Source organism: Flavobacterium litorale (assembly GCF_019613795.1).
Taxonomy (GTDB): domain Bacteria; phylum Bacteroidota; class Bacteroidia; order Flavobacteriales; family Flavobacteriaceae; genus Flavobacterium; species Flavobacterium litorale.
In genome coordinates this window covers 508,187-623,529 of the sequence record NZ_CP080429.1, presented here as the reverse complement: position 1 = coordinate 623,529, position 115,343 = coordinate 508,187, and the positions used below count along the sequence as shown (strand labels likewise).

103 protein-coding genes and 2 tRNA genes (2 of these 105 running past the window's edge) are annotated in these 115,343 nt (G+C 37.1%); 51 read left to right on the top strand and 54 right to left on the bottom strand.

The window, feature by feature from the left end:
- From K1I41_RS02765 to K1I41_RS02755, 3 genes are all read left to right on the top strand, one after another.
- A protein-coding gene (locus K1I41_RS02765) for a hypothetical protein (protein WP_220641160.1) crosses the window boundary here: on the top strand, nucleotides 1–124 show its 3' end. Its footprint begins 320 nt before the window's first position; 124 of the gene's 444 nt are visible here — the last part of the coding sequence; the start codon falls outside the window, past its left edge; its stop codon occupies nucleotides 122–124.
- 82 nt (nucleotides 125–206) lie between these two features.
- Nucleotides 207–383 carry a hypothetical protein gene (locus K1I41_RS02760; protein WP_220641159.1) on the top strand — a complete coding sequence of 59 codons (177 nt, stop codon included), beginning with the start codon at nucleotides 207–209 and terminating at the stop codon, nucleotides 381–383.
- A gap of 181 nt (nucleotides 384–564) precedes the next feature.
- Nucleotides 565–1,221 carry an IS1 family transposase gene (locus K1I41_RS02755; protein WP_220641158.1) on the top strand — a complete coding sequence of 219 codons (657 nt, stop codon included), beginning with the start codon at nucleotides 565–567 and terminating at the stop codon, nucleotides 1,219–1,221.
- Nucleotides 1,222–1,301: 80 nt separating this feature from the next.
- Here K1I41_RS02755 and K1I41_RS02750 read toward each other — a convergent pair whose 3' ends face one another.
- Genes K1I41_RS02750 through K1I41_RS02725 form a run of 6 tightly spaced genes read right to left on the bottom strand, consistent with a single transcriptional unit; the run spans nucleotide 1,302 to nucleotide 4,326 of the window.
- On the bottom strand, nucleotides 1,302–2,144 hold the full coding sequence (locus K1I41_RS02750; RefSeq protein ID WP_220641157.1) for a type IV secretory system conjugative DNA transfer family protein: 843 nt from the start codon (nucleotides 2,142–2,144) through the stop codon (nucleotides 1,302–1,304).
- A gap of 51 nt (nucleotides 2,145–2,195) precedes the next feature.
- Nucleotides 2,196–2,849 (bottom strand): hypothetical protein, encoded by a 654-nt coding sequence (locus tag K1I41_RS02745; RefSeq protein WP_220641156.1) that lies wholly within the window; start codon nucleotides 2,847–2,849, stop codon nucleotides 2,196–2,198.
- A 26-nt stretch (nucleotides 2,850–2,875) separates the two neighbouring features.
- Nucleotides 2,876–3,154 (bottom strand): hypothetical protein, encoded by a 279-nt coding sequence (locus tag K1I41_RS02740; protein ID WP_220641155.1) that lies wholly within the window; start codon nucleotides 3,152–3,154, stop codon nucleotides 2,876–2,878.
- Between the two features lie 11 nt (nucleotides 3,155–3,165).
- A complete protein-coding gene (locus K1I41_RS02735) occupies nucleotides 3,166–3,435 on the bottom strand; it encodes a helix-turn-helix domain-containing protein (RefSeq protein WP_220641154.1) in 270 nt (89 codons plus the stop codon).
- Nucleotides 3,436–3,456: 21 nt separating this feature from the next.
- On the bottom strand, nucleotides 3,457–3,885 hold the full coding sequence (locus tag K1I41_RS02730) for a hypothetical protein (protein WP_220641153.1): 429 nt from the start codon (nucleotides 3,883–3,885) through the stop codon (nucleotides 3,457–3,459).
- Between the two features lie 12 nt (nucleotides 3,886–3,897).
- The gene (locus K1I41_RS02725) at nucleotides 3,898–4,326 is read right to left on the bottom strand and encodes a hypothetical protein (protein WP_220641152.1); all 429 of its coding nucleotides are present in this window, start codon (nucleotides 4,324–4,326) and stop codon (nucleotides 3,898–3,900) included.
- 575 nt (nucleotides 4,327–4,901) lie between these two features.
- On the opposite strand from K1I41_RS02725, the gene K1I41_RS02720 reads away from it, so the two are divergent.
- Both K1I41_RS02720 and K1I41_RS02715 read left to right on the top strand, forming a co-directional pair.
- A complete protein-coding gene (locus K1I41_RS02720) occupies nucleotides 4,902–5,795 on the top strand; it encodes a nucleotidyltransferase domain-containing protein (RefSeq protein WP_220641151.1) in 894 nt (297 codons plus the stop codon).
- A gap of 3 nt (nucleotides 5,796–5,798) precedes the next feature.
- The gene (locus K1I41_RS02715; protein ID WP_220641150.1) at nucleotides 5,799–6,389 is read left to right on the top strand and encodes a Cap15 family cyclic dinucleotide receptor domain-containing protein; all 591 of its coding nucleotides are present in this window, start codon (nucleotides 5,799–5,801) and stop codon (nucleotides 6,387–6,389) included.
- A 215-nt stretch (nucleotides 6,390–6,604) separates the two neighbouring features.
- Here the strand turns inward: K1I41_RS02715 and K1I41_RS02710 are convergent, their stop codons facing one another.
- The 7 genes from K1I41_RS02710 to K1I41_RS02680 all read right to left on the bottom strand — a co-directional run bounded on the left by K1I41_RS02710 (nucleotide 6,605) and on the right by K1I41_RS02680 (nucleotide 14,038).
- On the bottom strand, nucleotides 6,605–9,262 hold the full coding sequence (locus tag K1I41_RS02710) for a restriction endonuclease (protein WP_220641149.1): 2,658 nt from the start codon (nucleotides 9,260–9,262) through the stop codon (nucleotides 6,605–6,607).
- Complete coding sequence (locus K1I41_RS02705) at nucleotides 9,259–9,567, bottom strand: hypothetical protein (protein ID WP_220641148.1); 309 nt, start codon at nucleotides 9,565–9,567, stop codon at nucleotides 9,259–9,261. Before K1I41_RS02705 ends, K1I41_RS02710 begins: the two co-directional genes overlap by 4 nt.
- A gap of 2 nt (nucleotides 9,568–9,569) precedes the next feature.
- Nucleotides 9,570–11,435 carry a site-specific DNA-methyltransferase gene (locus K1I41_RS02700; protein WP_220641147.1) on the bottom strand — a complete coding sequence of 622 codons (1,866 nt, stop codon included), beginning with the start codon at nucleotides 11,433–11,435 and terminating at the stop codon, nucleotides 9,570–9,572.
- 368 nt (nucleotides 11,436–11,803) lie between these two features.
- Nucleotides 11,804–12,169, bottom strand: a complete 366-nt coding sequence (locus K1I41_RS02695) for a hypothetical protein (RefSeq protein ID WP_220641146.1) — start codon at nucleotides 12,167–12,169, stop codon at nucleotides 11,804–11,806.
- A gap of 61 nt (nucleotides 12,170–12,230) precedes the next feature.
- Nucleotides 12,231–12,620, bottom strand: a complete 390-nt coding sequence (locus K1I41_RS02690; protein ID WP_220641145.1) for a hypothetical protein — start codon at nucleotides 12,618–12,620, stop codon at nucleotides 12,231–12,233.
- Nucleotides 12,621–12,638: 18 nt separating this feature from the next.
- A complete protein-coding gene (locus K1I41_RS02685) occupies nucleotides 12,639–13,178 on the bottom strand; it encodes a hypothetical protein (RefSeq protein WP_220641144.1) in 540 nt (179 codons plus the stop codon).
- Between the two features lie 38 nt (nucleotides 13,179–13,216).
- The gene (locus tag K1I41_RS02680) at nucleotides 13,217–14,038 is read right to left on the bottom strand and encodes a hypothetical protein (RefSeq protein WP_220641143.1); all 822 of its coding nucleotides are present in this window, start codon (nucleotides 14,036–14,038) and stop codon (nucleotides 13,217–13,219) included.
- A gap of 108 nt (nucleotides 14,039–14,146) precedes the next feature.
- Between K1I41_RS02680 and K1I41_RS02675 the strand changes: the two genes are divergently transcribed.
- Complete coding sequence (locus K1I41_RS02675; RefSeq protein ID WP_220641142.1) at nucleotides 14,147–14,380, top strand: helix-turn-helix domain-containing protein; 234 nt, start codon at nucleotides 14,147–14,149, stop codon at nucleotides 14,378–14,380.
- Nucleotides 14,381–14,449: 69 nt separating this feature from the next.
- Here the strand turns inward: K1I41_RS02675 and K1I41_RS02670 are convergent, their stop codons facing one another.
- The 3 genes from K1I41_RS02670 to K1I41_RS02660 form a co-directional block, all read right to left on the bottom strand.
- A complete protein-coding gene (locus K1I41_RS02670) occupies nucleotides 14,450–14,887 on the bottom strand; it encodes a JAB domain-containing protein (protein WP_220641141.1) in 438 nt (145 codons plus the stop codon).
- Nucleotides 14,888–14,939: 52 nt separating this feature from the next.
- On the bottom strand, nucleotides 14,940–15,386 hold the full coding sequence (locus tag K1I41_RS02665) for a hypothetical protein (protein ID WP_220641140.1): 447 nt from the start codon (nucleotides 15,384–15,386) through the stop codon (nucleotides 14,940–14,942).
- Nucleotides 15,387–15,559: 173 nt separating this feature from the next.
- The gene (locus K1I41_RS02660) at nucleotides 15,560–16,288 is read right to left on the bottom strand and encodes a hypothetical protein (RefSeq protein ID WP_220641139.1); all 729 of its coding nucleotides are present in this window, start codon (nucleotides 16,286–16,288) and stop codon (nucleotides 15,560–15,562) included.
- Between the two features lie 158 nt (nucleotides 16,289–16,446).
- On the opposite strand from K1I41_RS02660, the gene K1I41_RS02655 reads away from it, so the two are divergent.
- The 5 genes from K1I41_RS02655 to K1I41_RS02635 are packed head-to-tail and all read left to right on the top strand — an operon-like array spanning nucleotide 16,447 to nucleotide 22,344.
- On the top strand, nucleotides 16,447–18,648 hold the full coding sequence (locus K1I41_RS02655) for a DEAD/DEAH box helicase family protein (protein WP_220641138.1): 2,202 nt from the start codon (nucleotides 16,447–16,449) through the stop codon (nucleotides 18,646–18,648).
- Nucleotides 18,649–18,651: 3 nt separating this feature from the next.
- Nucleotides 18,652–18,864, top strand: coding sequence for a hypothetical protein (locus K1I41_RS02650; RefSeq protein ID WP_220641137.1), 213 nt, complete (start codon nucleotides 18,652–18,654; stop codon nucleotides 18,862–18,864).
- Between the two features lie 6 nt (nucleotides 18,865–18,870).
- Nucleotides 18,871–21,063 carry an AAA family ATPase gene (locus K1I41_RS02645; protein WP_220641136.1) on the top strand — a complete coding sequence of 731 codons (2,193 nt, stop codon included), beginning with the start codon at nucleotides 18,871–18,873 and terminating at the stop codon, nucleotides 21,061–21,063.
- Nucleotides 21,063–21,545: a DNA phosphorothioation-associated 4-like protein gene (locus K1I41_RS02640; protein ID WP_220641135.1), complete on the top strand. Its 483-nt coding sequence runs from the start codon at nucleotides 21,063–21,065 to the stop codon at nucleotides 21,543–21,545. The genes K1I41_RS02645 and K1I41_RS02640 overlap by 1 nt, the downstream gene beginning before the upstream one ends.
- On the top strand, nucleotides 21,538–22,344 hold the full coding sequence (locus K1I41_RS02635) for a hypothetical protein (RefSeq protein ID WP_220641134.1): 807 nt from the start codon (nucleotides 21,538–21,540) through the stop codon (nucleotides 22,342–22,344). The genes K1I41_RS02640 and K1I41_RS02635 overlap by 8 nt, the downstream gene beginning before the upstream one ends.
- A 161-nt stretch (nucleotides 22,345–22,505) precedes the next feature.
- On the opposite strand, the gene K1I41_RS02630 is transcribed toward K1I41_RS02635, so the two are convergent.
- Genes K1I41_RS02630 through dndC form a run of 5 tightly spaced genes read right to left on the bottom strand, consistent with a single transcriptional unit; the run spans nucleotide 22,506 to nucleotide 28,101 of the window.
- Nucleotides 22,506–23,126: a hypothetical protein gene (locus K1I41_RS02630; RefSeq protein WP_220641133.1), complete on the bottom strand. Its 621-nt coding sequence runs from the start codon at nucleotides 23,124–23,126 to the stop codon at nucleotides 22,506–22,508.
- Nucleotides 23,126–24,214 (bottom strand): GmrSD restriction endonuclease domain-containing protein, encoded by a 1,089-nt coding sequence (locus K1I41_RS02625; RefSeq protein ID WP_220641132.1) that lies wholly within the window; start codon nucleotides 24,212–24,214, stop codon nucleotides 23,126–23,128. Before K1I41_RS02625 ends, K1I41_RS02630 begins: the two co-directional genes overlap by 1 nt.
- Before the next feature lie 8 nt (nucleotides 24,215–24,222).
- Complete coding sequence (locus K1I41_RS02620; protein WP_220641131.1) at nucleotides 24,223–24,618, bottom strand: DndE family protein; 396 nt, start codon at nucleotides 24,616–24,618, stop codon at nucleotides 24,223–24,225.
- The gene (gene dndD, locus K1I41_RS02615; protein ID WP_220641130.1) at nucleotides 24,602–26,689 is read right to left on the bottom strand and encodes a DNA sulfur modification protein DndD; all 2,088 of its coding nucleotides are present in this window, start codon (nucleotides 26,687–26,689) and stop codon (nucleotides 24,602–24,604) included. Before dndD ends, K1I41_RS02620 begins: the two co-directional genes overlap by 17 nt.
- Nucleotides 26,686–28,101 (bottom strand): DNA phosphorothioation system sulfurtransferase DndC, encoded by a 1,416-nt coding sequence (gene dndC / locus K1I41_RS02610; RefSeq protein ID WP_255566956.1) that lies wholly within the window; start codon nucleotides 28,099–28,101, stop codon nucleotides 26,686–26,688. The genes dndD and dndC overlap by 4 nt, the downstream gene beginning before the upstream one ends.
- A 106-nt stretch (nucleotides 28,102–28,207) precedes the next feature.
- On the opposite strand from dndC, the gene K1I41_RS02605 reads away from it, so the two are divergent.
- A complete protein-coding gene (locus tag K1I41_RS02605) occupies nucleotides 28,208–28,369 on the top strand; it encodes a hypothetical protein (protein WP_220641129.1) in 162 nt (53 codons plus the stop codon).
- 37 nt (nucleotides 28,370–28,406) lie between these two features.
- On the opposite strand, the gene K1I41_RS02600 is transcribed toward K1I41_RS02605, so the two are convergent.
- The 10 genes from K1I41_RS02600 to K1I41_RS02555 all read right to left on the bottom strand — a co-directional run bounded on the left by K1I41_RS02600 (nucleotide 28,407) and on the right by K1I41_RS02555 (nucleotide 36,862).
- Nucleotides 28,407–29,435, bottom strand: coding sequence for a DUF3871 family protein (locus K1I41_RS02600; RefSeq protein ID WP_220641128.1), 1,029 nt, complete (start codon nucleotides 29,433–29,435; stop codon nucleotides 28,407–28,409).
- Nucleotides 29,398–30,282: an AAA family ATPase gene (locus K1I41_RS02595; RefSeq protein WP_220641127.1), complete on the bottom strand. Its 885-nt coding sequence runs from the start codon at nucleotides 30,280–30,282 to the stop codon at nucleotides 29,398–29,400. The genes K1I41_RS02600 and K1I41_RS02595 overlap by 38 nt, the downstream gene beginning before the upstream one ends.
- 113 nt (nucleotides 30,283–30,395) lie before the next feature.
- Nucleotides 30,396–31,628 carry a site-specific integrase gene (locus K1I41_RS02590; RefSeq protein ID WP_220641126.1) on the bottom strand — a complete coding sequence of 411 codons (1,233 nt, stop codon included), beginning with the start codon at nucleotides 31,626–31,628 and terminating at the stop codon, nucleotides 30,396–30,398.
- 59 nt (nucleotides 31,629–31,687) lie between these two features.
- Nucleotides 31,688–32,590 carry a hypothetical protein gene (locus K1I41_RS02585; RefSeq protein ID WP_220641125.1) on the bottom strand — a complete coding sequence of 301 codons (903 nt, stop codon included), beginning with the start codon at nucleotides 32,588–32,590 and terminating at the stop codon, nucleotides 31,688–31,690.
- A 3-nt stretch (nucleotides 32,591–32,593) separates the two neighbouring features.
- Entirely contained in the window at nucleotides 32,594–32,881 is a 288-nt protein-coding gene (locus K1I41_RS02580) for a helix-turn-helix transcriptional regulator (RefSeq protein WP_220641124.1), read from the bottom strand.
- Between the two features lie 113 nt (nucleotides 32,882–32,994).
- A complete protein-coding gene (locus K1I41_RS02575; RefSeq protein ID WP_220641123.1) occupies nucleotides 32,995–33,849 on the bottom strand; it encodes a hypothetical protein in 855 nt (284 codons plus the stop codon).
- A gap of 95 nt (nucleotides 33,850–33,944) precedes the next feature.
- Nucleotides 33,945–34,018: transfer RNA gene (locus tag K1I41_RS02570), tRNA-Ile, on the bottom strand.
- 184 nt (nucleotides 34,019–34,202) lie between these two features.
- The gene (locus K1I41_RS02565; RefSeq protein WP_220641122.1) at nucleotides 34,203–34,583 is read right to left on the bottom strand and encodes a hypothetical protein; all 381 of its coding nucleotides are present in this window, start codon (nucleotides 34,581–34,583) and stop codon (nucleotides 34,203–34,205) included.
- A 237-nt stretch (nucleotides 34,584–34,820) separates the two neighbouring features.
- Entirely contained in the window at nucleotides 34,821–35,597 is a 777-nt protein-coding gene (locus K1I41_RS02560; RefSeq protein WP_220641121.1) for a TIGR03915 family putative DNA repair protein, read from the bottom strand.
- Nucleotides 35,598–35,599: 2 nt separating this feature from the next.
- Nucleotides 35,600–36,862, bottom strand: a complete 1,263-nt coding sequence (locus tag K1I41_RS02555) for a putative DNA modification/repair radical SAM protein (RefSeq protein WP_220641120.1) — start codon at nucleotides 36,860–36,862, stop codon at nucleotides 35,600–35,602.
- Nucleotides 36,863–37,303: 441 nt separating this feature from the next.
- On the opposite strand from K1I41_RS02555, the gene K1I41_RS02550 reads away from it, so the two are divergent.
- Nucleotides 37,304–46,300, top strand: coding sequence for a T9SS type B sorting domain-containing protein (locus tag K1I41_RS02550; protein WP_220641119.1), 8,997 nt, complete (start codon nucleotides 37,304–37,306; stop codon nucleotides 46,298–46,300).
- A gap of 93 nt (nucleotides 46,301–46,393) precedes the next feature.
- Here the strand turns inward: K1I41_RS02550 and K1I41_RS02545 are convergent, their stop codons facing one another.
- Entirely contained in the window at nucleotides 46,394–46,984 is a 591-nt protein-coding gene (locus tag K1I41_RS02545; RefSeq protein ID WP_220641118.1) for a riboflavin synthase, read from the bottom strand.
- Between the two features lie 54 nt (nucleotides 46,985–47,038).
- Here K1I41_RS02545 and pdxA point away from each other — a divergent pair, with 54 nt between their 5' ends.
- From pdxA to K1I41_RS02505, 8 genes are all read left to right on the top strand, one after another.
- A complete protein-coding gene (gene pdxA, locus K1I41_RS02540; protein WP_220641117.1) occupies nucleotides 47,039–48,088 on the top strand; it encodes a 4-hydroxythreonine-4-phosphate dehydrogenase PdxA in 1,050 nt (349 codons plus the stop codon).
- 136 nt (nucleotides 48,089–48,224) lie between these two features.
- Entirely contained in the window at nucleotides 48,225–48,767 is a 543-nt protein-coding gene (locus tag K1I41_RS02535) for a YceD family protein (RefSeq protein ID WP_220641116.1), read from the top strand.
- Between the two features lie 9 nt (nucleotides 48,768–48,776).
- Entirely contained in the window at nucleotides 48,777–48,974 is a 198-nt protein-coding gene (gene rpmF, locus K1I41_RS02530; protein ID WP_220641115.1) for a 50S ribosomal protein L32, read from the top strand.
- A gap of 162 nt (nucleotides 48,975–49,136) precedes the next feature.
- Nucleotides 49,137–50,135, top strand: a complete 999-nt coding sequence (locus tag K1I41_RS02525; RefSeq protein WP_220641114.1) for a beta-ketoacyl-ACP synthase III — start codon at nucleotides 49,137–49,139, stop codon at nucleotides 50,133–50,135.
- A gap of 30 nt (nucleotides 50,136–50,165) precedes the next feature.
- Nucleotides 50,166–50,648 (top strand): acetyl-CoA carboxylase biotin carboxyl carrier protein, encoded by a 483-nt coding sequence (gene accB, locus K1I41_RS02520; RefSeq protein WP_220641113.1) that lies wholly within the window; start codon nucleotides 50,166–50,168, stop codon nucleotides 50,646–50,648.
- An 83-nt stretch (nucleotides 50,649–50,731) separates the two neighbouring features.
- On the top strand, nucleotides 50,732–52,078 hold the full coding sequence (accC, locus tag K1I41_RS02515) for an acetyl-CoA carboxylase biotin carboxylase subunit (RefSeq protein WP_220641112.1): 1,347 nt from the start codon (nucleotides 50,732–50,734) through the stop codon (nucleotides 52,076–52,078).
- A 123-nt stretch (nucleotides 52,079–52,201) separates the two neighbouring features.
- A complete protein-coding gene (locus K1I41_RS02510) occupies nucleotides 52,202–53,140 on the top strand; it encodes a tetratricopeptide repeat protein (protein ID WP_220641111.1) in 939 nt (312 codons plus the stop codon).
- 123 nt (nucleotides 53,141–53,263) lie between these two features.
- Nucleotides 53,264–53,647 carry a DUF4890 domain-containing protein gene (locus K1I41_RS02505; RefSeq protein WP_220641110.1) on the top strand — a complete coding sequence of 128 codons (384 nt, stop codon included), beginning with the start codon at nucleotides 53,264–53,266 and terminating at the stop codon, nucleotides 53,645–53,647.
- 68 nt (nucleotides 53,648–53,715) lie between these two features.
- Here the strand turns inward: K1I41_RS02505 and K1I41_RS02500 are convergent, their stop codons facing one another.
- The 4 genes from K1I41_RS02500 to K1I41_RS02485 form a co-directional block, all read right to left on the bottom strand.
- Nucleotides 53,716–54,117 carry a DUF1573 domain-containing protein gene (locus tag K1I41_RS02500; RefSeq protein ID WP_220641109.1) on the bottom strand — a complete coding sequence of 134 codons (402 nt, stop codon included), beginning with the start codon at nucleotides 54,115–54,117 and terminating at the stop codon, nucleotides 53,716–53,718.
- An 18-nt stretch (nucleotides 54,118–54,135) separates the two neighbouring features.
- The gene (locus K1I41_RS02495) at nucleotides 54,136–54,828 is read right to left on the bottom strand and encodes a bacteriocin fulvocin C-related protein (protein WP_220641108.1); all 693 of its coding nucleotides are present in this window, start codon (nucleotides 54,826–54,828) and stop codon (nucleotides 54,136–54,138) included.
- 354 nt (nucleotides 54,829–55,182) lie between these two features.
- Complete coding sequence (locus K1I41_RS02490) at nucleotides 55,183–56,385, bottom strand: C1 family peptidase (protein WP_220641107.1); 1,203 nt, start codon at nucleotides 56,383–56,385, stop codon at nucleotides 55,183–55,185.
- Between the two features lie 77 nt (nucleotides 56,386–56,462).
- Entirely contained in the window at nucleotides 56,463–58,364 is a 1,902-nt protein-coding gene (locus tag K1I41_RS02485) for a S9 family peptidase (RefSeq protein WP_220641106.1), read from the bottom strand.
- Nucleotides 58,365–58,603: 239 nt separating this feature from the next.
- Between K1I41_RS02485 and K1I41_RS02480 the strand changes: the two genes are divergently transcribed.
- On the top strand, nucleotides 58,604–59,344 hold the full coding sequence (locus K1I41_RS02480; protein ID WP_220641105.1) for a DedA family protein: 741 nt from the start codon (nucleotides 58,604–58,606) through the stop codon (nucleotides 59,342–59,344).
- On the top strand, nucleotides 59,341–60,453 hold the full coding sequence (locus K1I41_RS02475; RefSeq protein WP_220641104.1) for an NAD(P)/FAD-dependent oxidoreductase: 1,113 nt from the start codon (nucleotides 59,341–59,343) through the stop codon (nucleotides 60,451–60,453). Before K1I41_RS02480 ends, K1I41_RS02475 begins: the two co-directional genes overlap by 4 nt.
- A gap of 15 nt (nucleotides 60,454–60,468) precedes the next feature.
- Here the strand turns inward: K1I41_RS02475 and K1I41_RS02470 are convergent, their stop codons facing one another.
- Complete coding sequence (locus K1I41_RS02470; RefSeq protein ID WP_220641103.1) at nucleotides 60,469–60,933, bottom strand: hypothetical protein; 465 nt, start codon at nucleotides 60,931–60,933, stop codon at nucleotides 60,469–60,471.
- A gap of 129 nt (nucleotides 60,934–61,062) precedes the next feature.
- On the opposite strand from K1I41_RS02470, the gene mtgA reads away from it, so the two are divergent.
- On the top strand, nucleotides 61,063–61,740 hold the full coding sequence (mtgA, locus tag K1I41_RS02465) for a monofunctional biosynthetic peptidoglycan transglycosylase (RefSeq protein WP_220641102.1): 678 nt from the start codon (nucleotides 61,063–61,065) through the stop codon (nucleotides 61,738–61,740).
- Nucleotides 61,740–62,696 (top strand): lipid A deacylase LpxR family protein, encoded by a 957-nt coding sequence (locus K1I41_RS02460; protein WP_255566955.1) that lies wholly within the window; start codon nucleotides 61,740–61,742, stop codon nucleotides 62,694–62,696. The genes mtgA and K1I41_RS02460 overlap by 1 nt, the downstream gene beginning before the upstream one ends.
- 85 nt (nucleotides 62,697–62,781) lie before the next feature.
- On the opposite strand, the gene K1I41_RS02455 is transcribed toward K1I41_RS02460, so the two are convergent.
- The 8 genes from K1I41_RS02455 to K1I41_RS02420 form a co-directional block, all read right to left on the bottom strand.
- Nucleotides 62,782–64,896, bottom strand: coding sequence for a prolyl oligopeptidase family serine peptidase (locus tag K1I41_RS02455; RefSeq protein ID WP_220641101.1), 2,115 nt, complete (start codon nucleotides 64,894–64,896; stop codon nucleotides 62,782–62,784).
- A gap of 112 nt (nucleotides 64,897–65,008) precedes the next feature.
- On the bottom strand, nucleotides 65,009–65,578 hold the full coding sequence (locus K1I41_RS02450; RefSeq protein ID WP_220641100.1) for a type 1 periplasmic binding fold superfamily protein: 570 nt from the start codon (nucleotides 65,576–65,578) through the stop codon (nucleotides 65,009–65,011).
- Nucleotides 65,579–65,597: 19 nt separating this feature from the next.
- Nucleotides 65,598–67,973, bottom strand: coding sequence for a TonB-dependent receptor (locus tag K1I41_RS02445; protein ID WP_220641099.1), 2,376 nt, complete (start codon nucleotides 67,971–67,973; stop codon nucleotides 65,598–65,600).
- Between the two features lie 69 nt (nucleotides 67,974–68,042).
- The gene (locus K1I41_RS02440) at nucleotides 68,043–68,393 is read right to left on the bottom strand and encodes a hypothetical protein (RefSeq protein WP_220641098.1); all 351 of its coding nucleotides are present in this window, start codon (nucleotides 68,391–68,393) and stop codon (nucleotides 68,043–68,045) included.
- A gap of 319 nt (nucleotides 68,394–68,712) precedes the next feature.
- Nucleotides 68,713–69,753 carry an AI-2E family transporter gene (locus K1I41_RS02435; RefSeq protein ID WP_220641097.1) on the bottom strand — a complete coding sequence of 347 codons (1,041 nt, stop codon included), beginning with the start codon at nucleotides 69,751–69,753 and terminating at the stop codon, nucleotides 68,713–68,715.
- Between the two features lie 108 nt (nucleotides 69,754–69,861).
- Entirely contained in the window at nucleotides 69,862–70,851 is a 990-nt protein-coding gene (locus tag K1I41_RS02430) for an aspartate-semialdehyde dehydrogenase (RefSeq protein ID WP_220641096.1), read from the bottom strand.
- Between the two features lie 201 nt (nucleotides 70,852–71,052).
- A complete protein-coding gene (mscL, locus tag K1I41_RS02425) occupies nucleotides 71,053–71,487 on the bottom strand; it encodes a large-conductance mechanosensitive channel protein MscL (protein ID WP_220641095.1) in 435 nt (144 codons plus the stop codon).
- Between the two features lie 61 nt (nucleotides 71,488–71,548).
- The gene (locus K1I41_RS02420; protein WP_220641094.1) at nucleotides 71,549–73,987 is read right to left on the bottom strand and encodes a bifunctional UDP-N-acetylmuramoyl-tripeptide:D-alanyl-D-alanine ligase/alanine racemase; all 2,439 of its coding nucleotides are present in this window, start codon (nucleotides 73,985–73,987) and stop codon (nucleotides 71,549–71,551) included.
- A gap of 123 nt (nucleotides 73,988–74,110) precedes the next feature.
- Here K1I41_RS02420 and K1I41_RS02415 point away from each other — a divergent pair, with 123 nt between their 5' ends.
- Complete coding sequence (locus tag K1I41_RS02415) at nucleotides 74,111–74,443, top strand: hypothetical protein (protein ID WP_220641093.1); 333 nt, start codon at nucleotides 74,111–74,113, stop codon at nucleotides 74,441–74,443.
- Here K1I41_RS02415 and K1I41_RS02410 read toward each other — a convergent pair.
- Nucleotides 74,425–75,057: a thymidine kinase gene (locus tag K1I41_RS02410; RefSeq protein ID WP_220641092.1), complete on the bottom strand. Its 633-nt coding sequence runs from the start codon at nucleotides 75,055–75,057 to the stop codon at nucleotides 74,425–74,427. The two genes, K1I41_RS02415 and K1I41_RS02410, sit on opposite strands and share 19 nt — an antisense overlap.
- A gap of 102 nt (nucleotides 75,058–75,159) precedes the next feature.
- Between K1I41_RS02410 and K1I41_RS02405 the strand changes: the two genes are divergently transcribed.
- The 4 genes from K1I41_RS02405 to K1I41_RS02390 all read left to right on the top strand — a co-directional run bounded on the left by K1I41_RS02405 (nucleotide 75,160) and on the right by K1I41_RS02390 (nucleotide 79,534).
- Nucleotides 75,160–76,164: a DUF8457 domain-containing protein gene (locus tag K1I41_RS02405; RefSeq protein ID WP_220641091.1), complete on the top strand. Its 1,005-nt coding sequence runs from the start codon at nucleotides 75,160–75,162 to the stop codon at nucleotides 76,162–76,164.
- Nucleotides 76,164–76,841 (top strand): 16S rRNA (cytidine(1402)-2'-O)-methyltransferase, encoded by a 678-nt coding sequence (gene rsmI, locus K1I41_RS02400; RefSeq protein ID WP_220641090.1) that lies wholly within the window; start codon nucleotides 76,164–76,166, stop codon nucleotides 76,839–76,841. The genes K1I41_RS02405 and rsmI overlap by 1 nt, the downstream gene beginning before the upstream one ends.
- Before the next feature lie 585 nt (nucleotides 76,842–77,426).
- Nucleotides 77,427–79,124 (top strand): single-stranded-DNA-specific exonuclease RecJ, encoded by a 1,698-nt coding sequence (recJ, locus tag K1I41_RS02395; protein WP_220641089.1) that lies wholly within the window; start codon nucleotides 77,427–77,429, stop codon nucleotides 79,122–79,124.
- A gap of 56 nt (nucleotides 79,125–79,180) precedes the next feature.
- The gene (locus K1I41_RS02390; RefSeq protein ID WP_220641088.1) at nucleotides 79,181–79,534 is read left to right on the top strand and encodes a hypothetical protein; all 354 of its coding nucleotides are present in this window, start codon (nucleotides 79,181–79,183) and stop codon (nucleotides 79,532–79,534) included.
- Here the strand turns inward: K1I41_RS02390 and K1I41_RS02385 are convergent.
- Nucleotides 79,531–80,283 carry a UDP-2,3-diacylglucosamine diphosphatase gene (locus K1I41_RS02385; RefSeq protein WP_220641087.1) on the bottom strand — a complete coding sequence of 251 codons (753 nt, stop codon included), beginning with the start codon at nucleotides 80,281–80,283 and terminating at the stop codon, nucleotides 79,531–79,533. The two genes, K1I41_RS02390 and K1I41_RS02385, sit on opposite strands and share 4 nt — an antisense overlap.
- 226 nt (nucleotides 80,284–80,509) lie before the next feature.
- Here K1I41_RS02385 and K1I41_RS02380 point away from each other — a divergent pair, with 226 nt between their 5' ends.
- From K1I41_RS02380 to K1I41_RS02370, 3 genes are all read left to right on the top strand, one after another.
- The gene (locus K1I41_RS02380; protein WP_220641086.1) at nucleotides 80,510–87,718 is read left to right on the top strand and encodes a choice-of-anchor J domain-containing protein; all 7,209 of its coding nucleotides are present in this window, start codon (nucleotides 80,510–80,512) and stop codon (nucleotides 87,716–87,718) included.
- A gap of 326 nt (nucleotides 87,719–88,044) precedes the next feature.
- The gene (locus K1I41_RS02375; RefSeq protein ID WP_220641085.1) at nucleotides 88,045–88,980 is read left to right on the top strand and encodes a PorP/SprF family type IX secretion system membrane protein; all 936 of its coding nucleotides are present in this window, start codon (nucleotides 88,045–88,047) and stop codon (nucleotides 88,978–88,980) included.
- Nucleotides 88,981–89,000: 20 nt separating this feature from the next.
- Nucleotides 89,001–90,881, top strand: coding sequence for an OmpA family protein (locus K1I41_RS02370; protein ID WP_220641084.1), 1,881 nt, complete (start codon nucleotides 89,001–89,003; stop codon nucleotides 90,879–90,881).
- Nucleotides 90,882–90,948: 67 nt separating this feature from the next.
- Here K1I41_RS02370 and K1I41_RS02365 read toward each other — a convergent pair whose 3' ends face one another.
- A complete protein-coding gene (locus K1I41_RS02365) occupies nucleotides 90,949–91,398 on the bottom strand; it encodes a 6-pyruvoyl trahydropterin synthase family protein (RefSeq protein WP_220641083.1) in 450 nt (149 codons plus the stop codon).
- Nucleotides 91,399–91,701: 303 nt separating this feature from the next.
- On the opposite strand from K1I41_RS02365, the gene K1I41_RS02360 reads away from it, so the two are divergent.
- Entirely contained in the window at nucleotides 91,702–94,308 is a 2,607-nt protein-coding gene (locus K1I41_RS02360; protein WP_220641082.1) for an Ig-like domain-containing protein, read from the top strand.
- 83 nt (nucleotides 94,309–94,391) lie between these two features.
- On the opposite strand, the gene K1I41_RS02355 is transcribed toward K1I41_RS02360, so the two are convergent.
- A complete protein-coding gene (locus K1I41_RS02355) occupies nucleotides 94,392–95,162 on the bottom strand; it encodes an enoyl-CoA hydratase/isomerase family protein (RefSeq protein WP_220641081.1) in 771 nt (256 codons plus the stop codon).
- Between the two features lie 132 nt (nucleotides 95,163–95,294).
- Here K1I41_RS02355 and K1I41_RS02350 point away from each other — a divergent pair.
- The 10 genes from K1I41_RS02350 to K1I41_RS02305 all read left to right on the top strand — a co-directional run bounded on the left by K1I41_RS02350 (nucleotide 95,295) and on the right by K1I41_RS02305 (nucleotide 103,176).
- A tRNA-Ala gene (locus tag K1I41_RS02350) sits at nucleotides 95,295–95,368 on the top strand.
- A 200-nt stretch (nucleotides 95,369–95,568) separates the two neighbouring features.
- On the top strand, nucleotides 95,569–96,477 hold the full coding sequence (locus K1I41_RS02345; protein WP_220641080.1) for a YihY/virulence factor BrkB family protein: 909 nt from the start codon (nucleotides 95,569–95,571) through the stop codon (nucleotides 96,475–96,477).
- 82 nt (nucleotides 96,478–96,559) lie between these two features.
- Nucleotides 96,560–97,519 carry a 23S rRNA (adenine(1618)-N(6))-methyltransferase RlmF gene (gene rlmF / locus K1I41_RS02340; RefSeq protein ID WP_220641079.1) on the top strand — a complete coding sequence of 320 codons (960 nt, stop codon included), beginning with the start codon at nucleotides 96,560–96,562 and terminating at the stop codon, nucleotides 97,517–97,519.
- Nucleotides 97,520–97,773: 254 nt separating this feature from the next.
- The gene (locus tag K1I41_RS02335; RefSeq protein ID WP_220641078.1) at nucleotides 97,774–98,163 is read left to right on the top strand and encodes an OB-fold protein; all 390 of its coding nucleotides are present in this window, start codon (nucleotides 97,774–97,776) and stop codon (nucleotides 98,161–98,163) included.
- A gap of 8 nt (nucleotides 98,164–98,171) precedes the next feature.
- The gene (locus K1I41_RS02330; protein WP_220641077.1) at nucleotides 98,172–99,020 is read left to right on the top strand and encodes a DUF5777 family beta-barrel protein; all 849 of its coding nucleotides are present in this window, start codon (nucleotides 98,172–98,174) and stop codon (nucleotides 99,018–99,020) included.
- A gap of 1 nt (nucleotide 99,021) precedes the next feature.
- Nucleotides 99,022–99,384 (top strand): c-type cytochrome, encoded by a 363-nt coding sequence (locus tag K1I41_RS02325; RefSeq protein ID WP_220641076.1) that lies wholly within the window; start codon nucleotides 99,022–99,024, stop codon nucleotides 99,382–99,384.
- A gap of 12 nt (nucleotides 99,385–99,396) precedes the next feature.
- Nucleotides 99,397–99,948, top strand: coding sequence for a YceI family protein (locus K1I41_RS02320; RefSeq protein WP_309508884.1), 552 nt, complete (start codon nucleotides 99,397–99,399; stop codon nucleotides 99,946–99,948).
- Between the two features lie 43 nt (nucleotides 99,949–99,991).
- Nucleotides 99,992–100,516: an ankyrin repeat domain-containing protein gene (locus tag K1I41_RS02315; protein WP_220641075.1), complete on the top strand. Its 525-nt coding sequence runs from the start codon at nucleotides 99,992–99,994 to the stop codon at nucleotides 100,514–100,516.
- 2 nt (nucleotides 100,517–100,518) lie between these two features.
- On the top strand, nucleotides 100,519–102,438 hold the full coding sequence (locus K1I41_RS02310) for an Ig-like domain-containing protein (RefSeq protein WP_220641074.1): 1,920 nt from the start codon (nucleotides 100,519–100,521) through the stop codon (nucleotides 102,436–102,438).
- Between the two features lie 252 nt (nucleotides 102,439–102,690).
- Nucleotides 102,691–103,176, top strand: coding sequence for a hypothetical protein (locus K1I41_RS02305; protein ID WP_220641073.1), 486 nt, complete (start codon nucleotides 102,691–102,693; stop codon nucleotides 103,174–103,176).
- Here the strand turns inward: K1I41_RS02305 and K1I41_RS02300 are convergent.
- A complete protein-coding gene (locus K1I41_RS02300; RefSeq protein ID WP_220641072.1) occupies nucleotides 103,173–106,613 on the bottom strand; it encodes a DUF8818 domain-containing protein in 3,441 nt (1,146 codons plus the stop codon). The genes K1I41_RS02305 and K1I41_RS02300 overlap by 4 nt on opposite strands.
- Nucleotides 106,614–106,730: 117 nt before the next feature.
- On the opposite strand from K1I41_RS02300, the gene K1I41_RS02295 reads away from it, so the two are divergent.
- Complete coding sequence (locus tag K1I41_RS02295; protein WP_220641071.1) at nucleotides 106,731–107,483, top strand: hypothetical protein; 753 nt, start codon at nucleotides 106,731–106,733, stop codon at nucleotides 107,481–107,483.
- Here K1I41_RS02295 and K1I41_RS12500 read toward each other — a convergent pair.
- The 3 genes from K1I41_RS12500 to K1I41_RS02280 form a co-directional block, all read right to left on the bottom strand.
- The gene (locus K1I41_RS12500; protein ID WP_220641070.1) at nucleotides 107,440–107,595 is read right to left on the bottom strand and encodes an addiction module protein; all 156 of its coding nucleotides are present in this window, start codon (nucleotides 107,593–107,595) and stop codon (nucleotides 107,440–107,442) included. The genes K1I41_RS02295 and K1I41_RS12500 overlap by 44 nt on opposite strands.
- Nucleotides 107,596–107,701: 106 nt before the next feature.
- Nucleotides 107,702–108,964 carry an aspartate kinase gene (locus K1I41_RS02285; RefSeq protein ID WP_220641069.1) on the bottom strand — a complete coding sequence of 421 codons (1,263 nt, stop codon included), beginning with the start codon at nucleotides 108,962–108,964 and terminating at the stop codon, nucleotides 107,702–107,704.
- Between the two features lie 17 nt (nucleotides 108,965–108,981).
- Nucleotides 108,982–109,455 carry a GNAT family N-acetyltransferase gene (locus K1I41_RS02280; RefSeq protein ID WP_220641068.1) on the bottom strand — a complete coding sequence of 158 codons (474 nt, stop codon included), beginning with the start codon at nucleotides 109,453–109,455 and terminating at the stop codon, nucleotides 108,982–108,984.
- A 109-nt stretch (nucleotides 109,456–109,564) separates the two neighbouring features.
- Between K1I41_RS02280 and fbp the strand changes: the two genes are divergently transcribed.
- Both fbp and K1I41_RS02270 read left to right on the top strand, forming a co-directional pair.
- Nucleotides 109,565–110,581 (top strand): class 1 fructose-bisphosphatase, encoded by a 1,017-nt coding sequence (gene fbp, locus K1I41_RS02275; RefSeq protein ID WP_220641067.1) that lies wholly within the window; start codon nucleotides 109,565–109,567, stop codon nucleotides 110,579–110,581.
- Between the two features lie 258 nt (nucleotides 110,582–110,839).
- On the top strand, nucleotides 110,840–111,430 hold the full coding sequence (locus K1I41_RS02270; protein WP_220641066.1) for a hypothetical protein: 591 nt from the start codon (nucleotides 110,840–110,842) through the stop codon (nucleotides 111,428–111,430).
- An 88-nt stretch (nucleotides 111,431–111,518) separates the two neighbouring features.
- On the opposite strand, the gene K1I41_RS02265 is transcribed toward K1I41_RS02270, so the two are convergent.
- Entirely contained in the window at nucleotides 111,519–111,950 is a 432-nt protein-coding gene (locus K1I41_RS02265) for a tellurite resistance TerB family protein (protein WP_220641065.1), read from the bottom strand.
- 253 nt (nucleotides 111,951–112,203) lie between these two features.
- Between K1I41_RS02265 and K1I41_RS02260 the strand changes: the two genes are divergently transcribed.
- The 4 genes from K1I41_RS02260 to K1I41_RS02245 all read left to right on the top strand — a co-directional run.
- Nucleotides 112,204–112,635 (top strand): deoxycytidylate deaminase, encoded by a 432-nt coding sequence (locus K1I41_RS02260; RefSeq protein WP_220641064.1) that lies wholly within the window; start codon nucleotides 112,204–112,206, stop codon nucleotides 112,633–112,635.
- A 4-nt stretch (nucleotides 112,636–112,639) separates the two neighbouring features.
- A complete protein-coding gene (locus K1I41_RS02255; RefSeq protein ID WP_220641063.1) occupies nucleotides 112,640–114,211 on the top strand; it encodes a S41 family peptidase in 1,572 nt (523 codons plus the stop codon).
- 32 nt (nucleotides 114,212–114,243) lie between these two features.
- Nucleotides 114,244–114,591: a cation transporter gene (locus K1I41_RS02250; protein WP_220641062.1), complete on the top strand. Its 348-nt coding sequence runs from the start codon at nucleotides 114,244–114,246 to the stop codon at nucleotides 114,589–114,591.
- Between the two features lie 177 nt (nucleotides 114,592–114,768).
- Nucleotides 114,769–115,343 carry the 5' end (the start) of a dicarboxylate/amino acid:cation symporter gene (locus K1I41_RS02245; RefSeq protein WP_220641061.1) on the top strand. Its footprint extends 769 nt past the window's final position, so only the first 575 of its 1,344 coding nucleotides appear in the window; it begins with the start codon at nucleotides 114,769–114,771; its stop codon lies off the right edge, out of view.

Below are 115,343 nucleotides of genomic sequence, written 5' to 3'. Positions count from 1 at the left end.
TTATTCATTTAATCTAAAAAAGAAGAGCAATATGAACTATAAATATATTTATATCGAAAGAAAAAGATATGAAGATAATAAGTATGTAGTTATTTATAGTAATAGTATGAGAGCTTTTTATTAGATAAATGAGTTTGTTAATTGTTAAAATCAGTAATCTTTACATCTAAAGTACTAATTGTTGTTATTGACCTCAAAGCTTTAAAATGAGGCAATATAGAGACGGTCTTTCGGCAACGGATTTAGGTTATCCTGCTGATGGCTATACACATGAAGAGGGCAATACTCAAAGTAACGTTACCGAAGTAGACATGACCAGTATTTTTGGAAGAGATTTAAATATACCTGTTGACGAAAATGGAAATATAGATGCCAGTAGGTAATGGTTTAAATTAGTTGATAGTGAATAAATAATTGTTATTTACTGAAAACCAATAAATTAAAATAAGGATAGGATTAGAAAAAGGTGTACAATTATGTACACCTTTCTATTTTAAACACAATTAAAGGCTTTAATACCCATTTTTATCACCTTTGTGGTTTCAATTAGTTGATAGAAAAATTATGAAATGTACAAGCTGTAAAACATTAGCTGTGAAAAATGGAAAACAAGCCAATGGAGAGCAACGTTATTACTGTAAAAATTGTAGAAAGAGTTTCCAAAAAGCGTACAAATATAAAGCCTATAAGTTGGAAACAAATGCATTAATAAAGAGCCTGCTAAAAGAAGGTTGCGGTATAAGGAGCATCTCACGAATATTAGAAATATCGAATAAAACAGTGCTTTCGAGAATGCTAAAAATAAGTGGTCAAATAAGACCTATGAATTTTACTAAGTTAGGTTGTAAATTTGAGATTGACGAATTATGGAGCTTTATAGGTAACAAAGCCAATGTAACATGGATAACCTATGCTATAGAGAGAACTACCAAAAATGTTGTTGCTTTTTTTGTAGGCAACAAATCAAAAGAAAATATCAAGCCCTTAATTGATAAAGTTTTATTACTAAATCCAAGCAGTATTTACACCGATAAGTTGAATATCTATCCCAGTCTGATTCCCAAAACAACTCATAAACGATTTCGATATTGCACTAACCTCATTGAAAGAAAAAATCTCACTTTAAGAACACACATTAAAAGACTAACTAGAAAAACAATCTGTTTCTCAAAAAGTAAGATTTATCTAGAAGCACACTTGAAAATTTATTTTTGGGGATGATGTATTAAAAAACTATGACAGTTTAGACCATCTTATTTTGAGAAAAGACCATCACCATAGGTACCATATCAGACAGAGCGTTAGCATATTCTCTGACCAAACTTCACTATAGCGAAGTTATCACCATTTTTACCCCATACTTTACCCGATTTAAAAACCACTGCTTCCACACTATAACGATTTTCTTTTTTCCCCGTCTTTAACTTGGTAAACGTATCTATAGCCACTTTATCCCGTAACTCTTTAGATTTGGTTTTACTCATCTGCATATCCTTGTCGTAATTCAAGTTCTGCACCTCCACATAATGTTTTCCGATCATTTGAGAAGCCCATTCATTAGTGTCAAAATCAGCATTAGAACAGAAGATTTTAAGATTAATATTCCCCAGCAGACTTTTAGCCCTCGCTTCCGGTTGGTTATTCCCCATTACAAACCGCAAATTATTGATATTCTGAGTGATATAAACAGAAGCAACCCAAGAACTACGCGCGGTCAACTGAAACATACTATCAGTCAACGGATTACAAAAGTTTTGATACTCGTCAATCCATAAAGCCATAGGTTTCGGGTTGGTTTCCCTTTCAATATTACGGCGTTCCAAAGCCTGCTGAAAAGCTGTTTTTATAATGGTTGCCGCATAAGTGCCTGCTAACCCATAGGCTTTAATCGGAAAATCAATAATGACAATCTTATTGTTGGCGATACAATTCTCAGGGATTAATTCATCACTCAATCCCCCTGTAAAATGACGCCGTAAAATACCGTCATTCAAGAAAGGCTCTATAATCCCCATAAAGGATTCCACAACAATACTTCTTGTTTTTTCCGAGAGCAGGGCAAAATCGTTCAACCAATACGTTTTCAATAATTCAAAATCCTGCTGCTGTTCTTCAGATAAATCAGTTCCGTTTATTTTTTCCAACAGCCCAAGAAAGAAGTTGGATTGTCGGAATATCTCATAATCAGCCCTTGCCTACATTCTTTTTTGCGGTTCGATTTCTTCGGTAGAGCGTATTAATTTATTTAACAGATGATAGTACTTCAGGTCTTCTTCCTGAAAGCTGTCGGAAATAAGCCTGCGGATATTGGCGATGCTTATTTCAGCTCCGGCCATTTTTAAAAACATAATGGCATTACTGATGAGCCTTTGAACAGCATTATCCCAAAAACGTTCACTACTTCCTCCTTTATCGCCATGAAAAATTTTACTAAGTTCATTAACATTTTGAAGCAGCCTGTTTAAGTTGATAACGTCACCTGCACCTGCACCACTGCGTTGCATCTCGTATTGGAGAAAGTTAAAAGCCAAGCCGCTGTTTTGATTAAAAACAACAAGATCTTGTTCACGTCCCGTTTCTCGAGCATATTTTTTCCAACGTTCAGCTTCATCCACTTTTGCGCATAGTACCAAAAAGGAATAGCCATTTTTAAGATACGACTTTGCAATCATCTGAGCCAGTCCACTAGATTTACCCGAGCCTATGGCACCGCATATAAAGCACCCTTCCAAACTGTCCGCATAGGTGATTCGTGTTCCGGTACCCGGCATATCAAATACAACCTGTTCTAAAATAGTCTCCTTTGTCTTTGGGGTTTCGTTCTCCCTATTTCGTTTAAAAAAATTCATATAATTTTAATTTAAGAAGATGCTATTTATTCTTTATCCATGCCTTTACCTTTATTACTGTTTTTACCGGGAGCATTTATTTGTTTAGCGTAACGGTCTCTGATAGCTTGCATAGCACCCTGTAGGGTACGCTGTACTTCTTTTTCATGTTGCTGCACACGGTCTTTAAAACCCTGTGTATAGTCATCAGAACCTTTTTCAGGAATGGTTATCTCTTTTAGTAAATGCGGCATGTAGCTACATATAAAATCAGCCTTATTGAACGCCTTTTTGTAGTCTTCCGATACTTGTAATTGTTCTTCCATAATTCAAAAATTTAAAATGGGTTACGTGCGTTTTTATCAAGAAATTCAAGGATCGATTGTCTATCGTATAGTATTATTTTCTTCGAAGGTTGCGTAAACCTGATAGCCCCCTCATCCCTAAATTTTTGTAAGGTGGTAACAGAAGATATCCGTAGTAAATGCATCGCTTCCGACGCATCAATCCATTTATCCAAATGCACAGGCTGTTTTATTTGCATACGCGCTACTACCGTTTCAATAAGCTCTGCTAAGTCATTTTCTTCTAATTGGTATATTTTCATAGGTTGGAGGTTTTGATACGGTTATTCCTTATCCATATCCTTGCCTTTGCTTTTTTCATTAAAAACTTTGGTAAGGCTGCCATTTTCCCTGTAGTACGCTTTGGCTTCCTCTACAGAACGGTTGATTACCTCTTGTTCTTTGTATGCTGTGTTTTTTTGTATTGTATCGTAGTCCTGTTGAGCATTTTGATACCCTTTATAGGGAATATGATTTATTTCCTGTTGCAGATGATCCTGTTTAATTTTTCCTATATCCTGATCCATCTCTTTTTGTATTTCTTGCAGCTTAAAAGTTGGTGTTTCCGAAGGGTCTAGTTGTGCGTAAAGTCCAATTTGCTTTTTAGCCTCCTGCTCGGACAGCTCTTTTTTGACTTCTTTTTTAGTTGTGGCATTTTCTTTTATACCGGATTGTTTTTCAAATTCCTTCTTCAGGTTGTTTTTCTTGTCCATATAACATGAGGTTTAAAGTTCCTTTTCGTAGTTAAGTGCTTTACCTGACATTTCGATATGAGCTATAAAAACGTGCGATGTTCCGTCATCCTTACCCGAAGCACTTTCCTTGAGGTATATCAACCTCTCAGAAGATAAATTCTTCTCCAAAACGGTAAGATTCCTTCCCGTTACCTTAATGGTTAGTTCATGCGCTTTAATGATCAGTAATTGATTGTCTATTAGTGTTATAATAGGCAGTGTGGAGTAGGGGATCGATTGCAGCACCCCCGAACGGAGTATAACCTTGAACCGGGTCAGCACTTCGGTATCGGAAACAATGGTTGCATAACACTGGTCGGTAGCATTTACCTCTGTAGATTTCCCATTAACAGCTTCATTGGTCGTTCCGTTATTGTGAAAAGTTGATTTTAAAGGATCAGTAAAATGTGCGTCTTTCATAAGCCTTTTAGTTTTCGTAATGATTGAAGCAATAGACGTGCTGTTGAAAAAATGCCCGCCTTTGTGATGTCCATGCTGTGTTTCGGATGTCTATGGATAGTGTAATAGGGGATCTTCCCGTACAGCACTTAACTACCAATGCGTATTTTACCTGAAATCCATACCAATTGATAGGGATATGTTCCTATTTATAGCTTTTTAATCCTTTCTTGCTCCATTTCATATACTTTTAGCTTGATTTGAATCCAGATTTCACTGAGAGAGCAGAGCCATAGGAAAGCAGCAAAATAATAATCTTCCCTAGTTGGGAGGGGTTGGCGGTTGAGGGGAAAGAAGAAAGGTCTTGATGGTTTTGTAACTTTCACAATTTAACGTAGTTCTGATCTATTACTTTTTAAGTACTTAAAAAGCATTCATTAATAAATACCCATCAATGGGTATTTTAATCTATTTTATAATTGTTAGTTTTACATCTAAACATCAATTTAACAGTTTAATACACTTAACATTTTTCTTCTAAAGCAGATAACCATAATATGTATATTTGATTGTTAGGTAACAAATAATCTAAATAAATGGCAAAGTACACGGAGGAACAATTGGCAACTTGGACAAAGCCACCAAGTAATACAGAACAAACTAAACTTGAAAATTCTGAAAGAATGGTTCGTGATGCGATTGGTTCTGATGAAAAATTAAAAAAGAGATCAACCGAAACTTTTGGTCAAGGCTCGTATGCGAACAACACAAATGTTAGATTAAATAGTGATATTGATATAAACGTTAGATACACTGGCGGCTATTTCTTTAGCTTACCTCCTGAGGTAACAGAAGAACATGTAAATATTGCCCATATAGGACCAAGTGATTATTCATTTTCTGAGTTTAAAAATGATGTTGAAACTGCTTTAGTGAATAAATTTGGAAGAAGTGAAGTTGTCAGAAATGATAAATGTATAACAGTAAAGGCGAATACTAATAGAATTGAAACTGATGTAGTCCCTACTTGGAATTTCAGAAGGTATTCAAAAAATGGCGAATATATACTAGGTGCAAAATTTTGGTCTGACAAAGGAAAAGCTACTGTAAATTACCCTAAGCAACACATAGAAAATGGAATAGTTAAAAACACGAATACTTCCCGAAGATTTAAAAGACTAACTCGATTACACCGTAAATTGCGATATAAAATGATTGATGATGGTGAAAATGTAAGCGATGATATTACCTCTTTTCTTTTGGAATGTCTTATTTGGAATGTTCCAAATCGTATTATGAATGACAACGACACTTGGACAGATAGGTTAAAAGAATCAATATCTTACATTTACGAGCAGACTAAGGAAGAAAAAACTTGTAAAGAATGGGGAGAAGTATCTGAATTACTTTACTTATTTATTGGCAGAAAATGGACATATAAAGATGTGAACTCTTATATGCTTTTATTATGGAATCACTTACAGTATTAGCCCATGATAACATATAATATAAGAGTCTTTGCCTTTACGATCCTAGGGTTAGCATTCATAACCTTTGGAATGATATTTCTATTAACTCAGAATTTAGATAGTATTGACTTGAACAAAGCGGTTAGTCATATATCCACAACAATATCAATAAATGTTATTCTATGGACTTTGTTCATTAAATGTGTATGGAAGTGGAAGATATTTTACCCTTGGCTTGTACCTTTCCCGAATCTATCAGGTGAATGGAAAGGGGAGCTTAAATCTAATTGGAAGGAAAAATCACTTGACTCTATTCCAATCGAGATAAAAATAACCCAGACATTTTTTAATGTTCAGGTGGAAATTAAAACTAACGAAAGTAGAAGTCATAGTATTGGAGCCTCTTTTGACATTGAAAAAGACCGTGGATTGGAACAATTAATTTACTCCTATATCAATACACCAAAATCAAGTGTTAGAGATAGAAGTGAAATTCATTATGGTTCGACTTTATTGACATTTGAAGGGTTTAAAGTTGATGAAATGGAAGGACAATATTGGACAGACAGAGAAACAACAGGGGAAATAAAATTAAAAAGAAAAAATGTTGCCTAACATTTATATAAATAATAATCTCTAATAGGCATGCCACTGCTCATAAATAAATCGTTATCCTCTAGTTTTCTATATTTTAAAAAGTCTAACTCTACCGAACTTCGCATAATCAATTATTAAAAAGAATTTATCTTACATAAAATGTTTGTAAACTTTATATAAAGAGGTTTCTAAATACTAAATTTCCCTAATTAATTGAAAAAGACCTATTACTATCACCCTATTAGTTGCCCAACTTTGTTTACTACTTTATATTCTAGTTTTTCAAATTCTTTAAAGTGGGCTTTACCACATTTTATTTTTAATTGTTCATCATTGCTTAGTTTCAACAAATCAACCTCTGGTGTCCCTGTATCTTTAGTTTCTGCAACAAAATAAACCTTATTATCATCTTCAAAAACCAAAGCCCAATCAGGATTATAAGTACCTATTGGTGTTGGAATTTTAAACCAATTAGGTAACTTAAAATAGAACTTTATTTGGTCGCTACTTTCACAATCTTTGGCAAATCTATTTTCGACACCCGAATCTAACGGAATTAACTCTTCATAAATAGTTTTAGAGTTATCAGAAATATTAAATGTAAAATCATTTAAATAAACCTCAAGCTCTTGCGCTTCAAATGAAGACATTTCATATTCGGAATTTCCGATATGATGATATTTTATTCCATCTATCATCATATCATAAAGCGAGTGTTTTATTGCTTGTGATGATAAATCTAGAAATAATTGTGGATTAACTAACACATCTCCAAGCCTCCCAGACTTATTTAAAATTGCTTGGATTGTTGAGCGTGTTAACTCTGTTTTACCTTGTATATAACCTAAAATATCAGGTATTTTCCATACTCTCTCCTCATAACTTTCTAATCGTTCGCCCTTATATTCTCCACCTATTCCATCAGTTGTATTCATAGTAACCGCTGTTTTTATAGAGCGTAGTGAAGGTGCCTTAATAGTAGGTAAATCAACAAGGGCTTTAGAGGCTTTAGTGATTAAATCGGCAGTATCATAATCTACTCTATAGGTTGTTTTTTGTTTTAATTTCTCCCAAATCTCCAAGAACTTCGGATCAGCTTCAAAGCCTTTTCGGTATTTAATAGATGTTCTGCTAGTCTTGTTTTTAATTCGCCCTTTAAAAGATACTCCACAATCGTCTTCAATTTCTTTTTGTAGCGCTTTGGCAAAATCATCATACGACTCATTAGCAACTACCGTAAGGCGATTAATATTCGGATCATAGGTTCGCCGCCCTGTCTGGTTAACAGCTAGGCGTAAACCTCTACCAATTTCTTGTCGTTTCTTTGTTTCTGATTTGGTTTCGTTAAGCGTACATATTTGAAATACATTTGGGTTGTCCCACCCCTCACGAAGTGCAGAATGCGAGAATATAAAACGTAAAGGATTGTCTAAATTTAAGAGTTTCTCCTTATCCTTCATAATTAAGCTATAGGTATCATCATCGGCTTTAGTAACTCCATTAGTATCCTTTATTTTTCCTTTTTTATCTTGAGAAAAATAACCATTATGTACCTTGTCAATCGGGAATTTATCTAATTCTTTAAAAGCATTTTGTGATACATATTCGGTATAAATTTCTTCAAACCATTGTGCAAATTTACCTTGTATCGCATTGCCACTGGCATCATATTGCTTATAATTAGCAACCTTATCTATAAAGAATAGTGACAGTACTTTAATACCTTTTTTGTTTAGTCTCTTCTCTTTTTTAAGATGCTCTTCTACTGTTTTTTTTATCTGAAACCTCATCACTTCATCAGATAAACCGCCCTGGCTATCACCCTGGTACAAAACAGTACCGTTAGACAATGAGATACACTGATTTGAGGCGTCTATCTCATCTATAATATAACCATCTGAATAAATTTCACGCTCGTTAGAGAGTGCATATAAATCGTTACCAACGCCAACGGTTATTTTCTTTTTAGTAACACTACCTTTATTATTAACATTGATAAATAGCTTTGCTGTTACTTTCGTTTTTGTGGCTGTAATAGAATCTACAGCTATGTAAGCATCATTAAAGGCGTTTTCTTCTACAATAGAGTCAACCTCTATTTGTTTTACCAAACCTAAATCATACGCCTTTACAGGGTTTAGGCTATAGACTAAATTATATTCGTTTTTATGGGTAGCAGAGTATCGCAGTGTACAAAGCGCATTAAGGTTTTCAATAGCTGCAATTCTTTTCTCCGTTTCCATGTTTTGTGGTTCATCCACAATTACAAACGGGTTGGTGGCTTGTATAAACTCTACAGGCTTACGACCACTTAGTTTGTCGTTGGGTTTATTGATGATATTTTCATCCTTAGCAAAAGAGTCGATATTTATAACCAATATTTCAATAGTATTAGAGTCGGCAAAGCCTCTAAGAGTAGATGGCTTGGCACTGTTATATACATCAAAATGCACAGGTATATTATCGTATAAGTTTTGAAAATGATTGTGGGTTATCTCTAAATTTTTTGATACTCCTTCGCGTATCGCTACCGAAGGGACTACAATTACAAATTTTTTAAAACCATATTGTTTATTCAGTTCATAAACGGTACGGAGGTACACATAGGTTTTTCCCGTTCCTGTTTCCATTTCTACAGAAAAGTGCATACCATCGAGTTGAGTAACTGCGGGTAACTCATTCTTTTCCTGAATGCCTTGTAGGTTGGTGAGTATTTGCTCTTGAGATAATACAAGTTTATTACTTACTGCTAAAACGGAGTGTAGCTCGCCTTCATCTTCAATATTATGTTCCAGTAAAGACTCCTCCAAAGGTTGCCCTTCGAATACATCAGTTACCGATTTTATAGCATCTAATTGAAATTGTAAGTTAGATTCAAAATTAAGCTTCATTTTTTCTTAGGTTTTAGGCACCATTTTTCATCAGATTCATTTCCATCCTTGGTGTTAAGTTGTATTTTTTTATGAGTACTACAAATGTACCTAACCCTATCCTTTGTTAAATTGTTATGACTGGCAATAGCTGTAGTAGTACGCCAAGCTTGGGTAGATTTTTCAAGCCATTTTCTGACTTTTACTTTGTCATTCCACTTTACTATCTCTTTTCTAATTATTTCCAATACCCAAATGAGTATACCAGCAATAGCTCCTCCAACCGCACCAATTATGATGCCTTCTATAACGGTATTAGTACACATAACTATATCGTTTTGAATTCAATTCCAGCATCCTTCATCTGTAAAACGGTATTGGTTTTTAGCTGGTCATTACCTTCAAACAGTTTATCGAGCGCAATAACTTTTTGTGGTTGCTCCTTAATAATATTATCTACGACATCCTGTGTTGCTTTTTCGAGCATTAGCACCAGTTCGTTATCATTTATACAATAATAGTCGTTTTTATGCTCTATAGTGCTATTAAGGTCTTTACCGCTCTTTAAAAGCAATTCATATACAATATTTTCTATAGTAGCTCCCTCTGCGACAGGGTCTACAAACATTTTCATCTGTTTCTCTAATGCCTTTGGGTCATTTTCCTTTACTTGCTGCCATTGTTTAAAGTTGCTGTTTTCTAGCTTTAGTACTTTAAAACCAAGATCGCCTTTATAATCTGGGTTTTCTTCTTTTATTTTGTTTGCAGCTCTGCGTATGCGCTCTTTAGCAATATCAGCAATAGTAGCATATCCTGCTTTGTAGGCTTCACTTTTTTCATCACACAGTTCGGGTAGTTGTACGCAAATGTATTTTCTATTACCGTCATCCTCTTTATTTAAATCCATTACAGCATGACCAGTTGTTCCTGAGCCTGAAAAGAAATCAAGAATTATATCATTTTCATCTTGTATTGATATTTCGATACACTTTTTAATTAATTCAATAGGTTTTGGGAAATCAAAAAGTTTAGTATCCATTAAATTTTTTAAATCAACAGACGCTTTTTTATTTCCATCAATATCTTTCCATAGGTTTGATGCTTGCTTTAATCTTCCTTCTAAATAGAATTTTAGATAAGGCTTCCAGCTTTTTTCTTTTTCAAATTTGGTTTTTGTCTGCTTCCACTCAATTAAGTTATCTTTAATGAATTCATCATATTTTGAACGTGAACACCTCCATCTGCTATCATAACCAGTAGGTCCAATAGGAAAAACTTCATTTCCATTAGGGTCCTCTATTGAGAAATACATGCTAGGTCTATCTTGTCGTCTATCTTCACCGCCAGTTTTCCTTAAAGGTCTAGTTAAGTAATTGCCATATTCGTCTTTTTGATTATAGATACTTTGTTCATTTGAGGTAAGAGGTAATCCTATAAATTCCATTAATGGGCTTTTTGCATAAACAAGTATATAATCTAATTCAGAGACTAAACTATTAGTTCCCTGTCCAGTGGGAGTTCCTGTTAATCGACTTATTTGACCCATAAAATTCTCTTCTCCAAAAACTTCATTCATTAAGAGCCTAAGGTTGTGTACTTCGTTATCATCTATAGATATAAAAATAACCCCATCTTGTTTTAGTAAATTTTTTGCTAAAAACAAACGTGGGTACATCATGTTTAGCCAATTACTGTGGTACTGCCCGTTTTCTTTGCTATTTTTATTAAATAGCCCGTCTTTGGTCATGTATCCCTCATCATCTTTATCGCCTACACGTTTTGCATATTCTTCTCTGGTTTCAGCAAACTTATCAGGATATATAAAAGAGTCACTACCCGTATTGTAGGGCGGGTCTATATATATCATTTTTACTTTACCAAAATAGCTTTTTTGTAGCACCTTTAGTACCTCTAGGTTTTCGCCTTCTATAAAAATGTTTTCGGTAGTATCAAAGTTTACTGATTCTTCTTTAGCAGGTACTAGGGTACTGGTAGTAGGGTGCTGTAGTATTTTAAAAGCATCACTTTTTCCAGCCCAGTTTAGTACATAACGTTCGTTACTAAAGTTTATATCTTCGCCAAGAGTAGCTTTCAGTTTTTCCCAATCAATTTTTCCTTCTGTAAAGGCTTCAGGTAAAATTTCACGTAATTGTTCTAGTTTGCTTTGCTCAGGGCTTAGGCTTTTTCCGTCCATGGATAACAGATATTAAAGATAATGATGATCAAAGGTATGAAAATAGTTTCCATAAATATTGACAACATTGGTGCAATATAGTTGTTATTAACCTATAGCTTTGGGGATATCTCTTATTGTATTTGGCTAGTTGAGTTTTTGCGTGCAAATTGCGTGCAAATAAAAAAGGCTCTAAGAATCTTACTTCTTAAAGCCTTTATTTTACTTGTGGTCCCACCTGGGCTCGAACCAGGGACCACCTGATTATGAGTCTGTAATTAATATCTTTCATTTTTTCACCTTTACTAACAAATATTTGATTTTCAGTAGATTAAATTTTAATCTATTTTCATTTTGTAATAAATGTTAATCTATATTATCTAAAATGTTTAACCTATGTTTAACCCAGAATCAAAAACCAAGTTATAACGTAATTGAGTATTCGTAATTTTTAAAACCCTATCTACTTTCAATAATATTGTAACATCTTCCTTTCTTGATGGTAAAATATTAACTAAAAAGTTATTTATTGAATTTGGTTTAATATAATAATCAACCCTTGCTAAAATATCGGCGTTATAATATAATTTAATATCTAATAGACCATCAAGATTGAAACTACAAAATAGTTTTTTACTACACCTATAAACATCATATTCATAATTTCCTATTAATACAGTTTCAACACCTTCAAGTTCAAATTCATGTAGTTCATATTGTTCGCCAATTGTAAAGGGTAGTTCTTTCTTTTTCATAACAATTGTGTATAAAAAAACCACCTTGATTTAAGGTGGCTTATTTTTATAAAGACTTATATCAATTAAAACTATAACTATATTGATAAACTTGCCCTGAAGTTGTTTCTTGATGGATTACCTGATTATCTTCTGCTCCATAAAATTTCATGTTTGCAGATGAAGAATCTTCAATATAAAATTCTAATTCAAAACTTGCAGTATCCTCTGGAATCTCAACACTAACAATATTATTGTTGTAATCAAAATCTGAAATCACCTCGTCTTGAGTAATATCTTCAAAATTTAAAGTCGTTGTTAAAATTACACTAACAGAACCATTTAAAGTCCCTGTGGTAAACTCAACAATGTGAGCTTGATTTATTTGTTGTTCTTCATTTGAATCATCATCACTTGAACAACTAAAAAACGTTATTAATAATAAGGTTAAAATGTAAATTGATTTTTTCATAATAGTTAGATTTAAAGGTTAATTGAGACATTTTAAATTAAGTTCTTCCAATAAATTCCAGTAGTTATTATTGAAAGTATTTGTAAATTCTATTGTGTATTGGAAATCCTTTCTGTCAATTAATAGCACTCTTTCTTTATCTTCTAAAAAAGTTACACGTAGATGAATTTCATTTTCCATTTCATCCTCTTCCCCAAAATAATCAAGGGAAAACATAAAGTATCTATCAGCTCCTAAATATTCATTTTTGGTTAACCACTCCCTTACTTTTTGATGGTCATTTTTAATACTCTTATAAATAGCCATTTCTTTCTTGAAGTACTCTTCATGCTCGTGCTGTTCTGTTACTTTATTCAAGGTCTTGTAAATATGTAAAAACTTTTCTTCTGGTGTTCTTGCTTGAATATAATCTGGTAATCTTATCCATTTACCATCTATGAAGTGCATGAAATGTTCTGATTTTTCATTTTTAATTCTTTTGTAATCCTCACCGTAATTCAATAACCAATACTCAATTTTATCCAGACTGTAAATACCATCAAGGGAAAGAGATTCCAATTCTTGTATGTAATTTTGAATAAAACTCACTTACAGGATTATCTTCTAATGCTTTTTATAAAAGATTTTATTCTTTCATAAAAAATAGTATTCCTGATAACTATTGCTAACAACAAGAGTCCTGAAAAAGTAAACAGAAACCACTCCCAACAAAAGCTATATCCATTAAGCTCAAAAAAAGAATCTTGTGATTTAACATAATCCAAATAAGCATCTTTTTGCCATTCTGTTTTTTTTAATGAGGCTTTTCTCAAAAAGTATTCATTAGACAACTCTTTGTATTTAAATCCAAAATAAGTACTAACAAGAAATGATAAAGCAGTAATTAAAATATAGAATCTAAAAGATTTAACCTTTTTAATATATTTAACTAGCATTAAAACTATCAGACTAACTAAAAGAGTAATTGATATAACTATCAAGACATCATTTGAATCCTTATCAATCTGCTCATCTTGGTTTTCATCTTTTACAGAAACTTTAAAATCACTTTTTATTTGATTATTTTCTAATTCGATTTCTTTAATTGCTGCTTGGTAATAAGGACTATCATTTAAATAAGGATTTTGAACAGAAGTCGTGTCTTTAAGATATTTATTTATGTGATTTTTAGCAATTGCTATTTCTTGCTGAGTGTAAAGATTATTAGGGCTATTTGTATCTTCCTTAAATCCTATTTCTTCAAGTTTAGCCTTTCTTTGTTGCATGGCTAAATACTCAGATTTAGTTTGAAATGATTCAATAACTTGTACTTTGTAAACTACCTCTTCAAGGTAATTACCATTACCATCAATTATTGCACCATGGTCTGTAACTTGGTATCCAAGACCTTGTAATAGTAAAATATCTTTTTCATTCATAAGATAAAGATGGTATTAAATTTAATCATCAAATATATTCAATTATCATTTATGATAACCAACTTAGTTATCATATATAACAACTTTGTTTGTCAACTAACCACAGAAATGACAGACAAAAAGAAGTTGCAAATAGCTATTGGTAAACGCATTAAAGAGTTGAGGGAAAGTAAAAATATCCAACAGCAAGATGTTGCAGCAGCTTGTAATATAGAAAAGTCAAACTTTAGCCGTATTGAAGCTGGAAACACTAACCCCACTATTTATACTTTAAGTAAAATTGCCAGTAGATTGTCTGTTTCTCTTTCTGAATTACTCTACTTTGAGAAAACTAAAAAATAGCTATTTATAATAATCTCTATTTTTTAGTTTGAGTAAAAAATTGTCCAAAATGAGGTGTTTTAGCCTCAATCACATTTGAGATTCATCTGAAAAACTATAATACCCATTCTTTGTAATTATTAAATGGTCTAGTAAAGTGATGTCTAAATAAGTTCCTGCTTGTTTAAGTTTCTTTGTTAATCTTAAATCTGCTTCACTTGGTTTTAAATTTCCACTTGGATGATTATGAGCAACTATAATACTTGAGGCATTACATTTTAAAGCTACGCTATAAACCAATTTAGCATCTACCAAAGTTCCTGACACACCTCCTTTTGATAAAGGATAAATTCCCAATACCTGATGGTTTCTATTTAATAATAAGACTTTAAATTCTTCTTGTAATTCAATAGTGTTCATTGACCAACAAGATTTCAATAATTCATATGAATCTTTACTGTTTGTAATTTTAATCTTATCATTATTTCCTGAAGAGTAGGAAACTCTAATTTCTTTAATTGTATTCATTTTCAAAAAAAATTAAAATGCCCAAAACAAAATATTCTGGGCATTGATTAGACTAACCTGCTATAAGAGGATGATTTTCTTCCTTTACAGCTTCACTATTAACAAAGTCATCAATAGTTGATTCACTTATGTCATCCTTTGTTGATGGTGTTTCAGGCTCATATTCATACCTGTGAGATAATTCAATAATCTCACCTGTTTCCTTAATGGTGTAAGAATATGGTTCACATTCCTTTTTTACAATTTTACCAGGCATTTCAGTTCCAATAAGTGCCTCACAAGTTTCCTTGTCAAAGGTTGAACTTATACTAGCTTTTTTTGCTGTTGCATAAAAATTGCCTGTTGATTTACTTTGAAGTAATTCCACTCCACCCTGAATAGTGAGAGCAAAGAATGTAGAACCATCTTCTGAATTCCTTTCATTAAAATTTACAATTCGTACCATGTTTTTAAAATTTTGAGTTGAACATTTGTTTTGTTCCAAAATGTCTTCTACCATCAACTAAAGAATAACAACTATCACCTTGTTATAATTTTAGCCGACAAGATTATTTTTGGAATATATACTAAGGGGTGGGATTCCCCTTTCGCAGAGGTTAGTGGGGGTGTTTAGCTAGGGTGCTTTGCATTTGCAATGGGGAAGAGAGAAAAAAATTTTAAAAAATTTTCGCTTTAAGCTAAAGGGTCTATTTCATCAGCTTTATTATAAGCCCAATCTAAATAATCTTTAAATTCATTTTCTGAAGGATGTGAAGTCAATAATTTATCTTCATAAGCCTTGAGATAAAAACGAATAATATTTGCTTTATTGTGGTTTTCAGCATCTGATAACAGTTTGTCGAATTTTTCTTTTTCAATAGCTTTTTGTCTCGCTATTTCTTCATCAACTTTTCTTTGAGCTTCTCTTTTTTCTTCTTCAATTTTTTGAATCCTACGCCATTCTGCCCATCTTGCACTGTCCTTTTCAATGTAATAATAAATTACATTGAGATAATCTTCTAAACTTTTTGTTTTCTTATCAATCCAACCTTTTCTAGCATAACTTCCTACTTGAAATTCAAGTTTGTCACTTTTTTCATAAGTATCAGTTCCATACCCAGAAGCATCTTTAATTCGTTTTCTGAAAAATTTTTGTCTTAAATTGATTTCTGTTAACTGACCATACATTTCAATATGGCATCTTTGATACTCAAATTTTATACTATGATTATTTTCCTCAAGTTTTTTAATCAAAGTATCCATGAATTTCAATGCTCTTATTCTTAATTTTGGCTCTGTATGAATTGGTAGAAACTCACCATTAAACTTTCTCCATTCTTCCCAACTAACATTTTTTTGTTTATCTAGTCGTTCTAATTTTACTTTAGTTTTTTGTACAAGAGGGTGGTATTTAATAGCCATAATAAATTGATTGACTTATTGGAACTAAAAATAGTAAAGCTGGTTTAGTCAAAAAATCTCTTGATATCTTTTTTTAAGCACTTTAAATTATTAGATTTATACTCTCCCTATATAGAATCAACTAGATAGCTTTAAAAAGTTTTGTCAAGAGAATATTTATGCAGAAACACTTTAGGGATTTGTCATTCCCCCCAACTTATAAATATAGTTCAGATTCTGAATTCATTCCTCTTGAATTCTACGAAGAAGCTTTTCCTATTTCAAAAAACATTGATCTTTTACTTGGCTATTTTAGTTCTAATGCTATAAAAGTTTTATCTAAAAGTCTAGCTGAATTCCTATATAATGGGGGTAAAATGCGAATAATCACAAATCATGTTTACAGTCTAATGGATTACGAGAATTTAGTTTTGAATCCAGAGTTAAAGGATGAAGATAAATGGATAGATTTATTTGAAGATTTGTCGAAGATTGAAAAAAACCTTAGTGCTGAAGGAATTCATTTTTTTGATTGTTTAAAATATCTTCTCAAAGTTGGCAGATTAGAAATACTTCCTGTCAAGTTTAACGATGTTGATTTAGCTCATTGCAAAACGATGATATTGTATGATGGAGTAAATTATATAGTAACGGATGGAAGTATAAATTTCACACTTTCAGCATTATTGAAAAACTCTGAGAGCTTTCAGGTTGAAACGCCTTGGAATGGTAAAATTAGCCAACGAAGAATAGAAGATGCTAAGAATAATTTTGAAAGAATATTCAGTAAACAACACCCTGCTTACAATTATATTGATAAAGATAAAATTGAGGTTGTAATTAATGCTATTGGTAGGGATAAAGATATTCAAGATCTGTTTGATGATTCTTTAGAGCTACAAGGACATGGTTATAGTGAAAAGGTCAAAAAAATAATTGAAAAGAAGAAAGAACGATTTAATGATAAATTAGAAATAATCTTAAACACCCCTAAATTCCCATTTCCCCAAGGACCTAGAGAATATCAAAAAGAAGCTTATAATGAATGGGTAAAAAAAGATTACTCTGGGGTATTTGCAATGGCTACTGGAACTGGGAAAACTATAACATCACTTAATTGCTTACTAAATATCTTTAATGAAGAAAAAAAATATAGAGCTATAATTTTAGTTCCTTCAATCGCTTTATTAAACCAATGGGAAGAGGAAGTCAATTCTTTTAATTTTAGAAAAATTCTAAAAGTTGGTGGAGGAAGTAATTGGGAAAAAGAATTTTCTAATTATTGTAGTAATTATTCTTGGGGTCTCAAAGAAGACTTAGTAATAATATCAACTTATGGAAGTTTTGTTCTTGATAGGTTTCAAAAGTTATTTAAAAAGATTCAAAAAGATTTTTTGTTAATTGCAGATGAAGCTCATAATATGGGTGCAAATAATATCAAATCCAAACTATCTGGATTAGAGGTTACTAAAAAGATAGGGCTTTCTGCTACACCAAAACGAATTTATGACCCAGAAGGAACAATAGCTATTGACAAATTCTTCAAAGACGAGCCTCCATACACTTATAGCTTTGGAATGGAGAAAGCTTTAGAATATGGTTTTTTAACTGGATATAAGTATTTCCCAAAAATTGTTGAGTTAACCGAAGAAGAATTTGAGGAATATACTGAGATTTCTAAGAAGTTATTAAAGTTCTTTGATTTTGAAAATAGTAAATTTAAAGATGACCCAATAGTAGAAATATTATTACTCAAAAGAAAAAACATAATACATAAAGCTTCAAATAAATTAAATCTGTTTAGTTCAATAGTAGGTGAATTAATAAAAAATAAGAAAGACCAGTTTGTATTTGCATATATACCTGAAGGTAATACTCAAAATTCAGAAGGTGACAGAGTCAAAATATTAAATCAATACCTGAGAAGGGTTCATCGGGATTTCCCTAAAATAAAAATGAATTCATATACTTCAGAAGACCAAAACTTATCTGAAATACTAAGAGGTTTTGAGGATGGTAAGATAGAAGTTCTGTTTGCTATGAAAATGCTTGATGAAGGTGTTGACATTCCAAGAGCAGAAGTTGGAATTTTTGCAAGTAGTACGGGAAACCCTCGCCAATTTATTCAGAGAAGAGGTAGATTACTCAGAAAACACAAAGACAAAGCTTTTGCTACTATATATGATATGGTGGTAGTGCCTAAACTTGATAACAATTTAGGTGAACTTTATAATATTGAGAGAAATCTAGTTAAAAACGAATTGAACAGAGTAGGGTATTTTGCAAGTTTATCTATGAATTTTTATGATTCAAAAGAAACCCTAGATGAAGTTTGTAAAAAATATGATTTAGATTTAGACACAATAATTAATGAATTATAAATAATGGAAAGAAATCAAATATTAAGAGAAATACTTTCAGATCCAGAAATAACTGAAAAATATAATATTAAAAAAAGTGAGCTTGATTCATTAACAACAAGCCCACCTTATCATAAAAAAATAGTTGAAGTGCTATCTGTTATCATTAATGAAAATGATAATCATTTAAATTCTTCAATGATTTATAAAAAACTCAAAAACATACATAATATTTAATCAATTATGGCATCAATTATAAATAGTATTTCTTTTAAAAATTTCTTTAATTATTATGGGGAATATGAAGACACTAGATATGATTTTCTTGAAGGTGTAAACATTGTAGTGGCAGACAATGGGGCAGGAAAATCTAAATTCTTTAATGCTTTTCTATGGCTTTTTTATGACCAAGTTTTAGATTCAGATGACAAAAAGAAAAAAAATGTAAAAGATTTTGCAGTAAAAATTATTTCTGACAAAGCTAAAAATGAAACTTCTATTGGTGATCAAGTGCAAACAGGGATTAAGATAGAGTATTCTACTGGTAGATATAAATATCAAATCACCAAGTCCTTCACTGCAACTAGAATAAGTGAAAAAATAACAGACTTTGATAGTTGGCAAATCACAATTGATGATATGGAAGTGGATAAAACTGATCATGTTTTACCTAAATACAAGCCTGTCTATGATGCTGAAGAAAAGCAAAAAATAATAAGCCAACTTATTTTACCTACCCTAAGACAATACTCTTTCTTTCAGGGTGAAGAAGTAGATAAAATGATTGACTTTAGTAAAAAGTCAAGTATTGAAGATGCTGTGAGAACATTAACGAATATCAGTAAATATGAGGACATTGCTGATATTGTTCAAGACATTGCGGAGAAAGCTGAAAAAGACTTGAATAAGCAAACCAAATCTACAAGTGATCACAATGATAGATTAGAAACAGCTTTAGCAACTAAAAAAGAATTATTAGAAAAACTAACTCAAGAAACTGAAAAACTCACTGAGTTCAACACTTTATATGAAGCTGCTGAGCAAGAAAAAAATGACTTAGAGCAAAACTTTGCTAATGCTGAAAAAAGAAAGGAATTAGATGATAAAATTTCAAATAAAAATAGAATACTAAAACAAGTTAAAGATGATTATGACTCTTTTCTTGATGGTATAAACAATAGGTTTTTTGATGGTAATTTTTCTTGGATTTCTTTAGGGTTTGAAGACTCAATAAATGATTTTAAAGAAAAAATTCAAGTGTTTAGACAAAAACGCTATGAAAAGAAGGCATTACTAAATGCGGCAGAAAACCCAAATGATTATTTTACAATATTACCATCTGACTCACCTGATGCAGTCACATTGCAACAAATGATTGATGGTGAACATTGTTATGTTTGTAATAGACCTGCCAAAGAAGGTACTGATGAATACAACTATCTTTTAAAGCTTAAAAATAGACCTCATGAAAACACAAACCAAAAAGAGTTTGTGAAGAATAATTTGGAGGACTTTTTTGGAAACCTTCAACTTAATGCTGCACCTTTCTTAAATAAATTCGATGCTATACCTACTAGTGTATTAAGAACTAGGGAAAAGGAATTAGAACTAAAACAAAGATTAGATAAGTTAAGTTCAGAATTGAAAGCTCTAAAATCCCAAAGGAAAGATATATTAATTGCTGGAACTGAATCTGAAGGAACTGATAACGCTTCTACAATTATAAACCAATACAAGGGTTCTATAAGAAGAATGGAACAGGCATCTTCAAGAATTGAAAGACTCCAAGATTCTATTAAAGACATAAAAACCAAAATCGCAAATACCGAAAAAGAAATCACCAATTTACGCCCTAAAGATATCCCAGAAGGATATACTGTAAATTATGAAATAAGTAAAGATCTGGTTGATGCAACCCTAAAGGCAAAGGAAAGAGTATTTGATAAAATGGTTAGTCTTTTAGAAAATCATGCTAATGAGCATTTTCAAAGTTTAATTAAATATAATGACATTAAGGGAGGTGTTTTAAGGTTTGAAAAGTCTCCCTCTGGTGGTATTTCTTTAGATTACATTGATGATGCAGGAAATGAAGTTTCTGGTGCTTCTGAAGGCTTCCAAAGAATGAAGAAGTTTGCAGTAGTTATGTCTATCATTTCAGCAAATACTTCGCAATATAATTACCCATTATTAGCTGATGCGCCTTTATCTGCTTTTGGAAAAGCCTTTAATAAAGGTTTTTTTGAGGCTATCCCAGAAGTGTTCCCTCAAAGCATCATATTAGTTAAGGATTTATATGATAAAGACTCCGAGGACAAACTCACAGATTTAGGTCAAGACCTAATGAAAAATGATTTCATTAAAACCTTTTACCTTAATGAAGTTGATGAAGAGTTATCGCAAATAGAAAGAACCACTAAAATTGAAAGAAGAAAATAATGAATAGTCAAGAATTCAAATCAAATTTAGTTACCAAAAGACCTCGCTATGCCAATAGTAGAATACCATTACTAGAGGCATTAGCTAATAAAGGAGCAAGGTCATCTGAATACAGTCAATTTGGACCTATATATGAGCTTTATATTTATGCTATGATGACTGGCATAAAAAAGAAAAGACGTTTACCATTACCACCAAGAAACTTAACTTCTGATTTTCTGGAAATTGGAAAATGGAAAAGAGACTCCTCGCTAGTAGATTTTTTATTGATGGTCATATTCACTCAAACAGATGATTTAAGTATTGATTGGAATGAATTAGAGGATATGGAAGAAGACCAGTTAAATAAAGTAATCTCTGATGTTATTACCTTAATTGAAGAATATGCCAATGGTGGTCTAGAATATTTAGAAAACCTTTATGAAAAGGGAGAATTAGAAAATTCTCATTATATGTTTATTGACTTATACAAAGATGTCTAAACATGTGAAATATAAATGTATTCATGAACATAGTTCTGATTTAGCATTAATAATAAATCAATTAGGCTATGAAGATGTACATAATTGGTTAATGATTGCCTCTGGAATTAAAAAAATTGATTTTATTTGGAACAGGTTTGATAAAACAGATAGTAAAGCATGGTGCAGACCCTCATATGAATATGATGTAGCCAAGGGAAATATAAGTCAATTATATATTAATCAACTAACCGTCTTTAATTATGTTTGGGGTGGTTTTGAAAATTTACTTACCAAAAGATATTCTAAAAGTCAAAATAAAAAAATTGGTAAAATTAACCTTTGCATTAAAGAGCTTGATAACTTAGATGAATTACCCATCAAAGATTATGATGTTTTTAAAGAAAGATTTTTTTTGATGTTTAACAGTTGCTTGAAAAAAAATCTAATTGAATATAAAAAAGCAATTCCAAAAGAAGAGATAAAAATTATATATAATATTCGAAATAAATTTGCTCATGGAGATCTTGAGTTTCCTGAAGATACAGAATATAATTCTAATTTTAACAACCCAATTGATCTGATTAAGCTTATTCAAGCTAGCACTAGAATGGTTCTTTTTTATATTCAAAGTTTAGTTTCAATTACAAGCAAGGGGGATACAGTCTATTCGTATCTAAATAATTTATTTATAAATATTGAACTTGATGATTATGGAGATGATTTATTTCCTGCTGATTTTATACTAAATAGAGTTCATTTCAAATACTTACAAATATCAGATCTAAAATCAGGACCAGACAGCATGTTGAGTGTATAAAATACAGATTCCTTAAAATCCGATTTTTTTAAAACATTAATAACTCTTTTTATAATAAAATCAGAGTTGTAAAATTTTCTAATTGTTGTATTAATTGAAGTATAATGCAAAACGAATCAATTGAATATAACGTTAATCTAATTATGTATTACCATTTAGTATTAGCTAAATCGAGTCATGGTTTGAGCAAGAAAATTCAATTCAATAACATATGTTTCAAACATTGTCTGATTTGCAGTCCTCAAAGACTGTAAAAATTTGGAAGGTGTGCGTTGATTGATAGGCAAAGTATTGTGATTATCCTCAATAAACCTCTTAAATTTTGTGTCTGAAGAAACACTACTATGGGCAATAGCATTTCTTATTATAAAAATATGATTTAAAATATCCTTTGATGCAGGAGGAATATTTGAGAATGGATTATCATTTTTATAAAATACTTTTGTATTTCTTTCTAATTTATAAAGAGGTAATAAATCGAGAAATGGTTTCCCGTTTAAGAGATAGTTTAAAACTAACTTTCTGTCTTTAAAAATTTGCTTTTGAATTTTCTTTCTAGTAGTTAATTTATACTTATCATATAACAAGCCTATAAAAAACTCTTCAACAAAAGATTCAAATAAAGTTACAGATTTGAGAAACATTCCATCATAAAACAAATTTAAATCTTTGTCTGCTATATAAACATTATTTGTAACATTTGCCTTTTCAATTCTTTTTCTAGATGCAAAAATACTATCATATTCCTTCTTTAGTCTTTGTGATAAAACATCTGAATGCATTAGTACAACTCTTTATTTAGAAACTTAAATACTTCTTCTCTATTCTCTTTTGAATTAGTTCCTCTTGTAAAGGCATCATAAACTTTTTCAGGTAGAGATGTCACTTTTCTATCTTTTTTCCATTCTTTCTGAGCTTTTTTTATTTCTTCAGAAAGCCTATCTAAACTGTTTTTTAAACTCTTTTTACTAATGTTAATTTTTACATTTTTGGTGGGTTTTCCAGAGAATTCATTTTGATAGATGACAGAAAAAAGTGAGTAAAGTAAAGGGGTCTTCTTAAAAGGACTGTCCTTAAAATTTTTACCATATGCTTCATCTAGAAACATAAAAATATTTTCTAGCCTTTGAGTTTTAATCTTAGATTCAGGAATAGATCCTTCATCATCATACTTTTTGTAATAAGCATTTATGCTTTCTGGAGTTCTTCTAACTGTCCCATCAATTGAAAGCATCAATAAGTCATTAACAAATTCAACTTCCTCCATTCTTGAAATTTTAGAATCAGTGAAAACACCCCATCTAATCCAATAATCGTAATATTTATTTCCGATTTTAAAAGCCAAACTCTTAAATTCACCATAAAATGATGCATTTCGTAATTCTTGGTCATTTAGCTTTACCCCTGTACTATTCATCCTTGAAAAAATCTCAAGAATTTCACGGTTAGAAACTGTTGAAGGTAAAACATGAACAAAAAACTCATAATCTAATATTTCTTGTTTAGCTTCATCGGGAAGCTCTTTAAAAGTTTTTCCTCCATATGTCTCATTGTGAGTTTTACTCAACTTAAAAGCCTTATTGTCTTTATCAAATACACCCAGTGCGTATGAAATAACTGTCCTAAGCCTTTGTTGTCCATCGACTACCTCTTTTACTGGCATAAAAGAATCAAGGTCAGTTTTAACATCTCTAAGTATAATTACTGGAATTGGAAGACCTCTCAGGATAGTGTCAATTAAATATGATTTCGATTTATCATTCCAAACAGATCTTCTCTGAAAATCAGGGTTTAATAACAGCCCTTTAGAATTAAACCACGAGACAAAATCAGCTACTTTAAAAGTTGTTCTTTGAATATTATAACTCATAATTTTTATTAATTAATTTTATCTAAACCAAATTCTATCTTCTTTACCAGAAAATCAAATCCATCAATATTGGATCTTTGATTTAGTTCTTTATTTAGTAATTGAAGTCCATCATCAATATGCATCTTAATGTATTTAGGGAGGTCTTTATCAGTTATGTGAATACCATAATGTAAAGCTACCATCCCTAAATAATAATCTAAATACTGCCCAAACAAAACTGATTTGGTATATTCTTTACCACTAGAGTTTTGAATATCTTCTAGCTTTAATTTTCTGTCTTGCGACAAAGAGTGCGCTAATGCTATTCTAGAAATAATATTCTCAGTCCCTAAGTTTAAACGTCTAGTTAATTTAGCAACTACCTCTCTATTTTCTTTGCTGGTTCTAATATGTGTAAACATCTTTTTCTTTTTTAAATTCTTTAAATAAATTATTTACACGCGTAGAAATAATCTCAGAGCCTTTATCAGTATTATGAATTAAGAAAGCCTTGTTTAGGTTTGGCTTTAAAAGCTCATACTCTGCTTCAGACAGTTCTTTTTCCAATAAAGGAAATAGTACTACTTGTTCTGAAATAAATGGGTAAAACTCTTTAATGATATTTTTAGAATGGTATTTATCAAATTTCTGTAATGGACTATCAATAAATACTGGAAACTTAATTCCAGATTCATCAACAAGAGCTTTAAGTAACGCAGTGGCGTATAGTTGTTGCTCACCTTTAGACAATGAATCCTTATCTATAACTACTCCATTTTTGTCTAATAAGTCAATATCCATAACATCATCAATAATATTAACTCTAACATTAGAGATGAAATCTTCTTTATGCATCAACTTCTTTAGACCTAAAGAAACAGATTTTTGTAAAGAGTACTTTTTGTCCTCTTTAATTCTTTTAATTAACTCATTAATCTTGATTAAAAGCTTTTGAGTAACATCATACTTCTTTTTGTCTGTTTCAACCAAATTAAAATTCTTCTCATATTCAGATCTCACCTTTTTGTGAGACGTTAACTTTAATCTTAATCCGCCAAGTTCTTCTAAAAGCTCATTCTTTTCATTATAAAGCGTTTCAATTTTAGCATCAGCTTTAGTCTTTTCATCTCTAAACTGTCTTGCTAAGTGATTGTCTTTTCTTGCCTCTCCTTGCTTTATTTTATTGATGGTTCTGCTTAATAAGGCTTTATTGACTTTTTCTTCTTTAACAATAGCATTAAACTGACTCAAAAATGTTGTTTTAATGTTATTATAAATGGCTTCAAACTCTCTAAAGGACTCCTCATTAAACTCAAGATATACCTTGCCTACTTTTGAGGTAGCATCCTTTTTCTTGAGCTTTGATTTAATAGAAGTATTAATGGCTTTTTCAATTTTTTCTTTTATTGAAGGGTCTAAACTTAATAGGTCTACATTAGTTAGAATACTTTTTGAAAAGCTCTGAAGTTCCTTCTTAAGAATCTTTTCAGTTACAGCTCCAAACAAATCATCATTCTCTAGAACAAGTTGATTATATAACTTACTTAAATGCTTCCCTGCAATTACAAGTGGCACTAAATCTAAAAGTTTTCTCAACTCTTGTTTTATGCTAGTTGATTCCTCTTTTAAAACATCACGCTTAGACTTTAGCTCCTTTAATTCCTCTAAAGTAATTGAGTTCCCTTCACGAATTAATTTTTCTTGAAGAGAATCACTTTCGGATTTTAAAATAACGAGATGCTTGTCTATTTCATCTTGCTTATCTTGATTATGGCTTATAATTTTTTCAAGCTCATCTTCTTCAGACAACAACTCTTTTAACTTGAATTCTTCATGTTCTGAAACGCCTCTTCTTCTCAGTTTTGTCAATAAGGACTCTAAGTTGTTTTTAAGTTCCTCATATTTCTTAATCCCCAAAACTTCTGAGTATGCTTTACTCAGACTTCTTAACTCAGACTTAGACTTTGCTTCTGCAAGAGACACTATCTTTTCTGCATCAAAAAAGAAGAATTTTGCTATCTCCCTAGGAAGGATAAAGTCATTAATAAAAACTTCAAAACCTACATCTTTTGTCAGCTCATTTTCATCACCATCAATAAGAATTTGTAATGTTTCCTCTTTAGTTTTAAGACTATAAGTTCTTTTGATACTTACTGTTCTACAAGGTATGGAAGGAATTAATAAATCTTTTAACTCTACTTCAACTGTAAAGGAAGCATCTGAAGATTCATCTTTAACATCTCTATTTATCAATGACAATAAAAAATTGTCATAACCGCCAATATTTTTGACATCCTTTTTATACTTATCCTCAACCTGAGTCATAAGTTTTCCATAAAAACACCATATCAATGAAGTTAAAAACGTTGTTTTACCAAAACCATTTTTACCTGCAATAACACTTATGTTTTTATCCCCTTTAGATGAAAGGTCCAATTCATTTTGCCCCTTATATATCCTAAAGTTATTAAGTTTTATTTTGCTAATTTTCATAATTCATTTTCATTTACAAATGATTCTATTCTATTTTCAACATCATTATGTAGTCCATATTTAGAAATCATTAGTGTCTTTGTTTCTTGCAGAGTAATAAGATTATCTATTAAGTGATAGTATGAAACATCCTCTTTACAAACATCTTTTAAGATTCTTCTTTCTGTATCATCTAAAGACTTAATATTATTTGTGCTAATGTCTTTATTGTATATTTTCTTATAAATATCACCAACAGTATAATCAAATTCTAGATCTCTGTTCCACATCACTTGAATGGCAATTAACTCTTGATTAGTAATTAAAGTTACATGTGGTCTTTCATTCTGTACTTCTTTTTGAATCTGTAAAAGCTCTTTTAATATTCTAGCTCTATAATGCATCTCATAATTTCCAGATCTGTGACCTTCTTCATCCACAGCTGGCATTCCATTTCTTCTAGTATCAGACCTGTTTTCACTAATATTTCTATTTTCTACAAGGCTATTTCTAAATTCTAAAAGTGGCTGCATCCAATGCTGACCATTTTCAATCAAAGCTGTCATTGATTTGTCCTGTTTTACAACAGTACAAGTCCAACAACCAAACCTACTTTGACCACAAGAAGAGTGTGCTTTATTTGTTACAACAGTTGGACACTCATAATCATCAGCACTAGCATCAGCATATATTTGGAATAAAATAGAATTGTCAAATCCCCAAGGAGATGGTATTGTATTAATTATATACCATATTTCCTCAAGCATTAACTCTTTTATAGGTGCATATACATAAGTGTTTGCATTTGTGTTATGCTTAGAAAGTCTTTTCCCTTCAACCTCATGTTTCTTCATTGATCTTTCACGAGTAGCACTTTCCTCATATCTAGTACCCAATAAAACAATAGCTTCTCCTTTTTCATCTATTTGCTCTAACAAGAAATTAGATGTTGGTCTAATTTTAAGTTTATCTGTACACCATCTAAAGGTGTTATTTGGTACTGGATATCCCTTACCAATGACATTAATCCAAAAAGACTCTTCTAACTTAGGTACAGTTTTCTTAACTATAATTGGAATTCCTTGATCTCTTGCACCTTCTTCTACTTTAACTAAAACATCATCAATATAGCTAGAGATAATAGGGTTCTCCACCATAGTATCATTACAAACCACATAAACAGGTCTTCTCAATTGATAAGGATAAGGTAAGTCTTGTTTTATTCTCTGCAAGGCTATCCAAACTAATGTTAATAAAACCGTAGAATCTTTTCCTCCACTAAAGCCAATAATCCATGGTCTATCTGATGTATCTGCATAAGTATATTGGTCAATAATTTCAGAAATTATACCCTCAACTTTTTTGCTTCTAATTTTTATCATATCGTTTTGTAATCTTTCAAAATTAGTCATATCAACTTCAAAAGTCAACATGGGTTGTATTTATTAGTAATTAAATTATTAACACTAAAAGTAACTCAATATTTATTGTAATTTTAAACTAGTAAAAGTTATCAAAATAAAATTCAGGAACAACTAAATGAGGGGTAATCCAAAATGGCTTTCTAGTAAAGAGGCACAAAAGGCTGCAAAGATAAAAAGCTGCGATTTAATGCACCTTAGAATTCAAGGAAAGCTTGAGTTTGAAAAACGTGGTAATGCTTATTTTTATTCCAAACAGAGTATTGAAAAATTGAAATAACCCAATCTCTAATAAAAGAAATTGGGCATCTTTCAACTCAACTTAAAAACCAAGAGTACTTGGAATCCCCATTGAGAGTTTGTGCCAATCCATTTGAAAAATCAAAAGCATTAACAGTTCTATCCAGAAAAGAATCTATATAAGAACTCTTATTAGCTGATGTAAAGAGATTATAAACATTCCATAAGTTGATGTTTCCATTTTCATCTTTGCAAAAACTCTTATCCTCATAATAATCCTTTGCAATAGTATTCATTTGTCTATCTGCAAAGTCCATTTGTGGTAATTCCTTTCTTTGGTCTTTAGGTAAATAATTATATAATCTGGTTTTCCCTATTAATTGAGCAAACTGATGTTCTGTTAAACTTTTTTGAGTGAGTTCTCTCATTGCTTTTAAATGAGTTTCAGCTTCATAACCATTTATTACTTCAGTAATCTTATGCTGAAGTTCTTCATAGCTTCCTACTCTCATTTCTGAAGTAAAACCATCTGAAGAAATACATAGGTTACAGCATACCATATTTTGAAATCCAATAAAGAATTTAAACTTTTCATATGTTTTCTTACTATAAAGGTTTTCATGGTTGTAAGACCTAACTCCACCAACCATCAAGGAAAGAGCATTACCATTAATGGTTCCTTTTATTGATGGTATTCTAATCACAAATGCCATTCTCTCAAAATATTGAGTTTTCTCATGTTCTAACAATTCTTTTGCTGATTTGTGAATGGCATCACTTGTTCTGCCCTCAATCTCATGACTTACCCTTATTTCAGGTATATCTATTTGCTGATGGTTAAAGACATTACCTACACACTCTTGTGCTATTTCAATAAATTCTTGATGCGCTATGGTTCTTTCATTGTCTTTGGCAAACACAGGAATGATATTGTCTTGCCTTAAATGAGAGAGGCTAACCTCTTTTGTGTTAGCCTCAATGAATGGGTTGATTTTATACTTATCTCTTTCTGATGGTACTCTCAATTCTGTAACAGATTGTTTTATACCATCAAAAGGAGAAGATATATTATTGTCCTGACTGTGGTGTACTTTTACTAATTCCATTTGAACTAAAATTTTCTGGTTTAACTAAATTCTCTAATTGTTGTTTTTTACTCTGATATTGAGCATTTAATGACTGTTGAAATTGTGGAAACTCTTTATATAGATTCATCAATTCACTTATGGATAAACACTCATTAATACGTTTTAAAACATTTTTTGAAGTTACAGGTTCAGCATTACACCATTTCAACAATCTTTCCCCTGTTTTAGTAGTAATAATAAACTCTGGTTTATTCATAAATAAGCCTGTTCTATCCTTACTACTTTTAGCTAAATGTTGGTCATTTACCAATTCAAAATTGACTGTCAGCTCATACTCAAATCCCTCTCTGGTAATTTCTTTAGTGCCATGTTTCATCACTTGAGTTTTACCATTAGAGCCAACATCTAATGAGTAATCAATTTTTGTTCTAGCTGTTGTAATTATATGACAAGTTGATTGCAAAATTTTATCAATAAAAGATTGATGCCTTGGTGTAACTTTTGCCCAATCTTGAAATCTACCACCTAACTGTTCATGTATTTGTAAACAACCTCCTTTTCCTTGCCATTCATGTGTTATACTATCAATTACAATGACTTCAATTCCTGATTTTTCGCAAACTTCAATGGCTTGTATATACCTCTCAGGTGAATAAGGTGCTTGTAAGTCTAATACATTAAAGTTCCCTAAGTCTGAATACAATGAGGCTGAAGAGTTTTCTGAATCTATTACAGCTACCTTACTCCAATCTTGTGTCATACCAAAAGCTAATAATAAAGCTGAGTGTGTTTTACCAAATCCACTTGGTCCAGATATTCCTAATCTGAGTTTTACATTTTGTCTTTTACTTTGTTTTAATTGCATAATCTTATATTTAAAAAGGTTAATATTTTTATGAGTTATTTTTAAGTTCTATCTGATTAGATTCTTTCTGTAACTAAAAAGACCCTCACTATTTGAGAGTCTTTCTTGAATAATTATGAAGCATATTTCAGCTTGGGTTCTTCCAAAAGTTTTGACATTGCATCATCAATAATATCATCTTTAAACTCTTTGAGATAGGCTTGTGTGACACTTACATCATGATGTCCCATAGATTTTCCAATTACATCTGTTGAAATACCTGCAAACTTTAAATTGGTAGCAAAACTGTGTCTAATAACATAAGAAGTTACATTTTGTTCTAGCCCTTGAATATCAGCTATCTCTTTTAGTTGCTTATTGAATTTTCTCAAAGTTTTGTGTTTTCTATTATCAATTTGCATTGGTGTTAAGTTATCTTTAAGCAATATAGGAAACACATAATCTGTCGGTCTATTTTGTGATTTATAGTAAGTGACTATTTGCTTTACTGGTTCTAACATTTTCACAGAAAATCTGCCTTTAGTTTTAGAACGTGTATAAAAAATTCTATCCCCTTGAATGTTTTCCCATTTCAGCTTCATCATATCTACGAAGTTCATTCCACCCATGTAATAACTAAAAATCAAGTAGTTTCTAGTGTTTGTTAGATGTGGGTATTTAATTATATCAATAGCCTCCATTAGCTTCATTTCATTTCTAGTCAATGCCTTTTTCGCTCCAACAGTTTTAAACTTTGAAATTTTATAAATTTTGAACGGATAATACTTTTCATCTACCACACCATTCTTAATAGCATAATTATAAAGCGCTCTAATTGTTCTCATTTTTATACCTATCCCTCCATTAGAATTATTATTGCTCCTTAAATAAGTTTCATACTTATCTAATAATGCAGGTGTAATTTCTCTAAAAACTAGATTTTTATTTTTTTGGAATTTAAAGAATGAGTTGTATGTATCTTGGTATGGCTTTGAATTTCCTATTCTTCCAGCCTTTATAAAGTCTTCTATTTTTTCATTCCAGAACTCTGCAACTGTAACTTTTGAAGACTTTCTGCCTCTAAATTTTGCCTCAAACTGGTTAAGTGTGAAATCAATACCTTCAAGAAAAAAATCATCTATGATTTTTAATGCTTGCTCTTTCTTTTTAAGTAAAGCCCTATTCCTTTGTAAATAATTCTTCTCACTCTTTTTGAATTGACCATTAACTTCATCCCAATCTTTTTTTAAACAGCTAATACCTAGTGTAATTACTTTGGGTTTTCTATCCTTTATAATTTTTAAAACGACTGGATACTGTCCTTCTTTATTAGGTTTATTTCTAAGTAATATTTTGATGCTTGCCATTGCTTTATTGTTTAAGTGTTATAAAATCCATATATAATACGTATGGAAAACATAACATTTTAGTTATTAATTAGGTGATTAAACTTCTCTATTAAGAGTCTTCTTAATTCATTTTTAGTGGAATTAAGACTATATTTCTCTATCAGAGCATTGAACTCATTTCTACGCCTCATTTTAAAGGTTCCTGATTTCTCTTTAATTTCTTCTTGCCAATATTCAGGATTCTTAAATCTTATTAATTTCTGAAAGTCTTCTGGTTCAATGGATTCCTCTAAAATGCTATCTATAATTTGCATTTTGTCAAATCTCATTATTGCATTTTCAAATAACCTTTGAAGATTATCTTTGTTTCTTAAGTCATTTAGATTAAAAACCCCTAGGTCATTTAAGTCTCTTCTTCTTGTATGTCTTATTTCAAACCTTAAAATATTATGATGAATGTCAAATTCTTTTGAATACTGTTTCGCTTTGTCATAAATCTTAACTAAATAATTTGAATGGTCAAACCTTTTTAATTCTCCTTTTCCATCATATTGTTTATTGTGATTATAGTTTTTATACTTATGCATGAGAACATTTTCCCTTATAATTTGTTCTGCTGGTTTACTAACACATATGTTAAAGCCAAATTCAAGTTGAGTAATTCCTGTAAAAGCAATGTCTGGAAGGTTCATGCCCAGGTACTCTATACTTTCACATAAATTAGAATATGTAAAATCATTATAATTTGCATTTTCTCTATACACTAAATAGTTGTACAACTTGTGAAGCGAATTTTTTATATATCCATACTTTTGAGCAATTACGACATCCATAGTTTCCAAGTTAGTTTTATGTGGATAACGTATCTCACCAGAGTGTCGCTCTAAAACTTGAATTAACTCAGGAAAATTATCAGGGTCATTAACATAAGGCTCAAATTCTGATTTGTCCTTGTAAAGGATTTTGACAAAATCTATCATAGCTTATGCTTTTTGAGATAGATATTGGTCTATGCTTAATTCAAGCTCATCAACAGTTTCAACTTTACTGTCAATAATCCATGCATCAAGTTCAGGTTTACGGAAGTAAATCATCTTACCACCTGGCACATAGAAAGGAATTTCCTTTTTGCTAGTAAGTTTGTAAATACTACTCTTGGATTGCCCCAAATACAGAGCTGCTTCTTCAAGTGTAAAAAATTCTTTTTCTAATAAATTTTGCTTTTTTAATAAAGCTGTAATCTCCTTTAATTGTTGTTGGATAAATTCCATAATTTCAAATGAATTATGGATATGGCCATATCCTTGTTATTGTTGAAACAAAGAAATGGGCTTTATAGCCTTACATACTTTTACTATACCTAGACTGTATAGTAAAGCTATTTTTAAAGTGAAGAAATTATGTTTTCTATTCTATCCTTCTGAGTTGGATTTTTAGACACATACGATTTAGATTGTTTTAAGTTTTTAAGCTCTTCTCCATTATTATCTCTAAATGTATAAAGCACGTATTTATTTAGGTCATGAATAATGCTTGGGCTTAAATGATTTTCATCTATGAGCTTAATTACAAAGTGAAATAATGAAGGTTTTGAAACTCTTTTGTTTTTACCAATAACTAGCCAATGGATTCCATATGCTACCTCTTTTCCTGTAAACGCATTAAAAAATTCCTGTTTTGTTGCATTTATTAAAGATGGGGATTCTGTTAGTGATTCATATAACTTCTGTATTTTATCTTGCTGTTCTTTTTCATTTTCAGCCAATAATTCAAATGATGGTGTAAACCCATATAACTTTACCTCAGTAGAATATCTATTGATGGTATCTTTTATTTGAGATAAATAATCATTTAAAAAATGAAACTCCTTAAAAGCATTAAAGGATTCAATATGTTTAATTTTGATTCTTAAAAAGTCAGCATAGGCTTTAACTTCTTTTTTGTCAGAAAATCTTTTTTGAAACTCTTGTTCAAGAAAATTAATTGAGTTTTGAGTTTCATTATTGAGTTTTCTTTTAATTGAGCCTTCAAAGGAAAACGTTAGATATTCGGAATCTATATTGTCTTTATGACTAATATTTAAAACCCTAACTTTATGAGTTTTCTTATCAATCTCATCTACGTTATTAAAATACAACTCTTCAGTTATATTTTTATAGAATTCCTCAAGGTCTAGTTCAATCTGCTTTTTTAAATACCATTCAAAAAATGCAAATGGATTTTCTGCTGTACTTTTCATATTTCAAACTTAATAAAATATATAAATGTTTAACCTATGTTTAACCTGAAAGCACAAAAAAAGCCCTACATCTCTGTAAGGCTTGATTTTACTTGTGGTCCCACTTGGGCTCGAACCAAGGACCACCTGATTATGAGTCAGGTGCTCTAACCAACTGAGCTATAGGACCAGTTTTGAGGTTGCAATATTACAGCTATTTTTTGTTTGGCGCAAATAAAATGTAATAATATTTAGTCTGTTCTGCTCAATATTTTATAACATATTGATATACAAATAAGACTGGTTTTAGGAAGGGGTACGCTGTGTATTTGCGTTTTTATTTCTGTTATGGCTGCAACTGTGCTTTGCGGTTACTATTTAATTTTTGTATGGTCGTATATTACCCTGTTTTTATTTTTACGGTTTATAATACCCAGTATACTTATTTTGTTGGCTTGTACTACTATGGTATATTTTTTTTTATTGAATAATCCATATACGGTTAAGTGTAATTCTTTTTCTCCGGTATCGGGGCGATATATTACTTGGCGATTGCTAAATGTTTTTCTGTTATCGAACTCATACCATAAAACATTCTCAAAATTATAGCGCACAACTATAGTGTTTTTACTCTCTCTGTCGCATACGTAATTAAACTGCAATAGCTTAATGTTTTTTTTGCGTTTGAATAAAATTAGGGTAGCTTGTTTTAAAATGCCTAGACGAAATGAAATAGGGTCTAGTAGAGCAGACATAATTTTTGCGATTGTTTAGTATGGTATATAATTTTTTGCATTATTGCCAAATGGCAAGTTATAAAAATCATTACGTATTAAATAGTCCAACATAGCGTTGTCTATACTTTGTCTATACTATTTGTATTTCATTTTCTGATGTGTAAATAGTATAGTGTATTGATTTTTAGTTGCTTGAGGTGTCGTTGTCGCTAAAGCCCTCTTTAGGTGTAAAATTGCTTAATATGCTGTTTGTATCTAGTTTTTGCCCTCTTTTTCGTTCAAATATTTCCAATATCGTTTAGGTACGTGTTGCAAATGGAGTTTCATGTTTTTGCGTGCGGGTATATTTGTGCTATTAAAATAATCCTTCCAAAGTAGTGATGCTAGTTCTTCTCGGCTATCTATTAGCTCTGTTGGCAGGTTTACTTTTTTGGGGTCTATTGCTGCTACAAATTCGTATGATATTTCGGTTACCGTATGCAGGTCATAATACAAACCATACTTACGCTTTACATCGTATATTATCCATTTTTGGTCGGCATATCGGTTTTTAAAAAAAGTACCTATTAGGGGCAATACATTAAAATCGGGCTCAACAGGTGCATAGTACATCCCGTCGGCGGTTTTCTGAAATCGAATAAAGGCTTTCATACGGTGGCGTTCGCGTATTATTTTTTTCTCTATTTTCGAAATAGCCATTACATGCTCGTTTCCAAAATTGCTTTCGGCACCTTTCGGGTTATCAAAAATATAGCATGCAAAATAAAATAGGTCTTGAAATGCTTGCGGAAGCTCGGAGAGGTGTACCATATAAAAACGCTTTAGCCATTGTGCCGATAGCTTTTTTTGCAAGCCTTTCCACACACGGGTTGCTTTACTCTCGCTACTTATAATAGTAGTGGTTTCTTGTAGCATTGTGGGTTGATGATACTTTTGCCAAACAAGCTGTACTGCTTTGGGTTTTTGCTCGTAAAACTCGAATATACAGGTGAGCAACCCTTCAAACGATCCATCAAATACGTAGGTTACCATGTTTAAAATAGGCTTAATTGGTTTTGTGCTATTTTTAGGTATTTACTATTGCTTTCGGATAGTATTAGGTTTTTTACGTGTAACGAATCGGGCTCACTGATTAAGTATGGACTATCGGCGCAACGTATAAAATGTTTGGCGCGATTGTAGGCAATGCCTATTTTTTTGAGTTGGTAGCTACGTAGTTTACCAAATTTACGTGCTTTCACTATTTTTTGTGCCGACCGTACGCCAACACCCGGTATACGCAATATCATTTGGTAATCGGCAGTATTAATATCCACAGGAAATTGTTCCATGTTGCGGAGTGCCCAGCTCAGTTTAGGGTCAATATCCGTATCAAGGTGCGGGTTTTTAGGGTTTAATAACTCTTGTACTTCAAACCCATAAAAACGCATTAGCCAATCGGTTTGGTACAGCCTGTTTTCGCGGAGTAGTGGGGGCTGTGTTCCTATAGCAGGCATTCGGTCGTCATAACTTATGGGTATATACCCCGAGTAATACACACGCTTTAGGCTAAAGTTGTTGTAGTACTGTGCTGCGCTGTACATAATTTCCATATCACTTTCGGGTGTGGCACCAATAACCATTTGCGTGCTTTGCCCTGCGGGTACAAATTTAGGTATGCTTTTTATTAGCCCCGTTTTCTTCTCGTCTTTGTACTGGGTTATAGTGTTTTGTATAAAACCAAGGGGTTTCTTTACATCATCGTGCGATTTATCGGGGGCTAATAACTTTAAGCCACTTTCTGTAGGCATCTCTAAATTAATACTCATACGGTCGGCATAAAGCCCTGCTTCTGTAAGGAGTTCCTCGCTAGCACCAGGTATGGTTTTTAGGTGTATGTAGCCATTAAAACGCTCTTCAATACGCAGTTTTTTTACAATACGTGTTAAACGCTCCATAGTAAAATCAGCATTTTTAAAAATACCTGAACTTAAAAAGAGTCCTTCTATATAGTTACGGCGGTAAAAATCCATAGTAAGCGTTACCACTTCATCTACGGTAAAGGCGGCACGTTTTACATCGTTGCTTTTACGCGATACGCAAAAAGCGCAATCGTATATGCAATGGTTGGTTAGTAATATTTTTAATAACGATACGCATCGTCCGTCCTCTGTATACGTATGGCAAATACCGCTACTGCTACTATCGCCTATACCTTTATTATTGTTTTTTCGGTTACCGCCACTGCTAGAACATGACACATCGTACTTTGCTGCATCGGCAAGTATAGTAAGTTTTTCTCTTATCCTGTCTGACATATTCAAATATTTTCTACAAAACTAAGAAAATAATCTTAATATACCATAATTTAATAATTTGTTAAGTTTGAATGACGAGGGTTTTTTGTTATTTAGCTGTTTTATTATGCATATCATCGATTTTAGTAAGTGTTCCTACATTTAATAGGTAGTTTTACTTACAAAAAGTAAAAATAAAATTGCATATAAACGCGTAATGTAACGTTTAAATCACAAATTGTTACATCATCGTAAAAAAAATCATAACTTGTATCAGAAATGTTTTGAGTTATGGTTGATTTAGTTAAGTATGTTCAATAATTGTGTTGAGGTACTCAATTAAACTATAAGTTTTATATTTGCGGGTAATTTAATGTTCTGCAAACTAAGTTTTTAACGTTCGGGGGAAAGTTGTAAAAAACTGCTTTCTAGTATTATATAAATGGTTGTATAACTCAGATTATGAAAAAGAATTTACTCCTACTTGCTTTATTGGTAACTTCAATAAACGTTTTTTCGCAGGGAATTGTGGTAACACCACATCCAACTAATAGCCCTGCTGCAAACACGCAATTAGTTAACAATGTTTTATTAGATAACTCTTGCTTAGCACAGGTATCAAATATTACTAAAAGCACAGGTACTGATTTTGGTTACTCTCAAGGTAATGGTATTGGTACTTTCTCTAACACCAACGCAGATTTCCCTATAGCATCTGGAGTGGTATTAACCTCAGGTAATGCTGTTGCCGCACAAGGACCAAACACTAACACATCCAGTTTTTCCTCTCCTGCATGGGCAGGCGATGCCGATATAAGTACTACTTTAGGGATAACATCCAGAAATGCTACGGTATTAGAGTTCGATTTTATTCCGCCAACTGCTAACTTATCTATCGATTATATTTTTGCATCAGAGGAGTATGGTGAATACCAATGCGAATCGAACGATGGTTTTGCCATATACCTTACTAATGTTACTGCGGGAGGCGCAGCACAAAATATAGCATTAATTCCTACTGTGGCACAGCCAGTATCAGTAGGTACAATTCGTGACGAGATAAACAACTCCGATTGTTCGTCTGAAAATATAAATTACTTCGGTGAGTTTTATGGAGGGGGTAATGGTGCCGACGCTCCTATTAATTATGAGGGGCGTAGTGTTTTAATGAATGCATCGGCAACACTTATACCAGGCAATACCTACCATTTAAAGATTGTTATTACTGATGATGGTGGTGATGACGGTACTGATGGTGAGTACGACTCGGCAGTATTTTTCCCAGAAGGTGGATTTAATTTGGGACAAGAATTACTAGGGCTGGATCTTACAGAAGTGAATGGTACGGCACTTTGCGACGATGATACTTTTACGTTAGATACGGGTTTACAACCTAACGCAGGGTTGTATACTTTTTCGTGGACTAGAGATGGTAACCCAATACCTGGAGAAGCAATAATTACCGATAACCAACCAGGTACATATGCCGTTACAGTAACCAGAAATGGGAGTACTTGTACCAGTACACAAGAAATTGTAATAGAATACTCGCCAGTAATTACCGCAAATACACCAAACAATTTATTTGCCTGCGATAATGGCGCCCCTACATATACCTATAACCTTAATTTAAATACGCCAGTAGTTAAAGTAGGGCTAAACCCTGGTGTAATAGTATCGTACCACGCTACAGAAGATAATGCAGAGGACGACGAAGACCCTTTACCATTAGCATACAACAGTGCTGGAGGAGAAACAATATGGGCACGTGTTGAGAGCAACACAAGCAACTGTTACGATGTTGTATCGTTCCAACTGCTTACAGCACCAGCACCTACAGCAGTACAACCCAATAACCTAGTGTTGTGCGAAAGTACTCAAGGTTCTGGCGAGGCAGAGTTTAACCTTACAGCATTAACAGGTTCAATACTAGGTTCGCAACCTATTAATGAAAATACCATATTATATTTTGACTCTTTTGCTGCTGCCGAAGATGGCTCGACGCCTATAGATACACCAGGAGCTTACGTAACAGGTTCGGAAACAATATATGCTAGAGTACAACGAAATTTTGACCCGACTTGTTTTACCATAACAAACTTTGATGTTGTTGTAGTGCCAATTCCTGCATTAACAGCACCATCAGATGTACAAGAATGCGATAGTTACATACTACCAGCACTTACCGCAGGTAATTATTATACCGAGCCAGGTGCGGAAGGTACAGCCCTTTTTGCAGGCGATGAGATAACAACTACACAAACCCTATACATATACGCCGAGAACGTACAAAATACTACCGTATGTAGCAATGAAGTAAGTTTTGAGGTAGGAATTATTACAACAGGTACAGCACCAGAAGATGTTTCATCGTGTGGTAGTTACACACTACCTACGCTACCAGCAGGCGAGTTTTATTACAACGGTCCTGGCGGTACATTAGGCGAGATACCAAGTGGTACAGTAATAATAACAACACAAACCATTTATTTTTACATACCAGCAGCGGCAACATGTACAGAGAATAACAACTTTACAGTTACAATAACCGACTCACCTGTTATTAATGATCCTGCCGATGTAAATGAGTGTAGCCCATACACATTACCAGCTTTACCAGCAGGACAAAATTACTATACAGGTCCTGGCGGTACGGGTACAGCCCTTTTTGCAGGCGATGTAATTAATACCTCTCAAACCATATACATATATACTTCAGATCCTGTAAACCCTGATTGTAGCTCGGAAGAAGATTTTGAAGTTATAATAAATGATATACAGGTAGATGATATGGCTGATGTTACCCGATGTGGTAGCTACGCATTACCAGAGCTGCCAGCAGGACAGAATTACTATACAGGTCCTGACGGTACGGGCACATTACTAACCCTACCAACATCAATAACAAGTACACAAACCATTTACATATACGCGGTTAGCCCTACCAACCCAGCATGTAGCGACGAAGAGGATTTCCTTGTAACCATAAACGAGCAACCATCATTCCCCTCCATACCTGATGCAGTGGGTTGTTTAAGTTACACATTACAGGATATACTACCACCTTTTGCAGATTATTATACAGGTTCTGGCGGTACAGGTACACTATTAAACCCTGGCGATGTTATAACCAGCACACAAACCATATATGCTTATGCCGTAAACGCAAACGGTTGTTCAAGACAGCGTTCGTTTTTAGTAACTATTATAGGTACAGATCCCATTGTTGTAGATGATGTAGAAGAATGTGGAAGTTACGATTTGCCAGCACCATCAGCAGGAACATACTATACTGAGTCAGGCGGTATGGGTACAGAGCTACCAGCAGGTACAACAATAACAACAACACAAACCATCTACTTACTTGTAGTTTCAGACGCCGACCCTAACTGTACAACAGAGAGTAGCTTTGAGGTAGTTATAAATCCAAACCCACCATTAAGTTCCATACCAGATGTTATAACATGTAGCAATTATGTGTTACCAGATACTTTACCAGCCAATGCAGAATATTATACAGAGCCAGGCGGTGGCGGTACAGTACTACCACCAGGTACAGTAATTAGTACAACACAAACAGTATACGCCTATGCAATTTCTGCTAATGGATGTACAAGAGCACGCTCATTTGATGTAACTATAATAGACGGAACTATAGCACCAGCAGATTTTGAGGCTTGTGGTAGCTATACCCTCCCAGCATTACCAGTAGGTAATTACTATACAGCACCAGCAGGTGGCGGTACATTAATAGCACCAGGTACAGAAATTACAACAACGCAAACCATATACACTTACGTAGAGGTTACCGAAGGTGCTAATTGTACAACCAACAATAGTTTTGAACTAACTATTTCGCCAGCAGCAGTAGCTGACGATCCTGACGATGTTGTAGCATGCTTTAGCTACCAACTACCACCATTAACCAACGGTAATTACTTTACCGAAGCAAATGGCGGAGGTACAGCACTTTTTGCAGGCGATGTTATTACAGAGAGTACAACACTACACGTATATTTTGAAGATGGTACAATACCAAGCTGTACTGCCGATAACTCTTTTGATATTATAGTTAACAGCATTGAAGTAGAAGCTCCTGAAGACCAATTGGTATGTGGTGGCTATGTACTTCCGACATTGGATTTGGGAGATTATTATACAGGAGCCAACGGATCGGGAACCATGCTTAGTGCAGGCGACCTTATTGATGAAACGCAACTCATTTACGTATACGCAGAAAGTAATACTACACCAATTTGTACCGACCAAGATAGTTTTACGGTAACCATTAAACCAGCACCAGCAATAGATACTCCCCCCAACGTAGGTTCGTGTGGTACGTACACACTACCTGCCCTAACAGTAGGAGAATACTTTACTGAGCCAGGAGGTACAGGTACACAGCTTTTTGCAGGCGATGTTATAACAGCCAATACAGATATTTACGTATATGCAGAATCTGGCGGAGAGCCAAACTGTATTGCAGAACATATGTTTACCGTATTTATTAATCCTCAAGCACCTGTAGATGGTACTGTTTGTGACAGCTACGAACTACCAGAGCTACCTATAGGAGAATATTTTACAGCGCCAGCAGGTACAGGTACACAACTTTTCCCAGGTGATGTAATAACAACCACGCAAGACATATACGTATACATAACAATGGATGCGATGGACAACTGTACCGATAATAACTTCTTTACAGTAACAGTAAACCAATCGCCAGTGTTAGATCCCGCTCCAGTGGTAACACCACAGTGCGATTTTTACGAGTTACCTGCCCTTACAGTAGGAAACTACTATACCGAGCCTGATGGAGACGGAACACTACTTCCAGAAGGTAGCTTAATAGAGAGCACACAAACCGTATACATGTATGCCGCAACAGGCACAGTACCCAACTGTACAGCACAAGATAGTTTTGAAGTAATAATATTTGATACGCCAATACCCGATGCACGTTCTAAAACAGAACGATGCGACCAATATGTATTAGATGAGCTTATTGTTGGAGATTATTATGCACTATCTGGAGGACCAGATGTTGCCGGTCAGGTAACATTTGATGCAGGTGATGTAATTACCGAAACCATGACGATGTACATTTATGCAGAGTCGGGTACTACACCAAACTGTTTCCAAGAAAACAGTTTCGAAATAGAAATATACAGTATCACAGCAGACAATCCCGAAAATGGAGAAGTATCCGTATGTGATAGTTATACATTACCGGCACTAACCGTAGGCGACTATTACCTACTATCAGGCGGTCCTAGTACACCAGGGCAAGTATTATATGAGGCAGGCGATGTACTTACAACTTCGGTTACACTATATGTATATGCCGAACTTGGCGGAAGGATAAACTGTAATGACGAAAACGAGTTTCAAATCAACATATTCGAAACACCACAAGTAGATGCAACCCCTGTAGACGAAACAGTGTGTTTCCAATACATACTACCAGCACTAACCGTAGGTAACTACTACACGGGTGCAGGTGGTACAGGTATACTACTCAATGCAGGCGACGCAATAACAGCTACACAAGAAATATACATTTATGCCGCTACAGGTAATGCCGATGTAACCTGTTTTACAGAAAGAAGCTTTACAATTACAGTAAATTCTGTATTTGTACCTGAAATTGCCGACTTTGTAGCCTGCGAAAGCTATACGCTACCAGCACTTGCCGTAGGCGATTATTACACAGGTCCTGGAGGAACAGGCGATATAATTCCTGAAGGAACAATCATAATCGAAACAAGTTTAATATACATATACGCAGAAACCAACACCGTACCTGTGTGTACTGCCGAGAGTGATTTTGAAGTAACTATAGTTACCCCACCAACATTCCTACAACCACTACCTGTAGAGGCATGTGGTTTGGATGACGACGGACAAGGAATATTCAATCTTGCTCCAGCAGTCGAAATCGCACTAAACGGTCAAACAAATGTTACTGCAACAGTACACGAAACATCAATAGGAGCAGAGTTTGATAACAACCCAATACCAAACATAACAGCTTATGCTAATGTTGAGGCATTTGACCAAACCGTTTATATACGACTAGAAGCAGATGCTGCACCTACATGTTTTACCATTGTAGCACTAGACCTTATTGTAAACCCACGCCCACAGGCTGCCACGCCAGAGGACTACGAACTTTGTGATAATGGTTTGAATGATACAGATGGTATTGCAACATTCGATTTAACTACAAGAGATGAAGAAATACTAGATGGGCTAGACCCACTATTGTTCTCTGTAGAATATTTTGAAACACAAGCAGCAGCAGAGCTAGGAACATCGCCAATAACTACAGCAAGCGTTTACAACACTACAACCACAACAGTATATGTACGTGTAACCAATAACGATACAGGATGCCACGATTTAGTTGTTTTAGAACTCATCGTAAACCCATTACCAGATGTGTTTGAGCCATTACCATACACATTATGTGATGTAAATAACCCAGGTGACGAAGTAGAATTATTCGATTTAACAACCCAATATCCACTTATAGCTGTAGACCCTAATGGTGTAAACGTTACCTTCCATGATACGTTTGAAGAAGCAGAATTAGGTGATAACCCAATATTAAACCCAGAAGCTTACGAGAACCAGAATGGTACCGCCGTAGAAACACTATTTGCACGTGCCACTATAGAGGCTACAGGCTGCTACAGAATTGCGTTACTGGATATTAGAGTAGAGCCACTACCCGTGCTATACCTTGAAAACATAGAAGACGACCTTACTGTAGGTTGTGACGAAGATGGCGATGGTATCGCATTCTTTAACCTTGATGCTATGGTAGAAGCTATGGTAAACGGAGGTGAGAATTTGTTGGTATCATTCCACGAAACAGCACTTGATGCCGAGAACAACCTAAACCCAATAACAAACACCAGTAACTACCAAAATGCTATACCAGAGCTAGACCAGATATTTGTACGCGTAGAAAATACCATAACAGGTTGTATTAACTCTGAGGTTTATGAATTAGAGCTTACTGTGGTACCTTCGCCACAAGTACCCGACCTAGAAGACATAACCCAGTGTGATGACGAAGACGACAACGGACAAGACAACCAAGCCTTCTTTGATTTGACACAGCAAAATCCAATAATTTTCGCGGGACTAGACCCAGCCATACCCGATGTAATAATACATTACTTCGAGTCAGAGGCTGCTGCCCGTAATGGCGCACCACGAATTATTACGCCAGCCAACTACACTGGTACCCACGAGCAAACCATCTGGGTACGTGTTGAAGACCCTGCAACGGAGTGTTTTGGTATAACAAGTTTCCAATTGTTCTTAAATCAACCGCTGTTATTAACTACACCGTCTGTTTACACAATATGTGAAACAACATTGCCAAATGATGCTAGAGAGATATTTGACCTTACCACTAAGGACGAAGAAATCTTAGGTCCATTTGGAGTAGGACAAGGTTATACGGTGGAATATTTTATTAGTGAGGCTGAAAGAGACGCTGGTAATGCAATACCAAACCCAGAAGGGTATGAGAATACAGTTAATGCACAAACATTATTTGTTACTGTAACAAGCACAGAGGGTTGCGAGAGTTACACAACCCTTACAATACGCGTGTTACCCCTCCCCACGCCAAACCAGGAGCCAGACGCGCTAGTACTATGCGACGACAACAACTCCCCCGACGGCGAAGAAGAATTCAACCTATTCGACGCCGAAGCTGACATCCGCAACAACGACCCAACCACGATAATCACCTACTACGAAACAGAAGCAGACGCCCAAAACGCCGAAAACCCCATAGCCGACCCAAGTGCCTACCAAAGCGCCACCAACAGCGTATGGGTACGCGTAGCCGCCAACACCGGCAACCCCGACGACCAAGTCTGCTACCAAGTAGTAGAACTCCCACTCATCGTAAACCCACTCCCAGTCCTAGGCGAAAACGGCACCATCACCCCCAACGCCTACTGCGAAGAAAACACCGATGGTCAGCACACCTTCATCCTCAACGAACACCTGCCCTTCATCCTAATCGGCGAAGACCCAGAAGACTACACCATACGCTTCTACCTCGACCAAGCCGCATTAGACGCAGGCACCGCACTACCCAACCAGTACACCAATATCAGTACCCCACAAACCATACTCGTATGGGTAGAAAACAACACCACCGGATGTATCAACACCGCACCATTAACCCTGTACGTAGAAGAAGCCGCCACCGCCTTCCCAATCACCCCAGGACAACTAGACACCTGCGACTACGACGGCACCAATGATGGACAAACCACCATTGACCTCACCCAAATAGAAGCCCAAGTACTAGGCGGACAAGACCCATTAGACTACGACGTAGACTACTACGAAAACCAAGACGACGCCATAACCGACACCAACCCCATAGCCGACCCCAGCACCTATGTAAACACCATAGCTGGCGGACAAACCATCTGGGTACGCGTCACCAACGAAAGCACCATCAGCCGCTGCTACGACATCACCAGCATCGATATCACCATCGAAGCCATCCCAGAACCCATAATACAAGGCGGAACCCTCTGTGTCGACTACGACACCCAAGAAGTACTCAACCCCGTAGTAATGGACACCGGGCTCGATGACAGCCACACCTTCATCTGGTACCTCAACGGCGAAGAAATAACAGGCGCCACAGAAAGCACCTACATCGCCCAGGCCGTAGGAAGCTACAGCGTAGAAGCCATCAGCGCAGGCGGCTGTATCAGCGACCCAATCGACCCCGTAACCGTAGACCAAAGCGGACCCGCCAGCATCATCGGCAGTGGTTTTAGCGTAACCAATGCCTTTAGCGACAACCAAGTCATCACCATCAACGTACAAGGCTACGGCGACTACGAATACCAATTAGAAGACGGACCATGGCAAGACAGCAACATCTTTACCAACGTCATCCCACGCCGTATCCCATACACCGTACACGTAAGAGACAAAGGTGCCTGTAGTCAATTCCAGTTAGACATCAACAACGTCAACATCATCGACTACCCACGATTCTTTACACCCAACGCTGATGGATACAACGACACCTGGAACATCTTTGGACTATCCAGTCAAGGCGGCGCCGAAATCTACATCTTCGACCGTTACGGCAAACTCATCAAACAAATCAGCTCACAAAGCGAAGGCTGGGACGGCACCTACAACGGCAACCCATTACCCGCAGACGACTACTGGTTCAGTGTCACCTTCGGTGAAATCCAAGAACGAGTATTTGAGATTACTGCCGCTGATATAAAAACAAAAACAACAGAAGAAGGAGAAGAAATCAAATACTATGTCCTACCAGGCACCAGTTTGGAAATCGAAGTCACCCAAGCACAGATAGACCAGTTGCCGATTGAGATAACTACGCAACAACCCGTGACAAGAGAATTTAAAGCGCACTTCTCACTCAAACGATAAGTTGTTAGTGCATACAAACAATACGGGCTGCCATTTGGCAGCCCGTATTGTTTATTATAGTGTTTTATCTTAAAACTTATAATTATAGTTGCTTTAGTTTCTTAATTGGTGTAGTCGAGCAACATATTTTCCTATCACATCAAACTCTAAATTTACTAAAGTGCCCAATGTAAAATCTTTAAAATTAGTATGCTCATACGTATAAGGTATTATGGCTACACTAAATTTATTGGCTTTTGCATTTACTACGGTTAGGCTTACACCGTTTACGGTTATGGATCCTTTTTCAATAGTTATATTTTGGGCTTCGGGGCTGTACTCAAACGTAAAATACCAACTTCCGTTGGCTTCCTCTACACTTTTGCATATCCCCGTTTGGTCTACGTGTCCCTGTACAATATGCCCGTCAAGCCTGTCGCCCAATTTCATGGCACGCTCTAGGTTTACGGTATCGCCTACTTTCCAATGCCCTAAATTACTTTTATCAATGGTTTCTTTAATAGCGGTTACGGTATAGTTATCGCCATTAATGGCAACAACGGTTAGGCATACGCCATTATGGGCTACACTTTGGTCTATTCTAAGCTCGTGCGTAATGGGGCTGGATAGGGTTATATCCAGATTATTACCATCTTTCACTATTTGTTGAATAGTTCCTGAGGTTTCAATTATTCCTGTAAACATCCTTGATTTATTTTACTAAATTTGTGCAATCAAAAGTAGCAATAAAATAGCGTCATGACAAAAAAACCGGAGAATGTAATTGTAGGAGTATCAATAGGAGACCTTAATGGTATAGGTAGCGAGGTGATACTAAAAACATTTCAGGATAATCGGATGTTAGATTTTTGTACTCCCGTTATTTTTGGTAATGTAAAAATACTATCGTTTATAAAAAAAGCATTGGGTATTAACTGTAGTGTTTTTGGTATTGATAGTATGGACCAGTTGGTGCACGGTAAATTAAATGTACTTAATGTTTGGAAAGAGGGTGTAAATATTGAGTTTGGTAAAAACGACGAAGAAGTGGGCAAATATGCCATACAGTCGTTTACCACCGCAGTTGCTGCCCTTAAAGAAAAGCATATTGATGTACTGGTTACCGCGCCTATAAATAAGTACAACATACAATCGGACGATTTTAAATTTCCTGGGCATACGGATTATTTGGATAAGGAGCTTGAGGGCGATGCGTTAATGCTTATGGTACAGGACAACCTTAGGGTAGGTTTACTTACCGACCATATTCCGGTTAACGAAGTATCCAAACATCTTACAGAAGATTTAATTCGGACTAAAATACTTACGGTAAACAAATCGCTAAAGCAAGATTTTAGGATTAATAAACCTAAAATTGCTGTGTTGGGTGTTAACCCCCACAGTGGCGATAATGGTGTAATAGGGCATGAGGACGATGCTGTTGTAAAGCCTGCATTAAAACAATTGTTTGAGGAGGGCGTATTGGTATTTGGCCCGTTCTCTGCCGATAGTTTTTTTGGTACAGGGCAGTACGAAAATTACGATGCCGTTATAGCTGCCTACCACGACCAAGGGCTTATACCGTTTAAAACACTATCGTTTGGTAAAGGTGTAAATTATACTGCGGGGCTAGATGGTATTCGTACATCGCCTGACCATGGTACTGCCTACGAGATTGCAGGTAAGGGTACTGCCGACCATAACTCGTTTAAAGAGGCGGTTTACCTTGCTATAGATGTGTTTAAGCATAGAGAAGAATATACAATAATGAACAAGAATCCGCTGAAAACCAAAGAGAAACAGTTGTAAACAAAAAAATGTTGATAACACGTTTGGATTTATAATAATTTTTTATCTTTGCACGCTCAAAACTGTTGTAATAGAATGATTTTGCGATGGTTTGGATGCTGAAAAGCGGTTTTGATAAATTTTAAAAACTGGCGAAATGAAAGTGAACAAAGAATTTTTAATCCCATTTGTAGGGTTAAAACAAGGTAGGCACCAGTTTGAGTTTGAAATAAACAAAGCGTTCTTTGATACCTTTGATTTTGACGAATATAACAGCGTTAACATTAAGGTAGATATGGTTTTGGAGAAACAAAGCACTATGCTGGAATTGCATTTTTCGCACAAGGGTAGTGTAAATGTTCCGTGCGACCTTACTAATGAGGATTTTGATTTGCCTATAACGGGTAATTTAAAAATGGTAGTAAAGTTTGGCGATGCGTTTAATGATGATAACGATGAGATACTCATATTGCCACATGGCGAGTATCAGGTAGATGTAGCACAGTACATTTACGAAATGATTGTATTATCAGTACCCTCCAAACGGGTGCACCCAGGTGTAGAAGATGGCACAATGGATGCCGAAATACTGGAACGGCTTGAGGAGCTTGCCCCAAAGGCGCAGCAGGAAGAAGAAAAAGAAGAGATTGAAATAGACCCACGATGGGACGAATTAAAAAAACTATTAACGGATAAATAATAAAGTAATATGGCACATCCTAAGAGAAAAATATCGAAAACGAGAAGGGATAAGAGAAGAACGCACTATAAAGCGTCTGTACCACAAATTGCTACTTGCCCTGTAACAGGAGAAGCACACCTTTACCACCGCGCTTACTGGCACGAAGGTAAAATGTATTACAGAGGACAGGTTGTTATTGACAAGCAAGAAGTGGCGGAAGCATAACATGTATACAGAATTGAGGAAAAAACTCTCACTAAGTGAGGGTTTTTTTGTTAATTACCCTTTAGTTTTAATTTAAGGTAACTAATTACAAATCATTTTGTAAATTTTTTGTAATTTCCACCACTTTCCAAATCGAATAATTTGGATTGAAAAATTTATCCTATGAGTAAAACAACAGCCGCGATTACAGCCGTTGGGGCATACGTGCCCGATTTTGTACTATCTAACAAGGTGTTAGAAACTATGGTAGATACAAATGATGAGTGGATAACCACCAGAACTGGTATTAAGGAAAGGCGCATTCTTAAAGATAAAGACAAAGGTACTTCGTATTTAGCAGTACAAGCTGCTAACAATTTAATAGAAAAATCGGGCGTAAACCCAGCCGAAATCGATATGGTTTTGCTGGCAACTACAACACCCGATATGCCTGTAGCTGCTACGGCAGTGTATGTGGCAACACAAATAGGAGCAGTAAACGCTTTTGCTTACGATTTACAGGCGGCATGCTCTAGCTTTTTATACGGCATGTCTACAGCCGCAGCTTACATACAAAGCGGTCGTTACAAAAAAGTACTTGTAATAGGCGCCGATAAAATGTCGTCAATTATAGATTATACCGATAGGGCTACCTGTATTATTTTTGGCGATGGTGCTGGTGCTGCATTATTTGAACCCAATGAAGAAGGACTTGGATTGCAGGACGAAATTTTAAGAAGCGATGGTATTGGTCGAGAATTTCTTAAAATAGAAGCAGGAGGCTCATTATTGCCGCCATCGCACGAAACTATAGATAACAAACAGCATTATGTTTTTCAGGACGGTAAAACCGTATTTAAGTATGCCGTATCTAACATGGCAGACATTAGCGAAAAAATAATGCATCGTAATAACCTTACCAATGAGGATGTAGATTGGTTAATATCACACCAAGCCAATAAAAGAATTATTGATGCCACATCGTCGCGCATGAAATTAGACGATGATAAAGTACTTATTAATATAGAGAAGTACGGCAACACTACATCAGCCACTTTACCTTTACTACTAAACGATTTTGAACACTTGTTTAAAAAAGGCGATAACCTTATTTTTGCTTCCTTTGGTGGTGGCTTTACATGGGGCTCTATTTACCTAAAATGGGCATACGACAAAAAATAAACCAAACAAAACAAAATAATTCGGAAAATTATGGATATTAGAGAAATTCAAAACCTAATCAAGTTTGTTGCCAAATCTGGCGCTACCGAAGTAAAGTTGGAAATGGACGACGTAAAAATTACCATTAAAACAACTACCGAGAGTGGCACTCCCGAAACTACCTTTGTTCAGCACCTTCCTGTAAGTCAGGCAATGCCACAGGCTGCAGCACCTGCGCCTGCAGCACCCGCTGTACCTGCAGCAGAAGCACCCGCTGCTGACGAGGATTCTAAATACGTTACTATTAAATCGCCAATTATTGGTACACTATACAGAAAACCATCTCCAGATAAAGCTCCTTTTGTAGAGGTAGGCAGTACTATTGCTAAAGGCGATGTTGTTTGTGTTATTGAGGCAATGAAGTTATTTAACGAAATAGAATCTGAAATATCAGGTAAAATAGTAAAAGTATTGGTAGACGATGCTTCTCCAGTAGAATTCGATCAGCCATTATTCTTAGTAGATCCATCTTAAGAATTTTAAATTTTGAATTTTGAATGCTGAATTTATCAGCGTTCAGAAGGATTTAAAGTTTATAATTTAAAATTGTCAAGACGATGTTTAAAAAAATATTAATAGCAAACAGGGGCGAAATTGCACTACGTGTAATACGTACTTGTAGAGAGATGGGTATAAAAACGGTAGCAGTATACTCTACAGCCGATGCAGAGAGTTTACATGTACGTTTTGCTGATGAGGCCGTATGTATAGGTCCTCCACCCAGTAACCTATCGTACTTAAAAATATCTAACATTATTGCAGCAGCAGAAATTACAAATGCTGATGCCATACACCCAGGGTACGGTTTCTTATCAGAAAATGCTAAATTTTCTAGAATATGTCAGGAGCACAATATTAAATTTATTGGTGCATCGCCTGATATGATTGATAAAATGGGCGACAAGGCTTCTGCAAAAGCAACTATGAAAGCGGCAGGCGTACCTTGTGTACCTGGTTCGGACGGGCTATTAGAATCGTACGAGCAAACCGAAAAGCTGGCTAAAGAGTTTGGTTACCCCGTAATGCTAAAAGCAACTGCTGGTGGCGGTGGTAAAGGTATGCGCGCCGTATGGAAAGAGAGCGAGCTTAAAAAAGCATGGGATAGTGCTAAGCAAGAAGCGGCAGCCTCTTTTGGTAATGATGGTATGTATATGGAAAAACTTATTGAAGAGCCACGCCATATTGAAATACAAGTTGTTGGCGACTCGTTTGGAAAAGCATGTCACCTTTCGGAGCGTGACTGTTCGGTACAACGCCGTCACCAAAAACTAACCGAAGAAACGCCTTCGCCGTTTATGACGGATAAACTTCGTGAAGATATGGGTAATGCGGCCGTTAGGGCTGCAGAGTTCATTAAATACGAAGGCGCAGGTACGGTTGAGTTTTTGGTAGATAAGCACAGAAACTTCTACTTTATGGAGATGAACACGCGTATACAAGTAGAGCACCCTATTACCGAGCAGGTAATAGATTACGATTTGATACGTGAGCAAATATTAGTAGCAGCAGGCATACCTATTTCGGGTAAAAATTACATACCACAAATGCACTCTATAGAGTGTCGTATAAATGCTGAAGATCCGTATAACGATTTCCGCCCATCGCCAGGTAAAATTACCACCCTGCACATGCCAGGAGGGCACGGCGTACGTTTGGATACCCACGTATACTCGGGCTATACCATTCCGCCAAACTACGATTCGATGATTGCAAAACTTATTACTACTGCCCAAACTAGGGAAGAGGCAATAAGCAAAATGCGTCGTGCATTGGACGAGTTTGTAATAGAGGGTATTAAAACTACCATACCTTTCCATAGGCAACTAATGGATGAAAAAGATTACGTTGAGGGTAATTATACCACCAAGTTTATGGAAAGTTTTAAAATGAAAGATCCTGCATAATAAAACTAAACCCGCGCAAAACTGTGCGGGTTTAGTTTTATTATGCTTTTTATATATGTTTATTTAAGGATTAGTATTAAATTTCATATAAATTCAGAATAAATAATAGTAACTTTTAAAGTAATGGATGAAGGACTTTATAAACCGATAAATCTGCATGACTTTATCAAAGAGTCTCCATTGCTTAATCCTTTTAAGGAATATTATCCTGATTATTTAGGACAGTTACTTGAAAGAACATTTCATTTTTGGGATTTAGAAGAAATAGAAAAGGCTAAAGAGCAAATAGCTATTTATAACTCAAACTTTGAAGGTTTCCATCTGGGGATTCTTATAGAGTTAGCAATTGATTTTGATAATTTAGATGCAGAAAAAACTATTATTTATCTTAACTCAATACCCGAAAACCATAGGAATGAGCCCGATATCGGCGATATGTATTATCGTATTAAAGCGGCTCTTTATTTCAGTTTGTTGGATATAGATCTTGCCATTGAAGAATGTGTTAAAGGTATTGGTTTTGGCTTTGGATCCGAAGACTTATACTATCTTAGAGCGATGTGTTCCGCGCTAAGGAACTTACACAATCAGGCTATTCCGGACTATATAATAGCATTAAAACGTAATTTTAATACAGATGAAATTATCGCAAATCTTGCTTACAGCTATCTCCGCGTAAGAAAAATGAGGAAAGCTTTTAAACTGCATAAAAGCGTTGTAGATAAATTTCCTGGCAATCATAAAATACAATATAACACGGGGCTTTGCTATAAACATTTTAGGAAATATTCCAAAGCGGTAGAATATTTTGATAAAGCCATTGCGCTCAATCCTGATGAAGCAGGATACAGGTTAACAAGAGGGAGAGTATTAATGAGGTTAAAAAGGCATAATGAGGCACAACTGGATTTGGTATATGCACAGGAGTCGGATATATCTTTAGCAGAAGAACTGCTCAATATAAACACTGAAGTCCTTGAACGTAAAATTACCTCAAGGACTGCAAACAAGAAAGTGCTTAAATTACTAAGACGTATATACCTGCAAAATGAGGGGTATTGAAAATAGAATGTCTCCCTATATATGTTTGCTTATTGTTATTTAATGGTTTTTAGGATAGCTAATTAAAATTATCTTATATTTTTGTACGCAGCTATTACCATTAAAAACCAAAAAATAAATATAATGAACAAAATTGCAACAGCCGTTAAGGCAACGCTTACCGTACTACTGCTATTGGTAGTATTTAGTACTACAGCCGTAGCTCAGGAAAAAGACAAGTTTAGCGAGGGCGCAGCCGCCGTAACAACACAAATGAAATCGAAACTATCCCTCAATGACGGGCAGTACACTAAAGTTTTAGATATTAATAAAACCTTTTTACAACAAGCTGCCGATGCTAAAGCAAAGGGCGGTACACGCGTAGTTATGGCAAAAGCAATGAAAGCCATAAAGGACAGAAGGGATAAAAAACTAAAATCGGTGCTAAATAGTACGCAGTATAAAGTATATAAAGCCAACCGAACTGCCAACTACAAAAAGCTACGAGCATTTTACGAAGCGCAGTAACGTATTGTATTACAATAAAAAAGAAACCCCCTGCTGTAAAGTAGGGGTTTTTTTATAAACGAACTTTTTTAGTTTTCCAACCTTTCTAGCTGTTCGGGCTTCTCGGTATAGGAATTTATATTTACTATGGAATAGCCTGACTCCGTATTCGATAAAATCGCAACCTTCTCAGTGTGGTTGCCATAATTATTTGCAACCATCGTTAACTTTATAGAGTCTGTTTTTTTAGCTTTAATAGTTAACAATTCAAATTCTTTATCAACTATACAACTACAAGAGGGTTGCAGTTTTTTAATTATTAAATCACTTGTACCACCGTTTCTAATTTTTATGTAAAAGTCCCTTTTATCATTGTGTGGTATGGTACCCAAATCAATTTCAGGGTTAATGATTTCTATTATAGGGTTTCCTAAATTATTGCAACTAATAATAGATGTAATGCAGAACAATAAGATTCCGAGTTTTTTCATTTCAGTATTTTCTCATATTTAAGGTTGTGGATAATGGCACGAGCCTGTAAATCCATGTCCTCCGTCAACCCATGAGATAAAACTACTACTAGCACAGTTTCTCGTTCTACACTCGCCAACTAAGTAGCCTCCCTGACCTACTAGTACACAACCGTGGTCAAAACCAAGGCTAGTTCCGCCACACGAACATGCTTGTGTTAATGTTGGTAATTGACTTATTGGATCGCCTGAACCACCAGTAAGTCTATCAACTGATTGATTCACGTTTTCAATCTTTCTGATTAGATACGTAGTTGCAGCTTCACCAAATAAATCTATCAGTTCACTAACAATTACGGGACTGCGTTCGCTAAGAAAATTAGTTCTATCTTCGGCGTCTTCTATAAAAATATTGGTAACGTCTATTTCACTTTTCAAATCATTTATATAATTGTATTGTTCTTCACTTAGTATGTTATTCTCCAAGAAATTTTCAAGTTTATCTTGCCACATTGCTCTCATCCCATCTGGGCTAAGCGTAGATGCTACTAATATTTGATCATTCAAATCTTCAATTTCTGTAATATCGTTAAATGTAATTCCATCTGAGTCTCCCGATTTCGGAATGTAGTTGCTGTTGGTGTTCTCAGTCTTAATTTCGTTGCTATCGCTACTACAGCTAAAAAGCAACCCCAATAATGCCATTGTGAAAACAATTTTTAGTTTTTTCATAATTATTTAGTTTGGATGTTGTGCCTACTATCTTTTTTATAGTCAATATTTCGGCTTGTTCTGACTGTTTGGGGTTGAAAATCAGACCCCCTTAAGGAATAAAGGTATAGTAGAAACAAGTAGTGAACAAACTTTATAGCCTTTAGTTGTTGTTAAACAAGTGTTAACTACGGGAAAACCGTAATGCTTACAACGATGGTGTAACTATTTGTAGGACAAGGTTTAATAAAACGTTTTGCCAAATGAAAATTTATTTACTGTTGTTTGAATAGAGAGATAGCATTAGTATTAAACATAAAAAAATCCTGTAGTACACGTACTACAGGATTTGATATTGTATTGCATATTTTACTGCTACTGTTTTATATTTAGCTTTTTGGCTATTTTTTTAGGAAGCCCACCTTTGTGCAATAGTATAGCAGTAGTTTTATATTTTACGAAATTCTTGCTCATGTACATGTACCCTTGGTAATCGTTACTTGCGCCCCACGAGTTTTTAATCATGTAGTACTCTTTACCATTTTGGTCTTTAGTAATACCTACAATGTGCATACCATGGTCGTCGGTAGTTTGGTAGTTATCAAACGCTTCTTGGCGCATCTCTTCGGTAATTTGCATTTCAGGTTTAGGGCCTTTAAAAATGCTTTCTTTTTCCTCAGCAGTCATATCACCGTAATCTTTAGCAGGTACGTATGCTACACCGTTTCTCCAGCTAAAACCTCTTTCGCTCACATCGCCAGCCCATCCTACAGTATAGCCATCTTTAAGGGCATTATCTATAATATCCGTAAGGTCGTTCATCTTAACATTGTAAACAAGGTCTAACGACCAATTATCGGGTACCATAAGTACAAACTGGCTGTAGTACGGGTGTTCTTTTAATGATGAAATTTCTACGTAATCATCGGCGTTAATACCCACAACTTCATCAGCAAATGTTTTAGGGGTATATTTTTTTCCTTTGTAGGTAAAGCTCTCTGGTACTTCGCCTAAATACGTATCTAAAACCGATATGTATGCTTTTTCCCAGTTGGGTGTAAGTTTCCCGTTCGGGTTTTTTACTACCGCAGCAAGCAGCCCTTCGTTTATGGCAGCCATTTCGGCAAATTGGTTGCGTGTAGTACCGTAGTTTAGCCCCGTGTATTCACTTTGTGGTAATGCCCCGTATTTTTTGTACATGTTTATCACATCGTGTAATGCACCACCATCGCCTAATGTTATAGCTCCGTGCATTTTTACGTAGTTTTTACCTTTTTCGATGTAAGCATTACGTGCGGTATATATTTGCGAGATTTCTACGGGCTCCTTACCCATACGAATCATTTCCGATTCGATGAATGAGTTGGCAGCATAGCTCCAACATGTACCCGATGAACCCTGACTTTTTACAGGGGTATTTTCGATGTTTATTACCTCGGTAAATACAAAAGAGTCTTTACTGTTTTCACTTTTGTTATTTTTTAATGAATTTACCAGATAGTCCTGAGCCGAAACTACTTGCAGCCCTGCAAATAATAACGATGCAGCCAAAAATGGTCGGAATGAACGCTTAGTCATAATCTTAAATAGTTTTATTTTTGTTGAGATTGCTAAAGTAAATAAAATTTACTAAAGGTTAGCTATTTGTAATTTTTCTATAAAGTTTGCTGTAACCATTTAAAAAATTCACGCTGCCACACCAAACCATTTTGCGGTTTTAATACCCAATGGTTCTCGTCTGGGAATACAATAAAACGGCTTTTTATACCGCGCAATTGTGCTGCCTGAAAGGCTTCTTGCCCCTGCCCAATAGGTACACGGAAATCTTTATCGCCTTGGAATATTAGTATGGGTGTATCCCATTTCGCTACATAGTTAATGGGATTAAATTTGGTATAGGTTTTTTGTGCTACAGCATTGTTGGTTTCCCAGTAGGCACCGCCACTATCCCAATTGGTAAAAAATACCTCTTCGGTAGTGCCGTACATGCTTTTTAGGTTAAATACACCGTCGTGCGCTATAAAGGTTTTAAAACGTTTGTTGTGTATGCCTGCTAAAAAGAATACTGAGTACCCGCCGTAGCTTGCTCCTACAGCACCAAGTCTGTCATTATCCACGTAAGGCTCTTTCGCTACATCATCAATAGCCGATAGGTAATCGTCCATAACCTGTCCGCCCCAGTCGCCACTAATGGCTTCGTTCCATTCCACACCGTGTCCTGGCATACCGCGCCTGTTGGGTGCTACTACAATATAGCCTTGTGCTGCCATTACTTGGAAATTCCATCTAAACGAATAAAATTGCGATAGGGCACTTTGCGGACCACCTTGGCAATACAGTAGTGTTGGGTATTTTTTGGTGGCATTAAAATTTGGAGGGAGTATTACCCATACCAGCATTTTTTTACCATCGGTAGTAGTAACGTAGCGTTTTACAGTTTTGCTTAACGTAATGCCTGCATAGGCTTTGTTGTTTACTTTGGTTATTTGGTTCCAGTCTTTCTTTTTTAAATCGTAGCTGTATATTTCGCTAGCGTGGTTCATATCGCTACGGGTTACAATTATACTGTTTTTATAAAACCCTACTATGCTGGTTACATCAAAATAACCATCGGTAACTTGCTCTACCCTAACGGCAATTTTGGTAAGCCCCGGGAAGTTTACTTCAAACAATTGGCGGGTACCATCTGTAGCAGCAATAAAATAAATTTTCTTACCGTCCTCGCTCCACGTAAAAGCATCTACGGTGCCATCCCACCCCGCAGTAATGTTAAGGTCTATCCCTTTGTGGCGTACAATAATATCGTTTTTATCGGCTTCGTAACCGTCGCGCTTCATTTGTAGCCATGTTAAATCGCCATTAGGCGAAAAAGCAGGTTGGGTATCGTAACCCTTATTTTTAGGGGTAAGGTTTACAGTTGTTTTATCGCCTAAATTATACTCGTATAAATCGGTATTGGTACTAGTAGCGTACTCGGTACCTGTCAGTTTTTTACATACGTATACAATGCTTTTACCTGTAGGCGACCACGTATAATCTTCCGAGCCACCAAAAGGTTGTTGCGGTGTATCGTAAGGTTCCCCTTCCATAATATCCGTAAAATTATCGGTGTCGTTTACGGGTGCATAGCCTACGTGGTTGTGTGTGCCATCGCTCCACGTATCCCAGTGGCGGTAATCCAAAGCATCGTATACCTGTACTGTCGATTTTTCCAATTCAGGATAATAATCTTTACCATACACATCTTCTACTTTTACCGCTTTGTGCGATAATACGTATTTCCCGTCAGGCGATACATATTCGTCGTTAAGCAAGTCTTTATATTCTTTTACAGCCGTTGCTTTGCCTCCGTCAATAGGAATGGTATAAAATTTAGAGGTTATTTTGTTGGTACTCATTGTAGGCGTCGAAACTTTATACACAATATTTTTACCGTCTTTGGTAATGCCTAGCGGACTCACACGCCCCAATTTCCATAATAATTCGGGCGTCATGTGTTCTTGTGCAGCAGCCGATAATCCCATAAGTGTTAGCGTTATAAAAAGTAGTTTTTTCATTAGTTGTACATTAAAATAAGGTTGCCTTAAAAGTAGCAATTTTCTTTAACACTGTATTTATAGCTATATAATAGCTACATGCGTTTTGTGTAGCTAAATACGGATTGTTTTTGTTAAATAGTTAATTTTTATACAAAAGATGATTATAAACCCCGTAGCTATTACAAGATTGAAAAAATATAAGTAATTTCACGGACTTAAAATTATACGCGTTTTATACACCAATTTAACCATAACACATGAGTGATTTTGACTGGATGCAGCTTATTAACCCCGAGTTTTATATTACACTAGAGCTTGGTGGTGTTCCTGTAGGAATTTACGTTGTATTATTTATAGTTTTTGCCGAAACGGGACTTTTTGCAGGTTTCTTTTTACCAGGCGACAGCCTTTTGTTTTTGGCAGGTATTTACAGTACCGAGTTAATGAATACGCTTATGCCTATTGAAGGCGATTTTATAAATGTATTTTTACTATCCATACTGGTTGCGCTTAGCGGAATATTAGGTAACACTTTTGGCTATTGGTTTGGGTATAAAAGTGGTACGTATTTGTACCGAAAAGAAGATACATTTTGGTTTAAAAAGAAGTACTTAATACAATCGCACGAGTTTTTTGAAAAGCACGGTGGTAGAGCCATTATATTTGCCCGTTTCCTTCCCATAATCCGTACGTTTGCGCCTATTATTGCAGGGGTGGTAAAAATGGACAAGAAACGTTTTATGTTCTATAACATTCTTAGCTCGTTCCTTTGGGCAATTACTATAATATTTGCGGGGCATTACTTATATGAGCTTTTCTTAAAAACACTTAATATTGACCTTAAAGCACACATTGAGCTTATTATTTTGGTTATTGTTGCCATAACTACCATACCGCTTATACTTAACGCTATAAAAGGTAAAAAAGTAACAGAACAAGAAGCTGTTGAGGAAGCAGAAGACCCTGATGATGACGATAGCAATATGTTTCCGCGATGAAACTAAGCTGGTGGGAAATAAACAGTTGGTTTACCAACGTAGATTACACCATAGTAGGTAGCGGTATAGTAGGACTCCATACTGCATTACGCCTCCGCGAACGTTTTCCCGACAGTAAGATAATCGTACTCGAAAAAGGCGAGCTCCCACAGGGCGCAAGTACTAAAAATGCAGGTTTTGCCTGTTTTGGTAGCCTATCGGAAATTGTTAGCGACTTAAACAACCACACCGAACAAGAGGTTATTAACCTTATACAAAAGCGCCGTAACGGTTTGCAGCTACTACGCCAACGCTTGGGTGATGCTGCCATTGACTATCAGCAGCATGGCGGGTACGAACTTTTTTTAGAAAAGGACGAAGCTACGTACCAAAACTGTTTACAACAACTCTCTTTTGTAAATAATGTACTGCAACCACAGTTTAACAACAATGTATTTGCAACCGAAGCCAATACCTTTGGTTTTAAAGGCATACACCACCACCTAATACTAAACCCCTTTGAGGGGCAAATAGATACAGGTAAAATGATGCAGGCACTTTTAAAAGAAGCGGCAAGGCAGCACATTTTAATTGTAAACTGCCAAAATGTTAGCAATTATGATGAAAATTCAGATGGCGTAACCGTAAGCGTTAACAACTATACTTTTACTACTAAAAAACTCCTTTTTGCTACCAACGGTTTTGCCAGCACCCTTACCAAAGGTGCTGTAAAACCTGCCCGAGCACAGGTACTTATTACCGAGCCTATACCCAACCTAAATATTAAAGGAACATTCCACATGGACGAGGGGTATTACTACTTTCGTAATTACGAAAACAGAATATTATTTGGCGGTGCGCGTAACCTCGATTTTGAGGGCGAAACCACTACAGAATTAGCCCAAACGGAGCTAATACAAAACCAATTGGAGCAACTACTACACAATGTTATACTACCCAACCAAGAGGTTAAAATTGCTCACTGTTGGAGCGGTGTTATGGGTGTAGGTAACCAAAAAAATCCGATAGTACAACAACTTAGCGCGCATACCTATTGTGGCGTTCGGCTAGGTGGTATGGGCATTGCTATTGGTAGCATAGTAGGGCAGGAATTAGCCGATTTGGTTTAGCCCATTAATTAAAGTTTAATCAGTTATATGTTTACGCTTTAATATTCCTTTCTTATTTAGTAGTACTAGCAATACAATTACCGATTGTATAATGACTAAAGCATAGTTCCCGAACAAGTATTTACTTAAATTAATCATATGTCTATTAGAGTAAAAATAAGCAATCCATAATGTTCCAAATAAATAATCTAATAATAAAACTACAGAAATAATTACATCGAAAATCAGATAATAAAATAGAAAACTTCCTTTTTTAGTGTAGTTGTACAGCGCAATTATTAATAATTTAAACACTACAACTATAAAAGTAATAACAGCACTTTTAGTATTAAACCCTCCTGTACAACTTACTCCATATATATAAAAGTAGCAGTATTGGAATAAGATAAGAGAACCTAAATTGGCAATTATATTATTGGCTAAAACGTACAACGGGAAACCTATTAGTAGTTTTACTATTTTACCAAGTATGTTGTTCATACTGTTTTTACAAATTGATGTATAAAAAGTTACCTCTAATGTAGTGTGTTATAAATTAATTACCCAAACTAAAGACTTATATTATTTCCAACTTATTTGTACTTTCGCTACATCTAATTTTAGCTTGCTATGCTACGAAAGATATTCCGCTTTATAATAAAGGTATTCCTTTGGTTCATCGTTATTTCGGTACTATCCGTAGTACTGTTCCGTTTTGTACCTGTACCTTTTACCCCGCTTATGATGAGCCGTGCGTTAGAGCAACGCGATAGGGGCGAAGAAATGTATGCCAACCACGATTGGGTGCCTATTGCCGAAATATCGCCCGAATTGCAAAAAGCCGTTATTGCTAGCGAGGATGGTAAATTTTTTACCCATTATGGTTTCGATTTTGAAGCGATAGAGAAAGCGTACGAAAACAACAAGAAAGGCAAGCGTATAAAGGGCGGAAGCACCATATCGCAACAAACCGCCAAGAATGTGTTTTTGTGGCAGGGCAGGAGTTACCTCCGCAAAGGATTAGAGGCTTATTTTACCGTACTTATTGAGTTAATTTGGAGTAAAGAGCGTATTATGGAAGTATACCTAAATAGTATAGAAATGGGTGATGGTATTTACGGTGCGCAAGCAGCAGCCAAGTACTGGTATAAAAAGGACGCTAAAAACCTTACCCGTTACGAGGCAGCAGGTATAGCAGCCATATTGCCCAGCCCGTTAAAGTACAAGGCAACCAATTCGTCATCTTATGTAAACAGTAGAAAAGGACACATTGTACGGCAGATGCGTTACATTAAACTCGACTATTAATGATGTTGTTATACAGAAGTATTGCATTATTGGTATTATCCACAACGGTACTATGGGCGCAAAAGCCTGCCGAGATGGGTGCAATACTGGATAATGATTTATACGTATCGCCTGTTAGCGACCAATATTACACTAATGGTATTGCGTTGTTTTACCGCTATTTGGGCAATGCGAAAAACAAAAAAGTAGCCAAAAAAATTACGGAGTTTCGGTTGGGACAACAAATTTACAATCCACAATCGGTAAGGGCGGAGGATATTAATGTAAACGACCGCCCATTTGCAGGCTACCTTTTTGCGCAGGCAGGTATTAACACCTATTACATCAGCGAAAGCGTATTAAAGCTTAATTTACAGATGGGCGTTGTAGGTCCCGAATCGGGTGCAGAACATTTGCAAGAAGGGCTGCATAGTATTTTGGGGTATCCTACCGTTAAGGGGTGGCAGCATCAAATAAAAACACTATTGGCAGTACAACTCAACGCATTTTACTCCAAAAAACTATTCCCGAATAGGAATAACAACCAAACCGATTTTCATTTGCAGGCTAATGCCGATGTAGGTACGGTATTTACAGGTATTACAGCAGGTGGGATGATGCGCATTAACCTAAACAAGTACAAAGGATTAGTACCCGTATACAATTCGGGATTACACGATGCTACCCTGAGCAAAGATAAAACCACGTACAACGGGCGTAGGGAATTGTTTTTGTTTGTAAACCCCAATGCGAATTATCAGTTTTACGATGCTACGATAGAGGGCAGCTTGTTTAATGACGATAGTCCTGTAACTTTCCCGTTAATTCCGTTGCGCTTTGTGGGCGAAGTGGGTGTTACGTACAATTACAACAACTGGAATTTATCGTACTCCTTTAATTACTTCAGTAAAAAACTATCCAACATTGTAATAACAGGGCATTACTATGGTACTATTACTGTAGGGTACTTGTTATAAGTAGTTTATAGCTTGCAGTCACAATCGCAGTTTTCAGTTTACTATTTAGAACTGAAAACTGCGACTAAAAACTGAAAACTGAGTACTATTTCCTATTCGATTTTACGCCCATATTATAAAGCGTAAAGGCTTGCATATCGCTATACTCCTCAATAGTTTGTGCGGTCGATTTTCCAGCACCGTGCCCTGCATTTACCCCGATACGAATAAGTACAGGATTACTCCCTTTTTGATACTCTTGTAGCATGGCTGCAAATTTAAAGCTGTGTGCAGGTACAACACGGTCGTCGTGGTCGCCTGTAGTCACCATTGTAGCCGGATATTGTACCCCCTTTTTTACATTATGTACTGGCGAGTAGCCTTTTAGGTACTCAAACATGGCTTTACTATCTTCGGCAGTACCGTAATCGTATGCCCAGCCTGCACCTGCGGTAAAGGTGTGGTAGCGTAACATATCAAGCACACCTACAGCGGGTAGTGCTACTTTCATTAAATCGGGGCGTTGTGTCATGGTTGCCCCAACCAATAATCCGCCGTTAGAGCCTCCGCGTATCGCTAAATAATCAGACGAGGTGTATTTATTATCAATTAAGTATTCTGCGGCAGCAATAAAATCGTCAAACACGTTTTGCTTTTGCATTTTAGTACCTGCATCGTGCCATTTTTTACCATACTCGCCACCACCGCGCAGGTTAGGTACGGCATAAATACCACCGTTTTCCATCCATACGGCGTTGGCAATGCTAAAGGCAGGGGTAAGGCTAATATTAAAACCACCGTAACCATACAGTATGGTTGGGTTTTTACCGTTAAGCTGCACATCTTTGCGGTGCGTAATAATCATGGGTATTTTAGTACCGTCTTTAGAGGTGTAAAACACTTGTTTTGACACGTAATTATCGGTATTAAAATCGACTTTCGGTTTACGATATACTTCTGATTTCCCCGTTTTAGGGTTGTACGAATATATGGTGCCAGGACTTATGTAGTTGGTAAAGGAGTAATACAAAACATCGGCATCTTTTTTACCGCCAAAACCACCGGCACTACCAATACCGGGCAGTGCTACCTCGCGTACCAGTTCGCCCTTATGGTTGTATTGTTTTACTACCGAAACGGCATCTTGCATGTACTCGGCAAAAATATAGTCTGCCCCTGTAGATGCCGATAGTACATTATCAGTTTCTGGAATTAAGTCTTTCCAGTTTGTCTGTTGTGGGTTGGCTGCATTTACGGTTACAATGCGCTTGTTGGGCGCGTTGTAGTTGGTGGTAATGTATAATGTGCTCCCCTTGGTATCGATAATACCATTATCGCTATTAAAATTATCTACCATAGCAATTAGCTCGCTGTTGGGTTTACTAAGGTCTTTTACAAAGAGTTTGTTCCCTGATGTTGAGTTGGCTGCCGATACTACAAGATACCGTTGGTCTTCGGTTACGTAACCTCCTACATAGCGGTGTTTTTCGCTCTTTTCTTTACCAAATACAATACGATCGTCCGATTGCGATGTGCCTAGTACGTGATGGTACAATTTGTGCTGGTCAGTTTTTGCCGATAACTCGCTGCCTTCGGGTTTATCGTAACTGGAATAATAAAAACCCTCGTTACCGAGCCACGATACACCACTAAACTTAACATCTACAATAGGGTTGCCTATTAGCTTTTTGGTTTTGGTGTCCATTACAAAAACCTTACGCCAGTCGCTTCCGCCTTCGGATATGGAGTAGGCAACCAAACTACCATCTTTGGTAAAACTAATACCACCTAACGATGTTGTTCCGTCTTCAGAGAATGTATTCGGGTCTAAAAAAACCTCCTCTTTATCACTTTTATCTTTACGGTATAATACGGCTTGGTTTTGTAACCCATCGTTTTTGTAATAATAGGTATAATCGCCCTCTTTAAACGGAGCCGAAACCCTTTCGTAATTCCATAACTCCTCCATACGGTTTTTAATGCTTTCGCGGAAAGGAATTTGTTCCAGATAATTAAAAGTAACCTTGTTTTGTGCTTTTACCCACGCTGCTGTTTCTGCCGACATATCGTCTTCCAACCAACGATAAGGGTCTGTAACCGTAGTACCAAAATAAGTGTCGGTAGTATTCGCTTTACGGGTTTCGGGATATTTAATTTTTTGTGCGTTCATAGTACAGCTAGCCGTTACAGCCATTGCAGTAATTAATATTGTTTTTTTCATTGGTTTCCGTTTTAGTTGTTATAGCAAAAATAGCAAATCCGTACTTATATAAGTGTAAGAAAAAATCCCGACACCTAAGCATCGGGACAGAGTATTGAGGGGGGCATTGTTTTTAGGGTGCAACTACGCTTACCTCAAACGTTGCCATAGCTTCGCTTTCTCCACCTGCATTGGTAATATCGCCATCGGCTACACCTGCTGCCGCTTTGTTGGGTTCGTGGCGCAGTGTTATGGTAAGTAAGCCCGTTTGTGGAGTAGTACTTGCTACAAACGAAAAGGTAAGCCCTATGGGTCTTTGGTTCACATCGGCATCCGTATATGTAAACGTACCTAAATCATCTTGTTGAAAGAATATTTGATGCTCATCGCCTTCTGTTAATATTTCTTCCGATACATTTTCTGCGGGTGTTTCTGTTTCGTTTAAAAACGATACGGTACCCGAGTAACTTGCTCCTGTTGTAAAGTTGCCCAACACACTAATAATGGGTGCTTCAGGTCCGTCACCGTCAAGGTCGCGCGATGTTAGTACCACCGTTTCGCCTCCCGCCACAGGCTCAAAAGTTGCGGTTAAGGTAGTAATTACTTCCTCTGGGTTTACAATGGTAGCATCATCATCATTATTACATGAGTTCAGTCCCGTTAGGGCGATAAGTGCCAAAATTGATAGTTTTACATTTTTCATTTCTAGATAGTTATTTAAATTAATAATTGAATTTTACTTGAAGTTGTATGTTCCGCCCTGCTTCATCGGTATACAAGCGTTGGCGGTTGAGGTAATCTCTGTACGAGGTATTAAAAATATTGTGTACCGATAGGTTTACTGCCGTTTGCATTTTACCAAGATTAAACTGTACCCCCGAACCAAAATGGAACAAATGGTACCCTTCGGGTGGTGTGCTTACATCGGCGAGCGTGGATATTAGTTCGCCATCTTGTGGTACTGCTACAAAAAAGTTATAATCGGGGTAGCGTGTTTGGCTAAAAACGGCTTCGCTACGCAGCTCTAAAAACAGGCTATGCCATTGTGGTACGGTATACCGTAGGGTATTGGTTATGTTGAGTGGTGGCATATCTATAACAGGTACACCGTCGGTAGTGTTTTCGCCATATACATAGGCAAAATTAAGGGTGTGTTGTATGCGTTGCGTGGGCTTCCATTGCGTAGTAGCATCAATACCTGCCAATAGCGCATTGGTTTGCCTGTAACTGTATACGGGGAACGACCCACGAATGGTTACTTCGGCTGCAGTAGGTTGCAAGTAAATAAAGTTGTTAATGCTGTTGAGGTAGGGCGTAGCTTCGAATGTAAAAACATCGCCGCGCTTTAACACTGTAGCCGATAGTTTGAGTGCGCGCTCTTTTTCCAATCCTAAATTCCCTAACTCTATCGTCCCGTTAGCGTGGTGCAATCCATCACTAAATAATTCCGATGGGTTGGGGTTACGCATTGCTAACCCTGCATTACCCATTATATCGAGCACACTGCTGAGTTGTTTGCGAACGCCAAGGCTTGCCGAAACGTTATGATAGGTAAACTCGGGTGCGGTAAGCCATTGCGTGCCAAAATCGGCTGTAATAAAATTATCAAATACGCCATTATACCCCAAACTGTTCCAACGTGTTTTTTGATAGAATTTACTGGCATCTACATACGAGAAATCATACCGAATACCTGCTTCGGCACTAAAACTATTGGTAAAGCGGTGCGATGCTATGGCGTAAGCACCTGCATCAATTTTATTGTAATTGGGTATTAGGGGGCGTATGCCTGTATCGGGGCTGGCTTCGTTACTTTGTAGTAGGGTGCTAAGCCCTGCCTTTAGGGTAGTATTATTTTTTTGTTGTTTCCAGTTGGCTTGTGCCGAGTGGGTAATCAGCGTTAAATCGAGTGCGGGGGTAGCTTTTAAATTACCCCGTCGTAAATCGAACTCCTTACGTCGGTTTAACTGAAAAGCATATTCCGCGTTAAGCGATGCGTTATTTTGTAACGTTTGGTTGTATTCCAGTTTTGCCAAATGGTGTTGTACTTCTTGTTTTGGAGCATTTATGGTGTAGGTAAACGGTTTAATTACACTTGGTGTACCGTTGTTAATTGCCCGAACCAAATCGACATTATTACCAATGTGTGTAGCCGTTGCAATACCTATAGTTGCGTTATAAAAACTGTACGAAGCTCCTAAATCGTACGTATCGCCTAAATACTGTATGCTTCCTGCTGCATTGGCTTCGCGGTTGCCCGTGTTAGAGAGTATGTAATCGGGCGTTTCGCGGTCGCCCATGTATTTTAGTGTACCATTTACATTCCATACCCAACCTTTTGTATTGCCTTTGTGCAGGCTTGTGGTTACGCCACCACCGCGTCCGTTGCTATTGCCTGTTACTATGGTTTTACCTATAAGCGTATCGGTACGGACTTTTTTCGGTTCAATTAAAACGAGCCCGCCAATGGCATCGCCACCATATTGCAGCGCGTTTGCTCCCTTAATAACTGAAATGCTACCCGCCGAATTAATATCGAGGTTGGGGGCGTGCTCCATACCCCATTGCTGGTCTTCCAGCCTTACGTTGTTGCTAATTACGGGTACACGGCTACTGTGTAGCCCATTAATTACAGGTTTTACAATGGTAGTACCTGTTTTTAGGGTATACACTCCTGCAATTTCTTTAAGCGCATCGCCTAATGTAGCATTGCTGTATTGCTCGATGATTTCGGCAGAAAGACGTTGTTTGCGAGCAGTGTGTTGCGAAACTGTAGTATCAACCAATACTACTTCTTCCAATTGGGTTGTATTGGGCTGTAGTATGGCATTAAGCGTTACATCGCGATTGAAATTGATAATCGTATCGAGTGTCTTGTAACCAATGTACGATATTACCACGCGCTGCGTACCTTTGGTAATATTATGGATTTCATAATAACCGTCGGGTAGGCTAGTGCCGTGCCATTGCGCTACGTGGATGTGCGCACCATCTAAAGGTGTGTTTGCTGCCGATTGTACAGTGCCGCTCAGCGTGTGCTGCGCTTGTGTACACCAGCTTACTGCTAAAAATAACAGTAGGGTATAATAAAATTTCATGAAAATAAAATCAGGTAATAGTATAAGCCTAAAAGCCGCATTAGGGTAAAGGGCTTTTTATAATTGCGGTTATACTATTGCAGGCGGTGCACGCAGGGCAAAAAGGCTACCCGAAAAAGCTTGTACGTTATGGGTACTACTGTAACGATACGGTATGGGAGTAAACGGAAAATTAAAACGAAGGCAAAATTGCTGCGGTGCGACAAAATAATCGAAATCGAAATCGCACACCGAACAATCGTCCTCATGTTCGTGGTTCACATCTGAGGCACCAAATTGTTTGGCTTCGTGTTCCTCATCATGATGATGACTGTGCGATGCAACACTATGATGATTAAATGCATGAAAAGACTGAAAGGCGGTTGTAAAGAGTACAACTGCCATTAGCGTTAGGTTAAATATCGCAAATTTCCTTTTCATATCCTGCAAAGGTAATCAAAGAATTTAATTAAATGCAATTATGTTGCAGTAAAATACTCTATAACCAATAATGGATTTTTATTTTCTTCTTCATGTATTTTTTAGTTGGATTTAAATAAAAAACCTACAATGTTCTTAAAACATTGCAGGTTATAAATATACTTTAAAATCTTTTATACCAGTTGGTTTGCAACCAAATACTCCGCAATTTGTATGGTATTGGTAGCCGCTCCTTTATGTAAATTATCGGCAACTAAGGTTTAGGGTGTTGGATTAGCTTTTATAGAAAGTATATAATATAAAATAATATTTAGAAGTATTACTTACTATCGTCATTACTTAATAAAAAAGAAAACGGTTTAAGAGGTTGTACGTGCTTGAAAATTACATTGGCAATGGCTAAAACAGGTACGGAAATAATCATACCTATAACGCCCCACATTAAATTTCCTACTACTACAATTAAAATTATCATTAGCGGATTTAGGTTTACTTTATCTCCCACTACATAGGGTTGTAAAACATACGACTCTACAAATTGTGCAATACTAAATGTAGCAACAATACCTATAAGTGCAACAGTATCGCCGTTGGTAACATAACCAAGACCAATAGCGAGTACAAACCCAATTATATTACCAATGTAGGGTATTATACTCAGTAATGCTGCTAATGCACTAATTACTATAAAGTTGCTAACCCCTGTTGCCCCCATACCAATAGCATAAATTATAAACAAAAATACCATGAGCAAAAACTTACCAAAAAGGTACCCTTGTGTAATACTGGCAATTTCGCTAAGTACAGTAGTAATTTTCTGCTTTTTATTATCGGGAAAGAGTTTTATAAAGAACTTTCGGAATCTACTCCGATAGTTGAGCAGAAAAAAGATATAAATAAATGTAAGAAGGTAGTTACCTATAAAAGAATAAAAACTGTTTATAAAGCTTAATGCTTTTTTACCTACACCCTTATTGGATACTGCGTCACCCAGTTTAACATCTTCTTTTTCTATAGGTGTGTTGCTATACACCAAACCCTCTAATTTTTCGATTTTAGGAACTATTTGCTGCTTTACATTGTCCCAATCTTTTAAAAATGTTGATAATTGAATTGATATTAAAGCTGCAAACCCTAAACTCAATAAAAAAAGCAACAATGTATTTACAATTGATGCATAAATACGCTTTAAACCGCGTTTTTCAAGTTTTTTAGATATAGGCATCATTAGCAGTGCTAAAATAACCGCAATAACAAAGGTGCCTAAAAAAGGTTTGGCTTCTATTATACCCAATACCAAGAAATATAATCCTACTATAATTGCAGTACCATTAACAATAATCTTTTTGCCTAACGTCATTTACTTGGTCTTTATTTTAAAGGTAAACAATACCATATCGAGATTAGATAAATTTAGCAAAATTTAAACATTACTACAACTACTTATATTTGAATATTACAATTTGCTTTATAATAAGTTGTTGGTAACCAAATACTCTGCAATTTGTATGGTATTGGTAGCGGCTCCTTTACGGAGGTTATCGGCAACAATCCAAAGGTTTAGGGTGTTGGGTTGGCTCTCGTCGCGGCGTATGCGCCCTACAAAAACATCATCCTTGCCTTCGGCATAAATGGGCATGGGGTAGGTTTTGGTATCGGTATTGTCTTGTACGGTTACGCCTGCGGTTTCGTGTAGTGCTCGGCGTACGTCGTTTAATTCAAAATCATTTTCAAAAGCTACGTTTACGGCTTCGCTATGTCCACCCACTACAGGTATACGTATGGCGGTAGCGGTAACGGCTATAGTAGTATCGTTGAGTATTTTTTGGGTTTCGCGTACCAGTTTCATTTCCTCTTTGGTGTAGCCGTTTTCCTCAAACACGTCGCATTGCGGTATTGCATTGCGGTGTATGGGGTAGGGGTATGCCATTTCGCCCTTTGTACCTGTGTATTCGTTTTCCAGTTGTTGTACGGCTTTTACCCCCGTACCTGTTATGGATTGGTAGGTAGAAACCACCACGCGCTTTATTGTGTACTTTTTGTGTAAGGGTGCCAATGCCATTACCATTTGTATGGTAGAGCAGTTGGGGTTGGCTATAATTTTATCGTTTTTGGTTAAGGTATGGGCATTAATTTCGGGTACAATGAGCTTTTTGGTAGCATCCATACGCCATGCGCTCGAATTATCGATTACGGTTGTACCCACTTCGGCAAATTTCTCTGCCCATGCTTTGGAGGTTTCGCCTCCTGCCGAAAATAGGGCTATTTGTGGTTTTAGCCGTATTGCTGTTTCAATACTTACTACGTTGTAGGGTTTACCCTTAAATGAAATTTCTTTCCCTACCGATTTCTCAGAGGCTACAAGAATTAATTCAGTTACGGGGAAATTTCGTTCAGCTAATACTTTTAGCATTACTTCGCCTACCATTCCGGTAGCGCCTACAACAGCAATTTTCATACATTAAAACGTTTAAATTTTAGCTGTAAAAGTAAGCAGAAATTTAATGGGTTATGCAAATATATTTCACCACAAAGCCCACAAATGTTACGAATTTAAATTGTAGGTGCTGCAAAATTATCATTAAAAGAAAAACCGCCCTTTGTGGGCGGTTTAATTAGTAAAATGTTTAGAATATATAGTGTAGCGGACACTAACTTGTTATTGCTTTGCTTTAAGCGTATCGCGAATTTCCATAAGCAATTTCTCTTGTGCGGTTGGTGCTGGCGGTGCAGCAGGTTTTGCTTCCTCTTTTTTCTTAGTTTTTTCGTAGGCTTTTAATACCATAAAAATAAAGAACCCAATAATAATAAAGTTAAGCACTAGTTGGATAAAGTTACCGTAGTTAATGGTTACTGCCTCTACGGCTGCAACGGTTTCGCCATTTACAATGGCTTCGGGTTGTGCCTCCTGCAATACGTATTTTAGTTCAGTAAAATCTACTCCGCCTAATGCCAAGCCTATTGGCGGCATTAAAATATCGTTGGTAAACGATTTTACAATGGCTCCAAATGCACCTGCTATAATTACGGCAGTTGCTAGGTTAATAATGTCGCCCTTTAACAGGAATGCTTTAAAATCTTTAATAAAACCCATAATTTCTAGATTTTTTGGTTGTTACTTGTTTTTGGTTGTATGCTAATGTACGAAAATTACCCTATTCTTTATAAAAAACACGCTTTACACGTTGCGAAATACTGGCTAATATTTCGTACGGAATGGTGTTTAGTGTTTTTGCCATAGCCACTACCGATGGGTTTGTACCAAATACGGTAACACTATCGCCCTCTTTACAGGCTATGTTTGTAATATCAATCATAAGCATATCCATACAAATACTGCCTATTATACGAGCCTTTTGGTTGTTTACCATAACGTAGCCTTTGCCATTACCCCAAGCACGCGGAACGCCATCGGCGTAGCCTATGGGTAGTGTAGCCGTACGGGTACTTTGGGTTGCTATAAATTTTCGGCTGTAGCCTACGCTTTCGCCTGCTGCTATGTTTTTTATTTGGAGTATAACCGTTTTTAGTGTGCCTACGTTTTGCAGTTGTTTCATCTCCTCCGTATTGTTTCCTACACCGTATAAGCCTATGCCTAACCGAACCATATCGTATTGTGCATCAGGAAAATTGTATATGCCCGATGTGTTTAGGATGTGGCGTAACGGATTAATTTGTAGTGCTTTGCTGATGGTAGCCGAAAATTCTTCGAACAACTGTATTTGTTGTTGGGTAAAATCGTTAAAATCAGGGCTATCACTTGCCGAAAGGTGCGAAAAGATGCTTTTTACTGCTACAAAGTTGTTGTTGTGCAGTAGTGCAATAAGTTCGTCCAGATGTTCCTCTTCAAACCCCAAGCGGTGCATACCCGTATCTATTTTAATGTGTATGGGGTATAGTGAGAGGTTTTTTACTTGTGCCAGAGCAATAAAGGCACGCAATTCGCGTACCGAATAAATTTCGGGCTCAAGGTTATAGGCTATCATGGCACTAAAACTACTGCCTTCGGGGTTCATTACCACAATGGGGGTGGTAATACCTGCATTACGCAATGCTATACCTTCGTCGGCGAAAGCCACCCCTAAATAATCTACTTTATGGTGCGATAGTATTTTGGCAATTTCGTAACTACCACTACCATAGGCAAATGCCTTGACCATAACCATTATTTTGGTTTGCGGGCGTATTTTATTACGGTAGAAGTTGAAGTTGTGTACTACAGCATTTAGGTTAATCTCTAAAACAGTTTCGTGCGTTTTCTCTTCTAATAAAACTACAATTTCTTCAAACCTAAAACTTCGTGCGCCCTTTATAAGTATGGTTTCATCTGCGAAAGCGTTACTATTAAATTGCGCTAAAAAGGCTTGTGTATTTTTGTAGGGGTAAAAATTAGGAAAATCGGCGAGTTGTTCGGTTATGGTTTTGCCAATACCAATAACCCTAGTTATGTTGTGTGCTGTAAGCAGGCGGTGTACGCGTTTGTACAGTTGCTTTTTACTGAAACCACTCTGGAATATATCCGAAAGAATGATGGTTTTTTGGGTATGTGTTTTTTGTTGCTCTAAAAAGTCGAGGGCAATTTTTAACGACTGGAAATCGGTATTGTAACTATCGTCAATAATCGTACAGTCGTTAATACCCTCTTTCACCTCTAGCCTAAGCTCTACGGGGTACAATGCTGCAAGGCGGTTGGCAATAACACGCCCCGAATAGCCCAAGTGCAATAATACCATAAGGCAGTTGATGCCGTTTTCTGTAGCGTGGGCATCGGTAAACGGAATGCGTACTTTAAACGTTTTTTTATGAGTAATGTGCAGTAGTGTGCTGTTTGCATCTACTTCTTTCTTAATTGTTACATCGCCACTTTTGCCGTAACTCCACGTAAATGTTTTTATGCCTTTTGGGATAAGGTCTTCTACTGCTTTGCTTTTTTGGAGTATAAGTAGTTTTACACGAGTAAATAGTTTTAATTTTTCTTGTATTTTTTCTTTTCGGTTGGTAAACCCCTCGTCGTGTGCGCTGCCAATGTTGGTTAGTACGCCAATATCGGGCAAAATAATACGCTCCAAATACTCCATTTCGTTGGGCATGGATATACCTGCCTCAAAAATACCAAGGTTGTGCTTGTTGTTTATCCCGATTACGGATAATGGTACTCCTATTTGCGAGTTATAACTTTTAGGGTTACGTACAACGTTATAGTCGGGGCTTAGTAAAAAGTTAAGCCATTCCTTTACAATGGTTTTACCGCTACTGCCCGTTACCGCAATTACAGGGAAGTTAAAGTGCTTGCGGTAGTAAAGTGCAAAATGCTGTAAGGCTGTGCGTGTGTTGGCTACTACCAAAAAGTTGGCTCTGCCTGCCATGCCTTTGGGTACATGGGTAACCACAAAACTACTAACGCCTTTGTTTATAAGGGCGGGTATGTAGTTATGCCCGTTGTGGTTTTGACCCGATAATGCAAAAAACAGCGTGCTGGCGTTGTTGTGCAACGATCGGCTGTCTATAGATACGTTTTCAATATCAATCGTTTTGGCTGTACCCTCAAAACGGGCTTGCATTGCCAACGCAATATCCTGTATGGTTATATTCAAGATTTAGGTTTTAATTGTCTCTGTAAAATTAACAATAATCGTGTAGTTAAAATTCTATACGGCTGTTTTTATGTCCTTTTCTGTAAACACCTATATTTGCTTTAAAGTATTAAGTGTAAGATTATGAGTGATATAATAGGCTCATTTTATTTAAAAAAGGTGGCATCAAACAAGTTGCTGGGTGAGTTTACCAACAACAAACGTTTTACGGTTTCGGAAGAGCGTTGCGAACTTCTAGAGGCTGGCGATGCTCCATTTTTAGGTAAATATAACTCCAAATGGTATATAGCCGATCAATGTTATTTGGCAACCTTGACAATTGCGTTTGTTGAGCATGCCGAAAATAAAGATGTAAAGTACAAACTATCGTGGTTTATACAGGATAAGTTAATGTACGAGGGCGAAGCTATGTTGGTAGAGGATATGCTTATTGGGCATTACATTTCGCTGTCCTGATTATCGTTGCGTTTGGTTTTATTGGGTTGTGGTTGCGCCTCACGCATGGCACGGTAATAGGCAGCACGGCTCAGCGGTTCGTATTCCTCCGTTTCGCCCAGCATTACCAAGTTATCGTTACTCCCTTTCCTAAAACTGTAATTTGCCAAATTGCCTGTACGGGTACACACAGCATGTACTTTGGTTACATACTCGGCAGTAGCCATAAGCGCAGGCATCGGACCAAAGGGGTTACCCTTAAAATCCATATCCAAACCTGCTACAATAACACGTACGCCGCTATTGGCAAGGTCGTTACACACTGCAATAATCTCATCATCAAAAAATTGTGCCTCATCAATACCAATAACATCACAGCCCTGTGCCAATATCCTAATATTAGCAGCAGCAGGTACGGGGGTAGAGCGTATTTCGTTGGCATCGTGCGATATTACCATCTCATCGTGGTAGCGGGTATCTACGGCAGGCTTAAAAATCTCAACTTTTTGGTGGGCAAACTGTGCCCGTTTCAATCGTCGTATTAATTCTTCGGTTTTACCCGAAAACATCGAGCCACAAATAACCTCAATCCACCCAAATTGCTCTTTATGATTTACTGTATTTTCGAGAAACATTTTGTATTTTTCAGGCAGTAAAACAGAAATGTTTTCTGTTACTTTGTAAAGAAACAAATTTATTAAAAAACTATTGCGCGACTCCGTTTAATTCTAAAAGTTATGAAGAAAAAGTTAGAAGCCGAATTAATTAGCATAGCCCACAGGGTATTAAAAATGAAGAACAGGGCAGGGCTAGAGCAGCTACAGCAAGAAACCCTGCGCCTTTATGAAAAGCTATCGGTACTTAAATTTGTTGAAGATAATTTAAGCGATGTAAAGCCTACCATAGGTTTTGCAGCAGCATCAGAAAAAATAGAGCAAGCGTATGAAGCCGCTGATAATGAAGAGGAGCCAGAAGTAATGCAACCCGAATTGGTAAACGAGGTTACTGAAGATGAAATTGAGGAAAGCGAAGCCAAAGAGGCACCCGTAGCGGAAGCAGAGGAAGAGGATAACAAAAGTGAGGATAAAGTAGATGCGGTAACCCAAGCGGAAACACCAGAACCTGCTGCTGAACCTGAACCCAAACCCGAAGCGGTTGCCGAAGCACCCGAGCCAGAAACACCCAAACAAGAGGAAATCAAGCCTGTAGGCGAATCGCCATTTGGGTTTGATATTGATTTTGAACCGAAAGAACCTACCGAAATACCTGAAAAGCAGAAAGAAATTTCGTTTGAAGATTTTCACGATTATGTAGAGCCTGAGTTTGTAAAAAAAGATACCGATGCGCCTGCACCTGCCGAAGTAAAGGCAACCGAAGAAAGTTGGCACAATTGGGAACCTAAAAAAGAGGAACCCGAACCTGAGGTAGCTACCGAAGCTGAATCTGAGCCGTTCGTTCCCGTACAAACATCGCAATCCGAAACAGCAAAACGTTCATTAAACGATTCGCTAGGCAAAGCCATAAACCTAGGGTTAAACGACCGTATTGCTTTTGAGAAACATTTGTTTGATGGTAATAGCGACGACCTTAACCGTGTACTATCGCAACTCAATACATTCGATAAATTTACTGATGCACGCAACTTTATAAACGAGCTTGTAAAGCCCGACTATAACAATTGGAAAGATAAGGAAGAGTACGAAGAGCGTTTTATGGGCATTGTAGAACAAAAATTTGATTAATGGGTAAACTCTATATTGTACCCACACCCATAGGCAACCTTGAGGATATGACGTTTAGAGCCATAAACGTACTTAAAGAGGCCGATTTAATACTCGCGGAAGATACCCGTACGAGTGGTAAACTCATGAAACATTTTGAGATTACTACCCACATGCACAGCCACCACATGCACAACGAGCATAAAACGGTAGAGAATATTGTAAAACGATTGCAAGCAGGCGAAGTTATTGCGTTAATATCCGATGCGGGAACGCCTGCCATATCCGACCCTGGGTTTTTACTTACCCGTGCCTGCGTAGAAAATAATATTGCTGTAGAATGCTTACCGGGTGCCACAGCTTTTGTGCCTGCATTAGTAAATAGCGGACTGCCTAACGATAAATTTGTTTTTGAGGGTTTTTTACCCGATAAAAAGGGGAGACAAACCCGATTTTTGGCGCTTGCCGAAGAAACCCGTACAATGGTGTTTTATGTGTCACCGCACAAGCTCCTAAAAACACTACGCGATTTTGTGCAGTATTTTGGTGCCGACCGACCTGTTTCGGTATCGCGGGAGTTGAGTAAGCTACACGAACAAACCGTTCGTGGTACTGCTACAGAAGTTTTAGCCCATTTTGAAGCTTATGCGCCAAAAGGGGAAATTGTTGTTGTGGTAGGGGGGAAGGTTGGTAAATAACAGATTGCCACGTTTTGTTGCACTACGCTCGCAACGATAAACACAACCGTCATTCCGACGAAGGAAGGAATCTTTATATACTATAATGATTTACAATTCGGATTCTCTTAATTTCGGAAAAACAGTATTTCAATCAGACCTACAAGGTTATATAAACCTTGCAGGAGGTTACAACCTGCGAGGTCTTTCAAGACCCTGTAGGTCTTAATAAAGATGAAATTATTTTTTATAAATTCGTAGGTAACTCTAACTGTTGGCTAACAATAAAATGAAATACTTTATTTTCATCTCTATTCTAATTACTTCCCTACAAACCGTAGCACAACCATTACAAGCCTAATTTCAGCTAGTATTAGATTCCGTTTATGTAGCAAACCTTGATGCAGTAGGGATTATGGTTCATATAAAATCAGCCGATAAAAATATCTCGTGGACATCTGCGGTAGGATATTCCTATAAAGAAACAAAGCAAGCGGGAGTTAGATGCTCATATAAATTGTAGAACTTTTAAGAAAATTAAACAAATACCGTTTTGCTGTAATTTTAATGTATAAGGGTTATATTCGCAAAAATTAGAATAATTGCATGCGCTGGACATTAAAACCAAAACCCGATACCGATAAAGTACAACACCTTACCGAAGCCTTAAATGTAGATGCTACCATTGCCACACTGTTAGTACAGCGCGGTATTGAAACCTTTGAGGAAGCAAAAACATTCTTTCGTCCATCGTTAAATGATTTGCACGACCCATATTTGATGCGTGATATGGATAAAGCCGTACAGCGTATTGAAACGGCAGTAGCTAACAACGAAAACATTTTGGTGTTTGGCGATTATGATGTAGATGGTACTACGGCGGTTTCGTTAGTATTGTCATACTTAAAATCGTATTACCCCAATGTTGATACCTACATACCCGATAGGTATAAAGAAGGCTATGGTGTTTCCTTTCAGGGCATCGATTATGCCGACGATAACGGCTGCACCTTAATAATAGCGTTAGATTGTGGTATAAAAGCCATTGATAAAGTGGCGTATGCCAAAACAAGAGATATCGACTTTATTATATGCGACCACCACCGCCCAGCAGACACCCTACCTGATGCGGTTGCGGTACTAGACCCTAAACGAAACGATTGTAATTACCCTTATAAAGAACTCTGCGGTTGCGGTGTAGGGTTTAAACTCATACAAGCTTTAGGCAATAAACGTGGGCAAACTATTAACCACCTTGTTCCTTACCTCGATTTAGTGGCTACAGCAATAGCTGCCGATATTGTACCCATAACAGGAGAAAATCGTGTATTAGCAAAATTTGGGCTGGAGGTTATTAATACCAACCCCCGACCGGGCATAAAAGCATTAATCCAAAACATAAAAAAGCCTACACTTACTATTAGCGATGTAGTTTTTGTAGTAGCACCACGCATTAATGCGGCAGGGCGTGTAAAACATGGTAAGTATGCCGTGCAGTTGCTTTCGGAGTTTAATTTGGAACAGGCAGAAGAATTTGCTTCGGAAATTGAAACCCTGAATGCCGACCGTAAAGACCTTGATAAACAAATAACGGAGGAAGCTTTACAGCAGATAGAATATAATAACGAGCAGAACAAATTTACCACAGTAGTATATAGTAAGGAATGGCACAAAGGCGTGATAGGCATTGTAGCCTCGCGGCTTATAGAAACCTATTATCGCCCTACATTAGTGTTTACTAAAAGTGGTACTATGCTAGCAGCTTCGGCGCGCTCTGTTTCAGGGTTTGATGTGTACAATGCATTAGAGGCTTGCGCTGAACACATAGAGCAGTTTGGCGGGCATAAATACGCAGCAGGACTTACGTTACATGAGGAACAATACGAAGCCTTTAAAAATAAGTTTGAAGCCGTAGTAGCAAACACTATTACACCCAATATGCGCGTTCCTGAAATACAGGTAGATATGCCACTTGATTTTAATGAAATTACACCCAAATTTAATAGAATATTACAACAGTTTGAGCCTTTTGGTCCGGGTAACATGACGCCCTTATTTATATCGCATAATATAAAAGATAGCGGCTTTGGTAAACCTATTGGTGCCAACCAAACCCATTTACGCTTGTTTGTAAAACAAGAAGATTCTGAAGGTTTTGCAGCTATAGGCTTTGGCTTAGCTAAAAAAATGGATGTTGCTTGTAGCGGTACTGCTTTTGATGCGGTTTACTCTGTAGATGAAAATACGTGGAATGGGCAAACATCGTTGCAGCTCAGACTGAGAGATATTAAATGTGAAAAATAAATATTTGTTTAGAATGATTTTAAATAAAATTGTATTTTTGTTTCAAATCATCGGCAATGAAAGAAATTGAACAAATATATCATAACGATTTTGGCGTAGCATTCCACTGGATAAAAAACAACAGGGTTTTAAACGAGCGTGTGCAACTTGTATTTAAAGAAACAGGTTTTTATTTAGAATTTCATGAGCTTGACGAATTTAAACTGCTTTTACAAGCTACGCTCTCGCAATATCAATGTAACAGTTGTGTTTACAAACAGTCTTGCCGAAAAATGTTGTTAAAAACACCAATAGAAGGAGTAGACTTAGCTGTAAATCCTAAAGAACTTCATTTAATTAAGGACTTGGTAGAGGGGACACTATTTAACCTGAGTTTGGATACTTATATTAACGAGTTATGCAGTAATTAGCTTTTATACTCTTTTAGCTCAAAATTCTTACCATCAAAAACACCGTAGGTAAAGTAGCCTATCCAGTCGCCCAAATTAATGTATTTGGCGTTTTTGCCTACTTCAATCGTCATGGGTAAATGGCGGTGTCCAAACACAAAATAATCATAGTGTTTACTTTCTAATTTGCGTTTGCTGTATAGTACAAGCCACTCGTTATCTTCACCCAAAAACTTCACGTCCTCATCGCCAGATATTAACTTGTTTTTAACAGATAGGTATTGTCCCAACTTTACACCAATATCAGGATGCAACCACCTAAAAAGCCATTTGGCAAATGGGTTGGTAAAAACTTTTTTCATTCGCTTGTATCCTTTATCGCCAGGACCCAAACCATCACCATGCCCAATAAGAAACAATTTGTTATTAAAACTAAATTCTTTCGGGCGGCGATATACAGGGATGTCTAATTCTTTCTCAAAATAATCATCCATCCACAAATCATGGTTTCCTATAAAAAAATAAATAGGTATGCCTGCATCCCTCAATTCTGCTAGCTTGCCAAATACTCTAATAAAACCTCTAGGTATTACCGTTTTGTATTCAAACCAAAAATCAAACAGGTCGCCCAACAAAAAAACAGCTTCTGCATCCTCTTTAATCTCATCCAGCCAAGCAACAAATTTTTGCTCTCTTGGTAGGCTCTTTTGTCGTGTTGGTGCACCAAAATGCTGGTCGGATGCAAAATATATTTTTTTATTTGGAGTCATATACTATACAATAAGAGGTCAAATATATAAAGAGTATTCAATTAAACGAAGCCTTATTATTGTGTGTTGTAACAAAAGCCAAAACATATTTATATTCCTAACAAATAGCAATAATTTTGTTTTTTTTAAGAAAAAATTAAATAATGTATAATTTTGATACTTAATGATTGATTTTTTTTCTTTAATTTTCGATTCTTAAACATAAACTACTTAAATGTAAATTTCTATGAAAAAAATTACCCTAATGTTTTTCATGCTATTATCATCCTTTTACACCTTTGCGCAGCTAGCAGAGGAGGGGTTTGACACCACAGGTGTATTCCCCCCTACGGATTGGACAATAGATGATAACGGTATTGGACCTGCTCAAACTTGGCAGCAGGCTCTTGGCGTTAACCCCCAGCCTTCTTATGAAGGGGCTCATGCAGCCTACGTTAACAGAGAGAACGTGGCTGTTGGAATTCCTGAAGATTGGTTAATAACACCACAATTTAACGTTCCTCCAAATGCTGAGGTGCGTTTCTTTTCTCGTCTTACCATAGGTGGAGACGACGGAACGCTTTACCGCGTATTAGTAACTGATGGCGATCCTACAGATCTTGCTGGTTACACATTGCTTCAAGAATTTACTGAACTTGAAATTAACCCTGCGCAAACGGTATATACCGAAGTAGTAGTGCCAATTGTGGGTTTTGAAGCTCAGGATGTTCATGTTGCCTTTGTAATGGCAGGTGATAATGGCGATCGTTGGTTAATAGATAACGTTAGCGTTGTAGAGCAATGTCTGGATCCTACTGATCTTGCTGCTGCTCCAGGTATTGATGAGGCAGAGCTTAGCTGGAATAATCCAGGAGGTGCTACTTCTTGGGAAATTGAAATCTTAGGAGCTGCTGAGATACCAGATGGAACTGGTATTACTTATAATGGCGATTCGCCTTACACAGCAACGCAAACAGAAAGCGGTACTCCGCTTGCAGAAAACACAGACTATAAGTACTATTTACGTGCGTTATGTGATGATGGCGGAACCAGCGAATGGGTTGGTCCATTCCTGTTTAGTACTGTAGCCTTAGGAGCCACTTGTGAAGCTGCTATTGAGGTTACAGACTTACCGTATTCAACAACAGATAATACTAGTGGCTATGATGATGACTATAGTGGTAGTCCTGGTACTGATTGTGGTAGTACATTTGGTTATCTAAATGGTGACGATGTAGTGTACGAGTACACAGCTGCTGCTGATGGCACTATTAGTATTGATATGACCAATAACGGTGCTTACTCAGGTATGTTTATCTATGACGATTGTGCCGATATTGGTGTAAATTGTGTAGGTGGCGGTGTGGGCGGTTTTGCAGGTAACGATGTTTCGGTACCTGAATTTGTAGTAACCGCTGGAGAAACGTATTATATTGTTATCTCTACATGGGCTTCACCGCAAACCACACCGTATACCCTAACCATACAACAAGTATTTTGTGCGCCTCCAGTAGGCGAGCCTACAACAAGTATTACACAAACAAGCGCAAACTTATCTTGGACAAATCCAAGTGGTGCTACCTCATGGGAAGTAGTGGTGCAAACTGCAGGTACAGGTATTCCAGCAGGAGCTGGTACTACTGTAGGTACAAATGTTAATTACCTTGCTGACGGACTTACAGAGTCTACTTTATACGAGTACTATGTAAGAGCTGATTGTAACGATGGTAACTTTAGTGCATGGTCAGGACCATACCAATTTGGTACAGCCTGTGGCGCGTTCACCGTTCCTTTCTTTGAAGGCTTTAATTCCGACTCTCCAACGCAATTATGTTGGACCGTTCTTAATCTTAATGATGATGGCGATGTATGGAATATGGATTATGCCTTTGTTCCATTTGAAGGCGATCAGTCGGCAGCAATAACTACCGATTTCAACTTCGGTAATAACGACGATTGGTTAATTTCGCCAACGCTTACCTTAACAGGTAACCAAAGGCTGAAATTTCATCAAAGAGTACAATCATCATTTGAGCCAAACGAGTTTGAAGTATTGGTGTCTACAACAGGAGCCGATCCTGCTGACTTCACCATTACATTACTTCCTCTTGCGGAATATGATAATGTAACCTACGTGGAATATGTTATAAATATTGTAGATGGTGGTGGAGTACCAATAACAGGCGACGTAAATATTGCATGGCATATACCAAGTGATGGAATAGATGGGTGGCGTTTATTTATTGACAATGTAATTGTAGAAGATATACCATCATGTCCTGATCCTACTGACTTAACGGCAGGTAACTTCCAGCCTACTGCTGTAGATTTATCTTGGACAGCAGGTTTCCTTGAAACAGATTGGGAAATTGTAGTACAAGCACCTGGAGCAGGTGAGCCAACAGTAGCTGGTGAAGCTATAACGGGTGGCGTACCTGAATTTACGGCTACCGAAACTACAGCGGATAATGTTGCTTTAACACCCAATACAGCCTACGAGTATTATATTCGTGCCAATTGTGGTGTAGATGATTTGAGCAACTGGGTAGGACCATTTGAATTCTCTACAGCCTGTGAGGCATTCCCAGTACCGTTCTTTGAAGGTTTTAACTCCGATTCTGACTCGCAAAATTGTTGGTTAACAGTAGATGTAGAGGGACCTTTTAATGAATGGGATATGGATTATGGCTTAAATGCATTTGAAGGTGACCAATCGGCAGCAATGAGTTCAGGATTTAACAATGTTGATGATGATTGGTTAATTTCGCCAACCATAATATTAACAGGTAACCAAAGATTGAAATTCCATCAAAGAATAGAATCTGCTTTCTCACCAAATGATTTTGAAGTGCTACTATCTACAACAGGTAGTGATGTTGCTAACTTTACTTTAGAACTTATACCACTTGCTACCTATACTAATACAGAGTATGTAGAATATATAGTTAACCTTGTAGACGATACTAATACACCTATAACAGGTAATGTAAACATTGCATGGCATATGCCAAGTGGAGGTTCTTTTGGATGGAGATTGTACGTTGATAATGTAATTGTTGAAGATATACCATCATGTCCAGACCCAACAGATTTTGCATTTATAAGTGCCACCAATACTTCAGCAGATTTTTCTTGGACAGCAGGCTTCCTTGAAACAGCGTGGGAAATTGTAGTACAAGCACCAGGAACAGGTGAGCCTACAGTACCAGGAACAGCTGTAACAGGAGATCCTGAACATACAGAAACAGGATTGACAGAAAACACGGTATACGAAGTATATTTACGTGCCAATTGTGGTGTAGATGATTTAAGCAACTGGGTAGGGCCAATAGAGTTTACTACCGCTTGCGATCCGTTTACAGTGCCTTTCTTTGAAGGCTTCAATTCAGATTCTGACTCGCAAAGTTGTTGGTTAACGGTAAATGTAGAGGGGGCTCCTAACGAATGGAATATGGATTATACCTCTGACCCATTCGAAGGTGATGAATCTGCAGTACTAGATACAGGATTTAATAACGGTGATGATGATTGGTTAATTTCTCCAACCATATTACTAACAGGTAACCAACGTTTACGATTCCGTCAAAAAGTGCAATCATCGTTCTCACCGAATGATTTCGAAGTATTAGCATCTACAACAGGTACTGCTCTTACAGAATTTACTATAGAACTTATCCCACTTGCTACGTATACCAATACTGATTATGTGGAGTATGTTGTGAATTTGGAAGATGCAGGAGGTACATTAATTAACGGACCTGTAAATATTGCATGGCATGCGCCAAGTGGCGGCTCTTTTGGATGGAGACTTCTTGTTGATAATGTAATTATTCAAGATATACCAACATGTCCAGAACCCACAGATTTAACTGTTTTAAGTACAACCACTACTTCTGCACAACTTGACTGGATTCCAGCTGGAACAGAAACCCAGTGGGAAGTTGCAATACAAGCACCAGGATTAGGAGAACCAACGGAAGCAGGTACCGTAGTAACAGATGCACCACCTTATACTGATGAAACACTAGAGCCATCTACGGCATATGAATATTATGTACGTGCAGATTGTGGTGACGACGACTTGAGTTACTGGTCGGGGCCATTCCTGTTTGTAACCGCAGTGGATAATGATAATTGTGAAGATGCTATTGATGTACCCGTAAATGACAGCTTTGATTGTGATGAGTTTGTATCAGGTACGCTAACAGGATCAACAAGTTCAGGAGTAACACAAACATGCTCATTCGGTGCCGTAAACCACGATGTTTGGTATTCGTTTGTAGCAGAATCTGAAACGCACAGTATAAACATCAACAATATAGAAGGAGGAATTTTTGTAAGTCAAATAGTGTTTGAAGGTGACGATTGTGGTGCCTTAACGCAACTCTCTTGTGGAAATGCTAACCAAGCCGTAACAGGTCTTACAGTAGGTAACACCTACTATGTAATGGTATACTTAAACTTTGTAAACATAACAGAAGTAACAAGCTTTGATATTTGTATAACAACACCAGTACCGCCAATTACAGTTAGTGATACGGAGTATACTATAGAAGAGTTAGTACAAGATGTACTTATAGGTGTAGATTGTGCAATCGTATCTAACGTAACCTCTGTTTCAGGCTCCGATTTCGGTCAATCCAACAGTATCGGTTATTTTGCAGATGCCGAAGACGGCAATTTTGCATTCTCCGAAGGTATTGTATTAGCAACGGGAGGTATTACTGAAGCACCAGGACCAATGCCAGGAACAGCAACAGCTGATAACACTACCTGGCCAGGAGACGATGATTTGTCAGACATTATAGCAGAAGGAGGTAATACAGGTAGTTTAAACAATGCAACAGTGCTTGAGTTTGATTTTGTACCGTTTATAGACGAAATAAGCTTTAATTTCTTGTTTGCTTCCGATGAGTATGGTACATTCCAATGTACATTCTCTGATGCCTTTGCTTTTATTCTTACAGGAACTACTACATCAGTAGATGGCGATAACCTTGCAGTAATTCCAGATACCACTATACCAGTATCAGTAGTAAACATTAGAGATTCACAGTATAACACAAATTGTGATTCTCAAAATGTAGAATACTTTGGTCAGTTCAATCAGGATAACCCAGATGCTTCATCAATTAGTTACAATGGTCAAACTGTACAAATGCAGGCTACTGCACCAGTAACACCAGGGGAATCCTACCATATTAAGTTAGTAATTGCCGATTATAACGATTCTGCTGTAAACTCAGCAGTATTCCTTGATGGAGGTAGTTTTGCTATCGGTGCACCAGATTTAGGTGGTGACCTTGTTATAGAAGACGGAAATGCTGTATGTGAAGGCGAAGAGCGCGTACTTGATACAGAAATGGATCCAGATGTTTACGACTTTACTTGGTTCCAAGATGGTGTAGAAATAGAAGGTGAAACAGAGCCTACCTTAACAGTAACAGAAAGTGGTACTTATACTGTAGAAGTATTGTTTGAGAACACCAATTGTTCAGTAGACTCTGAAGTAATTATAGAATACTATGATCCGATAACAGTAGGAGATCCAGAAGATCTTACAATATGTGATGCTAGTGGTTTCGGTACGTTCGATCTTTCGCAGAACGATGCACTAATCCTTGATGGTATTGCTGACCCAGAAAACTACACCATTACATATCATGATACGGAAGAAGATGCTGAAAATGGAGATGCTCCAATCGGACCAATATACGATAACGTAGAGCAGTTTACAGAAACAGTGTATGTACTAATTTCTAATAACATAACACTATGTAATGAAGTAAAAGAGTTCCAGATAATTACACAGGATCTTACACCTGAGTTCGACATTACAGACGATCTGTTCATCTGCGAAGGCGCATCAGGAACAATAAATATAACAGCTACTAATTACGATCCAAATTCTCCAGATGTATCCTATACATGGACGTTTAATGGTGCTCCAATTGATGGAGAAACATCAGATAGTTTAACAGTAACCGATGAAGGAGCGTATGAAGTAACAATAGATAATACAGGTTGCGAGGCTACAGCTACAGTTAATGTAACAATAGTGCCAACACCAATACCAGATACGTTACCAGCCGTAACCGTATGCGACAGTTATGAGTTACCCGTGTTAACCGTAGGAAACTACTTTACCCAAACAGGCGGTCAAGGAGCAGCCCTAAGTGCCGGCGATATGATAACCAGCACGCAGGAAATCTACATCTATGCCGTATCAGCCGACAATGCCGACTGTACCAACGAAAGCTCATTTACCATAACCGTGAATGACAGCCCAGAAGTAAGCACACCAGGCAATCAAACCGCATGCGACAGCTACACCCTACCCGCGTTAACCCTAGGAAACTACTACACCCAGACCGGAGGAGCAGGCACCATGCTAAACCCAGGCGACGCCATAACAAGCACCCAAACCCTGTACATATACGCAGAAACAGGCACCACGCCAAACTGTACAGGCGAAGAAAGCTTTGAAGTAACCATAATCGACAGCCCAGAAGCCCAAGTACTAGCCGACGTCACCTCATGTGACAGCTACGTACTAGAAGCCCTAGACGCCGATAACAATTACTTCACCGCACCAGGCGGTACAGGCACAGCCCTAAGCGCAGGCGATGTAATCACCAGCACCCAAACCCTCTACATCTACGCACAAACCGGTACCACACCCAACTGTACCGACGAAAGCACCTTTGTAGTCAACATCATAGACAGCCCAGCCTTCAGTCTAGGCGGACCCTACAACACCTGCGTTGCAAACAATGTAACCATCAACGTAGAGCCAGCCAACTTCAACACCGCTGAAGCCACCTATGCATGGACCCTTAACGGAACACCCTTAGCCGACACCGGCGCAAGCGTTGTACCAACAAACTTCGGTACCTACGAAGTAACCGTAACCGTAGGCATTTGTACCAGCGTACAAAGTATAGCCGTAACACAAGACACCAACGCCATAGCCGTAATGTTTGAAGAAGGCTGTGAAGGAGGCGACTACATGATAACCATAATGGACGTAGACGGATCATTCAACCCAGACAACGCAACCTACGTATGGAGTGGCGAGGGAGGCTTTACAGCCACTACACAAACCGTAACCGTACCCGGCGCAGGAAACTATACCGTAACCGTAACCACACAAGACGGATGTATAGGCGGAACCACCGTTAATGTACTCGATACAAGCTGCTCGATACCAAGAGGTATCTCGCCCAATAACGACGACAGAAACGACAAGTTTGACCTAACCTCACTCGATGTACGCCAAATCAGTATCTTCAACCGTTACGGAAAAGAAGTATTCAGCTACGGCGCTTACACCGACCAGTGGCACGGACAAACCAACGACGGTGATGAACTACCAACAGGTACGTACTTCTACTCGATAGAACGTAGCAATGGAGAGAGCAAAACTGGATGGGTTTACATTAACCGAGAAGAATAAAAATTATAACAATTATAAAAAGGAAAAAGTCCCGCCGCAACAGGCGGGGGTTTTCCTTTTATTATTTCAATAGTAAACAACAATAACACAAAACAAGAAACAGCAAAACAAATATGCACCCGTGTACCACAAACTACACACCCCTTGTTTTATATTGTTTTTCCAGAGTAGAAACAGTACTTAGCCCATATACAACACATAAAAAGGAAAAAAGCAACAACAGAACATTTTTATGTTAATTTAATGCCCACAACCCTTGTATGTTGTATTTATTAAGTATCTTCAACTTTGGGAAAAATAATTGAATATTTAGTTAACACACACACATGAAGAAACTATACTTAGCCGCCTTAGTAGCCCTTTGGGGCATAGGCGAAGCCACGGCGCAGCAAGACCCGCACTACACACAGTACATGTACAACATGAACGTGATTAACCCAGCCTATGCGGGTTCTAAAGAAAATCTTGCCTTCGGACTTTTATATCGTGCCCAGTGGGTGGATGTAGATGGTGCTCCTAATACGGGTACTTTCTCGGGCCACACACCTGTGGGTAAAAATGTAGGACTGGGTCTATCGGCTATTGTTGATGAGATTGGTCCGGTTCAGGAAACTAATGTTTATGCTGACTTTTCGTATACGCTAAAACTAGGGGGTGAACACCGCTTGGCTTTTGGGGTAAAGGCAGGGGCTACCTTCCACGATGTGGGGCTCTTTAGTGAAATTGGTAATGGTTTTGTACCTGCACCGGATGATCCTGCTTTTAGCGAGAACGTAAACGAAACGTATTTTAATGTTGGGGCAGGGTTCTTTTACTACACGGATAATTACTATGTAGCTTTATCGGTTCCGAACATGCTTGAGGCCAAACACCTTGATGTAACGGATAATGGTACGGCCTATGAGTTTGGTTCGGAAACCCAGCACTACTTCTTAACGGGGGGGTATGTATTCCAGCTTTCTCCTAATACCAAGATGAAGCCTTCGTTTATGTTGAAGTCGTCTTTTGATGTGGCGCCTTCGATTGATGGTTCGTTGAACTTCTTGTTCTTTGAGAAGTTTGAGATTGGGGCTACTTACCGACTGGATGATAGTTTTGGGGGGATGGTGAATTATGCTATTACTCCGAATTTACGTATTGGATATGCTTATGATCATATTATATCGGATTTGGATGTTACTACGCCATCTTCGCATGAGATTATGCTGCTATTTGATGTAAACTTCCCTAAAAAAGTATCCCGTTCACCGCGTTATTTCTAACCTAAAAGCGACATAAGAAAATGAAGAACTTATATATTACCCTTAGTTTTATGCTCGCCACTACGGCAGTAATAGCACAAAACAAAGATACCAAGACCGCAGACAAGCATTTTGACCGTTTTGAATACGTAGAAGCTGCCGAAGAATACCTAGAACTGGTAAACGATGGCAAAGCCGATGGTTACGTATACCAGCGCCTAGCCGATAGTTACTACAATGTATTTAATTACAAAGAGGCTGTAAAATATTACGACAAAGCGGTAGCCGCTGGTGTTGCCGATAGTGAAACCCACTACCGTTATGCACAAATGCTAAAAGCTGCAGGACGTTATGAGGAGTCCAATACCCAAATGCGCAAGTTTGCACAGCTGGTACCATCGGACAAACGTGCGATGCTGTTTATGGAAGATCCCAACTACCTTCCGAAACTCAGAAAACAAAACAAACTCTTTGATGAGAAGCTATTGGAGATTAACTCAGAAGAATACGGATCGTTTGGTCCTGTATTAACAGATGACAATACCCTGTACTTTACCAGTGCCCGTAACACAGCACGTAAAACGTACGAATGGAACGACCAACCGTACCTGGACCTGTACATGGCTACATACAATGCTAATGGCACCTTTAGTGAGCCAGTACCTGTAGACGGTATAAACAGCAAGTGGCACGATGGTCCTGCTGCTGTTACCGCTGATGGGAAGGTAATGTACTTTTCGAGTGAGAGTTTTAAAGAGAGTAAGCAATTTGAGCGCGATAAAGACGCCAATGCTAAAATCGGGCAAGTATACCTATACAAGGCCACCAAACAAGGCGATAGCTGGGGCAATGTACAACCTTTACCGTTTAACGATAAGCGTTGGAGTACAGGTAACCCAAGTATCAGTAAAGATGGTAAAACACTCTACTTTACATCCGATAGAGAAGGATCTGTAGGCGATACCGATATCTGGATGGTAGAAGTAAAAGGCGGCAACAGTTATGGTGAGCCTGTAAACTTAGGAAGCAATATTAATACCGAAGGAAAAGAAACGTTCCCGTTTATTACGGAAGACAACCACTTGTATTTTTCTTCGAATGCACGTCCTGGATTTGGTGGGCATGATATTTATATGGTAGACCTTGATGAGGGTGGTGCTCCTATGAATGTAGGTGCTCCAATAAACTCACCACAGGACGACTTCTCGTTTAGCTACAACGTAGGTAAGAAAATGGGCTACTTTGCTTCGAATAGAAGCGGAGTGGATAAGTTATACAGTGCTACGCCCATATGTGGTGTAGAGGCTATTGTAATGGTAAAAGATGCCAATACAGGCAAACCCCTAGCTTCGGCTAAAGTGGCCATACTGGATGAGGAGAACAATGTAATTGAGGGTAAAATGACGGGTGCTGATGGTAAGGTAACCTACAATATTGATTGTGACAGGGCTTATACCGTACAAGCCATTACCAAAGGGTATGAGGGCAACAGCTTCCCTGTAGCCGAAACCGATGGTGGTAAAGTAACTATAAACGCCGAACTGAAACCGATTGAGGAGATTGTGGTACCACCAGTTATTGTACTGAATCCGATCTTCTTTGAGTTTGATAAGAGCAACATTACCCAACAGGCGGCTTTTGAGCTGGATAAAGTGGTGCAGCTAATGCAGGAGAACGAGGATATGGTAGTGATGGTAAAAGCACATACGGATAACCGTGGTAGTGATAAGTACAACATGCGTTTATCGAATCGTAGAGCCAAATCATCGGTACAGTATATTATCTCGAAAGGGATTGCTAAGAGCCGTATATCGGGCGAAGGTTTTGGTGAGAGCCAACCGAAAGTGGATTGTGGTACTGACTGCTCTGAAGAGCAACACGCCGAGAACAGAAGAAGTGAGTTTATTATCGTAAAGAAATAAATATACCTATCTAATATTGAAAAGCCCCACTATATGTGGGGCTTTTTTATTCTAGTAACTTTTATGTTTAATTATCGCTTTGGTACCATTCCGCAAACGACGTCTCTGTTTCCTGTAATTTTAACGAATGTAGTTGTACTGCATTGGGTAACCTATCCTTAATTTTAGCGGCAAAATCAATAATCATATTTTCACTAGTAGGTTGGTAGTCTACCAATATAACGTGGTGGTCACGGTTTTTCAACTCATGTGCTAACTCTATATGTGGGGTATTTTGGTTCAGTACAGTAGCGTGGTCAAACACATCTACAATCTCCTCTTTCACAATCTTTTTTAAATCAGTAAAATCGATAACCATACCGTACTTTACGTTAGTTGTATCGGTTATAGGTTTACCAATAACGGTAACCGATAATTTGTAGCTATGTCCGTGAACGTTTTTGCATTTTCCGTCATAACCATATAGAGCATGACCCGTTTCGAAAGTAAATTGTTTAGTAATTCTGATGTTACTCATAATAGAGATGTATTAAGGGTACAAAATTACTAAATAAACTCTATGCTACGTATCTTTTTGGTTTGCATTGCCTATTAATAGCTTTTCCGAATGCTACATACAGTTAAAATAATTGTACCTTACTTATTTTCAAATACTTAAAATAACTTCATGTTATATAAATTTGGTTTGACGTGTAAATATAACTCTAACTGACAATTTTGCATTTTTTTGACTTTTAGTTTTAAAATATTGTTATTTTTATAAATAAAACTAGTTTTAGTTATTGATATAGCTAAAATTAACTAACCAAACTTGCATTTTATGAAACAGAAAATACTATTACTTTGTAGTTTTTTATCTGTCTTTGCCTTACAAAATACGATGGCACAGCAGTACGAAACTTTAGTAATTGCATCGGGGCTTAACTACGATGTAATTGCAAATGGCGAAAACACAGCATTAGCCTCTACCACCTCGGGTGTAGATAATGTTAATTACGCATTTATGAGTACCGATTTTGGTTCTGTAAACCCATCGTATGCCTTGCCTATGGACGGCGTTATAACGTCGGGCGTAACAACAGGATTAACTTTTCAGTTGGCTGACTATTCAGGCAATAACTCATTTCGTGTTAATGGCGACGATTCTACACCACTAAATACAGGAACATTAACTTTTACCAACCAAGTTGCTGCACAAAAAATATACTTGTTAACCACATCGGGTAGTGGTGCATCGGTTATAACAACTGTTATTAATTTTACCGATAATACGTCGCAAACCATTACAGGCTCCAACGTGCCCGATTGGTTTAACAGTAGTGCCCTACCCATTGCAGCCTCAGGTTTTGGGCGTGTGTTAATTACCAACAGCGTTATAGAAAATCCGTTTGGTAACCCCAGAATGTATCAGCTTGCGCTAGAAATTGATGCTGAAAACCAAGCTAAACTTATAGAAAGTATTGAGATAACAAAAACATCATTTAGCGAAGGCGCAATAAATGTTTTTGCCGTTAGTGCTGAGCTTTTTGTGCCTTGTGCCGAACCCGAAAATCTGGAAGTTACTTCGGCTATAGCAGGAGCAACCATTACGTGGGACGAGCCCGAAACCATAACTCCAGAAGAAGGATACGATTATTATTATAGTACAAGTACAGATGCGCCAACAGCAGATACAGTGCCAACAGGTAGTGTGGATACTGATACCGATACACTAGAATTGGATGCATTGATGGAGGCGCAAATGCATTACTTCTGGATACGCTCTAACTGTGGTAACGATAATATAAGCGATTGGGCGAGCATTACGTTTACAACAGGCGAATCGGGCAATACAAATAACGATGGCGATATTGCAACAGCTTTTAATACGATGCCTACCGTAACCTCTGCTACCGATTGTGCTGGAACGCTTACCATTACTGTACCCGATGGCTATCAGATATCAGAAGTAGCAACCGCTTATAGCATGACGGCGGTGGATGAAGGACTTCAATCGCACCAACGTTCTTTATTGGTTTGTACAACAACAAGTACTACCGAAGCCAATGTTACGGCAGGTACAGATAATAGTGCTGGAACACAAATGTATAGCCGTAGCGGATTAACTTTTGCCAACGGTGCCACAGGCGATGTAGCATTTGAGTTACGCGCTTGGAGAACCTTTGGCGGAGCAGATTGTAATACCGATTATAATAAGGTTGACCATGGTAGCTGGACGGTTACTGCAACCTACGAGTGCGTTACACCAGTAACACCACAAGCCGAAAATCAGATATTTTGTGAAAGTGCTACCATTGACGATTTGGATGCTGATACCGATTACGATAATGCTACGCTGCGTTGGTACAACGTTGCCGAAGGCGGTGAGCCCTTAGAAGCTACTACTGCGGTAGAAAGCGGAATGTACTATGTTTCGCAATACCGTTATACGTGCGAAAGTGAAAGACAAGCTGTAGAAGTTACAGTTGTTACCCTAACGGCACCAGTAGCCGAACCAACACAAACGTTATGCATTGACGCTACCGTTGCCGATTTATTGGTAACGCCATCTGATGGTGGTACTATTGCTTGGTATGCTACAGCCGATAGCGAAGATGCACTAAGTGACGAAACACTACTCATGGCAGGCTCTTATTTTGTGGCACAAACGATAACAGGATGCGATGATGAAAGCGACCGAACCGAAGTTGCAGTAACATTAGCAGCAACCCCTGCACCTACAACAACAGAGGTACAAACCTACTGCAATGGTGCAACGGTAGCAATGCTTATGGCAACCCCTACCGAAGGAGCTACAATTAGTTGGTATGCTACCGAAGATAGCCCAGAAGCATTAGGTAACGATGCTGTTTTACAAACAGGCACCTACTTTGTAGCACAAACGCTAGAAGGCTGTATTAGCAATAGGGTAGCAGTAGCTATTACCATTAACCCTGTACCCGATGCGCCACAAGGCGATGCCGTACAAGAATTTGAAGCGGGCGATACCGTTGCAACGTTAGCCATAACAGTAAACGAGGGTGCAGTGGTAACATGGTACATACAAAACGCTGCCGAAGAATTTATAGAAATAGATGCTACTACAGTACTTGAGGACGGTGCTGAATATTACGTATCGCAAACACTAGCCAATTGTGAGAGTGAGTTGTTAATGATAACTGCTACCGATTTACTAAGCAGTACCCTTTTTAAAGATACTGCATTACAAGTGTACCCAAACCCAGCTACCAATATAATTACTGTAGCAAACAACAGCAGTATACAAAGCATAGCAATACATAACCTATTAGGGCAAAAAATACTGAGCAAAGCTGTGTACAACCATACTGCCCAGCTTGATATTACTAGCCTTGCAGCGGGTACGTACCTGCTAAATGTACAAACCGAAAATGGAGCAACTACATCGGTTAAAATAATTAAACAATAACCAATTTACCAACCAGTTATAAAAACAAAGGGTTTAGCATTAGCTAAATCCTTTGTTAATTGGTGTATATGCATTATAGTATATTATTTTCGGTACGGTTCAAGTGCTTTTTTAGTAGCATCAGATAATACCAACTTACCCGATATTGCAGCTCTTTCTTCCAGTAACGTATCCCAGTTTTCGGTACCTTCCCATAACACTTTTTTCATGGCATATAGTGCTTCGGGGTTATAACCCGCCAATTTGGTAGTAAGGATATCAATTTCCTTATCAAGGTCTTTCGTATTTTCAAATACCTTAGCGTATAGTCCTTTCTCTTTAGCCCAGTAAGCATTTTTCCATTCATCACCAGCAATAGTCATTTCTGCTAGTGCAGCAGTACCCATTTTTCGTGCTACAGCAGGTGCAATTACAAACGGACCTATACCAATGGTAAACTCCGATAGTTTTACAGCACTATACTCGGTAGCCATAGCATAATCGCATGCTGCAGCCAAGCCAACACCACCACCAACAGCTTTACCATGTATGCGCCCTACAATAAGCTTAGGGCATTTGCGCATAGCATTAATAACGTTAGCAAAACCAGAAAAAAACTTTCCGCCCTCTTCGTAGTTAGAAACCTCAAGCAATTCGTTAAACGATGCTCCCGCACAAAACGCCTTTTCGCCTTCGCTTTTTAGCACAATAACATGTACATCATCATTACTGCCCAAAGCCGTAAGTTCGTCCGTAAGGCGTTCCAATAGTACTGATGGGAATGAGTTGCTAGCAGGATGTCCAAATTCTACAGTAGCAATATGGTTTTGTATGGCGGTATAAAGCGACCCGTCGGGTCTGTTCGTTGTTAACATATAATGGCATTAAAATTCTAGGTAAAAGTAAAAGTTAATAAGGCAGCAGCAAAGCGTTTTTTTAAAACTTTATTAATCATGGTTTACAAAATACTATTTAAATACAGTATATTTGCGCGTATAAATTACAATGGGGATGTAGCTCAGCTGGCTAGAGCGCTTGACTGGCAGTCAAGAGGTCGTGGGTTCGACTCCCATCTTCTCCACAAAATACCCTTTAATCAATTGTGTTAAAGGGTATTATTTTTTGGCTTATACTATAGTAATAGCGTAGGCTTTCTCATTTTTATTCTCTATCGGGGTAGGTGTACTACCATTATTTTGGCTGTATAATTATAAAATTTATATAATTTTTTTAATTATACAATTAAAGATATGTAGTTTTAAAAAATTAACATAGTTATTTATGGATGCTAAAAATGCAACATTCAAAATCAGTCATCTTCCTTCGCTATTGGTTGAAACCTATAAAGTTTGGAGCAAAGACGACCCCTATCGGTTAAGTGCCGTTATAGCCTATTACGCTGTGCTATCCTTACCAGGGTTATTGGTTATTATTATTAACTTAGTAGGTTTGGTTTGGGGACATGAGATAGTACAAGGACAGTTAACCGACGAAATTTCTAGTGCACTGGGTCGAAATGCCAGCGAGTCTATTCAAGCCATGATGGTAGAAACTCAAAATGAAGATAAGAGTACCCTAGCCACAATACTTGGTATAGGCGTGCTAATTTTTGGGGCAACAGGAGTTTTTTATCACTTGCAGTTGTCCTTAAATCAGATATGGGAAATAAAACCCAAACCCGATTCTGGCTTTATAAAAACGATTATTGATAGAGCTCGAAGCTTTGTTTTTATTATCGTAATTGGGTTTTTGCTGTTAATTAGTTTTATTATAACCGCCGGAATTTCTGCGTTAAACAGTTATATTAAAAGTATTTTACCAGATGCCATAGTATACATAGCCTTTGTGTTTGATTTTGTAATTTCGATTGGAATAGTAACCGTTCTGTTCGCCCTAATTTTTAAGTATTTACCTGATGTAAAAATAAGATGGAAATCTGTTTGGGTAGGTGCAATAATTACATCGGTACTTTTTACTTTAGGAAAATTCCTGCTCGGATACTATTTTGGTGAATCGAACCCAGGGTCTACCTATGGTGCTGCCGGAACAGTTGTTCTCATACTACTATGGGTATCTTACTCTTGCCTAATATTATTTTTTGGTGCCGAATTTACTTGGGTATACTCTAAAAGGTACGGATCTGGCATTCACTCAAAATACGAGGAAATTGACAAGGCAGAAGGACAATAATCAGTAAATATTATAGGTAGCCTCTAAAAGCACATTAGGTATTTGGTTTCGGATAAACCAAATACGAGTAATTTTTTTAATCATGCCGTCAGAAAAAAACCAAGAAGAAAAAACAAGACTACACCCTCGGAATAGAAACCGAGAACGATATGATTTAGATGCCTTGTTACAAGCCAAACCCGAGTTGGCCAACCATATACTTACCAATAAATTTGGTGTTACAACCGTTAATTTTTCCAATCCTGCAGCAGTAAAGCTATTAAACCAAGCCCTTTTAATATACTATTATGGTATAACCTATTGGGATTTTCCCAACCAAAACCTATGTCCGCCCATACCTGGTAGGGCAGACTACCTGCATTATATTGCCGATTTATTAGCCGAGAATAATGGTGGGAGTATACCTACCGGAAATAAAATTACCTGCTTGGATGTTGGTGTGGGGGCAACCTGTATTTACCCCATACTTGGTGTTACCGAATACAATTGGCAATTTATAGGAGTAGATGTTAGCGCGAAATCAATAACATCCTCGCAAAAAATTGTTGCAGCAAATGCATTGTTAAACAATAAAATTGAATTTAGGCTACAACAAAACCGCAAACATATTTTTAATGGTGTGCTAACCGCAAATGATGTTATAGACGTTACCATGTGCAACCCACCCTTTCATGCCTCAGTACAGGAAGCGCAAAGAGGAACGCAACGAAAAATTAAGAACCTTTCGGGAAAAAAAACAAAAACACCCGAACTTAATTTTGCAGGTATTGGCAGCGAGCTAATATACAAGGGTGGCGAATACGCTTTTATTGCTACCATGATTAAAGAGAGTAAAAATTACGCCAAAAGCTGCTTTTGGTTTACCACTTTAGTATCAAAACAATCCAATTTACACGGTATTTATAAGCTATTACAACAAGTAGTACCTAGCGAGGTAAAAACAACACCTATAGGCACAGGCAATAAATCGGCTCGAATTGTTGCTTGGACGTTTCTAACAAAAAAAGAAAAGCAAAATTGGCAAGCAACCAAAAGGAGATAACTGCATCTATATTATAGTATAGGTGTCTTTAACCTTAAAAGGTTACAGACATCAATGAGTTATTGGTAATAGACAGGATGCTTATTTATAACAGTTATTAATAAAATCGCATTTTTCTATTAAAATAACTGATTACTAATTGTGAAAACGGGGCTTAATTCAAAATTCATTTAAAAAATAGTTGTAAGTTGTAAGATTTCGATATTTTTGTTAATAAGTGGTAAACAATACCATTTCAATCTATTACATTATCTATGAAAAATAGAAGCGTAAAAATCATCACAATATCCTTTTCTGTAATTGCAGTAGCCCTATTACTGGTATATATGTACGTGTATAAGGGTGCTCGTGATATAGCTACAGAAGAAGCTGTTTACACCTTATCGGCAGAACAACTTGTTACCGATTATGAAGCCGATATGCAAGCTGCGAATACTAAATACCTGAATAAAACAATAGCCGTAGCAGGTACTGTAACCCAAGTAGCCGACTCTATTTTAACCATCGATTCTGCTGTTTTTTGTACATTTAGCAATAAACAAAACATTGCTGCTGATGAAAAGGTTACCATAAAAGGGCGTTGTATTGGTTACGATGAAATTTTTGGAGAGGTAAAACTTGACCAATGTACTACTAAAGATTAAACACGTATATGAAGAGATTATTACTATTACACCTTGCATTTCTTTTTTCTGCCGTAAGCGCAAACGCACAAGACGATTTACTTGGCGAACTCGATGCGGAACAGGTAGCCGAGAGTTATACACCACCCGCTTTTAAAGCACTACAAATAGTTACGCTGCAAACCACTAAAGTACCTGCAAAAAATGAATTTTACTTTGTAGTATCGCACCGCTTTGGTACGGTTAAGGATGGTATTTCGGAATTTTTTGGGCTTGATGCAGCAACCACAAAAATAGGCGGAATATATGGTATTACCGAGTGGTTATCGGTTAGTGCATCACGCCATACCCTATTAAAAATATACGAAGGAAGTTTAAAATACAGGTTAACCCGCCAAACAAACGATTTCCCGTTAACAATAGTAGGGTACAATACCGTAGATATTAATTCTTTTTTAGACGACGAAGATTATCCTAAAATAGAGTTTACCGATAGGTTAACTTACATATCGCAACTATTAATTTCCAGACGATTATCTAACAAAGTTAGTTTGCAACTTGTACCATCGTTTATACATAAAAACCTATATAACCCCGCTATCGAGAACGATAAACAATTCTCTGTAGGAGCAGGAGGTAGGGTAAAACTTACCAGCCGCTTATCGCTTAATGCGGAATATGTGTATAACGTAGATGCCCCCGATTTTTATGTAAACCCACTATCCATAGGGTTGGATATTGAAACAGGTGGGCACGTTTTCCAATTATTATTTACCAATTCGCAAGCCATGACAGAGGGTGGCTATATAACCAATGCAGCGGGCGATTGGGGCGATGGCGATTTTTTCTTTGGGTTTAATTTATACAGAGTATTTTAAGATGATTAAATTAAGAAACATACTACTAACAGGATTGCTCGTGGCATTATGCAGTTGTGAGAGCAATACCTTTGAGGATATAGAGGCCGATGTTATACAAGATGGCGAAATAACATATAACGATAATGTTAAAGCTATTATAGATAATAATTGTATTAGTTGCCATGCACCTGGAGGCGTGGCATCGTTTACACCATTAACCACCTATACAGAGGTGCGCTTTGCAGTAGAAAACAAAGGGTTACTAAACAGGATACAACGCCAAAATGGTGAGGATGGGCAAATGCCACCAATGGGGCGCATGCCAATGAACAATATAGACCAAATACTGCAGTGGGCAGAGAATGGGCTACCCGAAAATTAAACATTACACACTATGATGAAAAAGAACATAACACAAATACTTGCCATAGTACTACTGTTACCAACAGTATTATTTGCACAAAAATACGGTACACGTACAGGTACAGTAACATTCGAAGCATCAGTACCATCGTTTGAGGAAGTAGCTGCAGAAAATAAATCGGTTTCGGCAGCAGTAAAAGCCTCCACAGGCGATATAGCAGTACTAGCCTTAATGAAAGGTTTCCGATTTAAAGTAGCCCTAATGGAAGAGCATTTTAACGAAAATTATGCTGAGACAGATAAACATCCCAAAGCAACCTTTAAAGGCAAAATAGAAAATTTTGATGTTTCCAAACTATCGTCAACCCCAAAGGCATTTACCATTAAAGGGGCATTTACCATGCACGGAAAAACAAAGGAAATTACCGACAAGGCAATGATTTCAATATCAGGCGATAAATTACTAATAACAGGCGATTTTACAGTAAAGCCTTCCGATTTTGAAATAGAAGTCCCCAAGGTAGTACGCAAAAAAATAGCCGAAACGGTAAATGTATCATATAATCTATTATTATCTAAATAATATAACCCACTTATTATCTAATTATCTAAATAAAAGTTAACGTATGAAAAAGATTACTTTAATCTTATTACTTTTGAGTGCTTTTTGTTACGCACAGGAAAAAGAAGAGAAAAATGTTTTTGATGTTGCCCGTTATGGCACGGTAGCCGAAATGAAACAATTGGTAGCTAAAGACAAAAATAGTATTAACTCCGTAAACCCAATGGGCTTTACACCCTTAATACTAGCCTGCTACAGAGGTAATACAGAAGTAGCAGCATATTTGGCAAAAAATGTAGAGAATATTAATTACGAGAGCGATAACGGCACTGCGCTGGCAGCAGTAGCAGTAAAAGGCAACACAAAAATTGCTAAGATATTGCTAGAGAATGGTGCAAACCCCAATACTGCCGATAGGTTAGGAGTAAGCCCACTAATATATGCAGTACAGTTTGAAAACGAACCGCTAATAAAACTGTTACTACAGTATAAGGCAAGCAAAACGCACAAAGACAATAAAGGCAGAACGCCTTTGGATCATGCACATGCTACTAAAAACGATAATATTATTAACCTATTAAACAATTGATTATGATAAAAAGATTACTTATTGCTGCTTTTACCCTTGGAACACTAGGGATACAGGCACAAACAAAAACCACAGGAGTGGTGGATTTACTTCCTGGCATGACAGCCGAATTGGAACTTAATGACGGAACATCGACGGCGACATTAACGTTTACAGGACCATCGGACAGATGGTATGCACTGCAATTTGGTGATTTTTCTTCAGGGACAAATACTGGCGGAATGGGAGCTGGACAAGATGTGGTGTACTACAACGGAACTACACTAGTAGATGCAGTACACGTTGGCGTTGGGTCGACACCAACTACCGATGGTACCAATAACTGGTCAGTAACATCAAACACTGTTTCAGGTACTACCAGAACCATTGTTGCTACACGTGCTTTTGATACAGGAGATACACAGGACTTTACATTTGTTTATGATAACCCTAATATAGACTTTGCATTCGCAAGAGCATCATCAGCCGCGTTCGCATTATCCAACCACGGTGGTGGTAATAGAGGTTACGAGGTTAACGTACCGTTAGATTGTGCAGCACCTGATGCACCAACAGCTACGGCACAAGCATTTTGTGATGGCGCTACAGTAGCAGATCTTTTAGCAGAAGGTGCTATGGGAGCAACATTCTCATGGTATACATCGGCAACTGGAGGCACAGCCTTATCAGATGCCACTGCGTTAACTACGGGTACCTATTTTGTATCGCAAACAGTAGCGGATTGCGAAAGCGAGAGAACATCTGTTACCGTAACAGTTACCAGCATTGTAGCACAAGACTTACCTGATGTTAGTGTTTGCGATGGTTATGTACTACCCGCTTTAGATGCAGGGAACAATTACTATACAAACTCGGGCGGAACAGGTACAATGTTAACAGCAGGCGATGTAATACCTAGTACACAATTAGTTTACATTTTTGCAGAAACAGGTACTGTACCCAACTGTACAGATGAAAGTAGTTTTGAAGTAACGATTACTGCTTCTCCAGTTTTAGAGACTCAGCTTAACCAAACAGTGTGTGACCAATACACATTACCAGCACTTACATTGGGTAATTACTTTACAGGTTCTGACGGTGGTGGTATGATGTTAGCAGAAGGTACTGTTATAAGCAGCACCCAAGGCATTTATATCTACGTAGAATCAGGTACTACACCAAATTGTACAGATCAAGAATTTTTCGTTGTAACCATTAACTCTACTACAAGCCCTACTGCTGAGGCTAGTCAGTCCCTTTGTGATGGTGCTACAGTTGCTGATTTGGATGTTAATGTTGCAGCAGGAGGTACTATAAATTGGTATACAGTAGCTGCAGGGGGTACTGCCTTAGCAACTACAGATGCTTTAACTGCAGGAAATTATTACGTAGAGCAAACTATAGATGGATGTACTAGCCCAAGAACAGAAGTAACAGTTACTTTAAATGCAATACCAGATGCACCTACAGGAGAAGCCACGCAACAATTTGAAGCAGGTGATACTGTTGCTGATTTAGTAGTTGATGCAACAGCTGGTGCAACAATAACATGGTACATTATGAATGCTGGGATGCAATTTGTAGAAGTTGATATTACAACAGCATTAACAGATGGTGGGGAGTACTATGCTACACAAACAATTAACGATTGTGAGAGCCTTACCTTTAAAGTTACTGCCGATGAAATATTGAGTATAGGTACATTTACTAAAAATAATATGGTAGTATACCCTAACCCAGTAACCGATGTGGTATTTATATCGGGCGAAAGTACTATTACTAAAATAACAGTAGTTAATCTGCTTGGGCAAAATGTACTAACGTTAGATGCAAATGCTACTGAGGTTAAAGTAGATATGCAATCGTTAAATGCAGGTACATACTTTGTACAAGTACAAGCAGCCGATGCTGCAACAGCATCGTTTAAGGTAATTAAAAAATAATATACCTATAGTTTTTACAACATAGTAAAGGGCTTTCTGTAAAAGGAAGGCCCTTTTTATATTTTGTTTATATTTGTTTTGTATTGTTTTGTATTGTTTTGAAGATAAAAAACTTGCAGGATTTTATTAGTCTTGTAAAAAGTGAAATAAACGGTAACTACCTCAAAAAACATCTATAGCTTTAAAAAAGGTATGAATTTTGAAAAAATACACTTTAATTTGTTCATTATAATACTATAACTCCTTGTGTTTATGAAATTAATCTCATTTTGTGTTTTATTTTTATTTGTAAATGTTACTCCCGAACTTGAAACAATAAGACAACGTTATGTTAGCGCAGCACAGTCTGAACAAAGTGCAGATAGTTTTTACGATTCACTACAAAACGTAAAAGAAGGGCAGGATGCCACCCTATTGGCGTACAAAGCCGCATCGGTAGTGCTTAAAGCAAAATATACCAAAGGGTTTTTTAGTAAAACAAGGCTTTTTAATAGGGGTACAGATTTACTGGAGGAAACGATAGAGAAATCGCCTAACAATTACGAAGCACGTCTTATACGTCTAAACATACAAGATAATGTACCTTGGATTACAGGCTATAAATCGGAGATTAAAGAGGATAAGGCTTTTTTAATGTCACATTATAAAGAGCAGCCTACCGATTTAAAGTTGTTCACCAAAAAGTACATTAAACAATCGGATGCTTTCTCGGATAAGGAAAAATTAGCCTTCAACTAAAAATAAGCACGTAACTGTACGCTACCCGTATGTATGGCTTTACTGGTTTCGCTTTTACGCCCTTGGTAATTTACATTCACATCTAAAAACTGGGTAAGGTTTTTCTGCACTAGCAAGCGCCATGTTAAGTTTTCGCCTGCTTGTAACCCCTCCAACATCTGGAAGGCTGCTGGGCTAAGCGGGTTGCCTGTAAAATCATTTTTATAAAAAGAGAATTCACCACTAGCCGTAAACTGCTTTTCGGAGGCATAATTAAACGATGTACCCAAACGCTGTTGGTATAGCGTTTCGGCATCGCCAATTTGATTTTCTTTATTTCGGTATTCATAAAAAATATCCCAACTCGCATTACGCGAAAATAAGTACGATATTTTAGGACCCACCAAGTAACTATCAATCTCATAATTTCGTGCACTATAATTCTCGGAATAGGTAGACGATGTGGTGGTTTGCCCTATAAGACCAAACAACCATGTTTTTTGCAACAGGTGTGCGTATTGCGCTTGGTGCGAACTATTATTGTTTTCCTGCGACCCTGCCGATAGCAATGTTCTAGTCCTGTTTTTTGTATAGGTATAGGTAACAGAATGGTTTTGTTTACCACGATTGTAAAAAATACTATTACGAATGCTGGATGTAATACCGAGTAGGTTTTTCTCGCCTGACGAGAAGGGGTTGAGGTCGAAGTTATCGCCATCGCGCTCCACTTTTCTATCAATTAAAAACGACGATTGGTTGTAAAAGTACGATAGTAGTTTTTTAAAGCCTGTAGCGTTTTGCCATTGGCTCGGGTTAAGTGTTAATGCTTGCGAAAATTTGTTTTGGTGGGTTCGTAAAAATACTTGGTTTGCTAAAAACACCCGTACATACTTTGCCTCATCAGGAAAAGGGGCTATCTCAAACTCTTGTAATTCCTGTATGCCGTTGCCGTTATAATCGTTCCACATATATACCCCCTGTCCAGGTTCTACCTCTAGGTAGGTAAATTCTTGTTGGGCAATAGTACCCGATGTTGTTTCGTAGGCAGTACCAACTTGTACTAATTGGTTCCAAAAACTATCATTATACAACACCCGCGAGTTGAGCGATGGTTGGTTTTGTATAGCAGCGTCTTCAAACTTTAAATTACGGTAGTTTACAAATAATGTTAGGTTGCTTTTATCGGTTTGTACCAAGCGTGATTTTAGGTAGTACGAGCGCGATGTATTTACTTTTTGTATGGCATTGCCCACCAAACTATCGTTAGCACGTTGCAAATATCCAAGCTCTACGTAAACCTTAGTACTGTCGCCCCTACCAATAAAACCCCCAAACTCAGTAAAGCGTTGGCTTAACGCCGAAAAAGTATTGGTTTCTTTTATTTTTTCTTCGTTATCTTCAAGCCTAACCGAGCCACCTACCCAGTTTTTACTAAAATGGTATTTTGCTAACGCCTCGTTACGAATAAAGGTAGACGATGCAAAATTGCTATCGCTATTTAACCAACTGCCTTGGTTTTTAATTACAAGTTTGTCCAACGTAAATAAACCATCTACCACGTGGCGCGTACCCGAAAAACTATCCGAGAAATCCAGTTGCTCCGCTTGGTAACGTACCTGCCCCTTTTTCGGGAGGTTAAATAACGTACCTGCTACCAAATAGCTTTGGTTGGCGTTGGTAATGGTTACGCCCTGCAAATTCCAATCGCGGTTAAACTCTATGTTATACAACCGTTCTATGGCTCTAAAATTATCCTGTACGTATTGGTAGTTGGTAAAAATATCCAGCTCCCAAGCGTTGGCGGTGTATAGGCGTTGCTTAGCAGCTATTTTACCCGCTACACCATTGTTATTACCATCGTTTATAGGCGAGTAGAGGTTAAGGTCGTTATTACTTACAGCCGTTTCAAAATCAATATACGTTTTCTTGTTGGGGTTGTACTTACCCATTAGGGTAGCTATTTGTATTTTGGTAGGAGGGGTAAGGCGTGTTATGGGTTCGTAATTTCCTTGTAGTACGCCATCAATAGGGGGTACGTACTCGTAAATGCGCCGTACGGCATCAATAAGGTTACCTTCGTCATCTCGGGTTTTAATAATGTAGTTTCCCTGATTATTACCTACCAAACTAAAGGTAACATTATAGAGTTCCTCATCGGGGTCAGTAGAAAACTCAAAAACCTCAAAACCATTAATGATAGTTTTACGGTACAGTATTTTATTTTCCGAAAAGCTATCTACAAATGCCGATGGCGCTACCATTTGGCTCGTATCGTCGCCTGCTTGTTGTAGTACATCGATCTGGCTTTCGGAAAGATTTTCTTGTAAAGGCTGGTTTTTTACATCGTTTTCCGAGTATACAAAACCGCCAATACTCCAACCGTCATTCTCGTGTGTAATACCGCCATAGCCCACAAATCGGGTATAGTTTTGCTGCGAATATTGGTACTCAATGTTAATTCGCATTTCGGAGGTTATCGGAAAAAGCGTGGTAAATATAATTTCGCCCGCATTGTAGTCAATAATATAATCGTTGTTTTCGCCGCGCTCTAGTAATATACCGTTTACAAAAACACGCTCCGAACCTGATATTACAAGTATAAACGATTCTTGGTTGGGACCAAGCAGTTTATAGGGGCCTTGATTACCCTCTTGCCCTATAAACGTACTACGTGCGTACTGACCGCGTACTAAAGCCGCCGCTGTGTATAGGGTGGTGCGCGCTTCGGGTTTACCAAAACCAATGGTAGCCGATAAGCCTTGAACTTTTTTATTGAAGTTAAGAAAGCTCGATTCACGATTTTCCAGAAATAAATCGCCTGCCCTAATGTTCCAGTTATCGCTAAACATCTCGATAAATATTTGGTCGAACTCATCCAGCCGTTGCGAATATCCACCTTCTTGTAAGGGGATGTTACTATCTTGTATGGAGGCACGCAGGCTAACCCGTTGCGATATTTTACCTGTTATCTGTAAATCGAGGTTGGAGTTTACTACGGCATTTTGGTTGTTGCCCACTGTAATACCGCGCGTAATACTCCCCGAAGTATTTAGCCCCTCAAACGGCTTAAAGGTAGTAATAGGGTCGCGTTTAATAGCATAGCGGTTGCCACTAACGGCATCGTTGCTTACTACCCTCGATGCATCGTAAATACTATATTTTTTGGTAAGATAACCGGGGTAGCTTAGGTAGCGCATGGTAAGGCTATCGGGCGATTTGAAACCGTTTTTAAAAACAAGGGTACTCTTCCTAAAATCAACATCGTAATAACTCGTATCAATAGCATTGCCCGCTTTATCCTGTAGCTTAAAAAATACTTTGTTAATGCTTACGCTATCTATTTGTATGGTGTCGCGCTCGGTGGTTATTTTACGGTTTTTATACGGCGTAGTAATCTCCTGCCCATATAGTGCAGCAGCAAAACATACAAATACCAGTAAAAATCCGTTTTTAAGCATTATAACTTTATAACTCCAAAATGGCAAAAGTAGTGTATTTGGGTTGAAGATATGAGATTCGAAAGGTTATTGGTTTAATGAGATTTTGTAGATTTGTCTATAATCAAATTTTAAATTATGACAAAATTAGAAGTTGAAACTTTGTTTGACACTTTTAAGTTTAAGTTGCAGTATTATCAAATAGGACAAAAGTGTTTAAAATTGTTAAATGGAAACTTCATATTTGAGATTTTATACAGAACTAGAAAGGATCATAGAAAATGGAATTCAAAATTGGAAAAATTATTAGAAGCGAATAATATTGCTGACGAAGATTACTTTCGCATCATAACAATTATATCTTATGATATTAAATTTGAATTTATATGTAAGGATGATTTATCTAAATTTTTACAGATAGATGTATTGCATAATGATTTTACAAATAAAGATTATCAAGAATTTATTGATAAAAATTATGATGAACAACTAGTTGTGTTTTTTATAGATGGAAAGATACCAAAGGAAATTCAACTTTTCAGTGAAGAGAAATATCTTCAATTAAAAAGAGAGAGATTTAATATTGTGGGGATATGGAAAAATAATAATATTTATTATGAATTTAAATATGGAGAGGTTTTTACTAACGATATCAATGACAATTACCATGAAGGTAAATATGTTTTAACGGATGATTTGATTATTATTGAGTATAAAACATCTGGAATAAAAGGTAAGAAAATTAAAGAATTATTAAGTTTTCAAAAAGATTTAAATTCTTTAATAATAGATAATATTACTTCTAAAGAAAGATTCTATTTGGGTAGATGTACAACAGAAAATTTGCCTAACTTTTATGTGCATTTACCTGATCGAGAAAAAATTTTTTAATCTTCAAATTTTTAAGGTCATCCCAAGAGTATAATTCCGATTTTCCTTCATCAAGATTCTGCAAACGTTTATCAAGCTCTTTTTCCAGTTCAGCATTGCTGTAGTTGTCCAAATCGTTTCAATTAATGTAGCCTCTCGACTGCGCTCGAGGTGACACTATCTGTATAAACAAGATAATAAATGTATGCTAGGGTAGCAGAGCCTATTTAGTGACAGGGTCAAGGGGCTACCTCCTTCGCTACTATTTGCATGGTTTCGCGGCTTACTTGCTTTAATAAAACCTCTTTATTTTGTGCTACAGTGCTAACCGATTTATCGGTAAAATGACGAATGGTGTATAACGATACGTCTTCGTTATATTTTACTTTAAACTTTTTGGAGAGTATTTTTTTAAGTGCTGTAAAGTTCCCAAACTTATCGTCTATACATACTGAGAAGCTTATTGCTGAATTTTGGATGAGGTGTACCTTCATTTTATACTGGTGCAGCAACGAGAATATCTCGCTAATGTTCTCTTCCATAATAAAGGAAAAATCGAGTGACGATACTGATACTAGCAGTTGGTTCTTTTTTACAATGTAACAGCTTGTGTGCGGTTCGAGGTCAGCACCTTTGCTCACACTTGTGCCTGCTAGTAAAGGGTTGGTAAACGATTTTACATACAACGGAATTTCTTTACGCTGTAGCGGTTGTAATGTTTTGGGGTGTATTACGGTAGCACCATAAAAAGCAAGCTCTATAGCCTCCCTATACGATATTTGGTTTAACAGTACCGCATTATCAAAATAGCGTGGGTCGGCATTAAGTACGCCCTGTACATCTTTCCAAATGGTTACACTTTCGGCATTAAGGCAGTAGGCAAATATAGCTGCCGAATAATCCGACCCTTCTCTGCCCAAAGTAGTTGTAAAATTATTTTCGTCCGAGCCTAAAAAACCTTGTGTAATATTTAGGGTTTTACGCTTTACGTTATGTGCAATGTTTTTTTGTGTTTCTTCCCAGTTTACAATAGCATCACGGTAGGTGGTATCGGTTTTAATAAACTCCCTCACATCCAACCATTGGCTTTGTAGCCCTTTGTAGTTAAAATATTGGTTTACTATGGTTGTCGATAGCATTTCGCCTACGCTTACCACTTGGTCGTACACAAAATTATAGTTGGGCGATTTGTTGTGTTTTAAAAAATACTCCAAATCGGCAAAGAGTTTATTTACAATGGTAAATACCTCGTGGTTTTCATCATCAAACAAATCCAACAATATTTGGTTGTGGTATTTTTTTACGTCTTGTATGGACGATTGCAATGCTGCCGATTTCTCGATGTAATTTTTTATAACAACCTCCAAAGCATTGGTGGTTTTACCCATAGCCGATATAACGAGCAATACATCGTTATGCCCTACTTGTTGCAATACATTATATACGTTTTTAATGCTCTCGGCATCTTTAACCGATGCTCCTCCAAATTTAAATACTCTCATGCTGTGTAACTAAATGCTTATACTGTAAGCGTAAATTTTGCAATTCCTTCCTCGTCCATTTGTACCGTGTGCCAGTTGTTAAATACGGTAGCACCCGAGCGTTTATAAAAATCGATAGCATGTTGGTTCCAGTCCAAAACCACCCATTCTACGCGCTTAACGCCTTGCGTTTTAGCAAAATTAATAACGGCTTTATACAATGCACTGCCTGCACCTGTACCGCGCTTGTTTTCTTTTACAATAAGATCTTCTAAGTGTATGGTTTTTCCTTTCCAAGTAGAGTAGCGGTTGTAAAAAAGTGCCATGCCTATTATCTCGTTATCCTGTTCGGCAACAAGGGTATTAAACAGGGGGGTGGTACCAAAGCCATCGCGTACTAAATCGTTGGCTGTAACCACAACGGCATCAGGCTCTTTTTCAAAGTGCGCCAGTTCTTTAATAAGTTCCAGCACTGAGGGCATATCCTTTGGTGTTCCTTTGCGTATGTTCATTGTATAAATTTCGGCAAAAATACATTCTATTCCCTTATTTGATAATAAATTATTTTCTTATCACAAAAATGTAGATATTTGTGCACAACTCAACTATAACGTTTTAGTAATGGAAGAACGCAACAAAACATTAGGCGAATTTATCATCGAAAACCAAGAGGAATTCAAGTATTCTTCGGGTGAATTATCAAGATTAATTAACTCTATACGTCTTGCTGCCAAAGTAGTAAACTACAAAGTAAACAAAGCTGGACTTGTAGATATTGTAGGTGCTTTTGGCGAACAAAACGTACAGGGCGAAGACCAACAAAAACTTGATGTATATGCCAATGAGGTTTTTATGCAAACGCTTGTAAATCGTGAAATTGTATGCGGTATAGCTTCTGAGGAAAACGACGATTTTATTACTGTTAAAGGTAAAGATGGCGGTAATAATAATAAATATGTACTACTTATGGATCCGTTGGACGGATCGTCCAATATCGATGTAAATGTATCGGTAGGTACTATATTTTCGGTATACCGCAGGGTAACGCCAGTAGGTACACCTGTTACTACCGAAGATTTTTTACAGCCTGGTGTAAACCAAGTAGCAGCAGGTTATGTTATATACGGCACCAGTACCATGATTGTGTATACTACGGGGCATGGTGTTAATGGCTTTACGCTTAACCCTGCCATTGGTACTTTTTACCTGTCGCACCCTAATATGCAGTTTAGCAAGGATGGTAAAATTTACTCTATTAACGAGGGGAACTATGTACACTTCCCGCAAGGGGTAAAAAATTATATTAAGTATTGCCAAACGGAGGAGAATGACCGCCCGTATACATCGCGTTACATAGGTAGTTTAGTGTCGGACATTCACCGAAATATGATAAAGGGAGGGATATACATTTATCCAACAAGCTCCAAAGCACCCAATGGTAAATTACGTTTGCTGTATGAGTGTAACCCAATGGCATTTATAGCCGAGCAGGCAGGTGGTAAAGCATCGGATGGTTTTAACCGTATTATGGAAATAAAACCTACGGAGTTACACCAGCGTGTACCTTTCTTTTGTGGTAGTTACAATATGGTGCAAAAAGCAGAAGAATTTATGGCAGATGCTCACGGTGCTAAATAAGCACTTAAGCCTAGCATATGTGTATTAAAATAAATAGTTACTGTTTTTACATTTATTTGAAAAAAAATCTAACATGCTGCAAACTAGCCGTATATAACTTGAATAGCTTATTGTTGAGTGTAAGAAGTATAAATTAGGTTAAATGGTGCTGTTAAACGTCTTTTTTTGCAGTACATCGATTTTAGGCCGCATAAAATTTGTAATTACAATTTTAATTAGTACAATTATGCTACCTACAACCACCTAAAATTTACTATTATGAAAAAAATCTTAATTTACGCATTTGCGGTTTTATCCGTCACATTTACATCGTGCTCTAATGATGAAACAACACAACCCGAAGCCGAAAACACAGAACTAACCAGCGAAGGGATAAAAGAAGCAATGGTTAATGGCATTGCAAAAGGTTTGCGTATTGATTTTACCCAGCCTACCACTTTTAGCTATACCACTAAGGCTGAAAAAGATTCTTTAATTGAAACGATAACAAAGGATATTTTTGAGATAAATTTGAACTCTCACAGAGATGAACAAGACAGGTTGATATCAGATGAGTTTGTGGTAAACATACTAATAAACGAAACTAGCAAAACGATAATAACCCAACCCGAATTAATAACACAAGTAGTTGTTAGTAGCAACCCAGAGGAAGATGATAACAAAAAATGTGGCGGGAAAGAAGGCGACGGATGGAAAAGTTATGGGCTTTGTACAAACGAAACTTGTGTGGAAGGTAAAATGAGGGAAGCCTCTAACGATTATACTTTGGTTTCGGGCAAATGCCTAGATATACGAGTAAAAAGGAATACTTTTAATGCAAGGGTATGCGCAAGGGTGGTTAATTGCTAATTACAAATAAACCTGTTTTTACCTTAATTATGTATAATAAAAAAGCCCTTTACTACTAAAGGGCTTTTTATATATATTGGTGGTAACCTTATCGGTTCATATGTTCCATTTCGTATATAAAAGTATCCAAGTCAACCTCCATAACCTGTAACGAGAGTGCTTTGTCTACAATAAAAGCTACGTTACCCGGTGTAAAGCCCAATGCCAATGCAAAACGTGTAAGCAACTCTTTTTGTCTTGGTCCTAACACATGGTCAGCATATACCATTTTAGAGAGGTCGTACAAACGCTCTAACCTTCTGGCATGCAGGTAAGGAGGGTTTACAGGATATTTTGTTGGGTTTTCCAGTATCTCTTTATATTCCTCTTCGGATATGTCTAATCGTTTGGCAAGCTGATCCAGAAACGCCTTTTCCTCGTCACTAATCACCCCATTGTCCAATGCAACTCGCACTATAGAAGAGAAATGTCCCTTGTTTCGCTCCTTAAAACCGCTATCGAATAAATCTGAAATTGACATGTTTTTACATATTATTAAGTAACCGCAAATATAAATTATATATTTTCTGCTAAAAACAATTTTGAGAAGATTTTTGTTGCAATTTTCGCAATTTTTAAATCTTTGCCCACACGCTCCCGTATTTGCTAGATAGTTCGTTGTATTTTTAACCTATACTATTGCAATATACGGGTTGTATTTAGCAATAAAAAGTAATGAATTTTCGTTTTTAAAACACTGAATAACTTAACTTTGTTGTTTAGTAGTATTACCAATGGAAGAAGAAAAGCTAAATAAGTACGACAAGGCTTATTTAAGGATAGCAAGAGAGTGGAGCCAATTGTCGTATTGCCAACGTAAAAAGGTTGGCGCAATTATTGTAAAAGATAGAATGATAATATCCGACGGGTACAACGGTACACCATCGGGCTTTGAAAATTGTTGTGAGGACGATGATAATGTTACCAAATGGTACGTTTTGCATGCCGAAGCCAATGCCATATTAAAAGTTGCCCGTTCTACCCAATCGTGCGAGGGCGCAACACTTTACATTACCATGTCGCCCTGTAAAGATTGTAGCAAGTTAATACACCAATCGGGCATTACCCGTGTAGTGTATCAAAACAGTTATAAAGATAATTCGGGTATTTCGTTCCTACAGCGTGCAGGGGTAACGGTAACTTGTATTACCGATTTGGACAATTAAACAAATGAAAATTAAAAAAATATACATACCATTACTTTTAGCCCTCTTTATGGCTATAGGGTTGTTGTTGGGTAGCTTTTTAAACTTCCCCGATGCCGAACGCGGTATGCTGTATAGTGCCAAAAAAACCAAGCTCAATAAGCTGATGGATTTTATTGAGAGCGAATACATTGATGATGTAGATGCCGACTCGATTGTAGACCTTACGGTGAATAGCATATTGAAAAAACTCGACCCGCACTCGGTATATATCGCGCAAAGCGAAATGGAATCGGTAGCGCAAAGCATGAAAGGCGATTTTGTGGGTATAGGTGTAAATTTTTATATGTATAAAGACTCGGTAGCCGTAATAAAACCCATACCAGGAGGACCATCGGAACGGGCAGGAATAAAATCGGGCGACCGTATTTTATTTGCTGGTAATACCCAATTGTACGGACGTGAGTTACCTACCGATAGTTTGTTTGCTACCCTTAAAGGCGAAGAAGGCTCGGAGTTAACACTAACCGTGTTTAGGAAAAGTGAAAACAAACAATTTAAAGTAAACCTTACCCGCGATGTAGTACCTATAAAAAGTGTAGATGCTGCCGTAATGGTAACTGATGATATGGGCTATATTAAAATAAACCGTTTTGCCGAAACCACCTACGATGAATTTCGTGCTGGTTTGGTTACCCTTAAACGAAAAGGTGCAAAAGCACTAATAATTGATTTACGAGATAACGGCGGAGGCTACCTAGAAAAAGCAGTAGATATTGCCGACGATTTACTGGCGGACGACCTTGTAATAGTAAAAACCAAAAATAAAAAAGACCACGAAGATATTACCTATGCTAGTGATGATGGCATTTTTGAAAAAGGTAAAGTATACGTGCTTATTAACGAAAATAGCGCATCGGCAAGTGAGATACTAGCAGGTGCCATACAAGATAATGATAGGGGTACTATAGTGGGCAGGCGCTCGTTTGGTAAAGGCTTGGTACAGCGCGAAATGCCCTTGGGCGATGGTAGTGCTGTTAGGCTTACCGTAGCACGGTACTACACACCGTCGGGGCGTTCCATACAGCGCAGCTATGCCGATGGGGAAGAGGCCTACTTTAACGATTTCCAGAAACGTTACGAAAACGGCGAATTGTATGCTGCCGATAGCATTACAATAGCCGATACCCTAAAATACAAAACCCTACGCGGACGAACTGTGTATGGCGGTGGCGGTATTATACCCGACGTTTTTGTGCCTATAGCAGGCAAACATGGCGACGAAGCGGTTAATATGGTAATGAAATCGGGTATTGTAAGCTATTTTGTGTTTGAACAACTGGACACTAACAGAAAAGCAATGGAAGGGCTTACCAAAGGTGAAATTATAGATAAAGTAACCAAAACGGATTTGTACTACAATGCATTTAGCAATTACCTTTCGGAAAACGGATTGGTACTACAAATAGCAAAATACAAAGAAAAAGTAAAATACTATCTTGCCGCCGAGTTTGTTAGGCAATCCATTAGCGAGAATACCTATTACCAAATGTTACTTCAAGACGATGTTATGGTACAAACGGTACTAGAGCAGTAAATAGCATTACGTTAACCAACAAAACAACAAAAATGAAAAAACTATTCCTACTATTAACATTATTCTGTATTAGCGTTACAGCTAGTGCACAAAAAACAAAAAAAATACAAACAGCTACTATAAAAACGGCTATTTCGTGTAACCATTGTAAAATTTGCGAAACTTGTGGGCAGCTTTTCGACCAAAAACTATTGCGTGAGAAAGGCGTACAAATGGTGGTGTTGGATGAAGAAGCCATGACTATTAGAGTAACTTACAACAGTAAAAAAACAGATTTACCTACCATAAAAAAAGCTATTAGTAAGCTGGGCTATGATGCCGATGAGGTTAAAGCAGACCCAAAAGCATACGAAAAACTGGATGGATGTTGTAAAATATAAATCACTTTTGCATCACTTAAAGCAAGCTGTAGTATTTTACAGTATAAAAAAAGCCCCTTAATTTTAAGGGGCTTTTTTTATGAGATATATAGCAATATAAAAGTTAAATAGCCCCAAACTTTTGTATTTAATTCTGCGCAAGCAATATCTTTGAAAAAATGTTTATTCAGCTAAATTATGTTAGAAATTACGCCTCTTAATAATCTGTCACAACATCTGGATCGCCTACTAAAAGGGCGTTTGTGGCTTAAAGTAATTATTGGTTTAATTTTAGGGGCAGCACTGGGTGTTGTAATAAATCCCTCTACAGGGTTTGTTTCAGAAAGCGTAAGTGCCTCGTTAGCCAATTGGCTGGACTTACCTGGGCAAGTATTTATGCGCTTGGTACAGATGATAATGATTCCCTTAATTTTCGCTTCTATTATTTCAGGAATTGTGGGTAATACATCAGAGAATTTAAAAACCTTTGGGTTACGATTGTTATTGTATTTTGTGTTTACTACCATTGTTGCTATTGGTATAGGTTTAGCGGTTACCCTTATTATGAAACCAGGTAAATATGTTTTTGAGCTAGGCGGATTCCCTAATAGTGGTGAGCCATTGGTTGAAACCAGCCAACAAACCAATCTTATCAAAAACATTCCAGAAAAAATTTATAGCCTTATCCCCAATAACCCTTTGGAAGCTATCCTAACAGGAGAAATGCTTGGTGTGGTAATATTTACCATAATAATTGGTGTAGCAATTACCCA

What these genes read in the sequence shown, in the direction of transcription:
- K1I41_RS02760 (WP_220641159.1), top strand. Translation starts at nt 207, where the DNA reads ATGAGGCAATATAGAGACGGTCTTTCGGCAACGGATTTAGGTTATCCT.
- K1I41_RS02755 (WP_220641158.1), top strand. Translation starts at nt 565, where the DNA reads ATGAAATGTACAAGCTGTAAAACATTAGCTGTGAAAAATGGAAAACAA.
- K1I41_RS02745 (WP_220641156.1), bottom strand. Translation starts at nt 2,849, where the DNA reads ATGAATTTTTTTAAACGAAATAGGGAGAACGAAACCCCAAAGACAAAG.
- K1I41_RS02740 (WP_220641155.1), bottom strand. Translation starts at nt 3,154, where the DNA reads ATGGAAGAACAATTACAAGTATCGGAAGACTACAAAAAGGCGTTCAAT.
- K1I41_RS02735 (WP_220641154.1), bottom strand. Translation starts at nt 3,435, where the DNA reads ATGAAAATATACCAATTAGAAGAAAATGACTTAGCAGAGCTTATTGAA.
- K1I41_RS02730 (WP_220641153.1), bottom strand. Translation starts at nt 3,885, where the DNA reads ATGGACAAGAAAAACAACCTGAAGAAGGAATTTGAAAAACAATCCGGT.
- K1I41_RS02725 (WP_220641152.1), bottom strand. Translation starts at nt 4,326, where the DNA reads ATGAAAGACGCACATTTTACTGATCCTTTAAAATCAACTTTTCACAAT.
- K1I41_RS02720 (WP_220641151.1), top strand. Translation starts at nt 4,902, where the DNA reads ATGGCAAAGTACACGGAGGAACAATTGGCAACTTGGACAAAGCCACCA.
- K1I41_RS02715 (WP_220641150.1), top strand. Translation starts at nt 5,799, where the DNA reads ATGATAACATATAATATAAGAGTCTTTGCCTTTACGATCCTAGGGTTA.
- K1I41_RS02710 (WP_220641149.1), bottom strand. Translation starts at nt 9,262, where the DNA reads ATGAAGCTTAATTTTGAATCTAACTTACAATTTCAATTAGATGCTATA.
- K1I41_RS02705 (WP_220641148.1), bottom strand. Translation starts at nt 9,567, where the DNA reads ATGTGTACTAATACCGTTATAGAAGGCATCATAATTGGTGCGGTTGGA.
- K1I41_RS02700 (WP_220641147.1), bottom strand. Translation starts at nt 11,435, where the DNA reads ATGGACGGAAAAAGCCTAAGCCCTGAGCAAAGCAAACTAGAACAATTA.
- K1I41_RS02695 (WP_220641146.1), bottom strand. Translation starts at nt 12,169, where the DNA reads ATGAAAAAGAAAGAACTACCCTTTACAATTGGCGAACAATATGAACTA.
- K1I41_RS02690 (WP_220641145.1), bottom strand. Translation starts at nt 12,620, where the DNA reads ATGAAAAAATCAATTTACATTTTAACCTTATTATTAATAACGTTTTTT.
- K1I41_RS02680 (WP_220641143.1), bottom strand. Translation starts at nt 14,038, where the DNA reads ATGAATGAAAAAGATATTTTACTATTACAAGGTCTTGGATACCAAGTT.
- K1I41_RS02675 (WP_220641142.1), top strand. Translation starts at nt 14,147, where the DNA reads ATGACAGACAAAAAGAAGTTGCAAATAGCTATTGGTAAACGCATTAAA.
- K1I41_RS02670 (WP_220641141.1), bottom strand. Translation starts at nt 14,887, where the DNA reads ATGAATACAATTAAAGAAATTAGAGTTTCCTACTCTTCAGGAAATAAT.
- K1I41_RS02665 (WP_220641140.1), bottom strand. Translation starts at nt 15,386, where the DNA reads ATGGTAGAAGACATTTTGGAACAAAACAAATGTTCAACTCAAAATTTT.
- K1I41_RS02660 (WP_220641139.1), bottom strand. Translation starts at nt 16,288, where the DNA reads ATGGCTATTAAATACCACCCTCTTGTACAAAAAACTAAAGTAAAATTA.
- K1I41_RS02655 (WP_220641138.1), top strand. Translation starts at nt 16,447, where the DNA reads ATGCAGAAACACTTTAGGGATTTGTCATTCCCCCCAACTTATAAATAT.
- K1I41_RS02650 (WP_220641137.1), top strand. Translation starts at nt 18,652, where the DNA reads ATGGAAAGAAATCAAATATTAAGAGAAATACTTTCAGATCCAGAAATA.
- K1I41_RS02645 (WP_220641136.1), top strand. Translation starts at nt 18,871, where the DNA reads ATGGCATCAATTATAAATAGTATTTCTTTTAAAAATTTCTTTAATTAT.
- K1I41_RS02640 (WP_220641135.1), top strand. Translation starts at nt 21,063, where the DNA reads ATGAATAGTCAAGAATTCAAATCAAATTTAGTTACCAAAAGACCTCGC.
- K1I41_RS02635 (WP_220641134.1), top strand. Translation starts at nt 21,538, where the DNA reads ATGTCTAAACATGTGAAATATAAATGTATTCATGAACATAGTTCTGAT.
- K1I41_RS02630 (WP_220641133.1), bottom strand. Translation starts at nt 23,126, where the DNA reads ATGCATTCAGATGTTTTATCACAAAGACTAAAGAAGGAATATGATAGT.
- K1I41_RS02625 (WP_220641132.1), bottom strand. Translation starts at nt 24,214, where the DNA reads ATGAGTTATAATATTCAAAGAACAACTTTTAAAGTAGCTGATTTTGTC.
- K1I41_RS02620 (WP_220641131.1), bottom strand. Translation starts at nt 24,618, where the DNA reads ATGTTTACACATATTAGAACCAGCAAAGAAAATAGAGAGGTAGTTGCT.
- dndD (WP_220641130.1), bottom strand. Translation starts at nt 26,689, where the DNA reads ATGAAAATTAGCAAAATAAAACTTAATAACTTTAGGATATATAAGGGG.
- dndC (WP_255566956.1), bottom strand. Translation starts at nt 28,101, where the DNA reads ATGTTGACTTTTGAAGTTGATATGACTAATTTTGAAAGATTACAAAAC.
- K1I41_RS02605 (WP_220641129.1), top strand. Translation starts at nt 28,208, where the DNA reads ATGAGGGGTAATCCAAAATGGCTTTCTAGTAAAGAGGCACAAAAGGCT.
- K1I41_RS02600 (WP_220641128.1), bottom strand. Translation starts at nt 29,435, where the DNA reads ATGGAATTAGTAAAAGTACACCACAGTCAGGACAATAATATATCTTCT.
- K1I41_RS02595 (WP_220641127.1), bottom strand. Translation starts at nt 30,282, where the DNA reads ATGCAATTAAAACAAAGTAAAAGACAAAATGTAAAACTCAGATTAGGA.
- K1I41_RS02590 (WP_220641126.1), bottom strand. Translation starts at nt 31,628, where the DNA reads ATGGCAAGCATCAAAATATTACTTAGAAATAAACCTAATAAAGAAGGA.
- K1I41_RS02585 (WP_220641125.1), bottom strand. Translation starts at nt 32,590, where the DNA reads ATGATAGATTTTGTCAAAATCCTTTACAAGGACAAATCAGAATTTGAG.
- K1I41_RS02580 (WP_220641124.1), bottom strand. Translation starts at nt 32,881, where the DNA reads ATGGAATTTATCCAACAACAATTAAAGGAGATTACAGCTTTATTAAAA.
- K1I41_RS02575 (WP_220641123.1), bottom strand. Translation starts at nt 33,849, where the DNA reads ATGAAAAGTACAGCAGAAAATCCATTTGCATTTTTTGAATGGTATTTA.
- K1I41_RS02565 (WP_220641122.1), bottom strand. Translation starts at nt 34,583, where the DNA reads ATGTCTGCTCTACTAGACCCTATTTCATTTCGTCTAGGCATTTTAAAA.
- K1I41_RS02560 (WP_220641121.1), bottom strand. Translation starts at nt 35,597, where the DNA reads ATGGTAACCTACGTATTTGATGGATCGTTTGAAGGGTTGCTCACCTGT.
- K1I41_RS02555 (WP_220641120.1), bottom strand. Translation starts at nt 36,862, where the DNA reads ATGTCAGACAGGATAAGAGAAAAACTTACTATACTTGCCGATGCAGCA.
- K1I41_RS02550 (WP_220641119.1), top strand. Translation starts at nt 37,304, where the DNA reads ATGAAAAAGAATTTACTCCTACTTGCTTTATTGGTAACTTCAATAAAC.
- K1I41_RS02545 (WP_220641118.1), bottom strand. Translation starts at nt 46,984, where the DNA reads ATGTTTACAGGAATAATTGAAACCTCAGGAACTATTCAACAAATAGTG.
- pdxA (WP_220641117.1), top strand. Translation starts at nt 47,039, where the DNA reads ATGACAAAAAAACCGGAGAATGTAATTGTAGGAGTATCAATAGGAGAC.
- K1I41_RS02535 (WP_220641116.1), top strand. Translation starts at nt 48,225, where the DNA reads ATGAAAGTGAACAAAGAATTTTTAATCCCATTTGTAGGGTTAAAACAA.
- rpmF (WP_220641115.1), top strand. Translation starts at nt 48,777, where the DNA reads ATGGCACATCCTAAGAGAAAAATATCGAAAACGAGAAGGGATAAGAGA.
- K1I41_RS02525 (WP_220641114.1), top strand. Translation starts at nt 49,137, where the DNA reads ATGAGTAAAACAACAGCCGCGATTACAGCCGTTGGGGCATACGTGCCC.
- accB (WP_220641113.1), top strand. Translation starts at nt 50,166, where the DNA reads ATGGATATTAGAGAAATTCAAAACCTAATCAAGTTTGTTGCCAAATCT.
- accC (WP_220641112.1), top strand. Translation starts at nt 50,732, where the DNA reads ATGTTTAAAAAAATATTAATAGCAAACAGGGGCGAAATTGCACTACGT.
- K1I41_RS02510 (WP_220641111.1), top strand. Translation starts at nt 52,202, where the DNA reads ATGGATGAAGGACTTTATAAACCGATAAATCTGCATGACTTTATCAAA.
- K1I41_RS02505 (WP_220641110.1), top strand. Translation starts at nt 53,264, where the DNA reads ATGAACAAAATTGCAACAGCCGTTAAGGCAACGCTTACCGTACTACTG.
- K1I41_RS02500 (WP_220641109.1), bottom strand. Translation starts at nt 54,117, where the DNA reads ATGAAAAAACTCGGAATCTTATTGTTCTGCATTACATCTATTATTAGT.
- K1I41_RS02495 (WP_220641108.1), bottom strand. Translation starts at nt 54,828, where the DNA reads ATGAAAAAACTAAAAATTGTTTTCACAATGGCATTATTGGGGTTGCTT.
- K1I41_RS02490 (WP_220641107.1), bottom strand. Translation starts at nt 56,385, where the DNA reads ATGACTAAGCGTTCATTCCGACCATTTTTGGCTGCATCGTTATTATTT.
- K1I41_RS02485 (WP_220641106.1), bottom strand. Translation starts at nt 58,364, where the DNA reads ATGAAAAAACTACTTTTTATAACGCTAACACTTATGGGATTATCGGCT.
- K1I41_RS02480 (WP_220641105.1), top strand. Translation starts at nt 58,604, where the DNA reads ATGAGTGATTTTGACTGGATGCAGCTTATTAACCCCGAGTTTTATATT.
- K1I41_RS02475 (WP_220641104.1), top strand. Translation starts at nt 59,341, where the DNA reads ATGAAACTAAGCTGGTGGGAAATAAACAGTTGGTTTACCAACGTAGAT.
- K1I41_RS02470 (WP_220641103.1), bottom strand. Translation starts at nt 60,933, where the DNA reads ATGAACAACATACTTGGTAAAATAGTAAAACTACTAATAGGTTTCCCG.
- mtgA (WP_220641102.1), top strand. Translation starts at nt 61,063, where the DNA reads ATGCTACGAAAGATATTCCGCTTTATAATAAAGGTATTCCTTTGGTTC.
- K1I41_RS02460 (WP_255566955.1), top strand. Translation starts at nt 61,740, where the DNA reads ATGATGTTGTTATACAGAAGTATTGCATTATTGGTATTATCCACAACG.
- K1I41_RS02455 (WP_220641101.1), bottom strand. Translation starts at nt 64,896, where the DNA reads ATGAAAAAAACAATATTAATTACTGCAATGGCTGTAACGGCTAGCTGT.
- K1I41_RS02450 (WP_220641100.1), bottom strand. Translation starts at nt 65,578, where the DNA reads ATGAAAAATGTAAAACTATCAATTTTGGCACTTATCGCCCTAACGGGA.
- K1I41_RS02445 (WP_220641099.1), bottom strand. Translation starts at nt 67,973, where the DNA reads ATGAAATTTTATTATACCCTACTGTTATTTTTAGCAGTAAGCTGGTGT.
- K1I41_RS02440 (WP_220641098.1), bottom strand. Translation starts at nt 68,393, where the DNA reads ATGAAAAGGAAATTTGCGATATTTAACCTAACGCTAATGGCAGTTGTA.
- K1I41_RS02435 (WP_220641097.1), bottom strand. Translation starts at nt 69,753, where the DNA reads ATGACGTTAGGCAAAAAGATTATTGTTAATGGTACTGCAATTATAGTA.
- K1I41_RS02430 (WP_220641096.1), bottom strand. Translation starts at nt 70,851, where the DNA reads ATGAAAATTGCTGTTGTAGGCGCTACCGGAATGGTAGGCGAAGTAATG.
- mscL (WP_220641095.1), bottom strand. Translation starts at nt 71,487, where the DNA reads ATGGGTTTTATTAAAGATTTTAAAGCATTCCTGTTAAAGGGCGACATT.
- K1I41_RS02415 (WP_220641093.1), top strand. Translation starts at nt 74,111, where the DNA reads ATGAGTGATATAATAGGCTCATTTTATTTAAAAAAGGTGGCATCAAAC.
- K1I41_RS02410 (WP_220641092.1), bottom strand. Translation starts at nt 75,057, where the DNA reads ATGTTTCTCGAAAATACAGTAAATCATAAAGAGCAATTTGGGTGGATT.
- K1I41_RS02405 (WP_220641091.1), top strand. Translation starts at nt 75,160, where the DNA reads ATGAAGAAAAAGTTAGAAGCCGAATTAATTAGCATAGCCCACAGGGTA.
- rsmI (WP_220641090.1), top strand. Translation starts at nt 76,164, where the DNA reads ATGGGTAAACTCTATATTGTACCCACACCCATAGGCAACCTTGAGGAT.
- recJ (WP_220641089.1), top strand. Translation starts at nt 77,427, where the DNA reads ATGCGCTGGACATTAAAACCAAAACCCGATACCGATAAAGTACAACAC.
- K1I41_RS02390 (WP_220641088.1), top strand. Translation starts at nt 79,181, where the DNA reads ATGAAAGAAATTGAACAAATATATCATAACGATTTTGGCGTAGCATTC.
- K1I41_RS02385 (WP_220641087.1), bottom strand. Translation starts at nt 80,283, where the DNA reads ATGACTCCAAATAAAAAAATATATTTTGCATCCGACCAGCATTTTGGT.
- K1I41_RS02380 (WP_220641086.1), top strand. Translation starts at nt 80,510, where the DNA reads ATGAAAAAAATTACCCTAATGTTTTTCATGCTATTATCATCCTTTTAC.
- K1I41_RS02375 (WP_220641085.1), top strand. Translation starts at nt 88,045, where the DNA reads ATGAAGAAACTATACTTAGCCGCCTTAGTAGCCCTTTGGGGCATAGGC.
- K1I41_RS02370 (WP_220641084.1), top strand. Translation starts at nt 89,001, where the DNA reads ATGAAGAACTTATATATTACCCTTAGTTTTATGCTCGCCACTACGGCA.
- K1I41_RS02365 (WP_220641083.1), bottom strand. Translation starts at nt 91,398, where the DNA reads ATGAGTAACATCAGAATTACTAAACAATTTACTTTCGAAACGGGTCAT.
- K1I41_RS02360 (WP_220641082.1), top strand. Translation starts at nt 91,702, where the DNA reads ATGAAACAGAAAATACTATTACTTTGTAGTTTTTTATCTGTCTTTGCC.
- K1I41_RS02355 (WP_220641081.1), bottom strand. Translation starts at nt 95,162, where the DNA reads ATGTTAACAACGAACAGACCCGACGGGTCGCTTTATACCGCCATACAA.
- K1I41_RS02345 (WP_220641080.1), top strand. Translation starts at nt 95,569, where the DNA reads ATGGATGCTAAAAATGCAACATTCAAAATCAGTCATCTTCCTTCGCTA.
- rlmF (WP_220641079.1), top strand. Translation starts at nt 96,560, where the DNA reads ATGCCGTCAGAAAAAAACCAAGAAGAAAAAACAAGACTACACCCTCGG.
- K1I41_RS02335 (WP_220641078.1), top strand. Translation starts at nt 97,774, where the DNA reads ATGAAAAATAGAAGCGTAAAAATCATCACAATATCCTTTTCTGTAATT.
- K1I41_RS02330 (WP_220641077.1), top strand. Translation starts at nt 98,172, where the DNA reads ATGAAGAGATTATTACTATTACACCTTGCATTTCTTTTTTCTGCCGTA.
- K1I41_RS02325 (WP_220641076.1), top strand. Translation starts at nt 99,022, where the DNA reads ATGATTAAATTAAGAAACATACTACTAACAGGATTGCTCGTGGCATTA.
- K1I41_RS02320 (WP_309508884.1), top strand. Translation starts at nt 99,397, where the DNA reads ATGATGAAAAAGAACATAACACAAATACTTGCCATAGTACTACTGTTA.
- K1I41_RS02315 (WP_220641075.1), top strand. Translation starts at nt 99,992, where the DNA reads ATGAAAAAGATTACTTTAATCTTATTACTTTTGAGTGCTTTTTGTTAC.
- K1I41_RS02310 (WP_220641074.1), top strand. Translation starts at nt 100,519, where the DNA reads ATGATAAAAAGATTACTTATTGCTGCTTTTACCCTTGGAACACTAGGG.
- K1I41_RS02305 (WP_220641073.1), top strand. Translation starts at nt 102,691, where the DNA reads ATGAAATTAATCTCATTTTGTGTTTTATTTTTATTTGTAAATGTTACT.
- K1I41_RS02300 (WP_220641072.1), bottom strand. Translation starts at nt 106,613, where the DNA reads ATGCTTAAAAACGGATTTTTACTGGTATTTGTATGTTTTGCTGCTGCA.
- K1I41_RS02295 (WP_220641071.1), top strand. Translation starts at nt 106,731, where the DNA reads ATGACAAAATTAGAAGTTGAAACTTTGTTTGACACTTTTAAGTTTAAG.
- K1I41_RS02285 (WP_220641069.1), bottom strand. Translation starts at nt 108,964, where the DNA reads ATGAGAGTATTTAAATTTGGAGGAGCATCGGTTAAAGATGCCGAGAGC.
- K1I41_RS02280 (WP_220641068.1), bottom strand. Translation starts at nt 109,455, where the DNA reads ATGAACATACGCAAAGGAACACCAAAGGATATGCCCTCAGTGCTGGAA.
- fbp (WP_220641067.1), top strand. Translation starts at nt 109,565, where the DNA reads ATGGAAGAACGCAACAAAACATTAGGCGAATTTATCATCGAAAACCAA.
- K1I41_RS02270 (WP_220641066.1), top strand. Translation starts at nt 110,840, where the DNA reads ATGAAAAAAATCTTAATTTACGCATTTGCGGTTTTATCCGTCACATTT.
- K1I41_RS02265 (WP_220641065.1), bottom strand. Translation starts at nt 111,950, where the DNA reads ATGTCAATTTCAGATTTATTCGATAGCGGTTTTAAGGAGCGAAACAAG.
- K1I41_RS02260 (WP_220641064.1), top strand. Translation starts at nt 112,204, where the DNA reads ATGGAAGAAGAAAAGCTAAATAAGTACGACAAGGCTTATTTAAGGATA.
- K1I41_RS02255 (WP_220641063.1), top strand. Translation starts at nt 112,640, where the DNA reads ATGAAAATTAAAAAAATATACATACCATTACTTTTAGCCCTCTTTATG.
- K1I41_RS02250 (WP_220641062.1), top strand. Translation starts at nt 114,244, where the DNA reads ATGAAAAAACTATTCCTACTATTAACATTATTCTGTATTAGCGTTACA.